Genomic DNA, 115343 nt, shown 5'->3' on the forward strand with positions numbered 1-115343 from the left:
TAAGACTCTTTGCGCCGATGGTACTGCAGGGGGGACCCTGTGGGAGAGTAGGACACCGCCGGACTTAACTTAGAAGAGCCCACCCCTCGGGGTGGGCTCTTCGTCTTTAACCCACCATCTTTATAACCCACCTCCGACGACACACAACGAGCCCGCCCACCAGCGGGCTCTTCGTATTTAACCGACAGAACACGGCCTTCGGGAGCCGGGGATCTCCGCCCGTCGCTTGAGGGTGACGCGGAGTGGCTCGTAGGCTGGAGGGGCGACACTGGGAAGGGGATCCATGCGCGAGCTGAGCGAGATCGACATCCGTACGTCCTTCATGAATTGCTCGAAGGGCGAGGCGTTTCGCATCATGGTCCCTGTCGGGTTGGAACACCTCGACTGGGAGCGCCGCGACTACCTGGGCTGGCAGGACCCCAAGGCCCCGCAGCGCGCGTACCTCGTGACCTGGCGCGGTGATGAGCCCGTTGGCATCGTGCTTCGCCGCGCCGACCCGGTGGCCTCCCGGGCCCGTTTCCAGATGTGCTCGCTCTGCCAGACGCCTCAGCCGGCCGACAACGTCGCCCTGTTTGTCGCTCCGCGCTCGGGCGACGCAGGCCGGAACGGAAACACGATAGGCACCTATCTCTGTGCTGGCCTGAACTGCTCAGCGCACGTCCGGGTCGAGCCACCGGTATCCGAGATCCAGCCCGATCCATCGGCAGTCGTCGCCTCGAAGATCGAGGGGCTGCTGAGCCGACTGGACGGGTTCCTCGCGAAGGTCGACAGCGTCTGACCCAGTCTCAGGACTGGCAGCGGGGGCACCAGTAGGTGTCGCGCAGACTCAGTTCGTCCTGGCCGAGTTTGCCCGCTCGGATACGGGTGCCGCATCGCAAGCATGCTTTGCCGGCGCGGCCGTAGACCCAGACCTTGCGGCCGGGACGGGTGTCTCCCGTCGTGGTTCGTTCGACGCGATCCCTGTTGGCGAGAATGAGCCGGGACGAGAGGGCGACCATCGCCGGAACATCCGTCTCGCCGATGGGGCGGCTGGGCAGAATTCCGCGGAGGAAGCACAGTTCGTTCGCGAAGACGTTTCCGAGGCCCGCGAGGTTCCGCTGGTCGAGGAGTGCGACTGCGGCCGGTACCTCGGGTGCAGCCGTGAGGCGCGCGATTGCGTCGTCCGAATTCCAGTCGGCGCCAAGGAGGTCGGGGCCGAGGTAACCGACGACGGTCTCCTCCTCTGCCCGGGGAACGAGCTCGACTACGCCCAGGTCGAAGCCGACACTCACCCAGTCGGCTGTCGTGACGACCGCGCGTGCCTGGAACGCCGGGCGCTTCCACGGTGAGCCCGGGCGGTACAGGTGCCACGACCCCTCCATTTTGAGGTGGCTGTGCAGGGTGAAGTCGCCGACCCGGTGGAGCAGGTGTTTGCCGCGGCTGGCGACGCCCTCGATGCGTTCACCGGTGAGGTCGGATGTCGCAAAGGCCGGGACCCGGATGTCCCAACCGGTCACGGTCGCGCCCTGCAAAGCCTGATTGAGATGGAAGGCTTCGCGGTAGACGGTGTCACCCTCAGGCATGTCGCATCCGGAGGCCCCGTGGCGTCTCGCTGAAGCCAGCCTCGCGCAGCGCGGCAGCGACGGGCGTGCCGAGGAGGAACTCACCGTTCACCTTCTCGATGGCGAGCTTGTCGATCGCGCCGCGCTTCACCAGGGTTCCGACGGATGTCGCCGCCACGGTGAGTGTGTCCTGGTCGTCAGAGAACGCGAGAAGAGTCTTGCCGCCACGCTCGAAGTACAGGACGAGCTCACCATCGACGAGCGTGACCAGCCCGCCCGCTTTCCTGCCCGGCCTGTGCTTGGTGCCGCTCGTCTCGAGCGCCGGCCATGGAAGTGCTGCGCCGTACGGGTTGGCGGGGTCACTCGCGGCGAGGGTGACGACCTCCGACGGTGCGCGCTTGTCGTCGTCGTCGGGCCGAGTGAAGGAGCGGAGGCGGTCGACCGTGCCCGCCAGGGAGAACTGCGCGGCTCCCAGTCCGTCGATGAAGTAACCACGCCGGGCGCGGCCGGAGTCCTCGAACCCGCTCAGCACACGGTAGGTCAGGGCGAATCCGCCCGGCACACCCTCGGCCATAACGGATCCCCGGGTCACGACGCCGTAGCGCTCGAGCAGTATCTCGGCGGTGGCCGCAGCGCGCACCGTGGAATCCTGCTCGGCGAGCGGCAGGATCGACCAGCGGCCGCCGAGGATCGGGGCGCCGACCCTGGTGGCCATCGTCGCGGGGCGGAGCGGCCGCCCGCGGTACATGCGTGACCTGGGCTGAGCACGGGTGGTCCGGTGTGCGCCCTTTCCGTGGCCGGTGAGTGTGCGAAGCGGCGCGAAGGTGTCGTTGGTGATCAGCCCAGCCCAGACCAGTTCCCACAGCGCGGTGACGAGCGACGCATCGTCGCGAGCACCGGTCGCCTCCGCCAGCTGGGGGAAGAAGTACGCGCCACCACCACCCAGGGCGAGGAGTACCTCGCGCTGGAGTTCGTCGGTGTCGGCGTCAGCCGGGATCGGCAGGGTAAGAGGCGCTGTCTCCGCGAGATGCAGGGTGACCCAGCCATCGTTTCCGGGGAGCGAGCCGGCGCCAGCCCAGACGACTTCACCCGTCGCAGTCAGCTCGTCGAGCATCGCCGGCGAATAGTCGGACACTCGTTGCGGCAACACGAGGGATTCCCACGCGGATGCCGGAAGGGAGACACCGGCGAGCTGGTCGATGACCGCGGCAACACCGTCGACGCCCCGGAGTCGGCTTCCGACCTGCTGCCAGACCGGGAGGAACCGGGCGAAAGCGGCCTGCTCGACCGGCTCGACCTCGTGCCGAAGAGCCGCCAGCGAACGCACACGGAGGCGACGGAGGACCTCGCTGTCGCACCACTCGGTGTTATCGCCGATCGCTTCCCTGCCCGTGGCGAGGAACTCACCGCGGACAACTCGGCGAGCGTCGGCAAGCCGGGTGAGGGTGTGCGCCGCGACGGCGCTGCCGAGCCCGAACCTGTCGGCCACCTGCTGGGTGGTGAACGGACCGTGGGTGCGTGCAAAACGGGCGACGAGGTCGCCGACGGGATCGGCCACCGGCTCGATGAACGCGAGCGGGACGCCGATGGGCAGGGGCACGCCGAGAGCATCGCGCAACCGTGCCGAATCCTCGATCGCCGCGAACCAGCTCTTGCCGGCGAACGAGACGGCAATGGCCCGTTTCGTGGCGGTGAGCGTGTCGAGGTGGGCGGCGGCAGCGTCGAGGCGTTCCGCGTCGATGGGCCCCGACGTGCAGTGTGTGTCAGCGGGTGCGGATGCCGGCGCGCCGTCAGCGGCGGCGGAGTCGTCTGCTGCGTCGGCAGAGTGGCCGTCGCCAGGGACGTCTCCGGTACCGGCAGCGTCTCCGATGCCGACCGGCTCCAGCCGCTCCGCGACCTCCTCGACGGTGAGTGGACCGAGCATCCGCAGCAGGTCGGCGACCCCCTCGAGGCCACGAGCCCGGCGGGACTCGGCCAGTCGCTGAAGCTCGGCTTCGGTGCGTGCGATGACGCCAGGGTCGAGCAGCTCGCGGAGCTCGACCTGTCCGAGCAGCTCGGCAAGCAAAGCGCTGTCGATCGTCAGCGCCGCTGCCTTGCGCTCGGCGATCGGGCTGTCGCCCTCGTACATGAAGGCACCGACGTAGCCGAAGAGGAGCGACTTTGCGAAGGGTGACGGCAGATCGGTGGTGGTTTCCACGATGCGGATGGCGCGGCCAGCGAGCTTTTTCGTGATGTCGAGGAGTGCGGGAAGGTCGTACGCGTCCTGAAGGCACTCCCTCACGGTTTCGAGGATGATCGGAAAGCTCGGGTACTTGCGCGCAACGTCGAGCAACTGCGCCGAGCGCTGGCGTTGTTGCCACAACGGTGCCCGTTTTCCGGGCGAGTAGTTGGGCAGCAACAGTGCGCGGGCCGCGCACTCGCGGAACCGTGACGCGAACAGCGCCGAGCCGCCGACCTGCTCGGTGACGAGCGCCTCGAGTTCGTCGGCGTCGAAGACGAACAGTTCGGCACCCGGTGGTTCTGCCTCGGTGTCGGGAATCCGCACGATGATGCCGTCATCGCTCGCGACCGACGCCCCGTCGAGGCCGAAGCGCTCCTGCACCCTCGCGCTCACCGCGAGGGCCCACGGCGCGTGAACTTGCATGCCGTATGGGGAATGAAGGATGACCCGCCAGTCACCGAGTTCGTCTCGCGTGCGTTCGACGACGAGCGTCTTGTCGGACGGGATGTGCCCGGTGGCCGTTCGCTGCTCGGTGAGGTACGCCACGAGGTTCGTTGCCGCGCGCGAATCGAGACCGGCGCCGCTCAGCCGTGCCGCGGCATCCGCTTCGCTCGCCCCGTCGATCTCACGGCGGAACGCGCCGACCGCTTCACCGAGTTCGGCTGGCCTGCCGAGGCTGTCGCCCTTCCAGAACGGGAGTCGGCCCGGCTGGCCGAACGCCGGCGTGACGAGCACACGATCGTGGGTGATCTCCTGGATCTTCCAGCTGGTGGCGCCGAGCGCGAAGACGTCGCCGACGCGGGACTCGTAGACCATCTCCTCGTCGAGTTCGCCGACGCGGGACCCCGGCGTCGCGTCGCTCGACACCATGTACACGGCGAAGAGTCCCCGGTCGGGGATGGTGCCTCCGCTTGTCACCGCGAGTCGCTGCGCACCGGGGCGACCGGTGAGCGTACCGGCGTCACGGTCCCAGACGATGCGCGGGCGCAGCTCCGCGAACTCGTCGCTGGGGTAGCGGCCCGCAAGCAGGTCGAGGGTTGCTTCGTAGGCAGACCTGGGCAGTCTCGAGAACGGGGCGCTGCGCTTCACCTGCTCGAACCATTCCTCGACACCGATGGGCTCAAGTGCTGTGGCGGCGACGGTTTGCTGGGCGAGGATGTCGAGTGGGTTGGTGGGGACGGCGAGCGATTCGATGCGGCCGGCGACCATGCGTTCGGCTGCCACGGCCGAGTTGACGAGATCGGATCGGTGCTTCGGGAACAGCACGCCGCGCGAGATCTCACCGACCTGGTGCCCGGCGCGGCCGACGCGCTGAAGACCGCTCGCGACCGAGGGCGGCGACTCGACCTGCACGACCAGGTCGACCTCACCCATGTCGATGCCGAGTTCGAGGCTCGAGGTGGCGACGACGCAGCGGAGTCGGCCCGATTTGAGGTCGTCCTCGATGAACGCGCGTTGTTCTTTGGACACGGACCCGTGGTGTGCCCGGGCGAGCTGTGGTGCATCGGGCGCGGAGCCCTGGGTCTGGCCGCTTCCGCCCATCAGGGTGGCCGGCGGGCGTGCAGGAGAGCCGACGGCAACGGCCGTGCCGACCGGTTGGGCTTCTTCGACGCGGGACTCAGGATTGAGCCGCTCTTCGTAGATCTCGTTGAATCGGGCGGTGAGCCGCTCCGCCAGTCGTCGCGAGTTCGCGAAGACGATGGTGGATCGGTGGTCGAGGATGCGGTCGACAATGGCTTCTTCGACGTGCGGCCAGATCGATCCGGTGCGTTCGCCGTCGAGTGCGCCAGAGGTCGAGCCCTCGGGAATGAACGGGGCGCCCGATGCGAGGTCGGTCATGTCGTCGACGGGGACGATGACGCTGAGGTCGAACCGTTTTGACGCGGGCGGCGCGACGATTTCGACCGGCGAGGAGCCGCCGAGGAAGCGAGCCACTTCTTCGCGCGGTCGAACCGTCGCCGACAGGCCGATGCGCTGTGCCGGTTTCTCGAGCAGTGCATCGAGGCGTTCGAGGGAGAGCGCGAGATGCGCGCCGCGCTTGGTCGCGGCAACGGCGTGGACTTCGTCGATGATCACCGTCTCGACCGAGCGGAGGGTGTCTCGCGCGGCCGACGTGAGCATGAGGAAGAGCGATTCAGGCGTCGTGATGAGGATGTCTGGCGGGTTCTTCGCGAGTGACCGGCGGTCGGCGGCGGGGGTGTCGCCGGAGCGGACACCGACCGAGATGTGGGGTGGCTCTGCGCCGAGGCGCAGCGCGGTCTGGGTGATGCCGGTGAGCGGTGCGCGGAGGTTGCGCTCGACGTCGACACCGAGCGCCTTGAGCGGAGAGATGTACAGGACGCGTGTACCTGTGTCGTCGGTCCGCGGCGTTGCCATCAGCCGGTCGAGTGACCACAGAAATGCCGACAGCGTCTTGCCAGACCCTGTCGGGGCTACGACGAGGGCGTGGGAACCGCGCGAGATGGCATCCCACGCACCGATCTGGGCGCCGGTGGGCTCGGCAAACGCCCCGCTGAACCACTCACGGGTGGCGGGGGAGAACCTGTCGAGGACATCTCGCACGTTTCCATCCTGCCTGACGCTACCGACAGCATCCGCCCCCGCAGGTTAAATGCCCGTCGGATTTACAACTGGCGTTCGATGAACGCGCGGATGTCGGCGAGTTCCTGCTGTGAGATCGAGTGGTCGAGTCCCTCGTAGATGCGCCCGGCGAGCTTGGAGTGTGTGGGCAGCCAGTCCACGGTTCGGGTGACGGCCGAGAGGGGGATGACCTGGTCGTGGGTACCGCGGCCCCAGAACACCGGGGGACGGCGCTCGGCGAGCACCGCGTCACCGGGGACGACGCCAGGGGGCACGTAGCCGGAGAGATTGACGGCGTAGGCGAAGCGCTCGGGAGCGTGCCTGAGCAGCTGCATCGCCATTGCTCCGCCCTGCGAGAATCCGAGCAGGCCGATCGTCGATGGCTGGTTCGGCAGGGAGTCAAGCCACTCGAGTACGGCCTCGGCGGCCAGGTCGACCCCGGACTCGTCCGGCTGGCCCGGCGAGTCGATCGGGTACCAGGAGAAGCCGTCGATGGGCCAGGGAGCGATGAGCGGTGCGCGAAGGGATGCGATCACCGGTTCGAGCGGCAGGTACGGCGCCAGTCCGAAAAGGTCGGCTTCGTTCGAGCCGTAGCCGTGCATCACGATCAAGAGGGACCTGTCGTCCTGATCCTCCCCGGTTGCCGACCAAAGGACGGCGTCGTGGTCAATCATGGGCTTTGTCATCCGGCGGTTCTCTCTCATTCGGGACTTCGGTCAAGCCTACAGAGGTGAACGCTGGTAAGAATGGATCATGAGCGTTCGCACTCCCGACCCCGACCAGCCGCAGGAACCGTCATCGAACCCGACCCCGGGCTGGCTCAGCGACGTTGAGCTTGCTGAGGTTCGTCAGCGGCTGCCGCTGCTGTACGTCGAGGCGGTGCCGGTTCGTGTCGACGGCCTCGGAATCGTCACCGAGGTGGGAGTGCTGCTCCGCGCGACGTCGACGGGGCAGATGACCCGCACGCTGGTCTCCGGGCGTGTGCTCTACGGCGAGACGCTGCGCGACGCGCTGTTCCGCCACCTCGAGAAAGACCTCGGACCCATGGCTTTCCCGCTGCTTCCAGCGTCGCCGACCCCGTTCCACGTGGCCGAATACTTCCCGATGCCGGGGATCTCCGCGTACACCGATGACAGGCAGCACGCGGTCGCCCTGGCCTACGTCGTTCCCGTCACCGGGACCTGCGACCCGCGTCAGGACGCACTCGAGATCACCTGGATGACCCCTGAGGAAGCGCAATCGGATGCCGTCAGCGACGAGATGGAAGGTGGACGTGGCACCCTGCTTCGGGTCGCGCTCGCCTCGGTGGGACAGCTGAGGTAGCGCTCGCGGCGCTCGAAGCGCTACCGGACGTAGCGGACTTCGTGGATCTCCTCGCCGAGGAATGGCTCCGTGTGCTCGGCGCCATCCGCGATGAACCCGTTCTTCTCGTAGAAGTGGCGCGCGTGGGTGTTCGCCGATGACACCCAGAGGTACGCGGGAGCGTCGCCGATCGCGGCGTCGAAGAGCTTCTGGCCGGTGCCCGTGCTTCGGAACTCGGCGAGCATGTTGATGAAGTACAGCTCCCGATGGCGGGGTGCGTCGGCGTCACGGGCGGGGCCTGAACCGGAGAACCCGATGATGTCTCCGTCCAGCACAGCGGCGAACTGAAGGTACTCGGGCCCCTGGTTCATCCAGTGGGTCCAGAGCTCGGCCATGCGGCGGGGGGAGAGGTGCTCGAGCGCTGCTTTCGAGATGATCTCGTCGTACTGCTCGTGCCAGCACTGTGCGTGGACTCGACCGAGTGACTCCGCGTCGACATCGCGGACGGGGCGGACAATAACGTCGCGGATCGGGGTGACGGTGGCTTCGCTGCTCATACCGTGACGATACCCTCTGGTCCCGCTGCCGTGAAATCGAGTGATGGCATCCCCTCGTTAGCGGCGCATCCGGGTGCCAGGAGGTCAGAAGTCGGCGAGGGCGGATGCCGGGGCAACCGAAAAAAGCCGGCCGGCCTGCGTTCCAGAAACCTGGAGCGCGGACCGGCCGGTATTGAGCGTTTGAAGTTAGCTTCCGCTAGAAACGCGGCGGTTCGTGCGCTGTCCACCGGAGGATGCGCCACCGGAGGATGCCGGGCGGGCGGAACGCTCGGGGCGAGCCTGGGCCGGGCGAGCCTGAGCCGGACGGCCCGATGCTGCACCCTCGTGGCGGCGACCCGTTGTTCCTGCCGACGACGTGGAGTAATCGCGTGAACCGGAGCCCGAACGTGACCGTCCAGCGCCCTGTCCACCCTGGCCGGCGCGCTTGCGCTGGGCGTTGGCGCCCTGTGAGCGTCCACCGCCCTGGGCCTGAACGACGCGGGGGAGCGGCTTGACGTACGCGGCGACCTCGCCGACGAGGGCTGTGACCTCGGGGCTCTTCGACGTGACGGCAACCGGGGTCACCTTGATCTCGGCCTTGCGGAGAAGAACGGCGAGGTCCTTCTTCTGGGTCGGGAGGCAGATGGTGACGACGTCACCGGCGCTGCCGGCACGGGCGGTACGGCCCGAACGGTGCAGGTATGCCTTGTGCTCCATGGGCGGGTCGACGTGGATGACGAGTTCGACGTCATCGACGTGCACGCCGCGAGCCGCGACATCCGTCGCCACGAGAACGCGGGCGGTTCCATCACTGAACGCAGCGAGGTTACGGTCACGCTGCGGCTGCGAGAGGTTACCGTGCAGGTCGACGGACGGGATGCCCGAGTCGGTGAGCTGCTTGGCGAGCTTCTTCGCGTGGTGCTTGGTGCGCATGAAGAGGATGCGGCGGCCGGTGCCCGATGCGAGGGTCTCGATGAGGTCCTTCTTGGCGTCGGGGCCGGAGACCTCGAACACGTGGTGGGTCATCGCGGAGACGTGGCTGGTGGCCTCGTCGACACTGTGCAGGACCTCGTTGTGCAGGAAGCGTCGGACGAGCTTGTCCACTCCGTTGTCGAGCGTTGCCGAGAAGAGCAGGCGCTGTCCGTTGGACGGCGTCTTGTCGAGGATGCGTGTGACAACCGGCAGGAAGCCGAGGTCGGCCATGTGGTCGGCCTCGTCGAGCACGGTGATCTCGACGGCGTCGAGGTTGACGAAGCCCTGCTTCATGAGGTCTTCGAGGCGACCGGGGCAGGCAACGACGATGTCGACGCCAGCCTTGAGCGCGGTGACCTGGCGGGTCTGGTTGACTCCGCCGAAGATGGTGGTGGTGTTGAGGCCGTACGCAGCGGCGAGCGGGGTGAGCACAGCCGAGATCTGGGTGGCGAGTTCACGGGTCGGTGCGAGCACGAGACCGAGGGGACGGCCCGGGCGGCGCTTTCCACCGGCGAGCTTGCCGCCGAGGCGTGCGGCCATCGGGATGCTGAACGCGAGGGTCTTACCCGAGCCGGTCTTTCCGCGACCGAGAACGTCGCGGCCACCGAGGGTATCGGGGAGCGTGTCGACCTGGATCGGGAAGGCGAGGGTCTTGCCGTCTGCGGCGAGAGCCGAGACGAGCGCGGCGGGGACGCCGAGTTCAGCGAAAGTGGTGTCCGGGACAGTTTCTGACAAAGTGGTGCCTTTCGGGGCAAAGCATCCCGTACGGATCTCGACAGGCGAAATCGCTGGAGCGGGAGCAAGTGGCGAAGGTGGCAGAGGCCACATCCGTTCGCCGTATGAAGAGTCATCGACCCGAGTTTCTCGGGGAGAGAGGAAGCGTTCTACGACGCAAGGGGCACGATTATGGGCCCGCAAGTTCCCTCAGTCTAGCGGATGCTCCGAGGTAACGTCTGGCAGGACGCCGTGAGCGCCTACTCCTGGCCGGCTTCTGTGTCGGTTTCTGTGTTGGTTTCTGTGCCGGTCGCTGCGTCCACCGGAGCGTCCGGCTGCACCGGTTCGAACGCCCAGTTCGGTGCCATCTGCGTGAGGCGCAGCCCGCGCCACTGCCACATCGTCCATAGCGGCATCCAGAGTGCGACGGCAGCGGGTCCCGTGATGTCGAGCCGGTCGCGGTAGAGGGTCTTGCCGGGCTGGCCAGGGGCCGGCGCGACGGCCATGCGGTGGTGCCAGCTGTCGAGAAGGGCGAGGGGGCCGCTCAGCGGTCGACCGTTGTCGACAAGAATCCGCACGCCGGGCATCCGCTTGAGATCGAAGTCAAGGTCGAGCAGCTGACGCCCGACGGACACGACGCCAACACCCTTCATGGTTACCTGCATCGCTCCGGGCTCCCAGAGCGTCGGCATTGGCGAGTCAGGGGCGAGGGTGAGCAGTGGCCCGTAGAGCTCCTGCAGCACGGTGGGCGAGCGCAGCGCTCGCCACGCGTCGTCGGGCTCGCAGTCGAGGATGAGCTTCAGTTGAACTCGCATATGCCCAGTATGGAGGTGTTTACGCGCCCGGACGCCGCGCGCGACCGGTGGAGTCGGCGGAATGCGCTAAACAGGGGGGATGGCGATTCGGTACTGGCTGGCTGTGGCGTCGCGTGACCACGTCCGGAATGCCGTCGATCTGGGGATCGCCCAGGTGAACCACGGGCAACGCGGCGGACTCGACGCGATGGGCGAGGCGGACGGCATCGTCTGGTATTCGCCGAAGACCGAGTATCCCGACGGGGAGCCGTTGCGGGAGTTCACGGCGATCGGTCGAATCGCCTCGGGGATGCCGTACCAGGCGCTGTCGCTTGACCGGCGGCCGTGGCGTCGGCGCGTGGATTACGAGCGGGATGCCGAGCCGGCACCGATCCGTCCGATGCTCGGCATGCTCGACTTCACTCGCGACCAGCCGCAGTGGGGCTACCAGCTGCGACGCGGGCTGCTTGAGATCTCACGGTATGACTTCCATCTCATCAGGGAGGCCATGCAGCGGCCGAGTGCCGACGATCGCCGCTACCCCGAGCACCGCCGTTAGACGGCGTAACAGTAGAGCCGGCACCCGGATGCCGCGGCTAGCCTTGATGCATGCCTGAACTTGCCACCCGAAACCTGCCGACCACCCAGTCGAAGTATCAGGTGCGGTTCGACGTCGGTATTGACGGCCTCTCGCGAATCGGCGACGCCGACATCGTCGTGTGGGTCGACTCGCTCGCGCTCGCCGGGGCGGACGCTGCGCTCAAGTCGCTGGGGGACTCGACCAGCGCCGTCGCGGCGAACCTCACCAACCGCAGCGCGGTCGCCGCGTGGCTGCTCGAGCAGCAGGTCCAGCGGGGGCGCCGGGTCTCGATCGCTGTGGTTGCTGCGGGGCGGGATTGCGGCTTCGCGAGCAACGACCTGCTCGCGGCCGGCGCTGTCATCGATGCGCTCACCACGATCGGAATCGACTTCACCTCGCCCGAGGCCGCTGTCGCCTGTGCGGCATTCGGTGGACTGAGGAACGCGGTCGGACACCTGTTCACGGCATCCGTCGCCGGCCAGGAACTGATCGCGGACGGCCACCGCGACCGGGTTGTCGCCGCCGCCCGGCTGGACTCGACGGACTCGGTCGACGTGCTGCGTCTGGTCTGAGCCGGCACGGGAACGTGCAGGCATCCTGATAGCTCTCTGCGAACTCTCGCAAGCGATGGTTTCGGGCGGATGCCGGGCGTATCGTCGGCCCCATGAAGGCTACGTATCAGGACACAGTAATCGCCGATTCTCCGACCGAAGACCTCGTCAAGATCGAGGGGAACTGGTATTTCCCGCCGTCGAGCATCGCCGAGGACCTGTTCTCCGAGAGTCCCACTCCCTACACCTGCCCGTGGAAGGGAGCGTGCCAGTACTGGAACGTCACGGTCGACGGCACGGAGAAGAAGGACCTGGCCTGGAGTTACCCGGAGCCGTACCCGACCGCGTTTGACAGGGTCGGCAAGGACTTCTCCGGGTACGTGGCGTTCGACCGCTCGGTGACGATCAGCGAGTAGCCGCCTCCCGCGCCCGGTGGGCGCGAACCTTGTGCCGGTTTCCGCAGCGCTGCATCGAGCACCAGCGGCGGTTGCCGGCGCGCGAGGTGTCGAGGTAGATGAGCGGGCAGTCCTCGGCGTCGCACTCGCGGATGCGACCGAGCGTCTCGCCGGAGAAGAGCGCGACGGCGTCGCGGGCCACAGTGGAGAGCGCCTGACCGGTCCGCGGCTCTGTGCGCCCGGCCTGCACGGTGCCGCCGGCAAGGCGCGGCGGGATATCCGGGGTTGCCGCGTACAGGTTGAGAAGGTCGATGTCCCGGGCCCCCGGATCGCGACCGGCGCTCGCCGCAAGCGCGAGCCTCGCGATGGCCCCGCGGAGCATGAGCGCGTCCTGCAGATCGCGGTCGGTGGCCGGGGCACTGGGCAGCCTGGTCTCGAGCCAGGATGTGAGGTCGTCCGGACGGAGGAGAGTCTCCTCGTCCTCCGCGCTCTCAGCTGCAGCATCCACGCCGACGTGACCGGTGTATGCGAAGTCCAGGGCGAGCGAACCCGTGTCAAACCACCAGCGGGTGCCCTCGGAGACGAGCCACTGGCCGGTCATGCCCGCCACAGCTCCGTGGCCCCGAGCATCGTGCATTGCGTTGGTCCGGGGTCCGGGTGGCGTGCTGAGTGCAGAGGGATTCTGCGGCATGGGGTGCATGTGACCATGGTACTGAGCACCCGGTTGAGCCAGCCCCGGGGCCTGCCGGCGAGCGGGGCTGGTCAGCGGGCAGCCCGGCTAGCTCCGCCGCACCCGCAACACGGAGTCGACCAGCGTGAGGCTTGTTCCGTCCCTCCCCGTGACCGGTCTGTCGAAGAGCGCATTGGTTTCGACCACCCAGCCGCCAGGCAGCTCGAGCGACGCCAATACGGCGTCCGGTGTCGGCAACGGTGGGGCGTCGTGGTTGTCGGCGTGGTCGTGGCTCGCCCCCGGTGGAAAGGCCGCGTGCCCGACAACAAGGAGCCGACCGCCAGACGCAACCGCGGAGGCCGCGCGACGCAGGATGTCCTCGCGGGGGAGTTCGACGGGCGAGTGGAGGAACGCCGCAGTCACTAGGTCGAACTCGGTTGACGGATGCCACGTGGCGAGGTCAGCCTGTACCCAGCTGATGCGGTCGGCCAGGCCGCTGTCGGCAGCTCTGGCTGCTCCGACGGTCAGCGCGGTCGCCGAGATGTCGACGGCGGTCACGTCCCAGCCGTGTGCGGCGAGCCACAGCGCGTCGCCACCCTCGCCGCTCCCGAGTTCGAGTGCAGTGCCAGGGGTCAGGCCAGACACCTCGTGTTCGACCGTCGCGTTGACGCGACCGCTCCACATCCCTCCGTCGTGGCCGCGATTGGAGACATAGCGAGCCTCCCAGAAAGCGGCCGGATCGGTGATCGGTTTCTCGGAACTCATCGCCGTCACTTTCCGACCGCGTCGGAGATGGACGCGAACTCTCGGCCGACTGGGAAATCATTCGAGGGGTGAGAAGTGAGTGTGGTGACGCGTTCTGTGGCTGCAACGACGTCCTCGGCCACGAGTTCACCGTTGATGGCGAGGGCGGCGGTCGCGCCTGCCCCGGCAGCGATGGGAACCAGCGCACCCGGGTTGGCAGAGTTGCCGACCGCCCACACGCCCTGGACGCTGGTCTTGCCGAACGCGTCGACCGCTGTCCACGGGCCGAAGGGAGTGTCGCTGCGGTCGGCGCCGAGCTGCCTCAGCGGCTCGTCCAGTGCGATGGGTGTCGGTTCAGCGAACACGACATCAATGGGCGCGACGGTGCCGTCCGCGAGGGCGAGCCCGGTCATCGTCTGTCCCTCAGCGACAACGTGTGTGACGGGGCGATCCTCCAGTCGAATGCCGCGCTGGTGGAGTACGCGCCGGTCGATGTCGGGGATGGGGCCGACGAGTGCAGTGAACACGGTGATATCGCTCGAGTACGACCGCAACATGTGCGCCTTGTGCAGGCCCAACACGGAGCCGGCGAGCACTCCGATGGCCCGACCGGTCGCCTCGTAGCCGTCGCAATACGGGCAGGCCACCACGCCGCGCCCCCAGTGTTCCGAGAGGCCGGGGATGTCCGGAAGTTCGTCCCGCGTCCCGGTCGCGACGATGAGGCGGCGCGCGGTCGCACGGACACCGGCGTCGGTGACGAGTTCGAATCCTTCGGGCGTCGCACGACTCTGGGTGACACGGGCGTTCTCGATCACCCCGTCGACAGCGCGCACTTCGCGGTAGCCGTCGGCAACGAGATCGAGCGGTGAGTACCCGTCTCGACTCAACACGCCGTGCATGTGGGGTGCAAATCGATTGCGGGGCTCCTGCGCGTCGAAGACGAGTACGCGGCGGCGGGCGCGAGCCAGGATGAGAGCGGCGCTGAGTCCGGCGGCGCCGCCACCGATGATGATGACGTCCCAGTGCTCGTTCGAAATCGAGGGGCTCGAGGAGTCGGGGGTGGCTGGGGCGGAGAGGTGGTCGTTGTTCGTCATGCCCCCAGCGTGTCTCCGTGCTAACGTGTTGGCAACTATCGGTGCCAATTTGGCAAGAACGGAGTTCCCGTGCCCGACGACTCTCTCGCCCTCATCGGCCCACGACTCAAGAGCTGGCGCGAAAAGCGCAGTATGACGCTCGCCGAGCTTTCGGAGACCACCGGAATCTCGTCGAGCACACTCTCGCGACTCGAGGCGGGCAAGCGCGCTCCGAACCTGGAGCTTGTGGTGCCAATCGCGCGCGCACTGAGACTGGAGCTCGATGACATAGTTCCGCGTGCCGCACCCAGCCCCCTGGTAAAGCGAACAACGAAGCGGGTCGGTGAGGTGCAGTTCGAAACGCTCTCGCCGGAGTCGAGTCCTGTGCAGACCTATAAGGTCACATTTCCCGCCAACCCGGCGGGTGTCGCCGCCGTGCCTGAGCCACGAGTGCACGAGGGACACGAGTGGCTCTACGTGCTCTCGGGGCATCTGCGCCTCGTGCTCGGTGAACAGGACGTGACCCTCGGGCCTGGAGAGGCTGCGGAGTTCGACACGCGCATTCCGCACTGGCTGTCGGCGACCGGCGCCGGGCCCGTCGAGATGCTGTCGATTTTCAGCAAAGAGGGTAAGCGCATCCACCTCCGCGCCCGCCCCTCGACGGGCGCGTCCTCGGCGCGCTGACGGCTCGTCGTTTCGGGCGGAGGATCGTGGGGGCCAGGGCCTCTGCATGCCTCGGCCCCGGGTTTTCCCTCCCGAAACGCTGCCGGGTGGCAGCCGTGTGTGCTCGGGTCCCTGGTTTTCCCTCCCGAAACTCTGCCCGGTGGTGCCCCTCGCCCGTGCGTGGCCGGGCTTTGCTCGGGTGTCGGTTGGTTGGCGCCGCCGGGCGGGACTCTGGTCGTGCCCGTCGTCTCGGGCGTTGGATCGTGGGGGCCAGGGCCTCTGCGTGCCTCGGCCCCGGGTTTGTCCTCCCGAAACTCTGCCCGGTGGTGCCCGTCGCCCGTGTGTGGCCGGGCTTTGCTCGGGTGTCGGTTGGTTGGGGTCGCCGGGCGGGGCTGTGGTCGTGCCCGTCGTCTCGGGCGGACGATCGTGGGGGCCAGGGCCTCTGCGTGCCTCGGCATCGGGTTTTTCCTCCCGAAACGCTGCTGTGAGGCACCGATGCGTGAACGTGGGCGCGGACTACCAGCCGTCGACGATCGACATGAACCCGGCGAACGCGAAAACCCCCGGCACAACATAGAGGAAGGTGAGAAGGGCCAGCCAGCCGGCAGCACGCAGACCCCACCGGGCGCTGTTGGCCCGATCGCGCAGAGCGAGGCGGCGCCCATCGGGTCCGATGCGCGGCTCCTGGGCGACGTAGGTCACGTCCGGCGCATCAAGCTCGGCGCGAATGCGCGTGACGAGGCGAGACGTGTCCTGCCCGGGAACGCGTTCGTCGAGATACCGGGCGGCTTTTGCGGTGATGCGGGGCACGACGGTGGTGAGAATGGCGCCGAAGCTGTGCCACGAGGCGGGGTCAGCGAAGTCGGCCCCCGGCCTGGTGAAGAAAATTATTGACGTGTCGCGGATCTCCACGTTGAAGCCCCATGCGTGGTCGATGAGGTCGGCCATCACATCGGGCGTCAGGACATAGAGGGCCTCCGTACCGTACTCCGTCGGTGAGTAGACGCGGAACCAGTTGTCGAATTCCCCACCAATCGACAGCCTCTGCTGCTGATCAATACCCTCGGGCAGGTCGCTCGTGAGCCCGTCGTTGACTGTCGCGTCAAGGACGAGGTGGGGCAGCGGCGCGGGAAGTGCCACGCGCAGGTACCGCCACTCGCCGGCCCGCGGGCCATATGGAGTGGCGTTGCCGAACTCGACCCCGGGCGCTTCGAAGCGCGGAAACTGTTCCATCGGACGCCCGTCGGCGCCGAGGAGGGAGGAGAACTGAGCGACCGATCGGGGTCGTGGCTCAAAGCCGTTGGCGAGGGCGGTCAGGTCCTGCCGCCACTGCCGCAGTTGTGCTCGCGGCGTGGGCGGTCTGGCCGCCCACCGCGCCAGCCATACCGTTCCCGCGAGCCAGGCCGCAAAAACGACCATGCTGCCCACGATGTCGAGAACGTCCGTGCCCGTGACCTGACCGCCCTGATACCCATCCACACGGATGCCGAACGTCATGAAGACGATGCAGAGGTACCAGAGCAGGAGGCAGTTGTTCACATGAACGAGAACCTGCCGTTTGTTCGGTACCCAGGCGGGGCGGGAATCACGACGGAGGGCCGCTACGGCGGCACCAACGTCAGCGTCGGATGCGGTTAACCAGCGGATGTCCACAGTTCATTCTGGCGTAGCTGGGCGTCGCCGCTGACCGCGCGCGAGGGCGCTCAGAGCAGCTTGCGCAGCGTCCGCAGATTGCGGGTTGTCGTCACGGCCGTACTCTTCACTTTGGCAGTCCGCTTCGCGAAGGCGCTGTCGGTGGACTGGCCCCGGCGTACCTCCCAGTACAGCACGCCGTCCCCGCGGGCGACGCGCTCCACGGACTCGTCGAGTCCGTGACGATCAAGGCCGTCGAACACCGCGGGATCACTGGCGAAAATGACGTAGGGGTGTTTGTCGTCGACCTCATCGAACGGATAGGCAGAAGCGACTTTCTCAAGTGTGTCCTGCGCGACGACAATGACCCGTGCTGCATAACCGAACTCATCGGTCAGGGCCTTCTCGATTCGAACTGCCAGCGCCGCAGCGTCCGTCTCGGGCGTCGTGAAGAGCACGTTGCCCGACGCGAGCACCGTCTTCACGTCGTCGAAGCCGAGCGCACGGAAAACTTCGGCGAGAGGCGCAGACTTCACGGTGATGCCGCCGACATTGACGCCACGCAGGAGAGCGACCCAGCGTCGCGGGGCGTCCTTTGGAGTGCCGGAGGTCATCACTGGTCCCGTCACTGTTCGTGGGTTCGTGGGTTCGTGGGTTCGTGGGTTACGGGGTCGCCGCAGCCGCGCGCCGCCGCATCGACGGCGTGATCTCGCGATGTTGCCACGTGATGGTGAACTTCGGATCGAAGGTCCGCGAGCACACACCGCAGCTCGTCACATGCCTGGGCTTACGGTGGCGATAAAGGGTGTGCCCGCTCGGGCATGCCCCCACCCAGGGTGCGAGCTCATCGGCGGTCTCGCCGTTGTGAAGCCTCGAGCCGACGTAGCCCAGGTCTTCGGCAACCCGCCGCCAGGCAGGACCATGCCCGGCCCGCTGGCCGGCCAGCGCGTGGGCAACCTCGTGCAGCAGGATCTGGTGGACATCATCGTCGTCGTATCGAGCAGCGAGGTAACGCGACACGGTGATCCGGTGCGTTGTGAAGTTGCAGAGGCCTGCGCGGCGCTTGGCGTTGTCGAAGCCGAACGACCAGACGGAGGGGTCGAGATGCAACCTGATCAGAGAATCGGCCCACAGCCGAACCTTTACCAAATCTGACATGTCATCACGTTAGCGGCAGCCTCCGACATTCAGGCACTTTCGGTCAAGCCCGCTGACCGACAAAGGACTCGGTGACGGCGACAGCGATGAGCGCCGACTCGATCTGGTCATCGGATGCTCCGAGTTCGGTCCGCAGGGCAACCGCGGCCCTGAAGTCCGCAAGAGCAGGCTTGAACTCGCGCTGGTCGAAGTACACCTTGCCGCGGTGCTGGAGCGCGAGCGCCTCGTGCAGCTTCCACTCGTGAGTGTGTGCTTCGTCGATGAGGGAGGACAATTCGTGAATTGCCTCGTCGAAAGCGCCACGGAACTGCAGTACCTGTGCGCGAAGCATCCGTGGCTGCATCAGCCCTTTACGGTCGCCCGTGAAGCGCGCGAGCCGCACGCACTGGTTGGCGACGTCGAGTGCGTCGTCGAGTTGCCCGGCGACCTTGTACAGCCACGCCTTCTCGCAGAGGGCGCTGAGGCTGCGCATGTCGCCGAGTTCCTCAAGGCGTTCTCCAACGGCCTTGAGGTCGACTTTTTCGCGCAGTGTTTTGGCGTCATAGCCAAGAATGATGCTCAGGGTGTACTCCAAGGGTGGTGCTGCCCGGTGTCGCCGATTTCCCCGGGGCTACTGTCGACTTTAACCCTCGACGAGCGGGGAGAGCGTGACCTCGACCAGCCTGTCGTCATCCGGGGTCGGATTTCCTCTGCCGTCAGTGTTGTTCGTGATCATCCAGAGTGAGCCGTCGGGGGCGGGCGCCACATCGCGGATGCGCCCAAACTCGCCGTCGAAGAACGGGTGGGCCGAAATAACGCCCTCAAGCCCGACACTGCCCTCGGGGACGTGGACGCCGTCGAGGATCGACCACAGCTTCTCGCCGCGAAGGGCCGCCATGAACAGAGTGTTGTCGACAACGGTGAGCCCGCTCGGGCTCGCATCGCTGGTCGACCACTGGAAGACGGGGTCGACGTAGTCTGCGTTGGCTGCGGCGCCCTCGACGGCCGGCCAGCCGTAGTTCGAACCTGGTTCGATCAGATTGAGTTCGTCCCAGGTGTTCTGCCCGAACTCGCTGGCCCACAGGCGTCCGTCTTCGCTCCACGCGATGCCCTGCGGGTTGCGGTGACCGAGCGAGTACACCGGAGAGCCGGGGAACGGGTTGTCCTGCGGGACCTCGCCGACCGGCGTGAGTCGGAGGATCTTGCCGTTGAGCGAGGCCTGGTCCTGCGCGTTGTCCGGGTCGCCCGCGTCGCCGACCGTGACGTACAGCATCCCGTCGGGTCCGAAAGCGATGCGGCCGCCATTGTGGTTCCCCGCTTTCTCGAGCCCGGAGATGACGACTTCAGCGGTGCCGAGCGCGAGGGAGCCGGGCGAGCCGTCCAGAGGCATCCGTATGACGCGGTTGTCAGAAGCCGTCGTGAGGTAGGCGTAGATCCACCTGGTGTCGCCGACCGTGCGGGAGGCGAGCCCGAGCAAGCCGCCCTCTCCCTGGGCTTCGACGTCGGGAAGGACGACGGCCTCGCGGAGGTCTCCGGCGATCGTCAACTCCATGATCTGGCCTGTGTCGCGGTAGCTGATCAGGGTGCTGTCGCCGAGGGGCAGGATCGACCACGGTGCCTCGAGGCCGGTGGCGAGTACCGTCGTCTCGCCGGTCGGGCCGACGGGACCTGTGCTCGTCGGAGCGGGAGCCGGGGTGGTCGCTGGCGAACCGGATGGCGCGCCGGGCGCCTCGGGGGCGCTCGCCGTGCATCCTGTGAGAAAAGCCGTCGCGACCAGCGCGATGGCGGTGCCCAGCTGCGTGCGACGTGCCATGTCAGCTCCCGGACTTCACCTGGAAAATGCTCTTAGCGGGCGGGGGAGAAGGGATCGCTGTCGCGTCGGTCATCACCGGGGCGCCCGCGACGAACTGCTTGAGTTCGCTGCCGTAGACGGCCTTGGCAGGGTGCGGTCCGCCGGCGAGAAGCCGGGGGATGAAGTCCATCGGCAACTCGGCGTTCGAACCGACGAGGACGAGGTTGCCGAAGCGCCTGCCCTTGAGGATCTGCGTCTCGGCGAGCACGGCGACGGAGGAGACCGCGGCGTTCAGCGTCGCCACCTGGTTGCGGGCAAAGGCCAGCCCGGGGCCGTCGGCGACGTTGACCACGATGATGCCATCTGGGGCGAGAAGGGCGGATGCTGCGCGATAGAACTCGAGGCTCGTCACGTGGGCCGGGGTGCGGGCACCGGAGAAGATGTCGACAACGACGAGGTCGACGGTGCCGGCGAGCCCACCCGGCAGCCGGCCGAGCACCTCGCGGGCATCGCCGTACCTGACCCGGATCGCGGCCCGCTTGGGCCAGGGCAGGTGTTCGCGGACGAAGTCGACGAGATCCTGCTCGATCTCGATGACCTGCTGGCGGCTGCCCGGGCGGGTGGCCTCGATGTAGCGGGGAAGGGTGAGTGCGCCAGCGCCGAGGTGAACCGCGGTGATCGGCTTGCCGGGATCCCGGAACTCGTCGATGACGTGGCCGATGCGCTGGATGTACTCGAAGAACAGCTGGCTCGGGTCATCGAGGTTGACGTGCGACTGCGGGGTGCCGTCGACGACGAGCTGGAAGCTCCCCGGGTTGAAGCGGTCGGCCTCGATCACAGCCTGGAAACCGCTCAGGGCCAGTTTGATGCTGGGGTTGTCGGTCTCGCGCGATGCCATGGTTCGAGCCTACCTTTGCTCCCTCACGCGAGTTGCTGGGTTTGCACGGGTTCGGCCCGATCGTTGAGCAGCTCCAGCGCTCGCCGAAGAATCTTGACGCCGCGCTGTCCCGTGCACGCAGCGACGGCGGCGCCGAGCCGATCGGTCGAGGTCAGCGGGCGGGTGCGGCGGACGAGGTAATCGCCAGCGGCAACGAGTTCGGCGAGCGGGAGGTAGCGGGCGAGGTCGCACCACGTCCGTTCGGGGCAGGTGTGCGGATGCCGGAGAACGGGTGCGCGAGGTCGCCTGCGGCCAGCCGTGCCCGGCTGACTCCAAGCGCCCGCGCCTGGGCCACGGTGAATGGGCGACCGGTGAGCTCGTGGGGAAGAGGTTTGCGCGCGGTCATCCGCCCAGCATGGGTTGGAGCGTTTTCGGCGGCCGGGCTGAGCAAGTTCTGTGAATCAGTGAACCGCCTCTGTGGCCGGTTGAGGACTGTTTCGTCCCCTCAGGGCACGGCTTTCCGGGGTTCCTGAGATGGGGGAGCGGCGGCGGGCGGTCTTTATACCGCAGCAGCGGATGCCAGTCAAGGCGAAGCACTGGACAGGGGAGTTAAGAAGACATATAGTAGACCTTTGCGCTCCCAGACGTTTCCATGCCTTCATATTGCGGTCGGCCCAAGTGTTTCTTTCTCAAGAAAGACGCACCATTTTTGATGGCGTCTGACGAGTTCTCCATTACTACCAGTAACTAGAGCCTGTACGAGGGCCCACGGAGGTTATTTCCTTGGCTGTTGCGCGCAACGCATCCACCAACTCACCCAAGAACGGCCGCGACGCATCGCGTCTGTCGTTCGCGAAGATCACCGACACCCTGACGGTTCCGGATCTGCTTGCTTTGCAGACCGAGAGCTTCGACTGGCTCGTGGGCAACGACGTGTGGAAAGCACGCGTCGATGAAGCCACCAAGGCCGGCCGTCAGGATCTGCCGACTCACTCCGGCCTCGACGAGATCTTCGAGGAGATCTCACCGATCGAGGACCTCGGCGAGACGATGCAGCTGAGCTTCACCAGCCCCTTCCTGGAGCCGGAGAAGTACTCGATCGATGAGTGCAAGGAGCGTGGCAAGACCTACGCTGCTCCGCTCTACGTCGAGGCCGAGTTCATGAACCACCTCACCGGTGAGATCAAGACTCAGACCGTGTTCATGGGCGACTTCCCGCTCATGACCGAAAAGGGCACGTTCATCATCAACGGCACCGAGCGTGTCGTTGTGTCGCAGCTCGTCCGCAGCCCGGGTGTGTACTTCGACCGCAACCAGGAAAAGACATCCGACAAGGACATCTTCTCCGCTCGCATCATCCCGAGCCGCGGTGCATGGCTCGAGTTCGAGATCGACAAGCGCGACCAGGTCGGCGTTCGCATCGACCGCAAGCGCAAGCAGTCGGTCACCGTGTTCCTCAAGGCCCTCGGCCTGACCAGCGAAGACATCCTCGAGCAGTTCAAGGGCTTCGAGTCGATCGAGCTGACCCTCGAGAAGGACACCATCCTCACGAAGGAAGATGCGCTCCGCGACATCTACCGGAAGCTCCGTCCGGGAGAGCAGGTCGCCGCTGAGGCTGCCCGCGCCCTCCTCGACAACTTCTACTTCAACTCCAAGCGTTACGACCTCGCCAAGGTCGGTCGTTACAAGATCAACAAGAAGCTCGGTCTTGAAGCACCGCTCAGCGACAGCGTCCTGACCGTCGACGACATCGTCGAGACGATCAAGTACCTCGTTCGCCTGCACTCGGGTGAGACCACCTTCACCGGTCTCCGCGATGGCAAGAAGGCGGAGATCCGCCTGGACATCGACGACATCGACAACTTCGGTAACCGTCGTATCCGCGCCGTCGGCGAGCTCATCCAGAACCAGGTCCGCACCGGTCTGTCCCGCATGGAGCGCGTCGTTCGCGAGCGCATGACCACGCAGGACATCGAAGCGATCACCCCGCAGACCCTGATCAACGTGCGCCCCGTCGTCGCCGCGATCAAGGAGTTCTTCGGTACATCGCAGCTCTCGCAGTTCATGGACCAGAACAACCCGCTCGCTGGCCTCACCCACAAGCGTCGCCTTTCGGCGCTTGGCCCCGGTGGTCTGTCGCGTGAGCGTGCAGGTGTCGAGGTTCGAGACGTTCACCCGTCCCACTACGGCCGTATGTGCCCGATTGAGACGCCTGAAGGCCCGAACATCGGTCTGATCGGCTCGCTCGCATCGTTCGCACGCATCAACGCGTTCGGTTTCATCGAGACCCCGTACCGTCGCGTCGTCGACGGACTCGTCACGAAGGACATCGACTACCTCACGGCGATGGAAGAGGACGACTACATCGTCGCCCAGGCCAACGCACCGTTGAACGACGATGGCCGCTTCACCGAGGACCGCGTCCTCGCCCGCCGCAAGGGCGGAGAGGTTGACCTCTTCCCCGCGTCGGAAATCGGCTACATGGATGTTTCGCCTCGCCAGATGGTTTCCGTCGCGACGAGCCTCATCCCTTTCCTCGAGCACGACGATGCAAACCGCGCACTCATGGGTGCCAACATGCAGCGCCAGGCAGTTCCGCTGCTTCGCTCGGAGTCGCCGATCGTCGGAACCGGTATGGAGGGCTACGCAGCCATCGACGCCGGTGACGTGATCACCGCCGAGAAGTCGGGTGTTGTCGCCGAGGTTTCCGCCGAGGTCGTCACCATCCAGCTCGACGAGGGTGGAACCCAGGAGTACTACCTCCGCAAGTTCGACCGCTCCAACCAGGGCACCAGCTTCAACAACCGCGTCATCGTCTCAGCGGGCGACCGCATCGAGGCCGGCGAGGTCATCGCTGATGGTCCCGCAACGGAGAACGGCGAGCTCGCACTCGGAAAGAACCTCCTCGTGGCATTCATGTCATGGGAGGGTCACAACTTCGAGGACGCGATCATCCTGAGCCAGAACCTGGTGAAGGACGACACCCTCTCCTCGATTCACATCGAGGAGTACGAGGTCGACTCTCGCGACACCAAGCTGGGTAAGGAAGAGATCACCCGTGACCTTCCGAACGTCAGCCCGGAGCTGCTGAAGGACCTCGACGAGCGCGGCATCATCCGCATCGGCGCCGAAGTTCGCCCCGGCGACATCCTCGTCGGAAAGGTCACGCCGAAGGGCGAGACCGAGCTTTCCGCCGAAGAGCGTCTGCTCCGTGCGATCTTCAACGAGAAGAGCCGCGAAGTTCGCGACACCTCGCTCAAGGTTCCCCACGGTGAGCGCGGCACGATCATCGCCGTCAAGGAGTTCAACTCCGAAGATGGCGACGACGAGCTCGGCTCGGGTGTCAACCGCCGCGTGGTCGTCTACATCGCCCAGAAGCGCAAGATCACCGAGGGTGACAAGCTCTCCGGTCGTCACGGCAACAAGGGTGTCATCTCGAAGATTCTGCCTGTCGAAGACATGCCGTTCCTCGAAGACGGAACCCCCGTCGACATCATCCTCAACCCGCTCGGTATCCCGGGTCGAATGAACTTCGGCCAGGTCCTCGAGCTTCACCTCGGCTGGATCGCTCAGCAGGGCTGGAAGGTTGAAGGCAAGCCGACGTGGGCGAAGAACCTGCCGGCAGAGGCACACAGTGCTCCCGCCGGAACCAAGGTTGCGACCCCCGTGTTCGACGGTGCTTCCGAGGAAGAGATCGCAGGTCTCCTCGACTCGACGACGGTCACCCGCGATGGCGACCGCCTCATCGGATCAAGCGGTAAGGCCCGCCTGTTCGATGGTCGCTCCGGTGAGCCGTTCCCGATGCCGATCTCGGTTGGCTACATGTACATCCTCAAGCTGCACCACCTCGTCGACGACAAGATCCACGCTCGTTCGACCGGACCGTACTCGATGATCACCCAGCAGCCGCTCGGTGGTAAGGCACAGTTCGGTGGACAGCGCTTCGGTGAGATGGAAGTGTGGGCGCTCGAAGCTTATGGAGCCGCTTACGCGCTCCAGGAGCTGCTGACGATCAAGTCCGATGACATCCTTGGCCGCGTCAAGGTGTACGAGGCCATCGTCAAGGGTGAGAACATCCAGGAGCCCGGCATCCCCGAGTCCTTCAAGGTTCTGATCAAGGAAATGCAGTCTCTCTGCCTGAACGTTGAGGTCCTGTCAGCTGACGGAACTGTCGTCAGCCTTAAAGACACCGACGACGACGCCTTCCGCGCTGCGGAAGAACTCGGCATCAACATTTCCTCCAGGTTCGAGTCCTCGTCAATCGACGAGATCTAAGCCTGGCCAACTGAAGACCTCAGAGAACTTTCTTTAGGAGAGAAATTGCTCGACGTAACAACTTTTGATGCGCTTCGCATTGGCCTGGCTACAGCCGACGACATTCGTCGTTGGTCGTACGGCGAGGTCAAGAAGCCTGAAACAATCAACTACCGCACCCTGAAGCCCGAGAAGGATGGTCTGTTCGGTGAACAGATCTTCGGCCCGAGCCGTGACTGGGAATGCTCCTGTGGCAAGTACAAGCGTGTCCGCTTCAAGGGCATCGTTTGTGAGCGCTGTGGAGTGGAAGTCACCAAGTCGTCCGTGCGCCGTGAGCGCATGGGTCACATTGAGCTGGCTGCCCCCGTCACCCACATCTGGTACTTCAAGGGCGTTCCGTCGCGCTTGGGTTACCTGCTCGACATGGCACCGAAGGACCTCGAAAAGGTCATCTACTTCGCGGCATACATGGTCATCTCCGTTGACGAGGAAGCTCGCCACGAAGACATGCCAGGCCTTGAGAACGAGATCCGTCTCGAGATCAAGACCCTCGGCGACCAGCGCGACACCCGCATTGCTGACCGTCTGAAGAAGCTCGAAGACGACCTCGCTGCCCTCGAGGCAGAAGGCGCCAAGGCTGACCAGAAGCGTCGCACCAAGGACGCCGCTGAGAAGGAGATGAGCCAGGCCCGCAAGTCGTACGACGAGCAGATCGCTCACCTCGAGCGTGTCTGGGACGACTTCCGCAGCCTGAAGGTCGGAGACCTGAAGCCTGAGGATGCCGTCTTCCACGAACTGCAGGACCGTTTCGGCCTGTACTTCGAGGCGTTCATGGGCGCAGAAGCGATCCAGAAGCGACTGCTGAGCTTCGACCTCGCGGCTGAGTCCGAGCTGCTGCACACGCAGATCGCCGAAGGCAAGGGTCAGAAGAAGATCCGCGCCATCAAGCGCCTCCGTGTTGTCAACTCGTTCCTCTCGACCGGCAACTCGCCGGCCGCGATGGTGCTCGAGGTTGTCCCGGTCATCCCGCCGGAACTGCGCCCGATGGTGCAGCTCGACGGTGGCCGCTTCGCGACATCCGACCTCAACGACCTCTACCGTCGTGTGATCAACCGCAACAACCGTCTGCGTCGACTGCTTGACCTCGGTGCCCCCGAGATCATCGTCAACAACGAGAAGCGCATGCTTCAGGAGGCTGTTGACGCTCTGTTCGACAACGGTCGCCGTGGTCGTCCGGTTACAGGAACGGGAAACCGTGCCCTCAAGTCCCTGAGCGACATGCTCAAGGGTAAGCAGGGTCGTTTCCGTCAGAACCTGCTCGGAAAGCGCGTTGACTACTCGGGTCGTTCGGTCATCATCGTTGGACCGCAGCTCAAGCTGCACCAGTGTGGTCTGCCGAAGCAGATGGCTCTCGAGCTGTTCAAGCCGTTCGTGATCAAGCGCCTGATCGACCTGAGCCACGCTCAGAACATCAAGGCAGCAAAGCGCATGGTCGAGCGCAGCCGTCCCGAGGTCTGGGACGTTCTCGAAGAGATCATCCGCGAGCGTCCGGTCATGCTGAACCGTGCACCTACGCTCCACCGCCTCGGAATCCAGGCGTTCGAACCTCAGCTCGTTGAGGGTAAGGCCATCCAGCTTCACCCCCTCGTCTGTGCTGCATTCAACGCTGACTTCGACGGTGACCAGATGGCTGTTCACCTGCCGCTCTCGGTTGAGGCGCAGGCTGAAGCTCGCATCCTGATGCTCGCATCGAACAACATCCTCAAGCCGTCTGACGGACGCCCGGTCACCCTGCCTACGCAGGACATGATCATCGGCCTGCACCACCTGACCACCCTCAAGGAGGGTGTCGCCGGTGAAGGTCGCGCGTTCTCGTCGATCGCGGAAGCAATTCTCGCGTTCGACCAGAAGTCACTCGACCTCAACGCCAAGGTGCGCATTCGTCTTCACGACATCACCTTTGCCAAGGGCGAGGGCCCAGAGGGCTACGAAGGTTCCGGAGTTGTACTCGTCGAGACCACACTCGGTCGCGCGCTGTTCAACGAAGCCCTTCCCGACGACTACCCGTACGTCGAAGCAGTTGCCGACAAGGGCCAGCTCTCCGCGATCGTCAATGACCTCGCAGAGCGTTACCCGAAGACAGTTGTGGCCGCGACCCTTGACAACATCAAGGACGCCGGTTTCCACTGGGCAACCCGCTCGGGCGTCACCGTTGCGCTCAGCGACGTTCTCACCCCGCCGAACAAGCGCGAGATCGTCATGGGCTACGAGAAGCTCGCCGCCAAGGTGCAGGGCCAGTTCGACAAGGGTCTGACCACCGACGCCGAGCGTCGTCAGGAGCTCATCAAGATCTGGACCGAGGCGACCGAAAAGGTTGCTGAGGCGATGCGCGCCAACTTCCCCGAGGACAACACGATCAACCGCATGGTGTCGTCTGGTGCTCGTGGTAACTGGCTGCAGATCCGCAACATTGCGGGTATGCGAGGCCTGGTGAACAACCCGAAGGGTGAGATCATCCCTCGCCCGATCATCTCGTCCTACCGCGAGGGACTGTCGGTTGCCGAGTACTTCATCGCAACCCACGGTGCTCGTAAGGGACTTGCTGACACGGCGCTTCGTACGGCCGACTCGGGTTACCTCACGCGTCGACTCGTCGACGTGTCGCAGGATGTCATCATCCGTGAAGAAGACTGTGGAACGACCAAGGGCCTCGAGCTCGCGATCGCCGCTGTTGACTCCACCGGAACCCTCGTCCGTGACGCCAACGTTGAGAACTCCGTGTTCGCTCGTTCGCTCGCTGCAGACGCCATCGACCCGAAGGGCACCGTTGTTGCGGAGGCCGGTTCGGACGTCGGAGACGTTCTCATCGACAAGCTCGTCGAGGCAGGTGTCGAGAGCATCAAGGTGCGCTCGGTCCTGACTTGTGAGTCCGCTGTCGGTGTTTGTGCAGCCTGCTACGGCCGTTCGCTCGCAACCGGAAAGCTCGTCGACATCGGAGAGGCCGTCGGCATCATCGCGGCACAGTCGATCGGTGAGCCCGGTACCCAGCTGACGATGCGTACGTTCCACACCGGTGGTTCGGCATCAGCAGACGACATCACGCAGGGTCTTCCCCGCGTCCAGGAGCTCTTCGAGGCCCGTACCCCCAAGGGTGCGACGCCGATCGCTGAAGCTGCAGGTCGCGTCAACATCGAAGACACTGACCGTAGCCGCAAGATCATCCTCACGCCGGACAACGGCGACGAGCCAGTGATCTACCCGGTTCTCAAGCGCGCGACCCTCCTCATTGAAGATGGTCAGCACGTTGAGCTCGGTCAGCCTCTGCACCTCGGTGCCGTCGACCCGAAGGAAGTTCTCCGGGTTCTCGGTGTTCGCGAAGTTCAGAAGCACCTCGTTGGTGGCGTCCAGGGCGTTTACCGCTCGCAGGGTGTACCCATCCACGACAAGCACATCGAAGTCATCGTCCGCCAGATGCTCCGCAAGGTGACAGTGGTTGACCACGGTGACACAGGCCTCCTGCCTGGTGAGCTCGTCGACCGGATGAAGTACAACGAGCTGAACCGTGCTGCGCTGACCGAAGGCAAGAAGACGGCATCCGCTCGTCAGGAAGTCATGGGTATCACCAAGGCTTCTCTCGCGACCGAGTCGTGGCTCTCTGCCGCATCGTTCCAGGAGACGACCCGCGTTCTCACGCAGGCCGCCATGGAGGGCAAGAGCGACCCGCTTCTTGGCCTCAAGGAGAACGTCATCATCGGTAAGCTCATCCCGGCCGGAACCGGACTCGGAAAGTACCGCAACGTCACCGTTGAGGCAACTGACGAGGCCAAGGCCGAGCGTTACCCGAACCGTATCTTCGCAACGGATGGTGCATTCGATGAGGCCGACCTCGGCTTCGTTGACTTCGACACCTTCTCGAGTGACGATTTCACCCCCGGTACCTACAACTAGGTAACAGGCACAGTCGCTTCGGCGGCTGACACGAAAGGCCCCGACTCTCGAGTCGGGGCCTTTCGTCGTTAACGGATGCCTGCGGCCGTGTTCGCGACGCGCTCGACAGCATCCGTTCGGAGACGTGTCTGAATCGTGACCGGATGTTGCGGGATGTGTGGTCGGCAGCGCGGTAGCTTGGGGGCCTGCCTCGCGAAAGGACAGCCATGTCGGACCAGTTCGGAATCCCCGGTGAAGAAACCCCCGTTCCGGCGGACGACGGTCAGCGACGTCGGCGCCTCATCCTGTGGATCTCGGTCGGGCTCGTGGTTGCCGTCGTGATTGCCCTGGTGGTGTTCTGGGCGGTCCGTGATGGTGCGGAGACCGGCGGCGAGCCGACGCCGACATCGACTGTGACGCCGACAGCCACGCCGAGCCCCAGCGTTACGCCAACGCCAACGCCAACGCCAACGCCGACACCGACACCGACACCCGCGGACCCCGCAGCGATCTCTCTGCCGTCGGAGTGCTCAGAGATCTACAGCGCGACCTACTTCGAGGGTCTCAGCAATTCCGGTTTGCCGCTCAACCACGAAACCGTCGCGGGTACTCCTCCGACCAACTCTGAGGGCGCGGAAGCGATCCGTGCAACGCTGCCGTCCATCGACTGCGACTGGGGAGTGGCGAGCGAGGTCGGGATCGGGACCGCGGTGAATATCGTCGATGAGGGACAGACGGCTGCAGCGATCGAAGCCCTCACCGCCGACGGTCACAGTTGTGTTGAGTGGATGAGCGGCACGCACTGCACAATCCTGTGGGAAGACGAGTCCGGTGAGTACGGGCCCGCCGGGGAGTCCCATTACTTCCGGAGCAACGGCTGGGTATCGACGCACTGGACCCAGGTGCCCTTCGCCGGGTACACGGAGGAAATCGTCGCAACGCTCTGGGGATAGCGTGCCGGGCGGATGCCGTCACGGAGCGGGGAGGCAACGACGCGTCACGTGAATGGGGGCGCCGAATCCCCAACGGGGGACTGTGGCCATCGGGCCCCTGGACTGTAGCGTGACAAGGCTGCCAAGCACTGACACGATCCGGGGGGTGATCTTCGTGCCATCCATTATGGAGACGCTGATCCTCCAGGGGATCCTCCCGTTCGACCAGCTCGAGCGGGTTAGCCGCAACCAGGCCGATGACGAGGTCGCACTCGGCGCGCTGCTCGAGCAGAAGATGGTCACCCCGGTCCAGCTCGCGCGAGCGCGGGCAACGCAGGCCAGGATCGGCTTCGTCGAGTTGCTCGAGTATCCGGTGGACCGCACGGCTGTCGCGCTCGTGCCCGCCACGCTCTGCCGGCGGCACTCGGTACTGCCGATCGGGCTCGTCGACGGCGTGCTTCAGCTCGCCATGGTCACCCCGGGTGATGTGTTCGCGATCGACGATGTGCGCGCGGCAACCCACCTGAGGGTTGAGAAGGTGCAGGCGGAGCAGGGCGACCTCCTCGCCGCCATCGATCGGTACCTGCGTGCCGATGACGAGCTCAACGACCTGACCAGCACGCTCGAAGAAGAGTCAGCTCCGCAGGATGCCGGACTCGGCATCGCGGACAACAGCGATGACGATGCGCCGATCGTGCGGTTCGTGAACCTGCTCGTGTCGCAGGCGATCCAGGACAGCGCATCCGACATCCATATCGAACCTGGCGAACACGAACTCCGGGTGCGATACCGCATTGACGGTGTGCTCCATGAGATGCAGAGCGCGCCCAAGAGCATCCAGAACGGTGTGATCTCGAGGCTCAAGATCATGAGCGATATCGACATCGCCGAGCGACGTAAGCCGCAGGACGGCCGGATGTCGGTGAGCCACGGCGGGCGCAAGATCGACCTGCGCGTGGCGACACTGCCGACCGTGTGGGGCGAGAAGGTCGTCATGCGAATTCTCGACAACTCGAACACGAGCCTCGACCTGCGCGACCTGCAGTTGCTCGATCGCAACTTTGAGGCGTACAAGAAGTCATATACGAAGCCGTACGGCATGATCCTCGTTACTGGCCCGACCGGTTCGGGCAAGTCGACCACCCTCTACACGACGCTCAACACCGTGGCGCGTCCCGAGATCAACGTCATCACGGTCGAAGATCCCGTCGAGTATCGGATGGCGGGCATCAACCAGGTGCAGGTCAATCCCAAAGCCGGGCTCACCTTTGCGAGTGCGCTGAGGTCGATCCTGCGGTCGGACCCCGACGTCGTTCTGCTCGGCGAGATCCGTGACCACGAGACCGCGCAGATCGCGATCGAAGCGTCGCTCACCGGCCACCTCGTGCTGTCGACCCTGCACACGAACGATGCGCCGAGCGCTGTGGTCCGGCTGACGGAGATGGACATCGAACCCTTCCTCGTCGGGTCGGCACTCGACTGCGTCGTCGCACAGCGTCTCGCGCGGCGCCTCTGTGACCGGTGCAAGGCGCCGGCCGAGCACACGGCCGATGACCTGCTCCGGATGAAGTTTCCGCAGGTCCCGGTTAGCCGCCGGATGCCCGGCATCTTCCGTCCGGTCGGCTGCAACCAGTGCTCGAACACCGGGTACCGCGGCCGGCTCGCGATTCACGAGGTCATGAGTATCTCTGAGGAGATCGAGCGGATGGCCGTTGCCCGCGCATCGAGTGCGGACATCGGGAGGGTGGCTCGTGAGCAGGGGATGCTCACGCTCCGCGAAGACGGGTATACCAAAGCAACCATGGGGCTCACGAGCCTCGAGGAGATTCTGCGGGTCGTCGTCTAACGGCGCTCGCGGCGGAGACGGCAGGTGCCGGACCCGGACATTCACACAGCAGAAAGCACATTTGAGGGAGTGACGCTTGAGCGATCCAATCTATGAGATTCCGATCCTGCCGCCCGGCGCGAACGTTGGCGGCTGGACGCCGGGAATCAAGCCGCGAACGGATGCCGGCCCCGGCGTTCCTGCGGCGGCTGCACCGGATCCTTTGGTCACCAGCGCGACCTCGGACTCTGAGTCAAGGGGCATCGATGTGTTCGACGAACTCGCGCCCCCGTTCGCGCCGCGTGCGGGGTTGCAGTTCAGCGATGCGTCCCCGTCGATGGCTGCGTCGCCGTCGGTGGCTGCGTCGCCGTCCCTGACGACGCCGGTTCCGCAGGCAGCCCCGCCGATGACCCGCAGCGAGGCCAACCGTATGGCCCAGGCCGCTGCTGCAGCACGCGCTGAGCGAAACGGGGGTGACCAAGTCGCGCCGCAGGCAGAAGCTGAGATCTCCCTCGCCGAGGCTCTCTCCGCTGTGGTCGCCCTCGGGGCATCCGACCTGCACGTCACGGCCGACGCTCCGCCGATGATCCGCGTCAATGGTGGACTGAAGCCGATCGACGGTGCAGCCCCCTGGAGCCGCGACAAGGTAACGGCGGAGCTCGCAGCCATCGTGACCGACAAGCAGCGCGAGATGTTCTATGACCATCTCGAGCTCGACTTCGCGCACACCCTCACCGCGGATAGCCGGTTCCGGGTGAACTACTACATGCAGCGCGGGGCGATCGGGGCGGCGTTCCGGTTGATCCCGACCGAGATCAAGCGGCTCAGCGACCTTGGAGTGCCCGACTCTGTGAGTCGATTTGCTGCCCTGCCACGCGGCCTGGTGCTCGTGACCGGTCCGACCGGTTCGGGAAAGTCGACCACGCTTGCTGGCCTCATCGACCTCGTGAACCGTACCCGCGCCGACCATATCGTGACTGTCGAAGACCCGATCGAGTTCATGCACAAGAACCAGAAGTCGATCGTCAACCAGCGTGAGGTCGGTGCAGACACGCACAGCTTCGCGAACGCACTCAAGCATGTACTGCGTCAGGACCCCGACGTCATCCTCATTGGTGAGCTCCGTGACCTTGAGACGATCTCGGTGGCGCTGACCGCAGCTGAAACCGGTCACCTCGTCTTCGCGACGCTGCACACGCAGGATGCTGCGCAGACGATCGACCGTGTGATCGACGTCTTCCCGTCGCATCAGCAGGATCAGGTGCGCACGCAGCTGTCCGGTGTGCTGCAGGGCGTCGTCTGCCAGACCCTTGTGCCGAAGGCCAGCGGGTCAGGGCGAGTGGTTGCCACCGAGGTGATGGTGATCACGCCGGCGCTGTCGAACCTGATCCGTGAGGGCAAGACATACCAGATCCTCTCGGCGATGCAGGCGGGTAGGGAACTCGGCATGCACACGATGGACCAGCACCTCGCTGAGCTCGTCAACGCGGGCAGGGTGACCCGCCAGGCCGCGGAGGCGAAAGCGCACGACCCAGAGGGCTTCTCGCGGATGCTGAGCGGTGTTCAGTCGCCGACCGAGGCTTCGACTCGTGCGATGCAGGCGTCGGGAATCGACTTCGGCGATTCGTTCTCGAACAGGCTGGAGCGGTAAGTGCCAACCACCCTCGCCTATGCCTACAAGGGACGAGACGCAGCGGGCAAGATCGTCAAGGGCAAAGTCGAGGCTTCGAGCGAGTCGGCCGTTGCTACCCGTCTCCGATCGATGGGGCTCTCACCGGTTTCGATAGAGGCGGCTCCAGATGGCACGGGGCTGAGTAAAGAGATCACGATCCCCGGGTTCTCGAAGGGCGTCGGGCTCAAAGACCTCGCGATCATGAGCCGGCAGATGTCGACGATGGCCAGTGCGGGTCTGTCGCTCATGAAGACCCTGACGATCCTGGCGGATCAGACCGAGTCCAAGCCTCTCGCGAAGATCCTCGGAACCGTACGTGACGACGTTGAGACTGGTTCGTCACTGTCGGATTCCATGCGGAAGCACCACAAGGACTTCCCCCCGATCATGATCAACATGGTCAAGGCGGGGGAGACCGGCGGGTTCCTCGACAAAGCGCTCGACACGGTCGCGACGAACTTCGAGAAGGAAGCGGCGCTCAAGAACAGCATCAAGAGCGCCATGACCTACCCCGTGGTCGTGGTCGGAATGGTAGTCCTTGCGGTCGCTGGAATGCTCATCTTCATCGTGCCGGTGTTCAAGGACATGTTCGAGGGCATGGGCGGCAGCCTGCCGCTGCCGACCCAGATCCTCGTCACGCTGTCGGAGCAGATGATCTGGCTTGGGCCGCTCATCCTGGTGCTCTCTATCGTCGGTGGCGTCTGGTGGAAGTCGCACAAGAATGACGAGAACGTACGCAAGTTCCTCGACCCGCTCAAGCTCAAGATGCCCGTGTTCGGCCTGCTTATGAAGAAGCTCGCTGTCGCGAGGTTTTCCCGCAACTTTGCGGACATGATCGGCGCCGGTGTGCCGATCCTGCAGGCGCTTCAGATCGTCGGGGAGACATCCGGCAACTACGTCATTCAAGAGGCGCTCAAGAAGGTCGCAGATTCGGTGCGTCAGGGGAAATCGATCGCCGGCCCTATGGCGGAGGAGGATGTCTTTCCGCCGATGGTTGTGCAGATGGTAGCTGTCGGCGAGGACTCTGGAGCGATGCAGCAGATGCTCGAGAAGATCGCCGAGTTCTACGACCAAGAGGTGCAGACCATGACTGATAGCCTCACGTCGCTGATCGAGCCGCTCCTCATCGCCTTCCTTGGCGTCGTCGTCGGCGGCATGATCGTTGCCCTATACCTGCCTGTCTTCAACATCGCCACATTGATGCAGTAACCGAGGTTTGCTCACCTTAATGCGTTACTGCCCCCGAGCTGGGGTGGCAATCTGCTCAATTCACCCCTGTTCGCGTGTGCAGGTTGAACGTGTCTTTCCCATATGGTCAGAGACGGGGGGCCACCGGGATTTCCGACCCACAAATTAGTCACGCTCAGTCAAAGGAAAATTTCATGGTTTCTCGCATCACCGCTGCGCTCGCCGCACGCTACAAGGCCATTCAGGAGAAGGAAAAGGGCTTCACCCTGATCGAGCTCCTCGTCGTCGTCATCATCATCGGCGTTCTCGCCGCGATCGCGATCCCGATCTACCTGGGCGTGCAGAACAACGCAAAAGACAGCGCGGTGCAGTCCGACCTGTCGAACGTGAAGATTGCTGTCGTCGCTGCGTATACGAATGATTCGAAGTTCGAGGTGAAGGGCACCTTAACCACTGCGACGTCCGTGGGAACTGGCGACAGCGCCACAACGCTTGGGGCGTTGGGCGCCACGGCGAGTGGTGCGTATGGCACGGCGACCAACGGCGCGTTCGAAGTTAAGGGGACGGCAAAGGCCGCCGGGACAGCCACGGGTTCCGATTTCTGCATTGACGCAACGAGCAGCGAGACGAAAAGCAGCTTCCACGTCACATCCGAAGGCGGAGTCCAAGACGGTAAGTGCTACGCCGCTAGTCCTAAGTAAGCAAGATGTCGAAGGTGGGGTGACGCCTGAGGCGCCACCCCACCTTCGGTGTTCGACCCAGACGGAGGTGATGCAGGGTGATTGGACGTCGTTGCTCCGCTCCGCTGGATTACGACAGCGACGGCATGACCCTCATCGAGGTCATCGTCGCCATGATGGTGTTCTCTCTCGTGACGCTCAGTGTCGCCTACTCGTCGATCGCGATAATGACCGCGACCCGTGACTCTCGTCACCGCCAGGTGGCCACGAACCTCGCGGCCCAGGAGATCGACCGCGCACGATCGGCGGGAAAGATTCTCGACCTTCTCGATGACTCAGAAACCGAGACAGTGAACGGAACCGTCTACACGATTAGTCGCAAGGCATCGTGGGTGAATGCCACGCAGGATGGCGGGGCCTGTGGGGCAACTGACAGCGGCGTCGGCGGTGCGCTCCAGTACAAGCAGATCCACGTCGCCGTGACCTGGCCGAACATGACCGATCCAGACAATGCGGTGACAGCAGACACACTCCTCGCGCCAGAGTCGAAGATCAACGATCCAAACCTCGGCACGATACTGGTCCAGGTCACCAACGCAGCAGGCGGGGTGAGTGGCATTGATGTCGATGCCAAAGCGTCCGGTGACGGTGCGGAGTCTCTGACGGAGCCGAAGCTGCCAACTGACGCCCAAGGGTGTTCATACCTCCTTCGAGTGAAGCCCGGCACCTACTCGGTCGAGATATCCGAGACCGGATATGTGAACGAGAAAAGCCTCACCAAACCCAGCCAGCTTGTTCCCGTCATCGCTGGGGGCACGTCCTCCGCGCGGTTTACTTTCGACAAGCGCGGTGCGGTGAAAGCCACCTTCAAGCCGGATGCGTCTGCCGCTGGTGTGCTCCTTCCGGACACGATGCCGACGAGTTTTGTCGGGACGTACGGGATTGTGGTTCCTGACCTCGCGTCCAAGGCAGCCAGCTCAGCGACCTTCAACCTCTTCCCGCTTGGCGGTTATTCCGTGATTGCCGGCCGCCACGGCAGCACCGACAGCGGTGAATCGACCTGTGACGCCGTCAACCCGTCGCTGTGGGAGCCGACGGTGGTTGGTGGCGTCACCTATGAGGGTTTCACGCCCCCCAGCGTGGAATCTGTTTCGGGGACGACCTCGAGCGTCGATGTCCCGACCGGTGTCGTTACCATCAAGAACTCCACAAGCCTGGCGGGTACCAAAATCGTTGCGAAAAGCGCTGATCCAACGAGTTCACACCCCGTGCCAACCTGTGAGGAAGCCACGACGCTCACCTTCACCACAACCATTGCTCGGAACGCCTCGGTAACGATCGCGCTTCCGTATGGGGCCTGGACTGTCTCGATCACCAAGGACGGATCAACTCAGACCGTTCCGTCCACTGCATTCTCCGCGTGGAGCGGCGCTCTCTCCGGCGTTCAAGGACCGAACCGTCTTCTGCTCGATCCGCGACGTGCCGTTTGATGAAGGGCGTGACAGTCGGCGGACGGCCGCGCAGCCGTCACTCGTTTCGCAATGACGATGGCATCACGATGGTTGAGCTTCTCGTCGCGATGGTGGTGTTCGGTGTTCTCTCGACGATGGTCGTCGGTCTGTTCGCATCAACAACCAAGACCATGGCCCAGGTGCAGGCGCTCAGCACCAACACGAGCCAGGCCTCCAACGGAATGAACGAGACGGCACGCATCATTCGGGCAGGGACGGACAATCCGGTGAAGCCGACCGCCGCCAACCCGGCCCCGAAGCCGCAGCCCGCGTTTCTGCAGGCGAAGAGCGACTCGCTCGTGATGTATGCGTATGTCAATCTCGCGCCGGTTGTGACAACTGACGACGTGTTCCGCCCCATCATGGTCAAGCTGTCGCTGGACAGCGAACGACGCCTTGTCGAGAAGCGGTGGAACGCACGAGCCGCTGGAGACGGTTACTGGTCCTTCCCTGACCCCGATCGGGACCCGCCCGCGGAAACCAGAATCATTGCCTCAACGGTCGCTCCCGCCGGCACCGAGCCGCTCTTCACTTATACCGATGCCAACGGGCGATCGTTGTGCGTGACCCCCGCGGGCGCCGCATGCGTGCCGACCGCTGGGCTCCCTGAAGAGAGCCGGCGGCTGGTTGCGGCCGTGAAAGTTACCTTGACCATTCAAGAAGAGGTGAGTTCGAGTGCCGAACACCGGGTGACCCTCGAGAACACCGTCGGTATTCCTAACCTCGGAATCGGCAGGTTGGTCACATGAGGCGCATTCGTAAGTTCCAGGTGCACGAGGAAGAGGGCGCGGCACTCGTGCTCGTCGTAGTCATCGGCTTCGTTCTGATGGTCATGATCGCGACCGCCACCACAGTGGCATTGAGCAGCACGAGGAAGTCAGGGACGGACGCGGATTGGAACGCAGCGATGGCCGCCGCCTATGCGGGCATTGAGGACTATCAGTCGAAGCTCTCCAACGACAACTCTTATATCAAGTACGGGAACCCCAATGCGAAGTTCAGCGCCGGCAGTGCGGTGGTCTTGCCGCTGGGCGCTCTGGCCAATCCGGCGTTCGAGGTCGGCGCCAGCGGCAAGTGGGCTGCCGTCCAGGGCAGCGGCGGCAAGGCGACCTATCGGTATGAGGTAGACAGCTCGGCGTACAGCAAGTCCGGCCTCTTGCGTTTGCGGTCGACAGGCCGCGTCGGGTCGTCAGTACGCAGCCTCGTGGTCAACGTCAAGCAGCAGGGGTTCATAGATTTCCTCTACTTCACCGAATATGAAATGACCGATCCGGCTCAGGTCAAGAAGGCATCTAAGCGCTGCACCGTGGAATATGCGTGGAACCGATCTACGAAGGCGCACCCGAGCAATTGCAATATTCGCTTCGCCGACAAAGACACAATCAGCGGTCCACTGCACTCGAACGACTCGCTGCTGATTTGTGGTGCGGTGTTCAACGGAAAGATCACGACCGCGAACCCCAACGCCCCCTATTGGCGCGAGGACTCGACCTCGTGTGAGGACCCGCTCTTCAACGGGGGAGTGCCCGTGCAAACCCCAAAGATTGGTATGCCCGCGACCAACCTGGAGCAGAAGAAAGAGACCAGGTACGACCTCGAAGATTCCGTGCCGCGACCCGGCTGCCTTTACACGGGTCCAACGGTCATCACCTTGACCAACGACGGCAAGATGAACGTGAAATCGCCGTACTCAAACCGCACGCAGGTCGCCGGAAATCCCGCGCGAGCGGGTCGGGAAGCTGCGGAATGTGGTCGCGAAGCCGCCTTGAAATCCGCAGCGGGGGCGACGGTCGATGTGATCGAGGAGAACCTCATCTTCGTTCAGGACGTGCCGACCGATCGGGATGACCCCAACTATTGGGCGAGTAGTGCGAAACCGACGACCGGGAGCTACTCCTGCAAGAGCAGCGGAACCGGGTGGTCCTTTGGCGGTAACTCCTTTCCTCGTGCGGATGAAACGGTGCCCTGGGCCAGCCCGGCGCATTATCAGTGCAGAAAAGGGGACGTGTTCATTAAGGGCATCCTCAAGGGGCAGGTGACTGTATACGCCGAGAACTATGTCTACATCACCGGTGACATCAAATATGTGGACAAGCTGAAGGATGTTCTGGGTCTCGTGGGACAAAGTGCTGTCTGGGTGTGGAATCCCGTCGACTGCACGCGCGAAAACGGCGACGACGAATGCATTGAGGGCAATTTCTTTCAGGACGATAACCGCACAATCGATGCGGCCATTCTGTCTGTCGGCCATACGTTCACCGTGCAGAACTACATAACCGCGGAACGAAGCGGCAGCAAAGGCCGCGGAACCCTCACCGTTACTGGTGCCATCGCGCAGAACTTCCGTGGAGCCGTCGCGACGTCAGACGGTACCGGATACGAGAAAAACTATAAGTACGATGACCGTTTTCGTTATCTTGCGCCGCCGAAGTTCTTGTCGCCGGTGTCGACGACCTACGGAATTAGCCAACTCGTCGAGGTTCAGGCTGCATTCGGCCCGAACGGGACCGAGCGATGACTGAGCTTGAGTGGCTACCGATCGTCGCAACGTTGATCGGCGTCCTCGGCCTCCTCGTCGGGTCCTTCCTCAACGTCGTTATTTACAGGGTGCCGAACGGCATTTCCGTCATCGCTCCACCGAGCGCATGCCCCGGGTGTGGTGAGCAGATCAAGCCGTACGACAACGTCCCGGTGCTGTCCTGGCTCGCGCTCCGCGGCAAGTGCCGCAGCTGCAAAGAGCCGATCTCAGCGCGCTACCCACTCGTCGAAGCGGGTGTCGGCGTGTTCTTCGCCGTGGTCGGGGTGTGGTGGTGGCTGGTTTTCAGCGAGTTCGCCACGGCCACCACCGGCATTGTTGCCAACCTGCTCGTGCTCGTCGCATTCCTGTGGCTCGCCGGGGTCAGCGTCGCTCTCGCACTGATTGACCTGGATACGCACAAGCTTCCGAACGCGATCGTCTTGCCGAGCTACCTCGTTGGTGGAATTCTGCTGGCCGCTGCCGGCATCCTGAATTCGGATCTTGACGCAATGATTCGCGCTGGTGTCGGTATGGCAGCAATGTGGCTGGCGTACTTCCTGATGGCGATGCTGTACCCCGGCGGCATGGGGTTCGGCGACGTCAAGCTCGCCGGCGTTCTGGGCCTGTACCTCGGTTTCGTCGGCTGGGGTGCGCTCCTCGTCGGCGCATTCGCTGCTTTCTTTCTTGGCGGGCTGTATGCGATCGGGCTCATGCTCGCACGCAAGGCGGGCCGCAAGAGCGGTATCCCGTTCGGACCCTGGATGCTCATCGGCGCCTGGACCGGCATTTTCGTTGGCACCGCGCTATGGAATTCCTACCTCTCGCTGCTCGGTGTGGCGTAGGCAGAAAGTAAGAGGAGAAGCATGTCAGCAACAATCGTGGGTATCGACATCGGTAGCGTCGCCATCCGCGCCGTCGAGCTGAAGGACGCCGACAAGGCACGCCCAACTCTCCTGCGCTTTCACGAGCTTCCGCTGCCCACAGGTGCGGTGAACCGTGGTGAGGTGATCGAGCCGAGCACCGTGTCATCCGTGCTCAAACGGCTGTGGTCGACCGGCGGGTTTAAGAGCAAGAATGTGGTTATCGGCATGGGCAACCAGCGGGTGCTCGCGCGCGACCTGACCCTTCCGCGGATGTCACAGGAACGTATCCGCGAAGCCCTCCCGTACCAGGTGCAGGAACTGCTTCCTGTTCCGGTGGGCGACGCCATGCTCGACTTCTATCCCGTCTCCGAAGGCCAGTCAGACACGGGCCCGGTTGTGCATGGGCTCCTCATCGCGTCGATCAAGGAAGCGGTGATGGGCAACGTCCGCGCCGTGGAGAAGTCGGGACTGACGACGAAGGAAGTCGACCTCATTCCGTTCGCCCTTGCCAGGGCGCTGCTTCGAGGGGACCAGGCGAACGGGACCGTCGCAATCGTCGACATCGGGGCATCCGCCACCACGATCGTGATCGCAACGAACGGGGTGCCGCAGTTTTTGCGCATCATCCCGGCGGGCGGCGATGACCTGACGACGGCGCTCGCGCAGCGGCTGGAGATCGCCCCCGAGCAGGCAGACGGGCTCAAGCGAGCGCTTGGGCTTCGAACGAGGGTCGATGACCCGAAATACCAGTACCCGATGGAAATCATCAACGAGGTGACGAGCGAGCTGCTCATCAGTGCTCGCAACACGCTGGAGTATTACAGGGAGTCGCGGCCGGAGGCATCCGTCGACCGCATCCTGCTCACCGGCGGGGGAGCCAGCCTCAGCGGGCTGCCTGACGCGCTCACCGAATTGACGCGCAGGCCCGTGGTGCAGGCCGACCCATATGCCAGCATCGCGGTCGCCAAATCGTTCAACACCGATGACCTGCGCGCTCGCCAGTCTGCGATCCTCGTGGCTCTCGGACTCGCGCTGGGGAGCAAAGCATGAGCAAGAGTACGGAGACGCTGGTCATCGGCGGGGTTCCGCGGGCGGATCTGCTTCCGCTCGAGATCCGTGCGGTGCACCGGGGCAAGCGCAACCTGCGATCGATGATCTACGCGACGCTCGGCGTTGTACTGCTCGTCTTTGTCGCGACCGGGGCGTCCTTCTATTACGCACTCACCGCGCAGATTGCACTGGTTGCGGAGCAGAACCGCACGAGTGAGTTGCTGCTCGAGCAGCAGAAGTACGCGGATGTACGCGTCGTGCAGGACGCGCTCGCCACGGTGAAGGCAGGCCAGATGGTCGGGTCGGCGACGGAGGTCGACTGGAAGGCGTACCTCGATCAGGTCCAAGCGAGCCTGCCGGAGAACGTCGAAATCACCGAGGTCACCATCGACGGAGCGTCGCCGCTCGTCGATTACAACCAGCCGAGTGCGCCTCTTCAGGGTATGCGGGTCGCGACACTGACCTTCGGGGCGAAGACTTCTGCGCTGCCCGATACTGATGCGTGGCTCGTTGCGCTGGCGAAACTGCCCGGGTATGCGGACGCGAATCCCGACTCGATCACCCTCGAGGAGGACACCGGTCAGTACACGACGGTCGTGACCATGCATATCGGTGAGGGCGCCTGGTCGCAGCGTTTCGTGCCGGAGGACCAGAAGGTGGATCCGAACGCGGATGCCGATGGCTCGGTTGATGCGGATGCTGATGGCACCGATGCGGCTAACGGAGAGGGAGGCGAGTAGTCATGGATAAGTACAAGCTCTGGGTCCTCGGCCTCGCCGTCGTTATGGTCGGCATCCTCGCGATGGGCTGGTTCGTCGGCGTGGACCCGCAACTGCAGGCGAAGGCCGCGGCCGACGAGCAGCGGATTTCTGTGGAAGCGCAGAACGACGCGACAGTTCTGGCGATCGCCAAGCTCAAGGGTGACTTCGAGAGCATCGACGCGCTGCGAGCCGAGCTTGCGGGGCTGCGCAGCTCGATCCCCGCGAACGGAGACCTGCCCGCCTTCCTGACCCAGCTCGACACCCTGGCGAGCGAGAGCGGCACGACGATCACGGCGCTGACCGTGGCCGAGGCCATCGAATATACGGCTCCGGAAACGTCGGTTGTCGCGCCCCCGGTGGAGGCACCGGCTGAGGAATCCGGTGAGGAACCGACCGAAGGTGACGATGCTGCTGAAACGGATGCCGCGGCATCCGAACCGGAGGGCCCTGAAACTCCCACGGTCATCACCGACGCTCGCATTTCGGCTGAGAATTTTGTCGTGATCCCGATCACGGTGAACGTGCAGGGGGATCACGACGGGGTGTGGTCGTTTGTCGACAAGCTGCAGCACGGGTCCCGGCTGTTCATGGCGACGCAGATGACGAAGATGCCGAATGAGGAAGTGCCCGGGCAATTCGACGCGACGGTGACCGGGTATATCTACACGTTGTTGGAGAAGTAGGGCTGCGGGCTTTGATGGCGTAAATATGTTCGAATTTCTTGCGTAAAACTCTTTTCTAATATCGAATCTCTTGGTATCATGAAGTATGGCAAAGGTGTCCGAGCAGATTCGAGAGGTCGCCCTTCGGGTGTGCGACCAGATCGCTCGGTATGAGGACGCCATCGAGGCCGTTGGTCGTGCGGCGGGGGATGCCGCGGGGCCGGAGCCAGCGTCTGGTCCCGAACCTGCGTCGGGCCCTGAACCGGTATCGGGCCTGCAGGTTTCGGGCAAGGGAGGCTCTTCGTCTGCAGTGTCTTCGCCTGCAGCGGTTTCGACCGGCATCACCAAGTTCGGTGGTGCCGGTTCGTCGTTTAAGCGGCCGCGATTCGTGCCGGTGGAGCCGGAGCCGGAGCCGGAGCCGGAGCCGTTGAGCACTGGGCGTGGTGCTGGTGCGGATGTTGGGGCCGCTGGTACGAGCCCGAGTACGGGCGCGGGCACGGGGGCAACACCTGCAGGTTCCGCCGTGGACACTGGTCTGCCGTTGTCGATGGTGTTGGAGCGGGCGGCGAACGTCGAGCTGGAGGAATTGCTCCGCAACGCGGCGCGAGCAAAGTCCGAGTTGGACGCGGTGATCGCTGCGGGGGCGGGTGTGGCGGCGAAACGGTCGGCGCGTGACCTGGGTTACTCGGGGTGGGCTCAGTCGACCGGAGACCGCACGGCGGTGAACCTGGTGCAGCGGTTGACCGGGTCGACCAAATCCGAGGCGTTCCGTCAGGTGCGGCTCGGTGAAGCGATGGGTGAGGCGGACGCCGCTACCCACCCGACCGGGTTCGCACCGGGCGCCGATGGCCCTGATGAACCGGGTGGCGATGGCGGTGACGACCCGCTGATCGATCTTGACGGCAAGATTCTGGTCGACCCTGACGCTGACCCTGATGCGCGGGTGTCGGTGTTGCGTCCGGTGCCGGTGGTGCCGTGGCATGAACCCATCTCTCGGGCGGCGCGGGAGGGGGTGATCCGGTCCGAGGCGGTGACGATCATCATGCGCGGGCTCGGGCAACCGAACGACCGGGTGGATGTGGAGATGCTGCGGGCCGCGGCGGTGGAGATCATCGCGGACGCTGCCGGGGTGAACGCTGACGAACTCGGGGTTCGGGCGCGGCATTTGCGGGACCGGATCGATCCGGCTGGGGTGCAGTTGAGGTGGGATGAGCGGTATGCGAACCGGAAGTGGCGGTTCGGCCGCAATGAAGACGGCACGAAGACAGCGTATGTGGCCTTCGATGAGGAAGGCGCTGCGTGGGTGGAGTCGATCGTGGGGGCGGCGTTGCGGCCGCGCCGCGGTGGGCCGCGGATGGTGGACCCGGTCGAAGCGGAACGGGCCGAGAAACTCCGGGTGGATGAGCGCAGTAACGACCAGATCGTGTACGACATTCTGATGGGTGCGATGCGGACCGGGGTGCAGGCCGACCCGACAACGACGTATGGGTCACGCCAACCCGGGATCCGGGTGGTGATGACCGAAACCAACCTCGACAACCGTGCCACCGACAGCGAGGGTGCGGAGCACCTGGTCGGTACCGGGTATCTCGAAGACAGTAAAGACGCGGTGCCGGGCAGTGTGATCGAGAAGCAGATCTGTATCTCCGGGATCTCCCCGATCCTGATGGACACCTCCGGCACGATTCTCGACGTGGGCCGGGAACAACGCTTGCACACCCGGAAGCAGCGGGTGGCGATGGCGGTTCGTGACGGTGGCTGTCGGATCGAGGGGTGTGAGTGTCCACCGTCGATGACGGAGGCGCACCACATCAACGAATGGGCCGCCCACGAAGGCTGCACTGATCTCGCGGACGGGATCCTGTTGTGTCCGTATCACCACACTCTGGTGCATACGTTTGGCTATCGGGTGGTCCGGATCGAGGGTGAGTATTACCTGATCCCACCACCGGGGGAGAACGGGGAACGGATCCCGATCCGGATGCCATCGAAGTCACCGTTGGAGAAGGAACGACTCCGCCTGGCCGGGATCAAGGCCGCAACCGACGCCGCGGACGCCGCCGCACGAGCCGCAGCCGCCGGGAACAACGGTGCCGGGGCCGACAGTGCCGATGGCGGCGGTGACCGGTCAGGCAGACGAGGCGGACAGGGTCCAGGGGAGAACTCGGCCCACCCATCGGCCCAACAGACCAGGACCGCGTAGTCGGGGGCCACGGGAGAACTCCGCCTTCCCGTCGGCCCAACAGACCCGGACCGCGTAGTCGGGGGCGAGGGGAACTCCGTTCTCCCTCGGCCGAACAGAGCCGGACCGCGTAGTCGGGGGTTAGTGGAGACCTCAGTCCTCCCACGAACCGACAGACCCGGGCCGCGTAGAGCCCGCTCGGAAAGGGCGCCACGTCCCATTAACAATCGGGAGTCTGAAGGCTCGCATCATGCCGAAGCATCAGCATTGCATCGCCCCTTTTCAGTTGAGTGCAGTTGCGGAATTCGAGCGGGAACCGGAGTTCGAGGCGCGAATATCAAATAAAACAGCTGGCACCGGCATAAATGCGAGCAGTCGTCGGTTCTATTCAAAGTAATAAACAGTCCGTCACGTCAGAGTAATTGTCCGTCACGCGAATTTGCCTGCCGACCGAGGCCATCTAGGGTCGTAAGTCGGGGCATCCGCTGGATTGATTGATCGCGATGCCTCCACAAAGTTGAAAGGTAACACCCACGTCATGAACTCACGCCGTCTCACCACTGTCTTCGCAGCAACCATCATTGCCGGTCTCGCCCTTTCGGGATGCTCCGCAGATGCAGGTGGAGGATCCGCCAAGGAACCCAGCGGAAGTGCACTCGAGCGCGTGACCGAAGCCGGGACTCTCGTGGTCGGAACCGAGGGAACGTACAAGCCGTACAGCTACCACGAGGGTGGAGCGGGTGAGCTCACCGGGTACGACGTGGAGGTTGTAACTGCTGTCGCCGACAAGCTCGACCTCGAGGTGAGCTTCGAGGAGACCCAGTTCGACGGCATTTTCGCCGGTCTCGAGGCTGGCCGTTTTGACATCATCGCCAACCAGGTGTCGATTAGCCCGGAGCGCGAAGAGCAGTACACACTCACCGAGCCGTACACGGTCTCGCCCGGAGTCGTTATCGTCGCGAAGGACAACACTGACATCACCTCGGTCGCGGACCTCAACGGCAAGACCACTGCGCAGTCGCTCACGAGCAACTGGTACACCATCGCTGACGAAGCGGGCGCGAACGTCGAAGCTGTTGAGGGCTGGGCGCAGGCTGTCGAACTGCTTGAGCAGGGCCGCATCGACGCGACGGTGAACGACAAGCTCACCTACATCGACTACGTCGGTGAGCACCCGGACGCCGCTATCAAGGTTGTCGCGGAGACCGATGAGGCTTCACGCAGCGCTTTCGCGCTCAAGAAGGGCAGCGATGACCTCGCGGACGCCATCAACGAGGCGCTCGTTGAACTGAGCGAGGATGGCACCCTGACCGAGCTCTCCGAGAAGTACTTCGGCGAGGACGTCAGCAAGTAGCCGCCGCGGCTGCGATACTGCCCCCATGACCGAGTGGCATTTCTTGAGCCCGTCGCTGTCGGCCGCCGCGCCGACGGCGACGAGTGACGTGGTCACAGAGTCGAGCTGGGACCTATTCGTCAGCTCGTTCTGGCCCCTGGTGTCTGGCGCGATAACTGGCACGATCCCACTCGCGCTGATCTCCTTCGCGATCGGGCTTGTCCTCGCGCTGTTCGTCGCGATCATGCGGCTCTCGCGCAACCGCATCGCGTCGAGCATCGCGCGGATCTACATCTCGATCATCCGAGGGACGCCACTGCTCGTCCAGTTGTTCGTGATTTTCTACGGACTGCCATCAATCGGCCTCACTATCGACCCGTGGCCGAGCGCGATCATCGCCTTCTCGCTCAACGTCGGCGGGTATGCGGCCGAAGTAATTCGGGCAGCGATTCTTTCGGTGCACCAAGGCCAGTGGGAAGCCGCGTACACAATCGGTATGTCACGCGGACGCGCGCTGCGCCGAGTGATCCTGCCACAGGCAGCCCGGGTGTCCGTGCCACCGCTGTCGAACACATTCATCAGCCTGGTGAAGGACACCTCGCTGGCGTCGCTCATTCTCGTCACCGAACTGTTCCGCCAGGCACAGAAGATCGCGGCGTTCACCTCAGAATTTATGCTGCTGTACCTCGAAGCGGCTCTCATCTACTGGCTGATCTGCCTTGTGCTCTCGTCGGGCCAGAGCCTGCTTGAAAAGAGGTTGGACCGCTATGTCGCCCACTAACACCGGCCAGGACGCCCCTCTCCTCGAGGTGACCGGCCTCTGCAAGAAATTCGGCGCACATGAGGTGCTTCGGGGCATCGACCTGTCCGTCGACCGCGGCAAGGTTCTCGTGCTCATCGGGCCATCCGGCTCCGGCAAGACCACAGTGCTCCGCTCGATCAACGGCCTGGAGATCCCGGAGGCCGGTGTCGTCACCGCGGCAGGCGGCATCCGCGTGGACTATGCAGCAAAGCCGGCGAAGAAAGACATTCTCGCGCTCCGCGACCGCACAGCCATGGTGTTCCAGCACTACAACCTGTTCCCGCACATGACGGTGCTCGAGAACATCATCGAAGGCCCGGTTCAGGTCAAGGGTGTCAGGAAGGCGCAGGCGATCAGCGAGGCTGAAGCACTGCTCGAACGCGTCGGCATGGCGGAGAAGCGTGACGTGTACCCGTTCCAGCTGTCTGGGGGCCAGGCGCAACGTGTTGGTATCGTCCGTGCTCTGGCTCTCAAACCTGACCTGCTCCTGTTCGATGAGCCGACGAGCGCCCTCGACCCCGAACTCGTCGGAGACGTACTCGTGGTCATGAAGGAACTCGCCGACGAGGGCTGGACGATGCTCGTCGTCACCCACGAACTCGCTTTCGCGCGACAGGTCGCGGACGAGGTCCTCTTCATGGACGAGGGCGTCATCATTGAGCGTGGCGCGCCGAGCCAGATGTTCTCGGCGCCGAGGGAAGAGCGAACCAAGCAGTTCCTGCACCGGGTTCTCCACCCGCTGGATGACGACTAACCCCCGCGCGTTAGGGCTTGGCGCGAGCCTCCTCGCGCTACAGTGACCACAAAGGGGGCACTGTACGCCCCGAGCAACGAGGAGCGTCACATGAGCAACACCACCCCGGAACCTGGCCACGAGATCCACGACGGATCGACCCCGGAGTCGCACGCTGCCGACGAGTCGCCTCGCGAGGGTGACACGGCTGTTGCGCCCACGGTCGACCCGGCCGACGACCGCGAGATCGTGATCGACTACGGTTCCGCCGTCGACCCCGACTACGTTGAGCCTGAATATGTTGAGCGCGAACACGCAGAGCCTGAGCACGTTGAGCCTGCGTATGTTGACGCCGCTCACGTCGACGCCGCCAGCCCGGCAGAGTCCGACGCGCGGGTCGCGTCGTCGACCGAACCGAGCGTGCTGACCCAGGCCGACCTTCGCGAGGACGAAATCCGTGCCGCCGAGGCGGGAACCGGTGCCGTCCCCGCCGAGCAGACCGTCGCGCAGCGCCTCGCCGCCGAGCGTGAAGCCGCACGTGCAGAAGCAGAACGCGCAGAGGCCGCGCGCGCCGAAGCAGAACGCGCCGCAGAACGCGCTTCCGCCGCTCGTGCAGAGGCTGAAGCCGAGCGTAAAGCGCAGGCCGACCGCGACGACCGCTCCGATCGGGGCTCCAACGACGGCGACGAGCGACACACATCGACCGCCACCGCTCCGGCCGCCAGCGTTCGCCAGCCGATCTACGTGCAGGCGCCGTCGAAACCGAAGCCCAAGAGCAACCGCGGCTTCGGGATCGCGGTCTCACTCCTCGCGACCGCCGTGTTTGCCGCCCTTTACGCGGGCATCCTCGCCCTGATCCTCATTGCCAACAACGGTTCCGTCGACATCCTCGGCGAGGTTCTGGCCAAGGCGCCGTACTGGGTTCCCGTCATCTTCTTCTTCCTCGCGATGGTCCTGCTGGTGGCGGTCGTCAACCGTGGCGGATGGTGGGCGTACGTGCTCGGCGGTTTCGCCGTCGCTGTGATCGTCTACGCGTCGTACCTCGGTGGAGTGCTCATCGACCAGGCAAACAACATCACCCCAAATCAGGTGTCAGAGACAGTCGGCCAGGCCCTGCTTTCGCCCGCCGCCATCATCTCGTTCCTCGTCGCACGAGAGGTGCCGATCTGGTTCGGTGCGTGGATCGCGTCGCGCGGACGCAAGGTGAGAGAGCGCAACGCTGAGGCTCAGGCCGAGTACGAGCGCATCCTTGAGCAGGGGCCCGTTGTCGCCTGATCGTGAGGCGGATCGCTCGTCATCCGAGGGTTCTGTGGCATCCGATCCGACGCGTCTTCGCGCAGCTCTCATGTCCGCAGGCGGGCTGACCGTAGCCCTCGCGATCGGCGCCTCGCTGGTCGGTTCCCGTATTTCCCTGACGAACACGGATGCCGCGGGCTGGCTTTCGGTCGTGATGCTCATCGCGTCGGTTGCCGGCTATCTCGGCGTCCTGTTGCGGCTCAGCACCGCATCGGGTCTTGTGGCGACCATCGTCTACCCGACGCTTGGCGCGGTCGCGGCGTTCCTGATCGCCGGGGGAGTCCTGTATGGGCTTGGAACGGGCGACCCTTTCCGCGGCCCCGCCTTCGCGCTCGGCCAGTTCTCGGCCCCCGGCTTATACCTCGTCACGGCACTCGCGGCCTGCGCCGCAGCTGCTTTTCGCATGGGCACTCCTCCACCTCGCACCGGCCCCGACAGCCGGTAGGGTAAGGAATCTCATCGGTCCTGGCGATTCGTCGCCGGGACCGACCTGTGTGAGTAAGGACGAAAATGCGCCTCAAACTGACCCTTGCCCGACCGTCGGGTGCCCGCGACGACATCATTGTCACAACGGATGCCGGTGCCACGATCGCCGAGGTCGCCTCGACAATTGCGCGGGTCGATCCGGCGGAGTCTCTGCCGCGGGACGGTAACTACACGCTTCAGGCAGCGTTGCCAGGGCACTCCGAGTGGCTCGCGCTTCCTCCGGACGCGCCGGTGGGCGAGTCGTGGATCGGTTCCGGGGCCACAGTGCACATTTCGGATGCCGGCAAGTACTTCTCGCAGGCGAAGACCGGTCACGCACCAACGCTCGCGACGATCACAGTCCTCTCTGGGCCGGAGGTGGGTCGCAGCATCCCTCTCACCGCCGGAAGCTACACCGTTGGTCGCGATGAGTCCTGCGAGATCACGCTCGACGACAAGATGGTGTCGAAGAAGCACGCGCGAATCGAGGTCGGCGACGCCGTCGACGTCGTGGACCTGGGCTCGGCGAACGGTGTAGAGGTGGACGGCGGAATCGTTGCCCGCCTCCACGTCACCGAGACCGAGACGGTGCGCCTCGGCGACACCGAGTTGAGAATCGCATTGCACGAGTCCGTCGCCGAAGCCGGCGTCGCCCCCAAGGCCGGCCCGATCTTCTTCAACCGTTCGCCCAAGGTCGAGCAGCGCTACGCCGGCCAGGAGTTCACGGCTCCCGAGGTCCCCGCCGAGAAGGAACCGCAGCCGTTCCCGCTTCTCGCGATGCTGACACCCATGCTCATGGGTGGCGCCCTGTTCATGCTCACGAAGAACCCGATGTCGCTTCTCTTCATCGCGATGACTCCGATGATGCTCATCGGTAACTACATCACGGGCAAGCGTCGGGACAAGAAGGCGCTCAAGAAGGCCATCGCGAAGTTCGACAGCCGACTCGCCGACCTGGACGAGCGGCTGCAGAAGGAGAGCGTCACCGAGCGCATCCTCCGCCTCGCCGAAGCTCCCTCCACCGCTGAAACGCTCGACGGCGCAATGCGCCGTGGGCCGATGCTGTGGACCCGACGCCCCGAGCACTGGTCGTTCCTCAACGTCCGCCTCGGTGTGGGATCGATGACGTCCCGCAACACAATCAAGTCGAGCGAACACGGCGACCTGCTGCCCAAGTTCCAGGAACGGCTCGAGCTGCTCATCGAGAAGAACAAGTACGTTGCCGGTGTTCCGCTTATCGACAACCTCCACGACTCGGGGGCGCTCGGTATTGCGGGATCCCCGTCGGCAGCGATCGGTTCGCTCAACTCAATCCTCGTGCAGCTCACCGCCCTCCACTCCCCGGCTGAACTCACCGTTGCCGCCATGGTGACCCCGCAGTGGTCCGACCAGCTGGCCTGGCTCAAGTGGATTCCGCACACGTCGTCCCCGCACTCGCCGATCGAGGGCATCCACCTCGCCGACAGCGCGGCAAGCGCGGCCAACCTCATGTCTGCCCTCGAAGAGATCATCCACTCGCGCGTTGCCGAGCGGAAGGCGAAACTGCAGCGCCGCGGCGCGATGGCCCAGAAAGCTGCAGCGCTCGAACGCGGTGCCGAGGTCGGCGAATCGAGCGACGAAGGGTTCCAGGCTCCACTTCCTGCGATCGTCGTGCTCATCGCTGACGACGTGTCCGTCGACCGCGCGCGGCTCGTGCAACTTGCTGAGCTCGCTGCGGATGCCGGCGTCTACCCGATCTGGATGGCCCGCGACGTCACGGCGCTCCCGGCGGTCTGCCGCACCTACCTGTCAGTCCCAGACGATGACGGCTTCGCCACCGTCGGATACGTGCGCATCGGCGAGACCATCACCGACGTCGTGACCGAACTCATCGACCCGCAGACCGCGCTCGACTACGCACGCCGGATGGCGCCGATGATCGACGCTGGCGCCCTCGTCTCCGACTCGAGCGACCTGCCCCGGTCGGTGTCGATGGTTGCCCTGCTCGGCCACGACCTCGTCGAGCACAGCGACGCTGTCGTTGACCGCTGGCGCCAGAACACCTCGATTCACGACCGCACGCCCGGTATCGAGCCGAAGAAGCGCCGTGCGGGCAAGCTGCGCGCGACCATCGGTTCGGCGGGTGTCGACGCCATGCACCTTGATCTCCGCACGCAGGGCCCGCACGCACTCGTTGGAGGTACCACCGGTTCCGGGAAGAGCGAGTTCCTCCAGGCCTGGGTGCTCGGAATGGCCGCCGAATACAGCCCCGACCGAGTGACCTTCCTCTTCGTCGATTACAAGGGCGGCTCGGCCTTCGCCGACTGCGTGAGCCTGCCGCACTGCGTTGGCCTCGTCACCGACCTCAGCCCGCACCTCGTGCGCCGTGCGCTGACCAGTCTCCGGGCCGAATTGCACTTCCGTGAGCACCTCCTCAACCGCAAGAAGGCCAAGGACCTGCTCGAGCTCGAGAAGCGAGGCGACCCGGACAGTCCGCCTGCCCTCGTGCTCGTGATCGATGAGTTCGCGGCCCTGGCCGGCGAGGTCCCTGAGTTCGTCGATGGTGTCGTCGACATCGCCCAGCGTGGCCGTTCGCTCGGTATCCATCTCATCATGGCCACACAGCGGCCCGCCGGCGTCATCAAGGACAACCTCCGCGCGAACACCAACCTGCGCATCGCGCTCCGGATGGCGGACGAGTCCGACAGCACCGACGTCGTCGGTGTGAAGGACGCAGCCCATTTCGACCCTGCGATCCCCGGTCGTGGCCTCGCCAAGACCGGCCCCGGCCGCCTGCAGACCTTCCAGTCCGCGTACGCCGGCGGCTGGACCTCCCGAGAGCCCGACCGTCCCGGTATTGACGTGACCGAGCTCCGGTTCGGGGCACAGGCGCGCTGGGAGGAACCCGGTCGCGGTGACATCGATGAGTCCCGTGACCTCGGGCCGACGGACCAGCAGCGGCTCGTGGCATCCATCATTCAGGCGTCAGACGCCGCCCACATCCCTGCCCCCCGGCGACCGTGGCAGGACGAACTTGCGCCCGTGTACGACCTGGGCAAGTTGCGGCAGCGGACAGACGCGCAGCTCTTGCTCGGAGTCAGTGACCTGCCCGAGAAGCAATTGCAGCTTCCCGTTTACTTCAACCCGGATGTCGATGGTCACCTGGTCATCTACGGCACCGGCGGTTCCGGAAAGAGCACAGTTCTCCGGACGCTCGCGACCGCTGCGGCGATCACCCCGCGTGGTGGCCCCGTCGAGGTGTACGGCCTTGACTTCGGCGGTGGAAGCCTGAGGATGCTGCAGGACCTGCCGCACGTCGGGTCGATCATTCACGGTGATGACACCGAGCGGGTCATCCGCCTGATGCGCCAGCTCAAACAGGAGCTCGAGTCGCGGGGCCCGCGATACGCGGAAGCGAACGCGTCGTCGATCGTCGACTATCGACGCCTCGCCGACCGGCCCAATGAACGACGCATTCTTCTTCTCATCGACGGATTCCAGAACTTCCGTCAGGAGTTCGAAATCCCGGCCGGACGGTCCCAGTGGTACGGCGTCTTCGCTGACATCATCTCCGGTGGGCGCCAGGTCGGAATGCACGTCGCGTTCACCGCCGACCGCACCGGTTCGGTCCCCAGCTCGATCAGCTCGAGCGTTCAGCGACGCGTCGTGCTTCGCCTCGCCGATGAAACGGCGTACGCGATGGTCGACGTGCCCGGCGACATCCTGTCAACCAGCTCGCCTGCCGGCCGCGCGATCGTCGATGGCGAGGAGACCCAGATCGCCGTTCTCGGTGGCTCGGCCTCGCTGTCCGACCAATCCGTCGCCACGAAGGGGCTTGCCGCAGCGATGACCCGTGCCGGAGTGGTGCCCGCCCAGCCGGTTCGTTCGCTGCCGAAGGAATACCCGGTGGACGAGCTGCCCACGCGGGTCGGCTCGTTCCCCGCCATCGGCATCAGCGACGAAGACCTCGGACCGACGGGCATCGAGTTGGCCGGAACGTTCCTCATCTCTGGACCCCCGGCGAGTGGCCGCACGACAGCGCTTCGCGGTTTCGTGCGCTCCATCGCGCGCTTCGACCCCGAGGTGCGGATGTACTACATCGGGAACAAGCGATCGATCGTGTCGAAGGATCCGCGGTTTGTTTCGGCAGCAGTGACCATCGAGGACGCCGCAACCCTCGCCAAGGAACTCCTCGCCGCCATTGTCGACCCGGACACCGAGGGGACCATCGCTGTCTTCGTCGAGCAAATCGGTGATTTCCTCCAGACCCCTGCCGACAACCCGATCGTGGATATGATCCGGGCCATCAAGCGCAGCGACCACTTCATCCTCGCCGAGGCAGAGTCGAGCTCCTGGTCGAGTTCCTGGCCGCTGCTCGGCGAATTCAAGAACGCACGGAGAGGTCTGTTGTTGCAGCCGGAGACCATCGACGGCGACATCGTCCTCAAAACGAGCCTGCCGCGGATGCAGCGTGCCGAGTTCCCGCAGGGCAGGGGCGTGCTTGTTTCAGGCGGCAAGTTTGCCCGGGTCCAGTTGCCCCTCGTGCTGGGGGAGTAGCAATCGAGCATGGGGAGTGGTCCCCATCGACGTTCTCGTTTGTCCTCCATTAGGTTGTTCACGTGGGGACGATCCAGAAGGGATCTCCGAACCAAGGATTGGATAATCACCATGGCAAACATCAACGTAACCTTCCAGGACCTCAAGACCGCTTCTGGCCAGATCATCACGGGCAAGGGCGCACTTGAAGACAAGATCAACGAGCTGCAGCGCCTCGTGACCGACCTCGTGTCCAGCGGGTTCGTCACCGACCAGGCCTCAGGAGCGTTCCAGGAGTCCTTCACCACGTTCACGCAGGGCGCCACCCAGGCGGTCGGCGGCGCACAGGGCATGGCTGACTACCTGACCAAGGCTGCTGACTCGCTGCAGAGCGCAGACACCGAGCTGGCCAACGCCATCCGCGGCTAAGCTCGCACAGCTTCTCGGGGAGGGTCGGCTTCGGCCGGCCCTCCCCGACACCTGATACCCACCGAACGGCTTTCATCTCTAAGGAGACACAATGGGCGACAAACTGGTTGTCGAGGGCGCTCTGCTCGAACAGACACAGACCAACCTGCAGTCGATTCTGACCGAGTTTGAAGGCGCCGAGACGTTCAGCGAATTCGTGGCTTCGCTCACCGGTCACTCCCGTCTCGAGCACGAGGTTCAAGCGTTCGCGTCCAATTGGAACCTGAAACGCGCCGAGGTCATCGAAGCGGTGACCGCGCTCAAGGATTCGATCGGTGCCATCAACGACGCTTTCAACAACCTTGACGCCGATCTCGCAAAGGCGCTGTCCGATACAGCCGGGGACGTCTCTGCGATTCCAGCCGGCCTCCCCGCCGCTTCCTAAACACCGCATCCGTCCCGCCGACAGATAGGCACCAACATCATGTCTGACTTCTCTGACCTGTCCGGAGAGCCCGCGTCGCTGAAGACCTACGCGACCCGGTACCTCAATCTTGCGAACGCAATTCAAAGTGCAGCCAGCGCCCTCAAAGCGGTGGGTGAGGGCAGTGACAGCATGATTTCAGCTGCCGTGAATGAGGTGCGAGGCAAAGCAAAAAAGGGCGGCGAGGACATTGGCCAGGCTGAAAGCCGCTACCGGACGACTGCTCAGGCGCTCCTGACCTACGCCGACGCTCTCGAAGATGCACAGACCAAGGCCAAGGAAGCGCGCGACGAGTACGAAAGTGCTCAGGGCAGTCATGCCACAGCCCAGGCGAAAGCCGATGAATTCAATGACAAGGCGCTGGTGCCGGGGGCCGAGCAGGCCGCAGACGCTAAGTCAGCCTCAACGTGGGGGAATGAAGCGTCAGGCTTTGCGTCAGCGATGAGCTCGGCGCAGACCAAGTACAACCAGGCGGTTGCCGACAAGGAAAAGGCGGGTAATACCGCGGCCGACGCCATCCAGAATGTCATCGCAAACGATGGTATCCGCGACAGCTGGTGGGACAAGCTCGTCGACTGGTGCGAGAAGATCGGTGACTGGGTCGCTATTGCCGCCTTGCTGTTGTCGTGGGTCCCGGTCCTTGGCCAGATTCTTCTGGCAGTTGCGGCCATCATCAGCATCATCAAACTCATCGACTCGCTCATCAAATTCGCCAAGGGAGAGATGACACTCGGTGAGGTAGTTGCCGCGGCCGTCGGAGTGATTCTCAGCATTATCGGTGGCAAGGCGATCATGGTGGGGATCAAGGGGTTGAAGTCGCTGCAGGCCGGAAACAAACTGGCACGAGCGACTCGAAAAGCCGATGCCAATACAAGGTCACGATCCGCCCGACAGGCCCAAAACAAGGCCCAGGGCGACAAAGACCAGGCCGTCAAGGACTTCAAGGACGCTTTCAAGCCGAAACTGAACGACATTACCGAGGAGCTCAAAGGGACATTCGTGAGCCCGTTCACGGATCTGCGCGACGCGCTCACCAAACCGGGCGAAGCTTCTGACTTCATCAGGTCGCTTATTCGGGGCAACGAGGGTCTCCTGCCCGCCGCTATGTCCCGCGGCGAGCTACCCGACTATCTCAAGTTGCTTGCGGACTCGACAAGCAATTCCATTTCGTTCGAGGATTTGCCGTTGAGCCTCAAGGTTGAGCTCATTTATGAGGGCTCGAAGGTCTTCGGCGAAGCGTTCGAGACCATCGCCGCCCCGACGATCGGCGAAATACCGTTTACCCCCGAATCGCTGATAGCGAAGGTCACCGAACCGGTGGCTGGCCGAATCGGCGACACGGTTGACGGAACCGTCAACGCCAACTGAGTCGATAGGTTAGACCTCTATGGCTTACACGTCGGACATCTCACGGGTGTCACTGAACCTTCCCACTGACTGGTTTGAGGTTGATCTCGGTGCCGAGCAATCCACAGGGTGGATTGACCGCCTCTCGCTCAATTTCACGGCGACCGCCGATCGGGCAGCGATGGTCCGCGCGATGCAGTCGATTCGGGATGTCTTCGTCGATGACGCTGTTGATCTGGCTGCGCTTTTCCTGCCCCAGCCGAATAACGGTGTGATCGCCGCCGCCATGACCGTCGACATCTGTGGACTTGGCACTGAGGACTCACCGGAGAGCTATCTGAAATTCGTCGAGTCGCACCGGGATTTCCGGAGCCCACACCTCGACATCTCAAACCTGTCGTCCTGGCGTTCGGCACACCAGAGCGGAGAACTTATCGGCTACTCACATCTCGCCCTCGTGACGCCCGAACCGGATATGGAGAGCAGCCTCGAGGAGCGCTCGGTCTTCGCCATTTTCCCGCCGGGCGCTTCACAAATGGCGCGGGTCACCTTTCGCACTGCGCGCCTCGGCGCGTTCAGGGATATGGCGACCGAAACCAGTGCGGTCGTCGAGGGCATGACGCTTGAGTTGGCGTCATGACGCGCCAGGTGACGCTCACTGCAGCTGACCTCTCGATGGTCTTTCCCGGTTCCTGGGCCGTAATTCCGCTTTCGTCCGCCGAGACTGCGGAGCGTCGTGCATCAGCGCTGATCAAGAAGCAGCTGGGGCGAAACGACAGGCTGGCAGGACTTCGACGTGAACTCCGTGAGGGCATCAACGAGTCTGTGCGCGAGGCGATTGACCTGGGCGCAGTCGGGCTGGCAATTTCGCTCGAGATCCTGCCCGGTATCCCATTTCCGGCCTCGCTTCTGATCCTGCCGCTCGACTGGCCTGCGTCGCCCAACGAGGCCGAAGCATCTGCCGAGCAGCGTCTTCTCGCCGCCTACCCCGGTTCGGTCCTCCTGGAAGAAGGAACCGAGAGGCCGATAGTCCGTCGGCACGAGTTGGTCACGACGACGTACGAGACGGAGTCATCGCAGGACCTCAAGATCAACTACTGGCTCCCCGTTGGTGACGGCAGCCGCATCGTTCGCGTGTACGTCAAAGCGCCGATGGCTCACACGCCACCGCTATGGCTGGAACTCTTTGACACCATCATTGGGTCGGTTGGATGGCTCAACCGGAAGGACGCGATCGAGGAGGAGGCTATTCGTGGTTGACCAGGATTCGTCGACGACGACACGCCCTCCCCGCGCCGATCTCGATGAGCGGGCTGCGAAGCTCCGTCGTGGTGTTGCGATAATCGGAAATGCGATCGGGGCACTCGCCCTTCTCGTCGCGCTCGCCTCCGTCGCCGCCATTCTGTGGTTCACCAACCAGAACGTCTCCATTGGGTCGGTGTTCGAAGATGACCGCGCGGGAACGACGACTATATCGTTTCCGTTTCTGATGGCGATGCTGTCGATGATTGGGTTCTTCTTCGGCCAATTCGCTACCCGCGGGCGTTGGGGCACCGGAGACACCCCGACCGCCATGAGTGCGGGGTCATTCCGCGTCGACCTCCAGCCAATAACCCCCGCGCTGCATCTCGTTCTGTTTCTGCTGGCAGTCTTTGTGTGGGTGCTCGTGGTTCCCGCGCCAGTCACTCTGGAGGCATCCGGGGCTGTCTCCCCGTCGCCCGGCTCCTCTGCCGCGGAACAATTCTGGTTCACCGTTGTCGTCTATGCGGTGGTTTCGGGAGCAGTGGCCGCCATCGTCGGTGTCTCGCTCCTGAAGAAGCTCACGTACAACCGCAGCCTGGAGCGTGGACGCACGTCGATCGTCGATGGATCGCCGTCGCAGGTCGCCTGGCGCCGGCTCTCCCACATCTGGCGCGGTGAGCTGATGGTCGCCGCTGTGGCCGGCGGTGCACTCGGCCTCGCGCCGCTCGGTATCCACCTCGACAGCGCGGTATACGGGCTCTCGTTCGCCGCCGTCGGCGTTGTATTGCTTATCGCTGCCGTCATACTCGCGCTCAACTCATGGCGATCGGGCTTGCCCGTGGAACGGGTCGAGTCCTACACCTAGGCGATATACCGCCCGGTCCCGCCCATGGGGAGCGCTGCCCATTGCCTGCCTTCACTGGCGCTCCTAGGGTGAGTCACGTGACCAACTCCCCGCGTGACCTCCGGCGCCACCGTGTACGGCAACACTGAGCAGATTCGACACCGCGCCAGTGACCTGCGCGGTGTCGCCACCAGCCTGAGGGACCAGGCGACGATGATGCTCAGTGCCGCCGACGCCGACTGGGTGTCCACGGCCGCCGCGAAGTACGCCGAAGAGGCTCGACAGAAAGCCGTGAAGCTGGGCACCCTCGCCGATGACGCGGACGCTGCAGCCCAGGCGCTCGAGGACCATGCAGCATCCGTTGACGCGATCAAGAAGTCCATCAGCGAAGCCGCCGATTGGCTCACCGACCGCTGGAACGACGCGAGCAACCTCGTGAGCAACGCCGTGGAGACGCTCAAGGACGGAGCGGGCAAAGTGTTCGAATTCTTCGGCCGCGAGGTGCCGGACGCTCTGGTCGGCAAAGCCAGGGACCTCGTCAGCGGTGTTCCGCGGCTACCGGAACCCGGTTCGGTCGAGTGGCTCGACGCCGCCGCCCTCACCAGACGAAACGGATGGGCAGAATGAGCGCACCTGCAACCGAGGCGCGACGCACCCGCATCCTCCTCTCCGCCGATGAATGGCACCTGCTCACCTCCCGCCTCGATGCGGTTCAGGTACCGGTCGAGTTCCTGTCGGAATGGGACGAGACTGTGTCGCCGGCTGAACAAGAGAGCCGTGAAGCGGCAGCGCTTCACGCACTACAGCAACGAAAGCTCGTCGCGCCTCAGGCGGACGTGAAGGACACCGACCTCACCGAATTCCTGCACCCCGCCCTCGGAGCAGTGCTCTCCCTCCCGCAGGTTGCGTCAACCGTGATCGACATCGCCGCGTGGGGCCCATCCCGAAGTGTTCTGCAGTCGCTGTCGGTCGCGGGTACCTTCTGCCTCGGCCTCGCGCGAACCCAGCGGGTTCAGGACCAGGACGAGACAACGGATGCCGCGAACCGGGTGCGTGACGAGAATTCCGTCGAGATCACCGCCTGCGGAACAGTCGACCTCATCGACGAGGCTCTTCGGTCGCTCGATCTCGCCGATGATCGATCCTCAACCGGGTCAGCGCCAGTGAGCTCGGTATCGCTCTCGGACGCGTCCGCCCTTGTGCTCGCGATCCGGACCGGTGACACCGCCGTCATCGACGAAGCTTTTCGCCGGGTCGGACTGGATGAACACAACACGGGATTCGCGGCGATGGCTGCCACCATCACCGGTGGCCTCCTGCTGAGAATGCACGACACCCACACCGGGGAATCGTGGGCGCCCGCCTGGTTCCACTCCGACTCCGGCTGGATCCGGCTCGGTATCGATACCGGCAGCGAGGAAGCAACCGCCCAGGTGCTCACCGAGAACGGGCGGGTGAGCTGTCGACCGGTGTCGCGAACGGCGATCACCGCCGACGTGACCGCGACACTCCTGACGCGGTTGGGGTACTGAGATGGGCGACATCACGGTCTCCGGCGGTGTCGGCGGTGTCGGCGCCAACCTCGAAGATATGCGGACGCAAGCCGCGAAGCTCCGGCAGCTTGGCGGCCTCCTGGTCGATCAGGGCATCGATTCAGGCCGGGTTCTGCTCGACGGTGACTACCTGGAGTCAGTGATCCTTTCACCGATCACAGCGGCGACGGTCGTCACGAAGGTGGGAGTCGTCACGGGAGGAATCGCTCTTCTCGCGACAGAGATCACCGTTATCGGAATCTTCCTCGATGGTGCTGTGATCGCCTACGAACTCGTCGACTCCACACTGGCAGCGCTCGCCGAGGATCTCGCGAACGCCGCGACCTTCACCGCCGGGGTGTTCGCCGTTCCGCTCGTGATCATCACCGCGGCCGGAGCCGTGATCTTCGCCGGGGCGGCAGGCGTTGACGCGTTCCTCGACGAATCAGCCAGTGCCCTCGTCGCGGGGCTTGCGGGTACGGCTGCACTTCTTCGGAAGAACCCCTGGCTTGCGGCTGACCCGTCAGCGCTTCTGCGCGCGCTGGCCCTGCAGAGTGCAGCGAATTTCTCCGGTGACGACGTCGCGGCCGATTTCGCCGACACCATGACCGACGCACTGCAGGACCTCAACGAGCTCGCGGGAGATCAGAGCTGGTTCGTCGATGTGATCGCAAACGGCGCGCCAGGACTACTGATCGGACTCACGTTCCCTCTCGCGGCCACGATGGGTCCGGCTCGGGCGAATCGCCTGCTGTCGTCGCTCACCGGAGGTCCGTGGCCGCCTCAATCGTACGAGGAAGCCGTTCGCGCCATCCTCGGCGGCGGGCAGAAGTTCGGACAGTTCGACGACGGCACAGTGACCATGTTCGACCCGGGAACCCCGGGCTCGGCCACCGCTCCCACGAGCATCCAGGATCTCATGCACTCGTCCGACGACATCGATACACGGGATGGCGGCGACACCTACGCGCGAATCCGCATTGTGGACGCGGGCGGCGAACCTCCGCACTGGATCGTGCAAATTCCGAGCACCCAGGCCTGGTCGCCAGAAGCCGGGTCTACTCCCAATGATGTGACGAGCGATCTGCACGCGATGGCGGGCAACCCGACGGCGCTCGCCGAAGCCGTGAAGAACGCCATGGCCGAAGCGGGGATCGCCCCGAACGACCCGGTAATGCTCGAAGGATTCAGCCTCGGCGGCATCACGGCGGGAATGATGGCGGCAGACGACTCCCTCGGGTACAACGTGACCCACGTGGTGACCGCGGGGTCTCCGATCGCCCGGTTCCCGATTGATTCCGACATCCAGGTGCTGTCGCTCGAGCATTCCGAAGACCCCGTTGCGCGGCTCGACGGGCGCGGCAACCCCGTTGGCTCAAACTGGACAACCGTACAAACCGATGCGCCACGGCTGAACGGCGAGGACGCTGATCCCGGAATCGCTGCCGCACACAACGCCGCTCGCTACGCTGAGACAGCCGCCGCCGCCGGCGAACAGGGCGATCCCAGCTACGACCACTTCGTCGACTCCGCGTCGCAGTTCCTGAACCCTGACGGCACTGTCACCGATTACGGAGCGCAACGTCCATGACCCCTCGATCTCGTCCGGCCCGCAGCGTCCTCAAGGGCATCACAGCATTGAGCGTTGCTGGCCTGCTCAGCGCATGCTCGTTGGGGGACGGTGGGGCACAGGCATCCGATCCGTCGCGTCCCGGGCGATCCGCCAGTGATGCCACCCAGGCCGTGTCTGAGCTGCCGGGAATCACGTCGGCCGAGATCGCCACATCGACCGACGGTACCCCGAACCAGGTGCTGCTGCTAGCGAGGGTGTCGGCAGAAACCGGTTACCCCGCCAGCCCCTCAGAGCTTTTCGATCACGTGGTCAGGCAGGCCTGGTCTGCGACGGAAAGGAAACCCACAACCACGCTTCGGGTCGAGCTGAGCATCGAGGGGCAGGACCTGGACCTCGAAGCTCTCGCAAAGGACGTCGGGCTTACCGGGTTCGTCGACCCGGACAACACGTACGACACGAGCGTGCACATCCAGATCGAGGACGTTGCGTCCGTATACGGTAAGTGGCCTGGGCCTGTTCCGTCGGCGCCGGCCTCCCTCACCGGGTCGGGTGGATGATGCCTTTCGGCTGCCGCAGCGGCGCCGTTCCGCTGGTGACAGACGGGGACAACTCCCCATCGATCAGGCCCTGTCCAGTCCATAGAATTGCATGAATATGTCTGCCCACGTTGAAACCATCACCACTCCGCGCTCGATTGTGACGGTGACCGTCACCGGCCGGAGTGAAACCGGACACGTCCGGGAGCACAACGAAGACAGCCTGATCGCGGAAGCGCCGATCTTCGCCGTCGCCGACGGGATGGGGGGACACACCCGCGGGGATCTTGCGAGCCAGGCGATGGTGCACCAGCTGTCGCACAGCATCCGCCGCGGGGAACCGACATCGCCCGAGGCCGTCTTCACGGCGATCACCGCCGCAAATTCCCTCATTTCATCGTGGGCCGAGAGTTCGGGAATCGCGGGAACCACCGTGGCGGGACTCGCGCTCGTGTCGCTCTCGAGCCAGGCGGACTGCCACTGGATGGCGTTCAACATCGGCGACTCCCGGGTGTACCTGTGGGACGACCACCAGCTGCGCCAGGTCACCGTCGATCATTCAGCGATCCAGGAACTCATCGACGCGGGAGACATCACACCGGTTGAGGCGCTGACTCACCCCGAACGCAATGTCGTCACCCGAGCTGTCGGCGTCGAAACGGATGCCGACCCCGATGTCTGGCTGCTCCCGGCATCCGACCACCAGACGTTCCTGATCTGCTCTGACGGCCTCACTCGCGAGGTGTCCACCGAGCAGATCGAAGCTGTGCTGCGTTCCGGTGTCGACGATCCCGCTGACCGCCTGCTCCAACTTGCCCTCGACGCCGGTGCACACGACAACGTGACAATCCTGATCGTCGACTCGCGCAGCGTCGACACGACGCCACCGCGCCCGGGCTATCATGAAAATCGGTCGCTCGGATTCCTCGAGCAGACCCTGCCGAGGATCTGAGGGTGACATGACAGGGTATCTCTACGCCGACGCGCCGGAGCACGACTGGCTCGCCGTCGCGACGACCGGGCGCGTCCTCGTGGCCCAGGTCGCCCAGGATGCAGAGCGGATCGCCGAGGTCGCGTCGGCGATCGACCCCGCTGCATCCGTCCAGAACGTCCTGGAAATGCTCACCGCCAAGGGACTGTCCAACGTCGGTCCGTTCGCCCTCGTGTTCTGGGTAGACGGCGCAATGCGCAGCAAAGGTCTCGGCGTCATCGTGCGCGGGGGAGCGACGGTCAGCGTCGTCACCGACGACGGCACGGTCGTCGTCTCGTCACGTGGAGTCACCACGTGGACCGAGCAGGTCGTGGAGAACGCCGTCACCTTCACCGTCGACACCGGTGCCGGCTCGTCCGACGCGCCACTGCTCCCACTGACGCAGGGTGCGGCGTGGGTGTCGTCGATTCGGCTCGACAGCGACGCGAGCGAACTCGGTGATGAGCAGAAAACGGATGTTGCGACCGCCACGCCGTCACGGACCCCCCAGCACGCACAACCAGCACGCGAACCGGAACGCACACCAGAACCCGAATCGCGGTCACTCCCCGAGAGCACGGAAGAGACGCGCGTGTTCCACACCACGACCGGGGTGAAGCCCGACACTGAGGCCCCCGCCGCCCCGGCAAGCCAGGACGAACCTGACGGCTACGACTACCTCTTCGGGGCAACTGTCTTCCGCACTGTCGGTTCCGCTGCGGTCGAGCAGCCCGGCGATGAGGACGAGGGTCCCGACCGTCCCGCCGCAGCACCCGCCGAGCAACAGCCCGCAGCGGCATCGGCATCCCCGGCATCGGCATCCCGGGGATCGGCTTTCCCGGCGGCAGCTTCCTCCACGACACTCGGCGACCACGACGGCAACACCATGCTGGCCGCGGACATCCTCGAGGCTCGCAAGCGCACGCAGGCTCAGGGGGCACCGCAGGGGACACCGGTCTCGGCCAGCTCTCCGCAGCCGCCACAACCGACACACGCGTACGTCCTCGAACTGCCCGGCGGCGGAAGGCAGCCGCTGACGGCACCCGTGATTCTGGGCCGGGCGCCGAGCGTTTCGAACGTGCCGGCATCCGTTCTCCCGCACCTCGTCACCCTCACCGGCGACGACATCTCGCGCAGCCACCTCCGCGTTGCCGTCGAGGGTGGAACCGTCGTGGTGACCGACCTGCACTCGAGCAACGGCACCCACGTCATCGCCCCTGGCAAGCCGCCGCAGTTGCTTCGCGGGGGAGAGCCGACCCCGGTCATCATGGGGACGGTCATCGACCTCGGCAGCGACATCGTGCTGCGCATCTCGGAGGCATAGGGTGGCCCCTCGCCAGGTCGCCACTCCTCCGGAACTGCCCGGCCTCCGATATGTCCGGCCGCTCGGCGCCGGCGGATTCAGCGACGTCTACCTCTACGAGCAGGAACTTCCCAAGCGCCAGGTGGCCGTCAAGGTGCTCGCGTCCGACGAACTCACCGACGCGCTTCGGGCCGCTTTCATCGCCGAAGCGAACCTCATGGCCCAGCTCTCGGCGCACCCGTACATCGTCACGATCTACCACGCGGCGCTTGCGCCGGACGGACGCCCGTACTTCGTCATGGAGTACTGCTCAGGACCGAGCCTCGCGGAGCAGTACAAGCGGGCACGGTTCAGCGTCGCCGATGCGTTGCGCACCGGAGTTCGACTGTCGAGTGCCGTCGCGACGGCGCACGCCGCCGGCATCCTCCACCGGGACATCAAACCAGCGAACGTGCTGACCAACAACTACGGCTGGCCGGCCCTCACCGACTTCGGCATTTCGAGCGCCGTCGACACCGAACTGCCCGTCAATTCGACGACACGGGCAGCGATGAACGCCGAGCCCGGAGCGACGGCCGCCGGTTCCATCGGCATGTCGATCCCGTGGTCACCGCCAGAGATGTTCGATGACAACCCGCAGCCGGACGTGCGCAGCGACGTGTTCTCGCTCGCCGCAACGCTGTACACCCTGCTCGCCGGCCACACGCCGTTCGAAGTGCCAGGGCGGCCGAACGGCACCGTCGATCTCATCGGCCGGATCGAACGCGGCACCGTCACACCGATGGACCGTGACGACATCCCGCGCTCCCTGACCTCCATCCTCGCGAAGGGGATGTCGGTCCAGGCCGACGACCGTTTCTCCACCGCCGTCGACTTCGCACGGGCGCTGCAGCGCGTCGAGATGGAACTCTCGTACGCGCCGACCGCCATCGATGTCCCCAACCTCACGATTCTCGACCGTCCCGGCGACCGGCCCGAGGACTCCGAAGACAAGACGAGGATCCGCGGCGTCGCGACAGTGCACGCGCAGCCGGTGGCACCGGCCCGCCCGTCGGTATCGCCGCCCGCCCGCCCGCCCGTGTCGTCGCCGGTTCCGACCGGTGCAGATCCCACGGTCATCAGGCGGATGCCGTCGGTCCAGCCCCACGCGCCGGGCGCAGCTGCTCCGGCTGCGGGCGACGCAGCACCCGAGCACACGGTCGTCCGTGAGCGCGTCACGCCAACAGTCGAAGAGGCGCCGGCGCCCGCACCGAAACCACGTCGCCTCCTTCCGATCCTCGCCGGCGCCGGCGCGCTCGTCGTCGTCGCCGGTGGCATTCTCGCGGCCGTGGTGTTCGGCCCTGGCGCTGAGAACCCCAATGCCGCCCCCACCCCGACGGCGACATCCGACATCGTCACGGCGGGGGTTCCCCAGCCGCAACCCGTCTCGGTGTCGCCGGTCGGTGACGGCAGTTCGGTGACCTTCGCCTGGTCGAACCCCGAACCGGAAGACGGTGACACCTTCATCTGGCGCCGGATCGGTGGCGCAGCGGACGAGCAACCCAAAACGGCGAAGGAGCCGACAGTGACCATCGACTCGATCACCCCGGGAAGCCAGGTCTGCATCGAGATCGTCACCAGGCGAAGCTCCGGAAAAGTGTCCGGCGACCCATTGGAGATGTGCACACAGTGAAAGCTCCACGTATCGAGTTCTGCGGCGAGTGGTACGACATCACCCCCGGACAACCGTTCTTCGTCGGGAGGGAGTCCGACCTGATCATCGACGAGAACCCGTTCCTGCACCGCAGGTTCCTGTCGATCAGCGATGAGAACGGACTGTGGTGGCTGGCCAACGTCGGCAACCTGCTCTCCGCGACGGTCACGGACACGACGGGTCAGGTGCAGGCCTGGCTCGCCCCCGGCGCGAGGCTGCCGATCGTCTTCCCCGAGCTGACAGTGATGTTCAGCGCCGGATCGACGACATACGAGTTCACCGTTTACTCCGAGGTCGAGTACTTCGGCACGTCAGCGATGACCGCCATGGCGGCGGGCACAACGACGGTCGGGCCGGTGCACCTGACCAGCAGCCAGCGCCTTCTGATCGTCGCGCTGGCCGAAAATGTCTTGCGACAGGACTTCCCCGGCCGCGGTGAGATCCCGGCATCCGTCGACGCCGCCGCCCGACTCGGCTGGACCCAGACGGCATTCAACCGAAAACTCGACAACGTCTGCGACAAGCTCGACCGCATCGGCGTGAGGGGACTCCGCGGTGGTCGGGGCAAGCTCGCCACCGGGCGTCGTGCCCGCCTCGTCGAGTACGCCGTGTCGTCGCGGCTCGTCGACGCGAGTGACCTCGTGCTCCTCGACAGGGAAAAACTCGAACGCGCCGCAGTTCTTGCCGAAGCGAGCGGAACCAGTGCTACCCCAAAACTGGGGGGCGATGACCCTCTCGAGCCCGACGGGGACAGTCCCCGCGCGCTCACTCGGGCGTAGCTGCCCCGCGTTCATGCGAAAGCATGATCGGAGCGCTCACGCTGCGTGTTAGCGTTGCGTGAGTTTTCTCAGCACGACGATTTCTTCGCGTCGGCGAGGAGCCGCTCGACTGTGTCAAATCTGGGGGGACGAGAGCTTGTTGAAGTGGCTCAAGGGGCGGAAGGTCACGGCCTCCGTCGTCGCACTCTCCATCCTTGTTGCCGTCCCCGTCACCGTCGCCGTCCTGCACGAGGGATTCCCGGTCACCGACGTCGATCTGAGTGCACGGGATGTCTGGGTGACCAACGGCACCGAGCTCATGGCCGGTCGGCTCAACCGTCAGATTGAAGAGCTCAACGCCTCGGTCGCCACTGTTTCCAACGACATCGACGTGCTCCAGAACGGCGAGAACGTTCTGCTTCACGACCGCTCGGGCTCCACCGTCGAGCGCATTGACTCCGCCTTCACCACCCTCGTCCAGCGCGCGGATATGCCGCCGGGGGCCGAGCTGTCCCTCGGCGACACGAAGCTCTCCATCGTCGACCCGAAGTCCGGTGAGCTGTGGGTCACGAACACGGCGGGCGAACTGCGGTTCTCGACCGTCGACACCAAGCCGATCGCCAAGCTCGGCAAGAACGCAAAGTCGGTCGTGTCGAGCGATGGCACGGTCTTCGCCGTGTCGCCCGAGAAGAAGAAGCTCTACACCTACTCCAAGGGCGGGGGAGAGCCGACGGTCACCGCGCTGCCGAAGCTCGATGACTACCTCCTGACCGCTGCCGGTGAGCAGGCCGTCATCCTCGATCGTGACAAGAACCGAATACTGACGGATGCCGACAGCTCCATTTCGCTTCCCGACAAGGGCGTCAAGCTGCAGCAGGTGAGCGCGACCGGCGGTGAGGTCATCGTCGCGACCGGATCGTCCCTGCTCCGTGTGCGCCTCAACAACGACAAGCCGCAGACCATCAAGGCCGAGATCACCAACCCGGTGAAGAAGGCCAATGAGATCTCCTCGCCGGTCAACCTCAACGGGTGCGCGCACGGTGCATGGTCAGGCGCGAGCAAGTACCTCGCGGTGTGTGGAGACGCCTCACCCTCCCGTCAGGCGATCGAGCCGCTCGCCGAGGGCGCGACCCTCGAGTTCCGCGTGAACAAGAACGTCGTCGCCTTGAACAATCTGCAGACCGGCGATGTCTGGCTCGTCGACGCCAACATGCGGCTCGTGAAGAACTGGGAAGAGGTCACCCCGCCACAGGAGGACGACGGCGAGGAGGGCGACGAGAAAGCATCCACCCAGTCGTTCGAAGACACACTCGCCGACCGGACCGAGCAGAACCGCCCACCGATCGCGCGGGATGACGTCCTCGGGGCGCGTCCTGGCAAGAGCACGATCCTCCCCGTACTCGACAACGACACCGACCCCGACGGCGATGTCCTGACCATCGGCGCAAATCTCCAGGGGCTCGCACCGGAGTCAGGGCTCGTCGAGTTCATCGACGGCGGTCGCGCACTTCAGTTCACCCCCAACGCCGAGCAGTCCGCTGGCACGATCTCGTTCCGCTATTCGGTGTCTGACGGCCGCACCGGCGGCGTCGCCGAAGCAACGGTCAGTGTCACCATCATGCCGATGGAGACCAACTCGCCTCCCGTCGAACAGCGCAAGGGAGCGGTAAGCGTCGAGGTCGGGCAGTCCATCTCTTACAACCCGCTCATCGACTGGCGCGACCCGGACGGCGACGACATCTTCCTCCAGTCAGCGGTGTCCAACAACGGTGATCTCGTTCGGTTCTCCCACGAGGGCTTCGTCACCGTCACCCACACCTCAGCGCAGGAGGGCCCGCGAGACATCGTCTACGTCGTCTCTGACGGCTACGAGACGGCATCCGGAACCTTCACCGTCGACGTGAAACCGGCGGGCACCCTCGGGCCGATCGGCACGCCCGACCACGTGCAGACCTTCGTCGGCGAACCGGTCGAGGCGTACCCGCTCGACAACGACCTCTCGACGAACGGCTCCCAGCTCGCTCTCCTCGGTGCTGAGGCGCAGAGCGGCGGGTTGACCGTCACCGTCAAGCCCGACTCCAACTCGATGCAACTCGCGGCGGGCAACGCCGGTGTCTACTACGTTCAGTACACGCTTGGTGCCGGCGCAGCGACGAGCATCGGTATGCTCCGCGTCGATGTCCGGGACGCACCCACAGAGGTGCAGAAGCCGATCGCGGTACACGATACGGGCTACCTTCGCCCCAATGAGCCCACGTCCCTCAACGTGCTGACCAACGACGTATCGCCGAGCGGCAATGTCCTCGCCATCCGTTCGCTCGATATTCCCGACGAGTCGCGGGTGCTCTCCATCGAGGTGCTCAACTCCTCGGTGATCCGGGTGACCTCGTCGAGCGCCGTCACCGACCAGCTGCAGTTCAGCTACACGTTGTCCGACGGGAGTCACGAGGCATCAACGACGGTGTCGGTCGTGCCCGTCCCGCCCCTGACCAAACACCAGGCGCCGATCGCCGCCGATGACACGGTCACGGTCCGCGCCGGTGACATCGCGAGCGTTCCCGTGCTCGACAACGACGTTCACCCCGACAACGCGGTGATGACGCTCGCTCCCGACCTCGTCGAGCCCGCAACGGCCGGCCTCGCCTTTGTCGCCGACGGCAACGTGCGCTACCAGGCCCCGCGCGAGCCCGGTGTGTACTCGGCGGTGTACACGGTGACGGATGCCTTCAAGCAGCACGCGGTCGCGAGGGTCACCTTCAATGTCGTCGCTGAGAACAAGGACGACAATGACTCACCAGCGCCCAAGACACTGACCGCCCGGGTCTTTGCCGACTCGTCCGTCGAGGTCAACGTGCCGCTGGATGGACTCGACCCGAATGGTGACTCGCTCGTCTTCGACGGGCTGGCCAGTTCGCCAGCGCTCGGAAGTGTGACCGACTCCACCAGCACGACGTTCGTCTACACCGCAGCGCCAGGCTCGAGCGGCACCGACGTCTTCTCCTACACGCTCAAGGACACCTACGGGGCGACCGCGATCGGGACCGTGCGCATCGGCGTCATCCAGCGGCCTGTGCAGGACTCTCCACCCATCGCCGTCGACGACACCATCGAGGTGCAGCCGGGCCGGGTCGCGACCGTTCCGGTGCTCGCCAATGACTCGGACCCCAACGGGTACGAGATCGAAGTGGTCAAGAAGCTCAAAGAGGTCCCCGAGGGCGTGACCGCGACCGTGTCGAAGAAGCAGTTCGTCGAGATCGAGGCACCGGAGGAGGAGACGACGCTCTCCATCCGTTACGAGATCACCAACAACAACGGAGGGTTCGATACGGCGTTCGTTCAGGTGCGGGTGACGAAGGATGCCACGATCGAACCGCCGACGCTCATCGACCACATCGTTGAGGCGGCCGACGTCGTCGGTCAGAAGACCGTCGATATCGATGTGCTGAAGAACGCCAACAACTCCGGCGGTCGCACCGAGGACCTCGAGGTGTCACTCGAGGGACCGAACGCTGCAAACGCGGAGAACCTCGGCGACGGGATGGTTCGCGTCACCCTCGTCGACAACCGGATGGCGATCACCTACCGCCTGACGAACACCGTCGACGCCCTCAGCTCCGCCGCGTTCATCGTTGTGCCTCCGTTCTCCGACGGCCTGCCGCCACGGATGAAGGATCTCCCGACCCAGTACGTCGACAAGAACGCGACCCGCACCTGGAAGCTCAGCGACATCGCTGAGTCGCCCACCGGCAAGAAGATCCGCATCACGGGAGCGAAAGCGGTCTCGAGCGCGAAGAGCAACGGCGCCCCGAACTTCGTTGACGACCAGACCCTGACCTTCACCCCGGCGCTCGACTACCGCGGGCCCGCGAACATCACATTCGAGGCCACGGACGGCTCGTCGACCGGCGTCGCGACGCTGGTTCTCCCCATCGTCGTTGGCGACCCCGAGATGAAGGACGAGCCGCCCACATTCACCCCGCCAGACATGACGATCGAAGCCAACGGCGAACCGGAGACCTTCGACCTCCGCGCGGCGAGCTTCCACCAGAATCCTGAGGTTCTCGCTGCCCTGACGTACTCAGGCCTCGGGGGCGCTGCTGGCGGAATCCAGGCGTCACTGAGCGGTTCCACCGTCACCGTGTCCGCACCGTTCGGCACGCCCACTGGAACGGCCACCACCCTGACGTTCCAGGTGAAATACCGCGAGTTCGTCATCGATGGCTCGATGAACGTCCGGGTCGTGGCCTCGAGTCGACCCATGCCGTCCACGGTCGACGACTCCGAACCGAACGGACGCAGCAGCAAGGCCGTCACCCTCAACGTCCTGGCCAACGACTACAACCCGTTCCCGGGCCAGGCGCTCACCATCACGTCGACGCAGCTCAATTCAGGCAACGCGACAGTGACCATCTCTGGCTCCAACCTGATCATCACGCCCGGTCCGGAGAAGAGCCAGCAGATCAGCGTGATCTACACGATCCAGGATGCGACGAAGGATGCCTCGAGGCAGGCCCAGGGGCGCGCAGACGTCATAGTCACGAGCGCCCCGGATGCGCCGGCCGCGCCGACGCTCGCGGCGAGCCCCAGGAAAATCACCGTGACGATTGAGCCATCGCCCTCGAACAACGGTGCGGAGATCACGTCGTACACGGTCACGCGCACCGGCGGCGGCGGCTCCGTTGTCCAGACGGGAAAGGCCGGCGCTCGGCTCAGCTTCGCGGGTGAGAACGGGACGCCATACGAATTCAGCGTGCGCGCGACCAATAAGGTCGGGGAGAGTGCGGCATCACCGACGCGATCGGCGACCTCATACGGCACACCGACGGCTCCGACCAATGTGACGATCAGCAATCCGAGCGGCGAGCCAGCGACGACCTCCCTGAGGGCGAACTGGGGTGTGCCGGACGATGACGGCGGCAGTATCACGGGCTACAACTGGAGATTCTCAAACGGGGCGGCCGGTTCGACCACGTCGAGGTCCGCGTCAATCACTGGCGTCGGTGCGGGTGACTACTCGGTAGAAGTTCAGGCCTGCGGTCAGTTCGAGTGTGGCCCATGGGCGAAGTCGGGTGCTGTTCACGTTTCCGATCCGCCACCACCGCCCCCGCCACCACCACCAGCGGAGCCGGAGGACAAGCGCACCCTCTCGCTCAAGAAGGGTCCGTCCGCGGGCGGTGGCAAGTTCTTCTATCACATCACCATGAGGAACTGGGCACCGAATACCACGTACAGCTGGAGCTGTTACGCGGGCGGCAGCTATTTCCGGACTTACGAGTTGACCACGAACGGTAACGGTGGCTTCGACGAGGCGCCGCAGTTGTGTTACTCGGGCTTCGAGGACACCAAGGTCAAGGTCGGCGACAAAGAATCGGGCTACGTGGACTTCCGTCCGTGAGCACAGACAGGAAAGCAGAAACAGTGAGTGTCACTTCAGAACAGGCCGTATGGTTCCAGGGCGCCTTTGACTCCCTCGTCGACAACGTAGGGCAGGCGATTCTCGGCAAGGAGGAGACGATCAAGCTGGTCATCGCCTCGATGCTGAGCGGTGGACACGTGCTGCTCGAGGACTTCCCCGGCACGGGAAAGACTGTGCTCGCGAAGGCGTTGGCGAACACCCTCGAGGGCACGAACTCTCGTATCCAGTTCACCCCTGACCTGCTCCCGTCGGACGTCACCGGCGTCACCATCTACAACCAGGCATCCAACAAGTTCGAGTTCCACAAGGGCCCGATCTTCGCCTCGGTCGTCCTCGCCGACGAGATCAACCGCGCGTCTCCGAAGACCCAGTCGGCACTGCTCGAGGTCATGGAGGAGGGCGTTGTCACCGTCGACGGTGAGAGCTACCCCGTCGGCAAGCCCTTCATGGTGATCGCTACCCAGAACCCGGTGGAGCAGGCAGGAACCTACAAGCTGCCTGAGGCACAGCTCGACCGGTTCCTCGTTAAAACCTCGCTCGGCTACCCGGACCGTGACACCGCCGTGAACCTCCTGCTCGACTCTGCCAACCGATCGCGCTCATCGTCGATTGCCCCGATCATCGGTGCGCCGTCACTGATCGCGATGGCGCAGCTGGCATCCGAAGTGCATGTCGACCGTTCGGTGATGGAATATGTCACAGACATCGTCCACGCGACGCGGTCGCACAAGGACGTGGCACTCGGTTCAAGCATGCGCGGAGGACTCGCGCTCGCCCGCATGATCAAGACCTGGGCGCTCGCGCACGGTCGCATGTACGCAACACCAGACGACGTTCACACGCTCGCGGTGCCTGTGCTCGCACACCGCCTCATCGTCGATGCTGAGAGCGAGTTCGCCGGCGTGAAGGCCGAGGACATCGTCTCCGGCATCCTCGTCGACCTGCCTGTTCCCGCCTACCGCGCAGCGTAGGCGCACTTCTCCCCATGACGACGAGCCTCGACGCACCTCCGGTCGCACCGGCGCACGCACCGGCACCTGACGTGGCCGGTGTCGAGGCGACCCCGGAATTCGTGCTGCCTCCGCAGAAGAAGAAACGGCTCAGCGCCCTCGCACCGGTCGCGGAATCCTTCCGAGCGGGCGCCGGCGCCGTCGGGCGTTTGATCGTGCGACTCGGGCGCGCGAGCTGGCGGCTGATCGCACCGTACCTCGAGGTCGTCTCGGGCCTCGGCGCGCTCGTGCTTCTCTCTGGTGTCGCTGCACTCGTCGCGGGAATCCTGCTCGGCTGGCCGGAGCTGACGTTCATCGGACTCACCCTTCTGGTCGCCGTTGTCGTCGCCCTGTTCTTCCTCATTGGGCGATCCAGCTACTCCATCGACATCGAACTCAACCCGCGCCGCGTGACCGTTGGTGACCGTGCCATCGGCCGTGTGCTCGTGACCAACGTTGGCAAACGTCCGTCGACCGCGACAACGCTCGAAGTGCCGGTGGGGGAGGGACTCGCCGAATTCGCCATCGGCGGTCTCCAGCCCGGCGAGGACACCGAGGAACTCTTCGCGGTGCCGACGAACCGCCGCGCCGTGATTCTCGCCGGTCCCGCGATCTCGGTGCGCGGCGACCAACTCGGACTTTTCCGCAGGGCTGTTCGGTGGACCGATCAGATCGAGTTGTTCGTGCACCCGGTGACCACACGGCTGCACCCGACAGCAGCCGGATTGGTCCGCGACCTCGAGGGCCAGGTCACCAAGAAGATCACGAACAACGACATTTCGTTCCACGCGCTGCGCGCCTACGTCACCGGCGACGACGTCCGCTACGTGCACTGGCGTACCTCCGCCCGCACGGGGCAGCTTATGGTGCGGCAATTCGAAGAATCGCGGCGCAGCCAGCTGACCATCATCACGTCGAGTGACACGCGCTATTACGCGAGCGACGACGAGTTCGAACTCGCGGTGTCGGTGACGGCATCCATTGGCTCACAGGTGATCCGCGACGGCACGCAGATCAGCGTTGTGACGGAAGACCGGATCCTGAAGACGCACTCCGTGACGTCGCTGCTCGACGACACGTGCCGGATCGAGTCGATCGCCGGTTCGACGGCATCCGCGAGGGACTTCGCCAGGGAAGCGACCAAGCGGCTCCCACCACCGAGCGTCGTCGTCATCGTCGCCGGGTCGCTCATGGACGCGACTGACTATCGTGCGATCCAGCGACTGTTCGGCGGCGAGACCAACGTTCTGGCGCTTCGGATTGAAACCGGCGCACGGGCAAGGATCCAGGATGTCGCTGGCCTCGCGATCATTACCATCGGCGCGCTCTCCGACCTGCCCCGAGTGATGGCGAGGGCAGTATGAGCGAGCCCATCGACGACAGGACGTCCCGGCCGGTGACGCCGCCGCCTGCTCCTGCCGGGGACACGGGTGGCAGGCCCGCCAAGGCGCCCAAAGCGTCCAAGCCGGGCAAAACGCCCAAGACAGGCAAAACGCCCAAGGCTGGCAAGGCCGCGACAGCTCCCCGCGAACCCAGGCCACCTCGCGCCCCCCGTCCACCGCTTCCCCGGGGAACCGTGACGAATGCGACGTGGCGCGACCTGGCCGTCGTCACCGTGCTGTCACTGATCGGCATCTGGGGATTCGCCCCGGCGTTCGGTGAACCCGGTTATCTCCTCGCCGGCTTCGGCGGTGTGCTGGTCGGAACGGGCGCCGGCTACCTCGCCCACCGATTCCGGCTCAACGCCTTCGTCACGGCACTCGCCGCCATCGTCGCCTACTTCGTCCTCGGCAGTGCCCTCGCGATGCCGGGATACGCGTTGTTCGGCGTGATCCCCACCCTCACAACGCTCCGCGGGCTCGCGCTCGGCGCCGTCTTCGGCTGGGCTGACATCGTCACCCTCGCCGCACCCGTCGGCGCACCCGACTACATCACAGTTCTGCCCTATGTCGCGGGCTGGCTCGTCGGACTGGTGTCCGCCGTGCTCGTGCTGCGGTGGATGCCGCGGCACGACCGCAGTCCCGGCAGGCTCGCCGTCCTCCTGACCGGCCCGATCGTGCTGTACGTCATGGGCACGCTCATCGGCACCCAGACACCGTTCCTCGCGAACGTTCGCGGCATCGCGTTCGCCGTGATCGCCCTCGTCTGGCTCGGCTGGCGAAAGGGCGCAGCACACAACGCAAGCCTCTCCGAACGCAAGGGACTGAACAAGAACAAGCTCATTGGCACGGCGATCATCGTCGTCGCAGCGACACTCGTCACCGGCCTCGCCGGATCGGCGCTCGTTCCCGCTCCCGAAGCGCGGTTCGTGCTGCGCGAGAAGGTCGTGCCGCCGTTCGACCCGCAGGATTACCCGAGCCCGCTGGCCGGATTCCGCAAGTACACGAAGGACCTCGGCGAGTCCGAGCTGCTCAAGGTCACGGGGCTCACTGCCGCGGACAAGGTCCGTCTCGCCGTCATGGACACCTACGACGGCAGGCTCTGGGACGTGGCCGGCCCCGAAGCCCAGACCGGCGGCTCCGGCTCGTTCAGTCTGGTCGGCGAGAGCATGCCCGAGGCGCCCCTGCTCGTCTCGGAGTCCTCGCGAACGGTCACGGTGTCGGTCGAGGCCTACTCCGGAGTCTGGCTGCCGATGGTGGGATACCCCACCCGGCTGACGCTCCCGACCGAGCCTGAAGACAAGACACAGGATCTCCGCTACAACGCCTCCACAGCCACGACGGTGCTGACCTCGGGGGTCGACAAGGGCTACAGCTACAGCTTCGACGCCGACATTCAGGATGCCTACTCAGACGAGGCGCTGGAAAACGTGCCGACCGCGAACGTCACACTGCCGGCGGTCGACCGCGTCCCCGACGTCGTTGCAGCGAAGGCGGCGGAGTACGTCGGAACGGCGACGGGCCCGATCGGCCAGCTGCGCGAGGTTGAGCGCCAGCTCAAGGTCAACGGGTTCCTCAGCCACGGCCTGGCATCCGACGCCGTCCCCTCCCGCGCCGGGCACGGTGCTGACCGCATCGAGGAGCTGTTCACCCGCAACCAGATGATCGGCGACGAGGAACAGTTCGCGGCGGCATTCGCGCTCATGGCGCGGTCGCTCGGCTATCCCGCGCGCGTGGTGATGGGCTTCGCGCCCGAGAACGTCGAGGACGGTGCCGAGGTCACGATCACCGGTGAAGACATCACGGCGTGGGTTGAGGTGCCGTTCGACGGCGTTGGCTGGATCTCATTCCAGCCGACACCGGACGAGAAGGAAATCCCACAGGACCAGAACCCCAAGCCCAAGACCGAACCGCAGCCGCAGGTGCGGCAACCGCCCCGGGCCGAGAAGCAGGCCGAGGACCTCCTCACCAACGTCGACATCAACGACAGCGACGACGAGAAGAAGGACGATGACGCGTTCGAGCTTCCCGGCTGGCTCGTCGCCATCCTGTGGATCGTCGGCATCCCGCTCGTGCTCTACCTGGTTCCCCTCCTTCTGATCGCCCTGATCAAATCGAGGCGCAGGAAGAGGCGGCGTGAGGCCGCGACGGCCGACGCGCGTGCTGCGGGCGCGTGGGACGAAGCACTCGACAGCTTCACTGAGCTGGGCTTCAGCGTTCCGGCCGTGGGGACCCGCGGCATGCTTGCCAGGGACCTGACCGCACAGGTCGCCTCTGCGACCACGACCCAGGGCGACGCTACGGATGTCGCGGCGAGCCAGGGTGAGGACGCCGGCAGCGTTCTGACCCGTCTCGCGGACGGCGCCGACGAGGCCGTCTTCGCGGGAGTTGACGCGACCGACGAGCATGTGGACGAACTGTGGCAGGCGTCTGGCCAGTCGTCGCTCGCCGCCGCTGCCGCTGTAGGCTGGTGGCGCCGTCAACTCAGCAGGTTCCGCGTGAGTTCGAGGAAAACGGGCTCAGTGCGACCGGCGGCAGTTCAGGGCAGGCCGGGCAGACGCGCGAAGGGGGAGAACCAGAAATGACGAACGGTTCGGAACTCCCCGACCGGTGGAACGGCAATCCCATTCCGCCGAGGCCTCCTCTTCCGCCGATCGACGCCCCTCCCGTGTCCGAAGCCGGTATCCCTGTCGCGCCTCCGGCGCCTCCGGCGCCTCCCGCGCCCGGGGTGCCCGTGCCAGTGGTGCCGGCAGTGCCAGCGCCCGACGCCAGGAACGTCGCCCCCGGTGCGAGCGTTGGGGCAGAACCTGAGCCGGCCAAGTTCAAGATCGGCATGCCCCCCGGCATGAACTTCGACCCTGACACAGTGCCGTCCTCCGACTTCCCGGCCGTCGTTCCCGTCGCCAAGCCGGAGTTCCCTCCAGCACCGACACCACAGGCTGCCGCTCCCGGACCCAACCACGACGAAGAAGCTGGAACTTCCCCGAGTCTGGTGCTCCCCGACGGTACAGTCCTTCCGCTCGCCGGTGGCCTCGTCGTTGGCCGTGATCCGCTGCACCAGGCTTGGTACCCGGCCAGCGTCCTCGCCCGGCTCCACGACGTCGAGCGAAGCGTGTCGAAGACGCATGCGGCGCTCGGGCTCTCAGCGGACGGTGCCTGGGTCGTCGACCTGAACTCAACAAACGGGACATTCCTCGTCGCGGCGGACGGCAGCCTCACTCCGTGCATTCCGGAGGTTCCCACTCCACTGGCGCCCGGCGTCGACATCAGGTTCGGCGAGTACCGGGTCCGGGTGAGACTGGGCTGACCGGTGATGCCAGTTCCAGAGCCACCCGAAGACAGCAGACCGACGCCGTATTCGTACGTATTGTCCGTCTTCGCAACGTTCACGTACTTCGCGCTCGTCGTCTGCGCTTTCGGATTCATCAGCCTGCTGACTGACACCGAGGTCGTCGCCAGGCCCGACGCCGGACCCCTGGTCGGGCCTGCGGCGACCGCGGCGGCCGTCGCTGTTGTCCTCGTCGCCCTTCTCGGTGCTGCCCGGCAGTACGAGGCCGCCGTGCGGCGCTCGGCCGAAGCGTCAGTCGGTGACCCTGTGCGGGTTCCGCTGGGGCGCGCCGTCTCGACCGGGATCTTTGCCTGGGCGGCATACGTGCTCGTTGGCTCGATGCTCTACGCGGCAGCGGCCGATCAGCTGTTCGCCGGGATGCTGTTTGCTGCGGATGCGATCCTGCGGCTTTACGGAGTGGCGGTCGGCGTCCTCGCGGCTGTCGTCTACGTCGCCTTTGCCCTCATCCTGGCTGCCGGTGGTGCTCATCCGGCGCGCCCCCTGTGGCCGTGGGAGAAGTAGGGCGGTAACCTCTGAATCATGGATCGGTCGCTCGACACGAGGGTGAGTCAGGCGGTCGACGCGTGGCTCGAGTGGCTGCCACGATGGCGACCGTCGACCCACCGCGGGCGGACACGACTGTGCCGTCGCTGCTTCGGCTCTCCGGTCATGGCGGCCGTCGGACTCGACCGTGACGTTCCGCACACCGTCCAGCACGGCCTGTCGACCAGGATCAAGGCCATCGTCGACGAGGTCGTCGATGAGTACACGGAGCGTAATCTCCCGCTCCTCCAGCGGGAACTGAAGGCCGCTGAAGAGAGCAAGGCGCGGTCGTACCGGCCGGACCGCGGACTCGAGCCGGAGTACGACGGCCTTCCCGTCGACCCCGACCCGGTACCGGGGGAGCCATACCTGTTCACCCTCGCTGGTCTCGCCGGGCAGGAAGTGCCGGAACCTGAAGCGCTCCCCGCGCCCCTGTCTGAGGAAGAGAAGGCTGCGCTTCGCACAGAAATCCGGCTCGCAGACGAGTGTGCGATCCACGCCGGCAAGCTCGTCTGTCTGGCGATCGAGCCCCATCGCGAGCGGATTCTGGCGGCTGTCGCGCTCTATGTCGAGCCCCAGATCGAGGCTCTCCTCGCCGACCTGACGCTCGAGTTGGACTCGCCGCCCTCCTGGTGACACGGCCGGACGCGCGCCGTTGCGGTTCTCTCAACGCTCCCGTGGCATCCGCCCCGCGAACTCTGTGCGTGACCCCCCTGAAGATGGGGACTTGTGCCCAACGTACCGAGCACGCCCCGTCGATAGGCTTGCGCTGCAGTCGCACGCCATCAATCGGGGAGACATGACAAACGACAACACAGGACAGCAGAATCCGTGGGGCCAGCCCGCTGAGCCGAACCCGTGGGGACAGCCGCAGGCCCCGCAGCCCGGTCAGCAGCCAGCCCAGCCCCATGGGGAGCAGCCGACCCAGCCGCACGCAGGGCAGCAGTCGTCGTACCCGCCGCACGCAGGGCAGCAGCAGCCGTACCCGGCCCAGCAGCCCCCGCAGCAGTTCTCGCAGCAGTTCTCGACCCCGGCCGCTCCCGCACTGCCGGTGCAGCAGCCAGCTCCGCAGCCTGCCTCTCCGCAGCAGCCAGCTCCGCAGCAGCCAACTCCGCAGCCTGGCTCTCCGCAGTTTGGCCAGCAGGGCCAGCCCACGCCGCGCATCGATGACCGAGGCCCGGCGGCTTACCCTCAGCAGGCACCGATCACTGGTGGCCCGACCGGTCAGCCAGCCGGCGGAGCGGGGTACCCCCCACAGCCCCCGACCGCTGCATACCCCGCCGGCGCCCCGTCAAATCCAGCGGTTCCGAGGAAAAAGAAGAGCCTCGTGCCGTGGATCGCGGGAGGCACGGCTGTCGTCCTCCTCGGGGTCGGCGGCATCGTGGCATTCAATGTCGGGGCATCGGCCCACGCACCCGAACTCGAGGTGAAGGCCTATCTCGACGCGCTCAAGACGGGCGACGTGGCTGGTGCGTTCGAGGTGTCAGACACCAAGGTCGAGAAGACCGATCTTCTGCTCACCAAGAAGGCGTACGCCGAAGCCGACGACCGCATCACCAGGTACACGCTCGGCGAGGTCGCTGTCGAGGGCGACACCGCCACTGTGACGGCGAGCATCACCCAGGCCGGCGAGAAGTACGACCAGGAATTCACGCTGGTCAAGCAGGGCAAGGACGCCGTTTTCTTCGACAACTGGCAGCTCGAGTCCCCGCCGCTCTCGAGCATCGCGGTCGGTATCAACGCACCGGACGACGCGGTCGTCGAGGTCGCAGGGGTCGACGTCTCCGAACTGAAAAAGGATGACGGTGTCTACACGCTTCGCGCGCTCCCCGGCACGTACCCGGTCGCTCTGGGCGGGGACAACGCCTGGTACAGCGCAGAGGACCTGCAGGCATCCGTCGTCGGGTTCGGCGTTGAAGCAGACGCCGCCGAGGCGCCGACGCTCGAGATCGCGCTGACCGAAGAGGGGACGACAGCAGCCACGGACGCTGTCAACGCGTGGCTTGACGCATGCGTCGCCTCGAAGGAGCTTGCCCCGACCGGGTGCCCGTTCTGGGCGACGAATTCGGAGGGATACGAACTCTCGAACTTCACGTGGACGGTGACCAGGCCAGCGTTCTCCATTGGTGAATTCGCCGATGGCACCTGGCCTGTCTCCACCGACACCGACGGCAGTGCCCAGGCCGGCGCTGACGCGAGGGACCCGTTGTCCGGCGCAACCGGGCGGATCGCAACCGAGACCTTCCCCTTCGACGTCGACGGCTACGTCGAGGCGTTCGGCGAGGACGGACCCACATTCGTCTACGTGCCCTAGATCTGCCTGCCTGAGTGCATCCCGCGCAGCCCGCTGCGCCCCCGAATCGGCCACGACCGCAGTTGCCGAACTGTGGCCGTGGCCGGTTCGTGCGTGGCGCGCCGCCGGCGCGCTCGAGGCCCCGGCGGGGGAGGCCGTTCGCTTGACCGGGGAGCTACCCCCGGGTAGTATTTAGGGGTGTGCGCTTTGTCGCGCTCTTAACTCGAGCCCGAAACGGTCCGCTTGAGGTCAGGCAACTCTCACACACTGGGTCGGATTGCCATAAGCGCCGGCTCCCACGGCATACCCACCACACCAAAAGCAGCGCTCCTCTGCGCTGCCGGTGGGTCCATTGAACTCGCCTCGCGCGAATGCTAGCAACATTGCCGCTGTCACCGTGCAGCACAAACAAGGAGAAGTAGTGCCAACTATTCAGCAGTTGGTCCGTAAGGGTCGCACGCCGAAGGTCACCAAGACCAAGGCTCCCGCTCTTAAGGCCAACCCCCAGCAGCGTGGCGTTTGCACCCGTGTGTACACCACAACCCCGAAGAAGCCGAACTCGGCGATGCGCAAGGTCGCTCGTGTGAAGCTCTCCAACGGCACCGAGGTCACCGCCTACATCCCAGGTGAAGGCCACAACCTCCAGGAGCACTCGATGGTCCTGGTTCGTGGTGGACGTGTGAAGGACCTTCCTGGTGTCCGTTACAAGATCATCCGTGGCGCACTTGACACGCAGGCCGTGAAGAACCGCAAGCAGGCTCGCAGCCGCTACGGCGCAAAGATGGAGAAGAAGTAATGCCTCGTAAGGGACCAGCACCAAAGCGCCCCGTCGTCGCAGACCCCGTCTACGGCGCACCGATCGTCAGCCAGCTCGTCAACAAGATTCTTGTTGACGGCAAGAAGGGCCTCGCAGAGCGCATTGTTTACACCGCGCTCGAAGGCGTTTCGGCAAAGAACGGCCAGGACGCCGTCGTCACACTGAAGAAGGCGCTCGACAACGTTCGTCCGACCCTCGAGGTCCGGTCACGCCGTGTCGGTGGATCGACCTATCAGGTGCCGATCGAAGTCAAGCCGCACCGCGCAAACACCCTCGCTCTCCGCTGGCTCACCAGCTACGCAAAGGGTCGTCGCGAAAAGACAATGACAGAGCGTCTCATGAACGAGATTCTCGACGCATCAAACGGCCTCGGTGCCGCGGTCAAGCGCCGCGAAGACACGCACAAGATGGCCGAGTCGAACAAGGCATTCGCTCACTACCGCTGGTAGTAGCGGCAGGATGCCCCGGCACCTGTGCCGGGGCATCCGCCCGCCTGTTCACCCTCATCTCACCAAACTTCCTGGAGGAACCCAGTGGCACTTGACGTGCTCACCGACCTGAACAAGGTCCGCAACATTGGCATCATGGCCCACATTGATGCTGGTAAAACCACAACTACTGAGCGCATCCTGTTCTACACGGGCGTCAACCACAAGATCGGTGAGACGCACGACGGTGCATCCACGATGGACTGGATGGAGCAGGAGCAGGAGCGTGGCATCACGATCACCTCTGCAGCTACCACCTGTTTCTGGGGTGACAACCAGATCAACATCATCGACACCCCCGGCCACGTCGACTTCACGGTCGAGGTGGAGCGTTCGCTCCGCGTCCTCGACGGTGCTGTCGCGGTGTTCGACGGCAAGGAGGGCGTTGAGCCCCAGTCCGAGACCGTCTGGCGCCAGGCCGACAAGTACGACGTTCCGCGCATTTGCTTCGTCAACAAGATGGACAAGCTCGGTGCAGACTTCTACTTCACGGTAGACACCATCATCAAGCGCCTCGGCGCGAAGCCCCTCGTGATCCAGCTGCCCATCGGCGCTGAGAGCGACTTCGAGGGCGTCGTCGACCTCGTTGAAATGCGCGCGCTCACGTGGCGTGGCGACAGCAAGGGTGACGTCGAGATGGGCGCCAAGTACGCCATCGAAGAGATCCCCGCTGACCTCGTTGAGAAGGCTGCTGAGTACCGCAAGCTCCTCCTCGAGACCGTTGCCGAGACCGATGACGCGCTGCTCGAGAAGTACTTCGGTGGCGAAGAGCTGACCGTTGCCGAGATCAAGGGCGCGATCCGCAAGCTCACCGTCAACAGCGAGATCTACCCGGTCCTCTGTGGCTCGGCGTTCAAGAACCGCGGCGTCCAGCCGATGCTCGACGCTGTCATCGACTACCTGCCGAACCCGCTCGACGTGCCGGCAACCGAGGCTCGCGACCCGCGCGACGAAGAGAAGATCATCCTTCGCCACCCGGACGCTGCTGAGCCGTTCGCTGCTCTCGCCTTCAAGGTTGCTGTTCACCCGTTCTTCGGTCGCCTCACGTACATTCGCGTGTACTCGGGTCGCCTGGACTCCGGTGCCCAGGTCATCAACTCGACCAAGGGCAAGAAGGAGCGCATCGGCAAGATCTTCCAGATGCACGCCAACAAGGAAAACCCCGTGGACTTCGTGACCGCAGGTCACATCTACGCGGTTATCGGCCTCAAGGACACCACAACCGGTGACACCCTGTGCGACCCGAACAACCAGGTCGTGCTCGAGTCGATGACCTTCCCTGAGCCCGTCATCTCGGTCGCAATCGAGCCGAAGACGAAGCAGGACCAGGAGAAGCTGGGAACAGCTATCCAGAAGCTTGCCGAGGAAGACCCGACGTTCCGCGTTGAGCAGAACCAGGAGACCGGCCAGACCGTTATTCACGGAATGGGCGAGCTTCACCTCGACATCCTTGTTGACCGCATGAAGCGTGAATTCAAGGTTGAGGCAAACGTGGGCAAGCCCCAGGTCGCCTACCGCGAGACGATCCGCCGCGCGGTTCCGAAGCACGACTACACGCACAAGAAGCAGACCGGTGGCTCCGGCCAGTTCGCGAAGATCCAGTTCGGCCTCGAGCCGCTCGAGATCACCGCTGACCAGACCTACGAGTTCGACAACAAGGTCACCGGTGGACGTATCCCGCGCGAATACATCCCTTCCATCGATGCTGGTTTCCAGGATGCGCTTCAGGTCGGTATCCTTGCCGGGTACCCGCTCGTCGGCGTCAAGGCAATCCTGCTTGACGGCGCGGCTCACGATGTTGACTCGTCAGAAATGGCGTTCAAGATCGCGGGTTCCATGGGCTTCAAGGAAGCCGCACGCAAGGCTGACCCGGTTCTTCTTGAGCCGCTCATGGCCGTCGAGGTGCGCACTCCCGAGGAGTACATGGGCGACGTCATCGGTGACATCAACTCACGCCGCGGCCAGATCCAGGCAATGGAAGACGCAGCAGGCGTGAAGGTCATCACCGCCAAAGTCCCGCTCTCTGAAATGTTCGGCTACATCGGTGACCTGAGGAGCAAAACCTCCGGTCGTGCCGTGTACTCGATGGCATTCGAGAGCTACGCGGAGGTCCCGAAGGCTGTCGCCGAGGAGATCATCCAGAAGAGCAAGGGCGAGTAATCGCCCTGCGGCTGGGGAGGCATATCCCCAGCCGCGACCTAGTAACATAAAAAACACAAACCCCCGTAGTAAACCGGTTGCAATCCAGTGCCCGGCGTCGCTACATCAGTCCTGAGGAGGACCATAGTGGCTAAGGCCAAGTTCGAGCGGACCAAGCCGCACGTAAACATCGGTACGATCGGTCACGTCGACCACGGCAAGACCACGCTTACCGCTGCCATCTCCAAGGTGCTTGCTGACAAGTTCCCTTCGGCAACGAACGTTCAGCGCGACTTCGCGTCGATCGACTCCGCTCCCGAAGAGCGCCAGCGCGGTATCACGATCAACATTTCGCACGTCGAGTACGAGACGCCCAACCGTCACTACGCTCACGTTGATGCACCCGGCCACGCCGACTACATCAAGAACATGATCACCGGTGCTGCCCAGATGGACGGCGCAATCCTCGTGGTTGCAGCAACCGACGGCCCGATGGCCCAGACGCGTGAGCACGTTCTGCTCGCGAAGCAGGTCGGCGTTCCGTACCTCATGGTCGCACTGAACAAGTCCGACATGGTTGACGACGAAGAAATCCTTGAGCTCGTCGAGCTCGAGGTCCGTGAGCTTCTCTCGAGCCAGGGCTTCCCCGGCGACGACGCTCCCGTTATCCGCGTTTCGGGCCTCAAGGCTCTCGAGGGTGACGAGAAGTGGGTCAACTCGGTTCTCGAGCTCATGGAAGCTGCTGACTCGCACATTCCTGACCCGGTGCGCGACAAGGACAAGCCGTTCCTGATGCCGATCGAGGACGTCTTCACGATCACCGGTCGTGGAACCGTTGTCACGGGCCGCGCCGAGCGTGGAACCCTTGCCCTGAACTCCGAGGTCGAAATCGTTGGCATCCGCCCGACGCAGAAGACCATCGTCACGGGTATCGAAATGTTCCACAAGCAGCTCGACGAGGCATGGGCCGGCGAGAACTGTGGTCTTCTTCTTCGTGGCACCAAGCGCGAAGACGTTGAGCGTGGACAGGTTGTTGTGAAGCCGGGTTCGGTTACCCCTCACACCAACTTCGAGGGCACCGCCTACATCCTTTCCAAGGAAGAGGGTGGACGTCACAACCCGTTCTACGCGAACTACCGCCCGCAGTTCTACTTCCGCACCACGGACGTCACCGGCGTCATCACGCTGCCAGAGGGCACCGAGATGGTCATGCCTGGCGACACCACCGAAATGACCGTTGAGCTGATCCAGCCCATCGCCATGGAAGAGGGCCTCGGCTACGCAATCCGTGAGGGTGGCCGCACCGTCGGTGCTGGTACCGTCACCAAGATCATCAAGTAGTTTTTCACTACTGACGATTCCCTGAAGGGGGTCGGGCCCCTCGGGCCCGGCCCCCTTTTGTGTCGCCGCGAATGGCCGGTCCGCGTGCACTGCCCGGTGGATCCGGATGGCCGTCTGGTCACCCGTACTGGGGTGAGCCATTGCCGCGTGGGGTATATGACGATTCATCATGTTTGGCTAAAGTGGACCCAACCGTGACAGAATCCCCTCGGTCACGTCCACCGGCGGCCCCACCCCCCTCAAGGGGCCGTCGGCTGGGGAGTGCAGCTGACGGTTGCGCATCGCAGGGAGGCGCGGGCGCTGGAATTCCGCCACGCCCAACGCGACACGCCCGGGTTGCATAACGGGATCGAATCTGTCAGACTCGTCTAGTTCAACATTTCCGTGCTTTGCGCCGGAATCACTGCCAGGTAGTGCATAGATCACCCTCACTTTGAGAGTAGAGCTAGGCCGCGGGCAGCAGAACATCGACTTGGTCGACAACCCCCAACATTGGCATCGGCCAGAACGTCAGTACACCTGTGCGTTCGGCTTGAGCCAGGGGCGGGGGCCGGCAAAGACTTGACAGAAAAATAGTGGTGCGACAGCAAGTGGTGCCCAGCGTTGCAAAACGCTAAGAAGCGCGTCCAATGCGAAGCAATTCGTAAGACGCAAGACAGAGAGTGAGTCAAACATGGCGGGACAGAAGATCCGCATTCGACTTAAGTCATACGACCACGAGGTCATTGACACCTCGGCGCGCAAGATCGTCGACACAGTAACCCGCGCGGGTGCGACGGTTGTCGGCCCAGTGCCGCTTCCGACCGAGAAGAACGTGGTGGCTGTCATCCGTTCTCCTCACAAGTACAAGGACAGCCGGGAGCACTTCGAAATGCGCACCCACAAGCGTCTGATCGACATCATTGACCCGACGCCGAAGGCCGTCGACTCGCTTATGCGACTCGACCTGCCTGCCGACGTCAACATCGAGATCAAGCTCTAAGGGAACGCATGTCTACGCAGAACAAGACCAGCAAGGGTCTGCTCGGCAAGAAGCTTGGCATGACTCAGGTCTGGGACGAGAACAACAAGCTCGTTCCCGTGACCGTTATCGAGATCACCCCAAACGTTGTGACGCAGATTCGCACGCCAGAGGTTGACGGCTACAACGCGGTTCAGATCGCCTACGGCCAGATCGACCCGCGCAAGGTGAACAAGCCGGACGCCGGACACTTCGACAAGGCAGGCGTCACGCCTCGCCGTCACGTCACCGAGGTCCGCACCGCTGACGCATCCGACTACGCGCTCGGCCAGGAACTCACCGTTGAAGGCACCTTCGAGGCCGGCCAGAAGGTCGACGTCGTCGGAACCAGCAAGGGTAAGGGCTTCGCCGGTGTCATGAAGCGCCACAACTTCAAGGGTGTTTCCGCATCTCACGGTGCACACCGCAACCACCGCAAGCCCGGTTCAATCGGTGCTTCGTCGACCCCGAGCCGTGTCTTCAAGGGCATGCGCATGGCGGGTCGCATGGGTGGAGAGCGCGTCACCGTGCTGAACCTCCACGTCCACTCGGTCGACACCGAGAAGGGCCTGCTGCTCGTCAAGGGTGCCGTTCCCGGCGCTCGTGGCCGCATCGTTTTCGTCCGCAACGCAGTGAAGGGAGCGTAGTCCTATGACTGACGCAACTCGGATCGCTACGGTCGACGTTCTCGACACCAAGGGCAAGAAGACCGGAACGGTCGATCTTCCCGCAGAGGTGTTCGACGTCCAGACCAACATCCCGCTCATCCACCAGGTCGTTGTGGCACAGCTTGCTGCAGCCCGCCAGGGAACCCACAAGACCAAGCGTCGTGGTGAAGTTTCCGGTGCAGGCCGTAAGCCGTTCAAGCAGAAGGGAACAGGTCGCGCTCGTCAGGGCTCGATCCGCGCCCCTCAGATGCGTGGTGGTGGAATCGTTCACGGACCAGTGCCCCGCGACTACTCGCAGCGCACCCCCAAGAAGATGATTGCTGCTGCCCTCCGTGGCGCACTGTCCGACCGCGCACGCGGGGAGCGTATCCACGTCGTGGAGAGCTTCATCGTCGCCGAGGAACGTGTCACCAAGGCAACCACCGAGTACCTGGCACAGGTTGCGAACTCGGAGAACGTCCTCATCGTTCTCGAGCGTGACGACGTGCTCAGCTACAAGGCTGTCCGCAACATCCCAACCGTTCACGTCATCAACTACGACCAGCTGAACGCGTACGACGTTCTCGTCTCGGACGACATCATCTTCACCAAGGCCGCGTTCGACGCTTTCGTCGCCGGTCCGGTCAAGGGCAAGTCGGTCAAGGCTGTTGCTTCGTCTGCTGACGTCACTGAGGAGGCCTAGTCATGTCCAACATTCACAAGGACCCGCGCGACATCATCATCTCGCCGGTGGTCTCCGAGAAGAGCTACGGCCTGATCGACGAGGGTAAGTACACCTTCGTTGTCGACCCGCGTTCGAACAAGACCGAGATCAAGCTCGCGATCGAGAAGATCTTCAAGGTCGAGGTCGCAAGTGTCAACACACTGAACCGCACCGGCAAGACTCGTCGTACCAAGTTCGGTATGGGCAAGCGCAAGGACACCAAGCGCGCGATCGTGACGCTCAAGTCCGGTTCCATCGACATCTTCACGGCTGTCGGCTAAGGGGCGTAAGGAAAAACTATGGCTATTCGCAAATACAAGCCCACGACACCTGGTCGTCGCGGATCGAGCGTTGCTGATTTCGCTGAAATCACCCGCTCGACCCCGGAGAAGTCGCTTCTGCGTCCCCTCTCCAAGACCGGTGGTCGCAACAACCAGGGCCGCATCACGACCCGTCACATCGGTGGTGGCCACAAGCGCCAGTACCGCGTTATCGACTTCCGTCGTAACGACAAAGACGGCGTCAACGCCCGCGTCGCTCACATCGAGTACGACCCCAACCGCACGGCGCGCATCGCGCTCCTGCACTACGTTGACGGCACCAAGCGCTACATTCTCGCTCCCAACAAGCTCGCACAGGGCGACGTTGTTGAGTCGGGCGCAAGCGCTGACATCAAGCCGGGCAACAACCTGCCGCTGAAGAACATCCCAACGGGTACCGTCATCCACGCAATCGAATTGCGTCCGGGTGGAGGCGCCAAGATGGCTCGCTCAGCAGGCGCATCGGTTCGACTCGTCGCCAAGGATGGCCCGTACGCGCAGCTCCGCCTGCCGTCCGGTGAAATCCGCAACGTCGACGCGCGCTGCCGCGCAACCATCGGCGAGGTCGGCAATGCCGAGCAGTCGAACATCAACTGGGGTAAGGCCGGCCGTAGCCGCTGGAAGGGCATCCGCCCGACAGTGCGTGGTGTCGCCATGAACCCGGTCGACCACCCGCACGGTGGTGGTGAGGGCAAGACCTCCGGTGGACGTCACCCGGTCAGCCCGTGGGGTCAGAAAGAAGGCCGCACCCGCCACCCGAACAAGGAAAGCGACAAGCTCATCGTTCGTCGCCGTACCGCCACCAAGAAGCGTAAGTAGGAGTTGTAGAAGATGCCACGCAGTCTTAAGAAGGGCCCCTTCGTTGATGACCACCTGCTCCGCAAGGTGGTTCGCGCGAACGAGGCCAACAGTAAAAACGTCATCAAGACCTGGTCGCGCCGTTCGATGATTGTCCCCAACATGCTTGGGCACACCATCGCGGTGCACGACGGTCGCAAGCACATCCCGGTGTTCATCACCGAGTCGATGGTCGGGCACAAGCTCGGCGAGTTTGCACCCACCCGCACCTTCCGTGGACACGTGAAGGATGACAAGAAGGGTCGTCGCCGCTAACGCGGTGACGAAAAGGAGGAGAGAAATGGTGGAGTCAGTCGCACGAGTGCGTCACATCCGCGTCACCCCCATGAAGGCCCGCCGCGTCGTCAACATGATCCGCGGAAAGCAGGCCACTGAGGCCTTGGCCATTCTGAAGTTCGCACCGCAGGGTGCATCAGAGCCCGTCTACAAGCTGGTTGCTTCTGCCATCGCGAACGCTCGCGTCAAGGCAGACAAGGACAACCAGTTCCTCGACGAGCAGGACCTGTACATTGCCAAGGCATTCGTTGATGAGGGTACGACCCTCAAGCGCTTCCAGCCGCGTGCACAGGGCCGGGCATTCCAGATTCTGAAGCGCACCAGCCACATCACTGTTGTGCTCGCCACTCCTGAGGAGGGTACGAAGTAATGGGTCAGAAAGTAAATCCATACGGCTTCCGCCTCGGCATCACCACCGACCACGTGTCGCGCTGGTTTTCCGACAGCACCAAGCCTGGCCAGCGTTACAGCGACTACGTTGCTGAAGACGTCAAGATCCGTCGACTGCTCGGCACCTCGCTTGACCGCGCCGGTGTTTCGCGCATCGAGATCGAGCGCACCCGTGACCGTGTCCGCGTCGACATCCACACCGCCCGTCCGGGCATTGTGATCGGTCGCCGTGGCGCCGAGGCTGAGCGGATTCGCACAGACCTCGAGAAGCTCACTGGCAAGCAGATCCAGCTGAACATCCTCGAGGTCAAGAACCCCGAGGCTGACGCTCAGCTGGTCGCACAGGGCATCGCCGAGCAGCTCTCCGCACGTGTGGCATTCCGCCGCGCAATGCGTAAGGGACTGCAGGGCGCCCAGCGCGTCTCGACTGTCAAGGGTGTTCGCATCCAGGTCTCCGGCCGCCTCGGCGGCGCCGAGATGAGCCGTTCGGAGTTCTACCGCGAAGGCCGTGTGCCACTGCACACGCTCCGCGCGAACATCGACTACGGCTTCTACGAGGCAAAGACCACCTTCGGCCGCATCGGCGTGAAGGTCTGGATCTACAAGGGCGACATCACCAACAAGGAACTCGCTCGCGAGCAGGCAAACGCTAAGTCGAGCCGCCCGGAGCGCAGTGACCGTCCGCGTCGTGCACCTCGTGCGGACGCTCCGGTTGCAGAAGGGGCTACGGCTTAATCATGCTTATTCCACGTCGTGTCAAGCACCGCAAGCAGCACCGTCCCCACCGCACTGGCCAGGCCACCGGTGGAACCGTTGTCAGCTTCGGCGAGTACGGCATTCAGGCCCTCACCCCCGCTTATGTGACCAACCGTCAGATCGAGTCCGCTCGAATCGCGATGACGCGTCACATCAAGCGTGGTGGAAAGGTCTGGATCAACATCTACCCCGACCGTCCGCTCACCAAGAAGCCTGCTGAAACCCGCATGGGTTCCGGTAAGGGTTCGCCCGAGTGGTGGGTCGCGAACGTCAAGCCCGGCCGTGTGCTCTTCGAGGTTGCTGGTGTCCCCGAGACACTCGCCCGCGAGGCACTGACCCGTGCAATCCACAAGCTGCCTCTCAAGGCACGCATCATCAAGCGCGAGGAGGGCGACGCATAATGGCGATCGGTTCCAAGGAGCTCACCCCCGTTGAGCTCGACACATTTGAAGACGAACGTCTTGTCGACGAGCTGCGCAAGGCCAAGGAAGAGCTGTTCAACCTGCGCTTCCAGTCGGCCACCGGCCAGCTCGAAACCCACGGCCGCCTGCGCGCCGTGAAGCGCGACATCGCTCGCATCTACACGGTCATCCGTGAGCGCGAGCTCGGAATTCGGGCCACCCCGGTTCCGGTTGAAGTCGAGGCTCCGGTCAAGGCTGCGAAGAAGACCAAGAAGAAGGATGCCGTTGAAGCGGCACCCGAAACCGAGACTGAGGAGGCCAAGTAATGGCTAAGTCTGACGCTAAGGGCGCAGCACCCTCGACTGAGGCTGAGGCCGTTGTTCGTGGCTACCGCAAGACGGCACGTGGATACGTCATCAGCGACCGCATGGACAAGACCATCACGGTTGAGGTCGAAGACCGCGTAAAGCACCCGCTTTACGGCAAGGTCATCCGCCGCACCTCCAAGAGGAAGGTGCACGACGAGCTCAACGGCGCCGGCATCGGTGACCTCGTTCTGATCAGCGAGACCCGTCCGCTCAGCGCCACAAAGCGCTGGCGCCTGGTCGAGATCCTCGAGAAGGCCAAGTAAGCCCCCGGGCTTTACTTGTCAGAAGGAGTTAGAAAATGCTTCAGCAGGAATCCAGAGTCAAGGTTGCCGACAACACCGGCGCCAAGGAGCTTCTCACCATTCGTGTTCTCGGCGGATCCGGTCGGCGTTACGCCAGCCTCGGCGACACCATCGTTGCGACCGTCAAGGACGCAATCCCCGGCGGAAACGTCAAGAAGGGTGACGTCGTCAAGGCGGTCATCGTTCGCACCAAGAAGGAAGTCCGTCGTCAGGACGGCTCCTACATCAAGTTCGATGAGAACGCAGCAGTGATTTTGAAGAACGACGGCGACCCCCGCGGTACCCGTATCTTCGGACCGGTCGGTCGCGAGCTTCGCGACAAGAAGTTCATGAAGATCGTCTCGCTGGCACCGGAGGTTATTTAGTCATGGCGAAGATCAAAAAGGGCGACCTCGTCCAGGTCATCTCTGGCGCAACCCAGGCTCGCGGCGGTTCACGCGGCAAGCAGGGTCGTGTCATCCAGGTCCTGGTCGAGAAGAACCGCGTCATCGTTGAGGGCGTCAACTACGTCACCAAGCACGTCCGCCAGGGTCAGACCCAGCGCGGAACGAAGACCGGTGGCGTCGAGACCCACGAGGCTCCGATCCACATCTCGAATGTGGCTCTCGTTGACCCCGAGACCAAGAAGCCGACGCGAGTCGGACACCGCAACGAGCAAGTAACGAAGAACGGCGTCACCAAGACGGTCCGTGTTCGTTACGCCAAGAAGTCAGGTAAGGACCTCTAATGACTGACACGGCAGTGGCGGCTGGCAAAATCCAGCCCCGCCTCAAGGAAAAGTACAAGGCAGAGATCCAGGAGCAGCTGCTCAAGGAACTCGGCCTGACCAACGTGCACCAGATTCCGACGCTCACCAAGATCGTCGTGAACATGGGTGTCGGTGAGGCAGCCCGCGATGGAAAGATCATCGATGGCGCTGTTGCCGACCTGACCAAGATCACCGGTCAGAAGCCACAGGTCACCAAGGCCCGCAAGTCCATCGCACAGTTCAAGCTGCGCGAAGGTCAGCCCATCGGCGCCCACGTCACGCTTCGTGGGGACCGCATGTGGGAGTTCCTGGACCGCCTGCTGAGCCTCGCTCTCCCGCGTATCCGCGACTTCCGCGGCCTCAGCCCGAAGCAGTTCGATGGCACCGGCAACTACACGTTCGGTCTGACCGAGCAGTCGATGTTCCACGAAATCGACCAGGACAAGATCGACCGCGTACGCGGAATGGACATCACCGTTGTTACAACGGCGAAGTCCGACGAGCAGGGTCGCGCGCTCCTCAAGGCGCTCGGATTCCCCTTCACGTCAACAGACAGCGCAAAGTAACTGTAGAGTGGGTCGGTTGCTTGCAGCCGGCCCGCACTGCGGTTGCTCACAACTGAAGATTTCTCTCGCACGGTTGCGCCGGCACCAATTTGTTCGACAAATCGGTGTTCGGCGCACTCGAGCGTGGAGATCAGGGGGGCGGAGCATCCGTTTCTCCCCTAACCACCACAGGTCGTCATTCGTGTAACGGGTGAACGAAACCTGGTGAACCGAAGGAAATAACACATGACAATGACAGATCCGGTCGCAGACATGCTGACCAGACTGCGCAACGCGAACTCGGCGCACCACGACACCGTGTCCATGCCGCACTCGAAGCTCAAGAGCCACATCGCGGAGATCCTCACCTCTGAGGGCTACATCTCCGGATGGGAAGTTTCTGACGCACGCGTCGGACAGACCCTGACGCTGAACCTCAAGTTCGGCCCGAACCGCGAGCGCTCCATTGTGGGCATCAAGCGTGTCTCGAAGCCAGGCCTCCGCGTGTACGCAAAGTCGACGGAGATCCCCAAGGTTCTCGGCGGCCTCGGCGTCGCCATCCTGTCCACCTCCTCTGGTCTGCTTACAGACCGTCAGGCTGAGAAGAAGGGCGTAGGCGGAGAAATTCTCGCTTACGTGTGGTAGCCAGATATGTCGCGTATTGGAAGACTTCCCATTGAGATCCCCGCAGGGGTCACCGTATCGGTCGACGGCTCAGCCGTCACCGTCCAGGGCCCGAAGGGTGAGCTCGCGCTGAACGTCGCCAGCCCCATCGAGGTCAAGGTTGAGGATGGCCAGGTTCTGGTCACTCGCCCCGACGACGAGCGTGAATCACGTTCGCTCCACGGACTCACCCGCACACTCATCAGCAACCAGATCGTCGGCGTCACCCAGGGCTACACCAAGGGCCTTGAGGTTGTCGGAACCGGTTACCGCGTTGCACAGAAGGGCGGCTCTGTTGAGTTCGCTCTCGGCTTCTCGCACCCGGTCCTGATCGACCCGCCTGCCGGCATCACGCTCACCGTTGAGGGCAACAACAAGCTCACGGTGTCTGGTATCGACAAGCAGGCCGTCGGCGAGGCTGCTGCCAACATTCGTAAGATTCGCAAGCCTGAGCCGTACAAGGGCAAGGGTGTGCGTTACGCCGGCGAGATTGTTCGCCGCAAGGCCGGAAAGGCTGGTAAGTAACCATGGCCGTAAAGTCCAAGTCGGCTGCGCGTGACCGTCGTCACGCGCGCCTCCGTAAGAAGATCGCGGGAACAGCGGCTCGACCGCGTCTCGTTGTGACCCGTTCGGCTCGTCACGTATTCGTGCAGGTCGTCGACGACAGCAAGGGCTTCACCCTCGCGTCGGCATCGACCCTCGAAACTGACCTCCGTACCTTTGACGGTGACAAGACCGCAAAGGCCAAGAAGGTCGGCGAGCTCGTTGCAGAGCGTGCGAAGAGCGCCGGCATCGAAGAAGTCGTTTTTGACCGCGGTGGCAACCGTTACGCGGGTCGCGTCGCGGCTATCGCCGAGGGTGCTCGAGAGGGTGGGTTGAACCTGTGAGTGATGTACAGAAGACCGAGGTTGCAGCTGCTGCTGAGCTGCCAGCCGTCGAAAAGCCGGTCGAAACCGCAGCTGGTACCGAGAGCTCGGGTCGCACCGATGCTCGCGACAGCCGCCGTGGCGGTCGTGGCGAGCGTAACCAGGGCCGCGAGCGTAACAGCCGCGACGCTGACAAGAACCAGTTCCTCGAGCGCGTCGTCACCATCAACCGTGTCTCCAAGGTCGTCAAGGGTGGTCGTCGCTTCAGCTTCACCGCTCTCGTCGTCGTCGGAGACGGCAACGGAATGGTCGGCGTCGGCTACGGCAAGGCTCGCGAAGTGCCTCTCGCCATCTCCAAGGGCGTCGAGGAAGCGAAGAAGAACTTCTTCCGCGTTCCCCGCGTCGGCTCGACCATCCCGCACCCCGTCCAGGGTGAGGCAGCCGCAGGTGTTGTTCTCCTGCGTCCGGCCGCTGCGGGTACCGGTGTTATCGCCGGTGGTCCCGTCCGCGCCGTCCTCGAGTGCGCAGGCATCCACGACGTTCTCAGCAAGTCGCTCGGTTCGTCGAACACCATCAACATCGTTCACGCGACAGTTACCGCGTTGAAGATGCTCGAAGAGCCTCGCGCCGTTGCCGCACGCCGTGGCAAGGAGTACTCCGAGATTGCTCCTGCCAAGCTGCTGCAGGTCGAGGCCCAGGCCGCTGCCAAGGCAGCCGCAAAGGTAGGTGCGTAATGGCTTCATTGCGAATCACGCAGATCAAATCCAAAATTAGTGAGAAGCAGAACCAGCGCGACACACTGCGCAGCCTGGGACTGAAGCGCATCGGTGCTGTTGTTGTCCGTGAGGACAACTCGCAGAACCGTGGCTACGTCAACACTGTTGCTCACCTCGTCAAGGTTGAGGAGATCGACTAATGGCTGACAAGAAAGATGTCACCGAGGAGACCGCCAAGAAGGCTCCCGCGAAGAAGGCCGCTGTAAAGACGGCTGACGCAAAGGCGCCCGCTGCCAAGAAGGCTCCAGCGAAGAAGGCGCCTGCCAAGGCGGCTTCCGCCAAGGCCGAGACCGTAGCTGCTGACGCCCCCGTGGCGAAGGCTCCTGCTCGGAAGGCCCCCGCGAAGAAGGCGGAGGAGTCCGCTCCTCGCCCGCAGGTGCTCAAGGTCCACCACCTTCGTCCCGCTGAGGGATCGAAGAAGGACCGCCAGCGCGTTGGCCGTGGTGAAGGCTCCAAGGGTAAGACTGCTGGTCGTGGAACCAAGGGTACGAAGGCTCGTTACTCGGTTCGTCCCGGCTTTGCCGGTGGCCAGCTGCCACTGCACATGCGTGCTCCGAAGCTGCGCGGGTTCAAGAACCCGTTCCGCGTCGAGTACCAGGTTGTCAACCTTGAGCGTCTCGCTGAGCTCTACCCGAAGGGCGGCGACGTCACAGTTGCCGACCTCGTCGCCAAGGGCGCCGTTCGCAAGAACGAGAAGGTCAAGGTCCTCGGAAACGGCGACATCGACGTGAAGCTGAACATTTCGGTAGACAAGGTCTCCGGATCAGCTGAGCAGAAGATCGTTGCTGCTGGCGGCTCTGTAAAGTAAAACAAAAGACGCCGGTCGAGCGCTCACACTAATGAGCAGGTCACCGATTGTTCGACAGGCCCGGTAATCGAGTAGATTCGATTGCCGGGCCTGTTCGATACGGGGCCATCAACCGGCACTAAGAGCCGAATTCTTCGGCTCGAAAACCAGGAGGCCTTTTTTGTTTAGCGCCGTTGCGCGGATCTTCCGCACTCCAGACCTTCGACGGAAGATCGGGTTCACACTGGGCATCATCGCCCTGTATCGCCTTGGTTCATTCGTTCCAGCACCGTTCGTCGACTTCGGCAACGTCCAGGCCTGCCTGGCGCAGAACCAGGGGACCTCCGGCCTCTACGAACTCGTCAATCTCTTCTCCGGTGGAGCCCTGCTCCAGCTCTCGATCTTCGCGCTCGGGATCATGCCGTACATTACGGCGTCGATCATCGTGCAGTTGCTGCGCGTTGTGATCCCGCACTTCGAGACGCTCCACAAAGAGGGCCAGTCCGGCCAGGGCAAGCTGACCCAGTACACCAGGTACCTCACCATCTTCCTCGGCATCCTGCAGTCGACGACGCTCATCACTGTTGCGAGGTCAGGCGCGCTGTTCGGCACGAACGCGAGCGCCGAGTGCAGCCAGCTGCTGACCAACGACACCTGGTACGCCGTTCTTCTCATGGTCATCACCATGACGGCTGGTACGGGGCTCATCATGTGGTTCGGTGAAATGATCACCGAGCGCGGGATCGGCAACGGAATGTCGCTGCTGATCTTCACCTCCATCGCTGCAACCTTCCCCAGCTCGCTCGGGTCGATCTGGGCTGCGAAGGGATTCGAGACGTTCCTGCTCGTCCTCGCCGTCGGAATCGTGATCATGATGCTCGTCGTGTTCGTTGAACAGTCGCAGAGACGCATCCCTGTTCAGTACGCGAAGCGGATGGTGGGACGCCGCACCTACGGTGGCAACAACACCTACATCCCGATCAAGGTCAACATGGCCGGTGTCGTGCCGGTGATCTTTGCATCGTCGCTCCTGTACCTGCCCGCACTGATCGCCCAGTTCAACACGCCGGCCGCTGGCGAAGAGCCGGCCGCGTGGGTCACCTGGGTGACGAACTACCTCGTGCAGGGCGACCACCCGCTGTACATGGCCCTGTACTTCCTGCTCATCGTCGGCTTCACCTATTTCTACGTCGCTATTACCTTCAACCCGGAGGAAGTGGCAGACAACATGAAGAAGTACGGCGGCTTCATCCCCGGTATCCGCGCGGGACGTCCCACCGCCGAGTACCTCGACTACGTGCTCACCCGCGTGACGCTGCCAGGGTCGGTGTACCTCGGCCTCGTGGCACTCATCCCGCTGGTCGCCCTCGCGCTGGTTGGCGCAAACGCCAACTTCCCGTTCGGTGGCGCGTCGATCCTCATCATCGTCGGTGTCGGGCTCGAAACCGTCAAACAAATCGATTCACAGCTGCAACAGCGTCACTACGAAGGACTTCTCCGATGACCCGCCTCTTGATCGTCGGTCCTCCCGGCGCAGGAAAAGGAACCCAGGCCGCCATCATCGCCGAGACGTTCGGGATCCCGGCGATCTCGACCGGCGATATCTTCCGCGCGAACATCAAGGACGGGACCGAGCTCGGGATGAAAATCCAGGAGATCGTGTCGAGCGGTTCGTACGTGCCAGACTCGCTCACCAACGAGATCGTCCGTGATCGGCTTCACCAGGACGACGCGAACGAGGGATTCCTGCTCGACGGCTACCCACGTACCGTCGACCAGGTTCACGAGCTCGACTCGATCCTCGCCGAAACCGGTTCAGAGCTCGACGCCGTCGTGCGCCTGGTCGCCGACCCGGACGAGGTCGTCGCCCGGCTGCTCAAGCGGGCGACAGAGCAGGGACGCGCCGATGACACCGAAGACGTCATCCGGCACCGCCAGGATGTCTACCACGACCAGACCGAGCCCGTGATCGCCGCATACGCGGACCGCGGCCTCGTGATCGATGTCGACGGCCTCGGACCTGTCGACGAGGTCGCCAGGCGCGTCCGGGATGCCCTCGCTGCGCGTGGCATCGCGGTTACCGTCTGACCCTGCTCGCCCGAGCACCAACCAGAAATCCCAGACACACCATGCTGCGCAAGTCCATCTACAAAACCCCTGCCCAGCTTCGCCTCATGGTGGAGCCGGGACTCGCGACCGCCGCATCGCTCGCCGCAGCGCGGCAGGCGATCGCTGTCGGTCGAACCACACTCGAGGTCGACGCGGCTGCGGAAGCCGCGATCATCGCCCTTGGCGGTCAGCCGAACTTCAAGCTCGAGCCGGGCTACAACCACACGATCTGTGCCTCGGTCAACGAGGAAGTAGTGCACGGAATCCCGGGCGGGCGTCGCCTGGAGCCGGGAGACATCCTCTCGGTGGACAGCGGTGCCATCCTGGGCGGCTGGAATGGTGACGCGGCGATCACCGTCGTCCTGCCGGACCCGTCGCGTCCTGAGCTCGTCGCAGAGCGTCAGAAGCTCTCCGACGTCACCGAAGGTTCGCTCTGGGCCGGCATCGCGCGGCTTGCCCGCGCGCGTCACCTCAACGAGGTGGGTGAAGCGGTCCAGGAGTACGTCGAGAAGCACGGAAGCTACGGCATCCTCACCGACTATGTCGGGCACGGAATCGGACGCTCGATGCACGAAGCGCCCCCCGTCTTCAACTACCGGGTTCGTCAGAAGGGCCCAGAGGTGAAACCGGGACTGGTGGTTGCCATCGAGCCGATGGTCGTACTCGGGAGCATTGACACCCACACGCGCGATGACGACTGGACCGTCGCCACCGATGATGGCCTCGCCGCTGCCCACTGGGAGCACAGCGTCGCGGTCCACAAGGACGGAATCTGGGTGCTGACCGCGGAGGACGGGGGAGCGGCCGGCCTCGCTCCGTTCGGCGTGACTCCAACTCCCATCGCCTGAGACCGGTTCTGCGGCTAGTGTCGATGGCATGACTCGACTCGTGCTGCTGATCGATCCGCTCCCGGAGGACCGGGTTGCCACGGCCGCTGAACTCAGCGCCTCGCTGACGTTTGCGGCGGAAGACGAGCCGATTCTCACCGCATTCGACGCCGCCGCTGCGCGCGGCGACGGGGTGTTCGAGACGCTCGGAGCGCACGACGGTCGCGGGCGCGGTATCGACGCCCACCTCGCCAGGCTGACGGCATCCGCTCAGAAGCTCGACTTGCCCGAGCCGAACCACGACCAGTGGCGCCGGGCCATCGCCGAGCTGCTGGACGCGCTCCCCGCCGGGGGACAGGCGTCCATCCGACTCACCATCACCCGCGGGACGGAGTCGGCCGGTCCGACGTGCTGGGCCACAGCGACCGCCATCACCCGTGACTTTCCCGAGCGCGAGAACGGGGTCAGGATTGTCACCCTCAGCCGCGGCTACGCCAACGACGTTGGCGAGACCAGCCCGTGGCTGCTGGTGGGGGCCAAGACCCTGTCGTACGCCATCAACATGGCTGCCATTCGCGAAGCACAGCGTCGTGGTGCAGACGATGTCGTGTTTACGTCAACAGACGGCTTCGCGCTGGAAGGACCGACGTCGACGTTGCTCGTCCGGCAGGGAAACACCATAGTCACCCCGACGATCCAATTCGGCATCCTGGCGGGGACCACGCAGGCCGAGCTTTTCGATCACCTCACGGGTCAGGGCTTCGAGTGCGTGTACCGAACAGTCGACGTAGCCGAATTGCTTCGGTCGGATGCTGTCTGGCTGGTGTCGAGCGTCCGCCTCGCTGTGCCGGTCACCGAGGTGGACGGCACGCCGATCCCCACCGATCGCGAGTTGACCAGACGGCTGAACTCAGCGTTGCTTGCCTGAGGCTAGGAATCCATGGTGCGGACGAGTTCGTCGATGAACGCGGCGAAGTCCGTGGATTTGCGGATGATGCGCTGGACGTCCTCCCGGTCGGAGAAGACCTCGACGAACTGATCGAACACCGTCTGGAAGCTCGCGCGTCCTGCCTCGCTGAACGCGATGAGCGCGACGACGTTCACCCGGCTGTCGCCCCACGGCATGCTGGACTCGTTCACGGCAATAGCTATCGACGTCGTGGTTGCCGTCATCGCCATGGCGTGCGGAACGGCCAGCGAATCGGTGAAGGCGGTCGATGACATCCGTTCTCGCTCGATGGCGCCTTCGATGTAGCTGTCGTCGATGATGCCGCGGTCGCGCATGAGCCCGCCGAGGGTGCGGATCATGGACTCTTCGTCACTGGCCTGGACGTTGCGGAGAAAGAGTGCGCCGTCGAAGTACCGCAGCACGTCGTCCTTGATCAGCGCCCTGCGGCGGACCCGCTTGAGCCTCGCGATCGCCTGGCGCACCCGGTCGGCATCGGCATCGGTGAAGAACGGCTGAACGGTGAGGATCGAGTCGGACGGCACAGGGGGCTCGATGGTCGTGAGCACGATGTCTGCGTCGAGTTCGTTCCACGCGACGTCACTCCGGGTGATGACCTTGACCACCTCGAGCGTGTCGCCGAGGAGGATCATGACCCGATCGCGAAGCATGAGGTGCATGTCGTAGTAGTTCGGGCAGACGATGACGCAGCGCATCAACTCGTCCCGCCTGACCTGCTGCTGAAGGTGGGCGCCAACGTGCATGGCGATGTAGGCGATCTCGTCGTCGTTGATTTCGATGGATCCCTGGCGCTGGAGCCGGCTCGCGATGAACACCGCCAGTTCGTAGATCATCGGGTACGAGGTCTTGATGCTCCGAGCGAGCGGGTTGCGGGAGTAGGAGTGCTCCTGCGCACGGCGAAGCAGGTTCTGGACGTGCAGGGTCAGCCTGGTGATGAAATCCTCATCGCTGAGGTCGACGAGATACTCGTTTCCGGCGGAGAGCACGATCGAGCGCACGGTCTCGAGGTCGGACGAATCCAGGTATCCGGGGTGCGCGTCGGTGCCGTCGACCGCGTCTGTGGCCTGGACGCCCCTCGTCGCGAGGAGATACGCGAGGTACTCGACATCGGTAGCGCCGAGCCTGGTGCCGAGGGATGCCTCGATGAGGGCGCCAAGTCTCTCGGTCAGTTCGGTGGATGCCTCGGCGGGCTGAGGTGCCCCCTCCTGGACCCGCTGGTCCTTCGACACCCTGTCGACGGCGATCGCGATGTGCAGGAGAACATTGTCGATGCCGTAGTCGTTGAGGAGATAACCGAGGTCGGTGAGCATGGCGAGCAGGTCGGTCTTGAACTCGCTGAGATTGTGTGCCGAGAATTCACGCTGGATCGCCTCGAGTTCAATCAGCCCGCGTTCGGTCTCGTCGCGGAACATGCGGCTGAGTAACCGGCGCCTCGCCAGTTCGCTGCCACGGAGCATCACCGTGCTTCCGGACCGGACGAGCGTCAGCTCCGCTTCGGAGAGCAGCAGACGGACGCGCGACAGGTCGGCTTCGATGGTGGACTCCGACACGAACAGCGCTGATGCGAGTTCAAAGACATCGAGTCCGTCAGGGCTGTCGACGAGACGCCGCACGATGGAGTACAGCCGGGCACGGGGCGTCTCAGTCTGCGACTCGAGCGCACCCTGCCTGAACGCCGCCCAGGCGTCGAGGGAAATCCGGTAGCCCTGCGGCCCTCCCGTGATGAGGTCGAGCCCGGCAGCCCGGTCCTTGAGCGCGGTCACGTAATTCCGCACGCTGCGCGTGGTCACGCCGAGCGCGTCTGCCAGTTCGGCGGCGGTGACCCAGGTGTCGGCGCGCGCGAGATACCAGGCGATGCGGTCTTGTTTCTCGCGTGTCACGTGCAACTCCTGTCGAACCCGAGTCCGCGATGGCCGGTCCCGACTCCAGTCAACGTTACCCTCGAGTGGGCCTCGTTCGTCGATTTCACGCCCGAAAGCCGCTCGGGGTTTCCTACCCTGCGGAAGAGAACATGGTGGCAATCACCTTCGGAACTCGTAATGCTTGACAAGCTGGCCATTTTTCGGCGCAGATTTCCATAGCAACAGGTCGACGGAGGCGGATCAATGAAGATCCTCGTAGTGTGCGGCGCGGGAGCGTCCAGTACCTTTGTCGCCCAGCGCGTGAGGAAAGCGGCCATGGCGAGAAAGATCGACGTGTCAGCGACAGCGTGCCCCCTCAACGCCCTCGACGCTCAGAGCGCGGGCGCTGATGTCGTCCTCCTCGGACCCCACCTGACCCCGTATGTCGACAGCATCCGCTCGACCGCTCACTCACGAGGAGTGGCCGTCGCGGTCATGCCCGCCTCAGTCTTCTCGTCGCCGGCTGGCGACGAAGCCCTCGACCTTGCTCTTTCAGCTGCCGGAGCACGGTCCACACGCGAGGGAACACACAGGCAAGCGACGGAGGAAACACTTCATGGCTGAACGCACCGTTCGAATCGGTTCATCTCACGGTCTCCACGCCCGTCCCGCGAAACTGTTCACACAGGCGGCGGCGGCGTCTGGGGCAAACGTCACCATCGCCAAGGGAAGCGGCAAACCGGTCAACGCTTCGAGCATCCTCGGTGTGATCTCGCTCGGTGTCGACTTCGGTGACTACGTCACGCTCACCGCAGACGGTACCAACGCCGATGCTGTGCTCGATCAACTCGTGGAGCTACTTGTGACCGACCATGACGAATAAACGATCAACGAGCCGAGGAGAGCAGTCATGACTGTGACAGGAACACACACAACACTGCAGGGCACCGGGATCGGACAGGGTGTGGTCGTCGGTGTCGTCGCCCGTATGTCTGAGCCATTGCCTGAGCCGCAGGACACGCCGAGCACGAAGTCCGTTGAGGACGAAGCCGGACGCGCGAGGGCATCGCTCAGCGTTGTCGCGCGCGACCTGGAGGAACGGGGAAAGTCCGCCGGTGGCACCGCCCGCGACGTGCTCGAAGCACAGGCGATGATGGCAGAGGACCCGACACTCTCCGACATCATCGATGAGAGCCTGGCGCGGGGGATCACCGCCGAGCGCGCCGTGTTCGAGGCGTTCGCCAGCTTCCGCGACCAGCTCGCCGCCATGGGCGGTTACCTGGGGGAGCGCGCCGCAGACCTTGACGATGTCTCCCAGCGCGTGATCGCCGACCTCTCCGGTGTGCCCGCTCCTGGCGTACCGAACCCCGACCACCCGTTCGTGCTCGTTGCGCGCGACCTCGCGCCGGCTGACACCGCGCTTCTCGACCTCGACAAGGTCCTCGGCCTCATTACGAGCGATGGCGGACCGACATCACACACGGCAATTCTCGCCCGCGAGAAGTCAATCGTCGCGGTCGTCGGCACGGCGGATGTCTCGGCGCTGGCCGACGGGACGACGGTCATCGTCGACGCTGCGGCAGGAACTGTAACGGCCTCGCCGAGCGAAGACGAGGTTGCCTCGGCCGAACGACGTATCGCCGAGCGCCAGGCTGCAGCGGTCGCCCCGGTGACCCCCGGTGCGCTCAAGGACGGGACCCTGGTCCCTCTGCTCGCCAACCTCGGTTCGTCCGAGGGCGCGCAGGGCGCAGCGAACGCGGGAGCGGAGGGTGTCGGACTGTTCCGCACCGAATTCCTCTTCCTCGACGCCGGCGGTTCCGCGCCGACAGTCGCCCAGCAGCGTGAGCACTACACGCGACTGCTGCAGGCATTCCCCGGCAAGAAGGTCGTCGTCCGCGTGCTTGACGCCGGAGCTGACAAGCCGTTGCCCTTCCTCAACGATGTGCACGAGGAGAACCCGGCACTCGGCCTGCGCGGGCTGCGCGCCCTTCGGGCCAGCGAGGACATCCTTCGCGAGCAGCTCACCGCTCTCGCCGAAGCCGACAAGGCAACCGAAGCCGACCTGTGGGTCATGGCACCCATGGTGTCGACGGTCGAAGAGACGAAGTACTTCGTCGCCATCGCCCGTGAGTACGGCATCAAAACCGCCGGTGTGATGGTGGAAGTGCCGTCGCTCGCGCTCCTCGCCCCCCAGGTCCTCGCAGCAAGTGACTTCGCGTCGATCGGCACCAACGACCTGACCCAGTACACGCTCGCTGCCGACCGCATGCTCGGCTCGGTCGCAGCGCTCCAGGACCCGTGGCACCCCGCTGTGCTCCGTCTCGTCGGGGAGGTCGGCGCTGCCGGCGCCTCGACCGGCAAGCCGGTCGGAATCTGCGGTGAGGCCGCGGCTGACCCGCTCCTCGCCGTCGTGCTCGTCGGACTCGGCGCGACCACCCTGTCCATGTCCACCCCGGCGCTCGTCGACGTACGAGCGTCCCTCCTGAAATACACCATCGACGAGGCCCGAAAACTCGCCGAGATCGCCCTGGCCGCCGAAGGCGCGGCCGAAGCCCGTGCAGCGGTTGCCGCCGCTGCACTCACCCTGAAAGAGGAACAATCATGACAACGACGACGTCGTCGACACAGACCAAGAAGGCAGGGGGTGCACGGGTTCGCGTTCAGCGATTCGGCACCTTCCTGTCCGGCATGGTCATGCCGAACATCCCCGCGTTCATCGCGTGGGGGCTGATCACCGCACTCTTCATTGACACCGGTTGGACGCCGAACGCGCAGCTCGCAACCCTCGTTGCTCCCATCCTCTACTTCCTGCTTCCACTTCTGATCGCCAACACCGGCGGCCGGATGATCTACGACCAGCGCGGTGGCGTCGTCGCGACGATCGCGACCATGGGAATCATCACGGCGACCATGGGAGACCCGGTCTTCAGCGGTTCGCCGATGTTCCTCGGCGCCATGATCGCCGGCCCGCTCGCCGCGTGGATCATGAAGAAGGTCGACAGCCTCTGGGAAGGCAAGATCAAGGCCGGCTTCGAGATGCTGGTGAACAACTTCTCGGCCGGCATCCTCGGCGCGATCCTCGCGATCATCGCCTACTTCGGGCTCGCCCCGATCATCCAGGCGATCACAACCGCGCTGGGTACAGCTGTCAACTGGCTGATCGAAGCCGGACTCCTGCCGCTCGCGAGCATCCTCATCGAGCCAGCAAAGGTTCTGTTCCTCAACAACGCCATCAACCACGGCGTCCTCACCCCGCTGGCACTTCAGCAGTCTGAGGAAACCGGAAAGAGCATCCTCTTCCTGCTCGAGGCAAACCCTGGTCCAGGACTCGGACTGCTCCTGGCGTTCAGCATCTTCGGCCTCGGCGCTGCGAAGGCGACCGCACCCGGTGCGATCATCATCCAGTTCTTCGGTGGAATCCACGAGATCTACTTCCCGTACGTTCTCTCGAAGCCGATTCTTCTCCTCGCCGTCATCGCGGGTGGAGCCAGTGGTGTCGCGACCAACGCGATCTTCGGATCCGGTCTCGTCAGTGTCGCGTCTCCCGGCAGCATCTTCGCAATTCTCGCCGTGACCGAACGCAACAGCTTCGTCGGTGTCATCCTCTCGGTCCTGATCGCGGCAGCTGTGTCGTTCGTCGTGGCAGCCGTCATCCTGCGGGCATCGCGCAAGCGCGACCTCGCGTCCGGCAACGCCGGTGACATGGGAGCGGCCGTTGCTGCAACCCAGGCCAACAAGGGCAAGCAGAGCTCGGTCCTCGGCGGCCTCGTCACCGAGGGAACCACGGACACCGGTTCGGCAACAGGAACCGGAACCACGACGCTCGTGAAGAACATCGTCTTCGCGTGCGACGCCGGTATGGGCTCAAGCGCCATGGGAGCATCCGTTCTCCGCAACAAGATCAAGAAGGCCGGCGTTACCGACGTCACTGTGACCAACCAGTCGATCGCGAACCTCAAGGGTGACGCCGATCTCGTCATCACCCACCAGGACCTCACGGACCGGGCACGGGAGAAGTCGCCGAACTCACAGCACATCTCGGTCGACAACTTCATGAACAGCCCGAAATACGATGAGGTCGTCGAACTCGTCAAGCGCAACAACAGCCAGGGAGCCGCCGAATGACCGAATCCATCCTGACACCGGGAAACATCGTCGCCGAGGGATCGGCTACGACGAAGGAAGAAGCGATCCGCGAGGCCGGCGCGCTCCTGGTCGCCGCCGGCGCGGTGAAGCCGGAGTACGTCGACGCGATGCTGGAGCGCGAGGCATCCGTCTCGACCTACATGGGCAACTTCCTCGCGATTCCCCACGGAACGAACGACGCCAAGGATGCGATCGTGCGTTCGGCGCTGTCGCTCGTCCGGTACACGAACCCGATCGACTGGGATGGGGATGAGGTGCGTTTCGCCGTCGGCATCGCCGGGCTCAACAATGAGCACCTCGAGATCCTCTCGAAGATCGCCATTGTGTTCTCGGACGAGGACGAGGTTTCGAAGCTCATCAACGCCGCAGACGCGAACGAACTGTTCGCGCTGCTCGAGGAGGTCAACGCAGAATGAAAGCTGTTCACTTCGGCGCGGGCAACATCGGACGAGGATTCGTCGGCCTGTTGCTCCACGACGCCGGCTATGAAGTTGTCTTCGCCGACGTGAACGCTGAGCTCATCGACGCGTTGAACGCGGCGCCGAGCTACGAGGTGCACGAGGTCGGTGACGGTGGCTCTGATCGCACCGTCACCGGCTACCGTGCCGTCAACAGTGCCACGAACGAAAACGAGCTCATCGCCGAGATTCAGACGGCCGATGTCGTCACGACGGCGGTCGGACCGAACATCCTGAAGTTCGTCGCTCCGGTGATCGCGCGTGCCCTTGCCCTTCGGGACTCGGGTCTTCCTCCGCTCGCCGTGATGGCCTGCGAGAACGCCATCAACGCGACAGATCTGCTCAGGACCGAGATCCAGTCGAGCGTCGCTCCCGAGCAGTGGGAGGCGCTCTCGCCGCGTGCGGTCTTTGCGAACACAGCCGTCGACCGGATCGTGCCAGGCCAGGACCCGGCAGCGGGCATCGACGTCACGGTCGAGGCCTTCTACGAGTGGGTCATCGAGTCTGGCCCGTTCGGGGACGCTTTGCCTGAGATCCCCGGTGCGACGTTCGTCGACGCTCTCGGACCGTACATCGAGCGCAAGCTGTTCACCGTCAACACCGGCCACGCCACCGCGGCCTACTACGGTTTCGCCGCCGGCATCGAGAAGATCTCCGACGTGCTGGCGAACAGTGACGTTGCGGATGCCGTGCGCCGCGTCCTCGAGGAAACCAGCGCGCTTCTCGTGGTCAAGCACGGGATCGACGCTGAGGTGCAGCGCGAGTACCGGGAGAAGATCCTCACCCGCTTCGCCAATCCGCACCTGCCGGACACCGTGCAGCGCGTTGGCAGACAGCCGCTGCGCAAGCTCAGCCGCAACGAGCGATTCATCAGCCCGGCAGCGGAACTGGCCGAGCGTGGCTTGAGTCACACCGCGCTGCTCGACGCCATCGGGAAAGCACTCGAGTTCCAGGTGGCCGACGACGAGCAAAGCACCGAAATGCAGGGCCTGCTCTCGGAGCTCAGCGCCGACGAATTCGTCGAGCGTGTCTCGGGACTTGCGCCGGAGCATCCGCTCTATGCCGGCCTCGTCACGGTCGTGCGGGAGCACCAGAAGTAGCAGCGTCGCCAGTTGGCGAAAAGGCAATAAATACCATAAGATTGTCTGTTGGTGCTTTGCGCACGTTTCTGGCGTGTCATCCACAAGGACTCAGCAGCATCGAAATCCACCGCACGACCAGTGCAACTATTTTTAGCGACAGTGAGGCTATGGCCAAAAAAGACGGTGTCATTGAGATCGAAGGCTCGATCGTTGAAGCTTTGCCCAACGCGATGTTTCGTGTTGAGCTGACCAACGGTCACCGCGTTCTTGCCACGATTAGCGGCAAGATGCGTCAGCACTACATCCGCATCCTCCCCGAGGACCGCGTGATCGTGGAGCTCAGCCCCTACGATCTGACCCGCGGCCGGATCGTTTACCGCTACAAGTAACACGCACTGTAAGTAACGGCCGCTCAGGCTGGTTCGGCACATCTGTGTTCGGACCTGAGGGAGCGGTACGACGACAGCGAGAGAGAGAAACTCATGAAGGTCAAGCCCAGCGTTAAGAAGATCTGCGAAAAGTGCAAGGTCATCCGTCGCAATGGACGCGTCATGGTCATCTGCGAGAACCCGCGCCACAAGCAGCGCCAGGGCTAAATTCTTCGTCTGACGAAGAACAGCAGTACACCAATCGCAGCGCAAGCTGCACAATATCGGCAGTTCCAGAACTCATTCGAGGGACACCTCGGGTCGGAGGCCCGGGCACAGGAACTGCTCCACACCTCCACTAACTCCTAGGAGAAGCCACCATGGCACGTCTCGCCGGCGTAGACATTCCCCGCGATAAGCGCGTGGAAATCGCACTGACGTACATTTACGGTGTTGGACGCACGAGGGCTCTGAAGACCCTCGTCGACACCGGCATCAGCGGAGACATCCGTGTGAAGGATCTCAGCGACGACCAGTTGGTCCTGCTGCGTGACTACATCGAAGGCAACTACAAGGTAGAGGGTGACCTCCGCCGTGAAGTTCAGGCCGACATCCGCCGCAAGGTTGAGATTGGCAGCTACGAGGGAATTCGTCACCGTCGTGGCCTGCCCGTTCGTGGACAGCGCACCAAGACCAACGCTCGTACCCGTAAGGGCCCGAAGCGCACAGTTGCCGGCAAGAAGAAGGCTCGCTAGGCCCCGGCCTTCGAGCTCTTTGCCGAAAGATTTAGGAGATATTCATGGCTGCACCCAAAACCGCTGCCCGCAAGCCGCGTAAAAAAGAGAAGAAGAACATTGCTGTGGGCCAGGCCCACATCAAGTCGACCTTCAACAACACGATCGTCTCGATCACCGACCCGACTGGTGCTGTCATCAGCTGGGCATCCTCTGGTGGAGTCGGCTTCAAGGGTTCACGTAAGTCGACCCCGTTCGCCGCTCAGCTCGCTGCAGAGTCTGCTGCCCGCCAGGCACAGGAACACGGCATGAAGAAGGTTGACGTCTTCGTCAAGGGACCCGGTTCAGGCCGCGAGACCGCGATCCGTTCACTTCAGGCCGCTGGCCTCGAGGTCGGATCGATCAACGACGTTACCCCGCAGGCGCACAACGGTTGCCGCCCGCCGAAGCGCCGCCGCGTTTAAGCACACTTCGATTCTCGACGATTGAGCGGCGCCAGTTCTGGCGCTGCTCAATCGTCGGCTCGGATACAACTTCATACCTCGTCATTGCAAGTGTCATATAGCGGACACTTAGCCGAAAGGAACACATAGTGCTTATTGCACAGCGCCCAACGCTCACCGAAGAGAACATTTCAGAGTTCCGCAGCCGGTTCGTGATTGAGCCCCTGGAGCCTGGCTTCGGATACACCCTCGGCAATTCACTTCGCCGTACCCTTCTGTCTTCCATCCCCGGCGCTGCAGTAACCAGCATCCGCATCGACGGCGTGCTGCACGAGTTCAGCACCATCCCCGGTGTCAAGGAAGACGCGACCGAGATCATCCTGAACATCAAGGGTCTCGTCGTTTCGAGCGAGCACGACGAGCCGATCACCGCTTACCTTCGTAAGACCGGTGCTGGGCAGGTCACCGCCGCTGACATTTCGGCACCGGCCGGCGTCGAGGTCCACAACCCGGACCTCGTCATCGCGACCCTCAATGACAAGGCGAAGTTCGAACTCGAACTGACCATCGAGCGTGGCCGTGGCTACGTGTCAGCAACGCAGAACCGCAACGAGTTCTCCGAAGCCGGCCAGATCCCGATCGACTCGATCTACTCGCCAGTGCTCAAGGTCACCTACCGCGTCGAGGCAACTCGTGCCGGTGAGCGCACTGACTTCGACCGCCTGGTCGTCGATGTCGAGACGAAGCCGGCCATCACGCCGCGCGACGCCATCGCATCAGCGGGCAAGACCCTCGTCGAACTGTTCGGCCTCGCTCGCGAGCTGAACAACGCGGCAGAGGGCATCGAGATCGGCCCGGCACCGGTTGACGCCGTTCTGCCCGGCGAGCTCTCGATTCCGATCGAAGACCTCGACCTTTCGGTCCGTTCATACAACTGCCTCAAGCGCGAGGGCATCAACACGGTCTCCGAGCTTGTCGCTCTGAGCGAGACCCAGCTGATGAACATCCGCAACTTCGGACAGAAGTCGGTCGATGAGGTTCGCGACAAGCTCGTGGAAATGGGCCTTTCGCTCAAGGACTCGGTTCCCGGGTTCGATGGCGCTCACTTCTACTCGGGCTACGACGACGAGACAAGCAACTAAGGCTCGTCCCCGGACGCCCTTTCATTTTTTGATACTGGAGATACAACATGCCTACGCCCACTAAAGGCCCCCGCCTCGGAGGCGGACCAGCGCACGAGCGTTTGATGCTCGCCAACCTGGCCGCTGCCCTGTTCACCCACAAGAGCATCAAGACCACCGAGACGAAGGCCAAGCGCCTCCGCCCGGTCGCCGAGCGCCTCATCACGTTCGCAAAGCGGGGCGACCTGCACTCCCGCCGTCGCGTTATGCGCACGATCGGTGACACCTCGGTCGTTCACGAGCTCTTCACCGAGATCGCGCCGCTCGTTGCAGAGCGCGAGGGTGGATACACCCGCATCACGAAGCTCGGCTTCCGTAAGGGCGACAACGCCTCGATGGTTCAGATTGAGCTCGTTCTCGAGCCCGTCACCCCCAAGGTGAAGAAGTCGAAGCCGGCTGCCGCACAGGCTGAGACGCCTGTTGTCGCCGAAGAGACTGCTCCCGAGGTTGAGGCTGAAGAGCCCGCAGCCGAGGCAGCTCCCGAGGCTGAGGTTACTGAAACCGAAGCTGAGGTCGTCGAGGCTGAGAAGGCCGACGACACCAAGTAGCACTCGTTTCACTCGAAGCCCCCGTCATCCTTTTGGATGGCGGGGGCTTTGCCGTTGGCGGCGTCGCGCTGGTGCGTATGGCACCCGGGACGTGCAAACTGCGCGAGAACATCAGTTGCGGTCGAGCGCATCAGTTGCGCGGGATGTTCTCGACCGGAAGTGGTGCTCTCGCTGGGCGGCGAGCTCACTCGGCACGGGTGCCGTGTGCGGGGCGACCGGATGCCGCGTTGCCGCGTGCCCGCCGACATCCGTCGCCGTCCGCGTGGGTGCGTGCCGACACCGGGGGAGAGGCACCTGCGGGCGGGCTCAGCGCCGGGACGTGCAAACTGCGCGAGACCATCAGTTGCGGTCGAGCGCATCAGTTGCGCGGGATGTTCTCGACCGGAACTGGTGCTCTCGCCGGGCGGCGAGCTCACCCGGCGCGGGTGCCGCGCGGACGAGAACATCAGTTGCGGTCGAGCGCATCAGTTGCGCGGGATGTTCTCGACCGGAAGTGATGCGCTCGCGCGGAGGTGCGAGCGCGTGGGTGATGGCGTGCGGATGTGCGCGGGCGGATGCCACCGGTGATGCCGATAAACTTCCGAGGTGGACCCCGCCCCGACCAGCACCAGATTCCGGCTCGACATCGCCTATGACGGCACGCACTTCGCGGGCTGGGCGAAGCAGCCGGGGCTCCGCACCGTGCAGGGCGTGCTCGAGGAAGCCATCACCACCATCCTGGGCAAGCACGGTGACAGGATCCTGGTCGCGGTCGCCGGACGCACCGACACCGGCGTGCACGCGACGGGCCAGGTGGCACACCTCGATCTCGACGAGGAACGCGCTGCTCGCGTTCGCCGGGGGAGACCGGCCAAAGACGGCTTGCATCCGACGGGAAGCGCACTGCGCCGCAAGGTCAACGGCGTCCTCGGCCAGTACCCCGACGTTCTCATCACCAACGCCCGCCCGGCCGCGCCGGGCTTCGATGCACGCTTCTCCGCGATCTGGCGCCGCTACGAGTACCGGATCGCCGACAGCATTTCCTTCCGCAATCCGCTGGAGCGCGCCCAGACGGTATGGCATCCGTCGCCGCTCGATGTCGACCGGATGAACGCGGCAGCCCAATCGCTCGTCGGCCTCCATGACTTTGCGACGTATTGCCGGCCCCGCGAGGGCAGGACCACGATCCGCACGCTTCAGCGTTTCGGCTGGATCAGGGATGCTGAGGGAGTGCTCGTGGCTGATGTGCGAGCGGATGCCTTCTGCCACAGCATGGTTCGCGCGCTCGTCGGTGTCTGCGTTGCTGTGGGTGAGGGGAAGCTGGAAGTGGCTGACGCTGAGCGGCTGCGGAGCGAGGTGACGAGGTCGAACGAGTTCGCTGTGATGCCCGCCCGCGGCCTCACCCTCGCCGAGGTGGGGTATCCAAGCGATGCCCTGCTGGGGCAGCGTGCCGCGCTGACGCGCCAGCGACGGAGCCTCGACGACGGCCGCGACCCCTTTGCCGAGTTTGACGACGATGATGAGGCCGGGTAAGGTTGCTCCTTGGTGTCCATACTCCCTGCAGTGCGGCACCCGAAGTTGAGCCCTCCACCTGCGGCGTTCTCGTCAGAACTCCCAACGGAGCGGGATTCACGACCAACCAACTTACGACAAGAAAGCAGCACTACTGTGACGCGCACTTATTCCCCCAAGGTCTCTGAGATCCAGCGTGACTGGTTCATCATTGACGCCACCGACATCGTGCTTGGCCGTCTGGCCAGCCAGGTCGCCATTCTCCTCCGTGGAAAGCACAAGGCTACCTTTGTGAACCACATGGACACCGGTGACTTCGTCATCATCATCAACGCCGAGAAGGTCGCTCTTACCGGCCAGAAGCTCCTGCAGAAGAAGGCTTACCGCCACTCGGGTTACCCGGGCGGCATCAAGGCTGTCACCTACGCCGAGCTGCTCGAGAAGAACCCGACCCGCGCGGTGGAGAAGGCTGTTCGCGGCATGCTCCCCAAGAACTCCCTCGGTGCTGCGCAGCTGCGCAAGCTGAAGGTATACACCGGTAACGAGCACCCCCACGCTGCGCAGCAGCCCAAGACGTTCACCCTCGACCAGGTCGCCCAGTAAGCGCCCGGAATAGAAATAAGGATTCCTACAGTGGCGAAGATCGCAGATTCCATCGCAGAGACCCCGGAGAGCTTCTCCACCGAAACGCCGGTCGAGGCAGCTCCCAAGGCAGCCCGTCCCGCACTGAGCGTGCCCGGAGCAGCAGTTGGCCGTCGTAAGCAGGCTATTGCCCGCGTTCGGCTCATCCCGGGAACCGGCACCATCACGGTCAACGGCCGTGAGCTTGCCGAGTACTTCCCGAACAAGCTGCACCAGCAGCTCATCAACGACCCGTTCACCATCCTCGACCTGGCTGGCGGCTACGACGTCATCGCTCGCATCTCCGGCGGTGGCCCTTCAGGCCAGGCCGGCGCGCTGCGCCTCGGCATCGCCCGTGCGCTCAACCAGATCGACGAAGAGAACAACCGCGCAACCCTGAAGAAGGCCGGATTCCTCTCGCGTGACGCTCGCGTCAAGGAGCGCAAGAAGGCCGGTCTCAAGAAGGCTCGTAAGGCTCCCCAGTTCTCGAAGCGCTAACCGCGCCTCGGATCAGGACTGCTTTCTATGCCTCGCCTGTTTGGTACTGATGGTGTTCGCGGCCTCGCGAACAAGGACCTGACGGCAGACCTCGCTCTCGGCCTTGCCCAAGCCACCGCTGTGGTGCTTGGGCAGGGCCGAAGTGCTGAGGCCCGTCGTGCTGAAGGTAAAAGGCCCGTCGCCGTGCTCGCACGCGACCCCCGTATCTCCGGAGAGTTCCTGTCGGCGGCCGTTGCCGCAGGATTGGCTTCGAGCGGCGTCGACGTCCTCGACGCCGGGGTTATTCCGACCCCAGCCGCCGCGTTCCTGATCGCAGACATCGACGCCGACTTCGGCGTCATGATCTCGGCGAGCCACAACCCGGCGCCAGACAACGGAATCAAAATCTTCGCTCGCGGAGGCACCAAGCTTCCCGACGCCGTCGAGACGCGCATTGAAGAGCACCTCGACGAACCCAACTGGGCTCCCACCGGCGCCGACGTCGGTCGCATCCGCCGCTTCGCCGACGCGGAAGACCGTTACGTCCTGCACCTGCTCGGCAGTTTGCCCCACAGGCTCGATGGGATCCACGTGGTCCTCGACTGTGCGCACGGCGCAGCTGCCGGAGTGTCACCCGAGGTGTTCCGCGATGCGGGCGCCCGGGTCACCGTCATCGGAAACGATCCCGACGGTATGAACATCAACGATGGCGTCGGCTCGACTCACCTCGACCTGCTGGCCGAAGCTGTGCTCGAGCACGGTGCCGACATCGGTATCGCCCACGACGGCGATGCTGACCGCTGCCTCGCCGTCGACGCGAACGGCAAGGTCATCGACGGAGACCAGATCATGGCGATCCTGGCCGTTTCCATGAAGGAACGCGGCCGGCTGACCGACAACACGCTCGTCGCCACGGTGATGAGCAACCTCGGGCTGCGCATGGCCATGGAGCAGCACGGTATCTCGATGGTGCACACCAAGGTCGGCGACCGTTACGTCCTCGAGGCGATGGACGGCGGCAAATTCGCGCTCGGTGGTGAACAGTCCGGGCACGTCATCATGAGTGAGTTCGCGACGACAGGCGACGGCATCCTCACCGGACTTCACCTGGCGGCTGAGATGGCCCGAACCGGCAAGACCGCTGCAGAGCTCGCGAGCGTGATGACCGTCTACCCACAGATTCTCGTGAACGTGCGGGACGTGGATCGCGAGGGCATCCACAAGGATGAGGTGCTCGCTGACGTCGTCCGCGCCGCCGAAACCGAGCTGGGTGATACCGGTCGGGTGCTGTTGCGTCCAAGCGGAACCGAACAGCTGGTTCGCGTGATGGTCGAGGCTGCTGACCAGCTGACCGCCGACCGCCTGGCTCACCAGATCGCGGACGTGGTCCGGGTACGGCTCGCGGTCTAGGGTCGCCCCTTACCCACCGTTCACCAGGACGCGAGTGTGCGACCCCTCAGGCTCCGCGTTCAGCGCGCCTGGTTATGCCGGCGTCCTGCCTGCCGCAGCGCTCTCACACCTTGCGGAGGAGAACCGAGCTGACCTTGTGGTCTGACGCCTTTCGCAGGACGAGTTTGGCTCGTGCTTTGGTCGGGCGGATGTTGTCAATGAGGTTTGGCTCGTTGACCTCACGCCAGAAGTAGCGTGCCCGTTCGCGCGCTTCATCCTCGGTAAGATCCGCGTACACGTTGAAGTACGAGTTGGGGTTGGTGAAGGCGCCGCGCTGCAGTGCCATGAAGCGTTCCTCGTACCAGGTGGCGATATCGCTCGTGCGGGCGTCGACGAAGATACTGAAGTCGAAGAGGTCAGCAACCGTCAGCCGGTGCCCGTTCCCCGCGGGCTGAAGGACATTGAGGCCCTCGACGATGAGCACATCCGGGCGTCTAACCACAACCTGCGCGTCAGGAACTATGTCGTACTTAAGGTGGGAGTAGAACGGCGCACGCACCTCCGGCGCCCCGCTCTTGACCGCGCTCACGAAGCGGAGCAGCGCCCGGCGGTCGTACGCCTCTGGAAACCCCTTGCGGCCCATGATGCCGCGACGTTCGAGTTCGGAGTTCGGGTAGAGAAACCCGTCGGTCGTGATGAGTTCGACACGCGGGGTGTCCGGCCAGCGGGCCATGAGTTCCCGCAGGAGCCGGGCGACGGTGGACTTGCCGACCGCGACAGACCCGGCCACACCGATCACGAACGGGGTGCGGTCAGTGGTTTCGCCGAGGAACGACATGGTCGAATCGTGCAACCGCTTCGCCGCGGC

111 protein-coding genes (1 of these 111 running past the window's edge) are annotated in these 115343 nt (G+C 64.3%); 93 read left to right on the plus strand and 18 right to left on the minus strand.

The window, feature by feature from the left end; translation table 11 throughout:
• The first annotated feature begins 283 nt into the window (after positions 1 to 283).
• Positions 284 to 778 (plus strand): FBP domain-containing protein, encoded by a 495-nt coding sequence (locus tag AC1C2N_RS13075; RefSeq protein WP_483404948.1) that lies wholly within the window; start codon positions 284 to 286, stop codon positions 776 to 778.
• Positions 779 to 785: 7 nt separating this feature from the next.
• On the opposite strand, the gene AC1C2N_RS13080 is transcribed toward AC1C2N_RS13075, so the two are convergent.
• The 3 genes from AC1C2N_RS13080 to AC1C2N_RS13090 all read right to left on the minus strand — a co-directional run bounded on the left by AC1C2N_RS13080 (position 786) and on the right by AC1C2N_RS13090 (position 7028).
• Positions 786 to 1562 (minus strand): DNA-formamidopyrimidine glycosylase family protein, encoded by a 777-nt coding sequence (locus tag AC1C2N_RS13080; RefSeq protein WP_495434230.1) that lies wholly within the window; start codon positions 1560 to 1562, stop codon positions 786 to 788.
• Positions 1555 to 6324, minus strand: coding sequence for an Lhr family ATP-dependent helicase (locus AC1C2N_RS13085; RefSeq protein ID WP_495434231.1), 4770 nt, complete (start codon positions 6322 to 6324; stop codon positions 1555 to 1557). The genes AC1C2N_RS13080 and AC1C2N_RS13085 overlap by 8 nt, the downstream gene beginning before the upstream one ends.
• A gap of 62 nt (positions 6325 to 6386) precedes the next feature.
• On the minus strand, positions 6387 to 7028 hold the full coding sequence (locus AC1C2N_RS13090) for an alpha/beta hydrolase (RefSeq protein WP_483404945.1): 642 nt from the start codon (positions 7026 to 7028) through the stop codon (positions 6387 to 6389).
• Positions 7029 to 7095: 67 nt separating this feature from the next.
• Between AC1C2N_RS13090 and AC1C2N_RS13095 the strand changes: the two genes are divergently transcribed.
• Positions 7096 to 7665 (plus strand): NUDIX hydrolase family protein, encoded by a 570-nt coding sequence (locus AC1C2N_RS13095; protein WP_108391831.1) that lies wholly within the window; start codon positions 7096 to 7098, stop codon positions 7663 to 7665.
• Between the two features lie 20 nt (positions 7666 to 7685).
• Here the strand turns inward: AC1C2N_RS13095 and AC1C2N_RS13100 are convergent, their stop codons facing one another.
• The 3 genes from AC1C2N_RS13100 to AC1C2N_RS13110 all read right to left on the minus strand — a co-directional run bounded on the left by AC1C2N_RS13100 (position 7686) and on the right by AC1C2N_RS13110 (position 10681).
• A complete protein-coding gene (locus AC1C2N_RS13100; RefSeq protein ID WP_483404944.1) occupies positions 7686 to 8201 on the minus strand; it encodes a GNAT family N-acetyltransferase in 516 nt (171 codons plus the stop codon).
• A 186-nt stretch (positions 8202 to 8387) separates the two neighbouring features.
• A complete protein-coding gene (locus AC1C2N_RS13105) occupies positions 8388 to 9980 on the minus strand; it encodes a DEAD/DEAH box helicase (protein ID WP_495434232.1) in 1593 nt (530 codons plus the stop codon).
• A gap of 146 nt (positions 9981 to 10126) precedes the next feature.
• Positions 10127 to 10681 carry a hypothetical protein gene (locus AC1C2N_RS13110; RefSeq protein WP_495434233.1) on the minus strand — a complete coding sequence of 185 codons (555 nt, stop codon included), beginning with the start codon at positions 10679 to 10681 and terminating at the stop codon, positions 10127 to 10129.
• Between the two features lie 79 nt (positions 10682 to 10760).
• Here AC1C2N_RS13110 and AC1C2N_RS13115 point away from each other — a divergent pair, with 79 nt between their 5' ends.
• The 3 genes from AC1C2N_RS13115 (at position 10761) to AC1C2N_RS13125 (ending at position 12207) form a co-directional block, all read left to right on the plus strand.
• The gene (locus tag AC1C2N_RS13115; protein WP_495434234.1) at positions 10761 to 11219 is read left to right on the plus strand and encodes an EVE domain-containing protein; all 459 of its coding nucleotides are present in this window, start codon (positions 10761 to 10763) and stop codon (positions 11217 to 11219) included.
• A 50-nt stretch (positions 11220 to 11269) separates the two neighbouring features.
• On the plus strand, positions 11270 to 11812 hold the full coding sequence (locus tag AC1C2N_RS13120) for a 2-phosphosulfolactate phosphatase (protein WP_495434235.1): 543 nt from the start codon (positions 11270 to 11272) through the stop codon (positions 11810 to 11812).
• A gap of 92 nt (positions 11813 to 11904) precedes the next feature.
• Positions 11905 to 12207 carry a DUF427 domain-containing protein gene (locus AC1C2N_RS13125; protein WP_108391826.1) on the plus strand — a complete coding sequence of 101 codons (303 nt, stop codon included), beginning with the start codon at positions 11905 to 11907 and terminating at the stop codon, positions 12205 to 12207.
• On the opposite strand, the gene AC1C2N_RS13130 is transcribed toward AC1C2N_RS13125, so the two are convergent.
• From AC1C2N_RS13130 to AC1C2N_RS13140, 3 genes are all read right to left on the minus strand, one after another.
• Positions 12197 to 12787, minus strand: coding sequence for a CGNR zinc finger domain-containing protein (locus AC1C2N_RS13130; protein WP_495434236.1), 591 nt, complete (start codon positions 12785 to 12787; stop codon positions 12197 to 12199). The two genes, AC1C2N_RS13125 and AC1C2N_RS13130, sit on opposite strands and share 11 nt — an antisense overlap.
• A gap of 177 nt (positions 12788 to 12964) precedes the next feature.
• On the minus strand, positions 12965 to 13621 hold the full coding sequence (locus AC1C2N_RS13135; RefSeq protein ID WP_495434237.1) for an SAM-dependent methyltransferase: 657 nt from the start codon (positions 13619 to 13621) through the stop codon (positions 12965 to 12967).
• A 5-nt stretch (positions 13622 to 13626) separates the two neighbouring features.
• On the minus strand, positions 13627 to 14694 hold the full coding sequence (locus tag AC1C2N_RS13140; protein ID WP_495434238.1) for an NAD(P)/FAD-dependent oxidoreductase: 1068 nt from the start codon (positions 14692 to 14694) through the stop codon (positions 13627 to 13629).
• Positions 14695 to 14763: 69 nt separating this feature from the next.
• On the opposite strand from AC1C2N_RS13140, the gene AC1C2N_RS13145 reads away from it, so the two are divergent.
• Complete coding sequence (locus AC1C2N_RS13145) at positions 14764 to 15357, plus strand: helix-turn-helix domain-containing protein (protein ID WP_495434239.1); 594 nt, start codon at positions 14764 to 14766, stop codon at positions 15355 to 15357.
• A gap of 495 nt (positions 15358 to 15852) precedes the next feature.
• Here the strand turns inward: AC1C2N_RS13145 and AC1C2N_RS13150 are convergent, their stop codons facing one another.
• From AC1C2N_RS13150 to AC1C2N_RS13180, 7 genes are all read right to left on the minus strand, one after another.
• Positions 15853 to 16989 carry a hypothetical protein gene (locus AC1C2N_RS13150; RefSeq protein ID WP_495434240.1) on the minus strand — a complete coding sequence of 379 codons (1137 nt, stop codon included), beginning with the start codon at positions 16987 to 16989 and terminating at the stop codon, positions 15853 to 15855.
• A 50-nt stretch (positions 16990 to 17039) separates the two neighbouring features.
• Entirely contained in the window at positions 17040 to 17597 is a 558-nt protein-coding gene (locus AC1C2N_RS13155) for a DUF1697 domain-containing protein (protein ID WP_495434241.1), read from the minus strand.
• Between the two features lie 34 nt (positions 17598 to 17631).
• The gene (locus AC1C2N_RS13160; RefSeq protein ID WP_483404932.1) at positions 17632 to 18126 is read right to left on the minus strand and encodes a SprT-like domain-containing protein; all 495 of its coding nucleotides are present in this window, start codon (positions 18124 to 18126) and stop codon (positions 17632 to 17634) included.
• Between the two features lie 43 nt (positions 18127 to 18169).
• The gene (locus AC1C2N_RS13165; protein WP_483404931.1) at positions 18170 to 18700 is read right to left on the minus strand and encodes a hypothetical protein; all 531 of its coding nucleotides are present in this window, start codon (positions 18698 to 18700) and stop codon (positions 18170 to 18172) included.
• A gap of 48 nt (positions 18701 to 18748) precedes the next feature.
• Entirely contained in the window at positions 18749 to 19918 is a 1170-nt protein-coding gene (locus tag AC1C2N_RS13170; protein WP_495434242.1) for a PQQ-dependent sugar dehydrogenase, read from the minus strand.
• Position 19919: 1 nt separating this feature from the next.
• A complete protein-coding gene (locus AC1C2N_RS13175; protein ID WP_108391820.1) occupies positions 19920 to 20795 on the minus strand; it encodes a spermidine synthase in 876 nt (291 codons plus the stop codon).
• A 151-nt stretch (positions 20796 to 20946) separates the two neighbouring features.
• Positions 20947 to 21180 (minus strand): hypothetical protein, encoded by a 234-nt coding sequence (locus tag AC1C2N_RS13180; protein WP_495434243.1) that lies wholly within the window; start codon positions 21178 to 21180, stop codon positions 20947 to 20949.
• A 377-nt stretch (positions 21181 to 21557) separates the two neighbouring features.
• Between AC1C2N_RS13180 and rpoB the strand changes: the two genes are divergently transcribed.
• From rpoB to AC1C2N_RS13535, 71 genes are all read left to right on the plus strand, one after another.
• Positions 21558 to 25049, plus strand: a complete 3492-nt coding sequence (rpoB, locus tag AC1C2N_RS13185; RefSeq protein WP_483404928.1) for a DNA-directed RNA polymerase subunit beta — start codon at positions 21558 to 21560, stop codon at positions 25047 to 25049.
• A gap of 45 nt (positions 25050 to 25094) precedes the next feature.
• Entirely contained in the window at positions 25095 to 28976 is a 3882-nt protein-coding gene (locus AC1C2N_RS13190) for a DNA-directed RNA polymerase subunit beta' (protein WP_108391817.1), read from the plus strand.
• Positions 28977 to 29182: 206 nt separating this feature from the next.
• On the plus strand, positions 29183 to 29908 hold the full coding sequence (locus AC1C2N_RS13195; RefSeq protein ID WP_495434244.1) for a hypothetical protein: 726 nt from the start codon (positions 29183 to 29185) through the stop codon (positions 29906 to 29908).
• Positions 29909 to 30062: 154 nt separating this feature from the next.
• On the plus strand, positions 30063 to 31733 hold the full coding sequence (locus tag AC1C2N_RS13200) for a GspE/PulE family protein (protein ID WP_495434245.1): 1671 nt from the start codon (positions 30063 to 30065) through the stop codon (positions 31731 to 31733).
• Between the two features lie 76 nt (positions 31734 to 31809).
• The gene (locus tag AC1C2N_RS13205; RefSeq protein WP_495434246.1) at positions 31810 to 33363 is read left to right on the plus strand and encodes a type IV pilus twitching motility protein PilT; all 1554 of its coding nucleotides are present in this window, start codon (positions 31810 to 31812) and stop codon (positions 33361 to 33363) included.
• Positions 33364 to 34593, plus strand: a complete 1230-nt coding sequence (locus AC1C2N_RS13210) for a type II secretion system F family protein (RefSeq protein WP_495434247.1) — start codon at positions 33364 to 33366, stop codon at positions 34591 to 34593.
• A gap of 173 nt (positions 34594 to 34766) precedes the next feature.
• Positions 34767 to 35273, plus strand: coding sequence for a type IV pilin protein (locus tag AC1C2N_RS13215; RefSeq protein WP_495434248.1), 507 nt, complete (start codon positions 34767 to 34769; stop codon positions 35271 to 35273).
• 77 nt (positions 35274 to 35350) lie between these two features.
• Positions 35351 to 36742 (plus strand): prepilin-type N-terminal cleavage/methylation domain-containing protein, encoded by a 1392-nt coding sequence (locus tag AC1C2N_RS13220; protein WP_495434249.1) that lies wholly within the window; start codon positions 35351 to 35353, stop codon positions 36740 to 36742.
• Positions 36742 to 37512 carry a PilW family protein gene (locus tag AC1C2N_RS13225; protein WP_495434250.1) on the plus strand — a complete coding sequence of 257 codons (771 nt, stop codon included), beginning with the start codon at positions 36742 to 36744 and terminating at the stop codon, positions 37510 to 37512. Before AC1C2N_RS13220 ends, AC1C2N_RS13225 begins: the two co-directional genes overlap by 1 nt.
• A complete protein-coding gene (locus AC1C2N_RS13230; RefSeq protein ID WP_495434251.1) occupies positions 37509 to 39281 on the plus strand; it encodes a hypothetical protein in 1773 nt (590 codons plus the stop codon). Before AC1C2N_RS13225 ends, AC1C2N_RS13230 begins: the two co-directional genes overlap by 4 nt.
• Positions 39278 to 40123: a prepilin peptidase gene (locus AC1C2N_RS13235; protein ID WP_495434252.1), complete on the plus strand. Its 846-nt coding sequence runs from the start codon at positions 39278 to 39280 to the stop codon at positions 40121 to 40123. The genes AC1C2N_RS13230 and AC1C2N_RS13235 overlap by 4 nt, the downstream gene beginning before the upstream one ends.
• 21 nt (positions 40124 to 40144) lie before the next feature.
• Positions 40145 to 41194, plus strand: a complete 1050-nt coding sequence (gene pilM / locus AC1C2N_RS13240; protein ID WP_495434253.1) for a type IV pilus assembly protein PilM — start codon at positions 40145 to 40147, stop codon at positions 41192 to 41194.
• Positions 41191 to 41934: a hypothetical protein gene (locus AC1C2N_RS13245; RefSeq protein WP_495434254.1), complete on the plus strand. Its 744-nt coding sequence runs from the start codon at positions 41191 to 41193 to the stop codon at positions 41932 to 41934. The genes pilM and AC1C2N_RS13245 overlap by 4 nt, the downstream gene beginning before the upstream one ends.
• 2 nt (positions 41935 to 41936) lie before the next feature.
• A complete protein-coding gene (locus AC1C2N_RS13250) occupies positions 41937 to 42638 on the plus strand; it encodes a hypothetical protein (protein WP_483404916.1) in 702 nt (233 codons plus the stop codon).
• Between the two features lie 502 nt (positions 42639 to 43140).
• Positions 43141 to 44820, plus strand: coding sequence for a DUF222 domain-containing protein (locus AC1C2N_RS13255; RefSeq protein ID WP_483404915.1), 1680 nt, complete (start codon positions 43141 to 43143; stop codon positions 44818 to 44820).
• A gap of 517 nt (positions 44821 to 45337) precedes the next feature.
• Entirely contained in the window at positions 45338 to 46153 is an 816-nt protein-coding gene (locus AC1C2N_RS13260) for an amino acid ABC transporter substrate-binding protein (protein WP_483404914.1), read from the plus strand.
• A 25-nt stretch (positions 46154 to 46178) separates the two neighbouring features.
• Positions 46179 to 46913: an amino acid ABC transporter permease gene (locus tag AC1C2N_RS13265; RefSeq protein WP_483404913.1), complete on the plus strand. Its 735-nt coding sequence runs from the start codon at positions 46179 to 46181 to the stop codon at positions 46911 to 46913.
• Complete coding sequence (locus AC1C2N_RS13270; protein WP_483404912.1) at positions 46900 to 47688, plus strand: amino acid ABC transporter ATP-binding protein; 789 nt, start codon at positions 46900 to 46902, stop codon at positions 47686 to 47688. Before AC1C2N_RS13265 ends, AC1C2N_RS13270 begins: the two co-directional genes overlap by 14 nt.
• Positions 47689 to 47778: 90 nt before the next feature.
• Positions 47779 to 48942 carry a hypothetical protein gene (locus AC1C2N_RS13275; RefSeq protein WP_495434255.1) on the plus strand — a complete coding sequence of 388 codons (1164 nt, stop codon included), beginning with the start codon at positions 47779 to 47781 and terminating at the stop codon, positions 48940 to 48942.
• A 34-nt stretch (positions 48943 to 48976) separates the two neighbouring features.
• Complete coding sequence (locus AC1C2N_RS13280) at positions 48977 to 49408, plus strand: hypothetical protein (protein WP_495434256.1); 432 nt, start codon at positions 48977 to 48979, stop codon at positions 49406 to 49408.
• A 65-nt stretch (positions 49409 to 49473) separates the two neighbouring features.
• Positions 49474 to 53964 carry a type VII secretion EssC family protein gene (locus AC1C2N_RS13285; RefSeq protein WP_483404909.1) on the plus strand — a complete coding sequence of 1497 codons (4491 nt, stop codon included), beginning with the start codon at positions 49474 to 49476 and terminating at the stop codon, positions 53962 to 53964.
• 111 nt (positions 53965 to 54075) lie between these two features.
• A complete protein-coding gene (locus AC1C2N_RS13290) occupies positions 54076 to 54372 on the plus strand; it encodes a WXG100 family type VII secretion target (RefSeq protein WP_483404908.1) in 297 nt (98 codons plus the stop codon).
• Between the two features lie 91 nt (positions 54373 to 54463).
• Positions 54464 to 54796 (plus strand): hypothetical protein, encoded by a 333-nt coding sequence (locus tag AC1C2N_RS13295; RefSeq protein ID WP_495434257.1) that lies wholly within the window; start codon positions 54464 to 54466, stop codon positions 54794 to 54796.
• Between the two features lie 39 nt (positions 54797 to 54835).
• Positions 54836 to 56203 carry a putative T7SS-secreted protein gene (locus AC1C2N_RS13300; RefSeq protein WP_483404906.1) on the plus strand — a complete coding sequence of 456 codons (1368 nt, stop codon included), beginning with the start codon at positions 54836 to 54838 and terminating at the stop codon, positions 56201 to 56203.
• Positions 56204 to 56222: 19 nt separating this feature from the next.
• Entirely contained in the window at positions 56223 to 56822 is a 600-nt protein-coding gene (locus tag AC1C2N_RS13305; protein WP_495434258.1) for a hypothetical protein, read from the plus strand.
• Entirely contained in the window at positions 56819 to 57442 is a 624-nt protein-coding gene (locus tag AC1C2N_RS13310; RefSeq protein WP_483404904.1) for a hypothetical protein, read from the plus strand. Before AC1C2N_RS13305 ends, AC1C2N_RS13310 begins: the two co-directional genes overlap by 4 nt.
• Positions 57435 to 58289: a hypothetical protein gene (locus AC1C2N_RS13315; protein WP_495434259.1), complete on the plus strand. Its 855-nt coding sequence runs from the start codon at positions 57435 to 57437 to the stop codon at positions 58287 to 58289. The genes AC1C2N_RS13310 and AC1C2N_RS13315 overlap by 8 nt, the downstream gene beginning before the upstream one ends.
• 93 nt (positions 58290 to 58382) lie before the next feature.
• Positions 58383 to 58895: a hypothetical protein gene (locus tag AC1C2N_RS13320; protein WP_495434260.1), complete on the plus strand. Its 513-nt coding sequence runs from the start codon at positions 58383 to 58385 to the stop codon at positions 58893 to 58895.
• A complete protein-coding gene (locus AC1C2N_RS13325; protein WP_495434261.1) occupies positions 58892 to 59800 on the plus strand; it encodes a hypothetical protein in 909 nt (302 codons plus the stop codon). Before AC1C2N_RS13320 ends, AC1C2N_RS13325 begins: the two co-directional genes overlap by 4 nt.
• 1 nt (position 59801) lies before the next feature.
• On the plus strand, positions 59802 to 61391 hold the full coding sequence (locus AC1C2N_RS13330) for a hypothetical protein (protein ID WP_495434262.1): 1590 nt from the start codon (positions 59802 to 59804) through the stop codon (positions 61389 to 61391).
• On the plus strand, positions 61388 to 61930 hold the full coding sequence (locus tag AC1C2N_RS13335) for a hypothetical protein (protein WP_495434263.1): 543 nt from the start codon (positions 61388 to 61390) through the stop codon (positions 61928 to 61930). The genes AC1C2N_RS13330 and AC1C2N_RS13335 overlap by 4 nt, the downstream gene beginning before the upstream one ends.
• Positions 61931 to 62027: 97 nt before the next feature.
• Positions 62028 to 62861, plus strand: a complete 834-nt coding sequence (locus AC1C2N_RS13340; protein WP_495434264.1) for a PP2C family protein-serine/threonine phosphatase — start codon at positions 62028 to 62030, stop codon at positions 62859 to 62861.
• A gap of 7 nt (positions 62862 to 62868) precedes the next feature.
• Positions 62869 to 64203: an FHA domain-containing protein gene (locus AC1C2N_RS13345; protein WP_495434265.1), complete on the plus strand. Its 1335-nt coding sequence runs from the start codon at positions 62869 to 62871 to the stop codon at positions 64201 to 64203.
• Position 64204: 1 nt separating this feature from the next.
• The gene (locus AC1C2N_RS13350; protein WP_495434266.1) at positions 64205 to 65854 is read left to right on the plus strand and encodes a protein kinase domain-containing protein; all 1650 of its coding nucleotides are present in this window, start codon (positions 64205 to 64207) and stop codon (positions 65852 to 65854) included.
• Positions 65842 to 66654 (plus strand): hypothetical protein, encoded by an 813-nt coding sequence (locus AC1C2N_RS13355; RefSeq protein ID WP_483404895.1) that lies wholly within the window; start codon positions 65842 to 65844, stop codon positions 66652 to 66654. The genes AC1C2N_RS13350 and AC1C2N_RS13355 overlap by 13 nt, the downstream gene beginning before the upstream one ends.
• A gap of 139 nt (positions 66655 to 66793) precedes the next feature.
• The gene (locus AC1C2N_RS13360) at positions 66794 to 72028 is read left to right on the plus strand and encodes an Ig-like domain-containing protein (protein ID WP_495434267.1); all 5235 of its coding nucleotides are present in this window, start codon (positions 66794 to 66796) and stop codon (positions 72026 to 72028) included.
• A gap of 23 nt (positions 72029 to 72051) precedes the next feature.
• Entirely contained in the window at positions 72052 to 73020 is a 969-nt protein-coding gene (locus AC1C2N_RS13365; protein ID WP_483404893.1) for an AAA family ATPase, read from the plus strand.
• Between the two features lie 14 nt (positions 73021 to 73034).
• Positions 73035 to 74402 (plus strand): DUF58 domain-containing protein, encoded by a 1368-nt coding sequence (locus tag AC1C2N_RS13370; RefSeq protein WP_483404892.1) that lies wholly within the window; start codon positions 73035 to 73037, stop codon positions 74400 to 74402.
• A complete protein-coding gene (locus tag AC1C2N_RS13375; protein ID WP_483404891.1) occupies positions 74399 to 77002 on the plus strand; it encodes a transglutaminase TgpA family protein in 2604 nt (867 codons plus the stop codon). The genes AC1C2N_RS13370 and AC1C2N_RS13375 overlap by 4 nt, the downstream gene beginning before the upstream one ends.
• On the plus strand, positions 76999 to 77724 hold the full coding sequence (locus AC1C2N_RS13380; RefSeq protein WP_495434268.1) for an FHA domain-containing protein: 726 nt from the start codon (positions 76999 to 77001) through the stop codon (positions 77722 to 77724). The genes AC1C2N_RS13375 and AC1C2N_RS13380 overlap by 4 nt, the downstream gene beginning before the upstream one ends.
• Positions 77725 to 77730: 6 nt before the next feature.
• Positions 77731 to 78267: a DUF6121 family protein gene (locus AC1C2N_RS13385; RefSeq protein ID WP_495434269.1), complete on the plus strand. Its 537-nt coding sequence runs from the start codon at positions 77731 to 77733 to the stop codon at positions 78265 to 78267.
• A gap of 18 nt (positions 78268 to 78285) precedes the next feature.
• Positions 78286 to 78924: a spermidine/putrescine ABC transporter substrate-binding protein gene (locus AC1C2N_RS13390; protein ID WP_483404888.1), complete on the plus strand. Its 639-nt coding sequence runs from the start codon at positions 78286 to 78288 to the stop codon at positions 78922 to 78924.
• Positions 78925 to 79087: 163 nt separating this feature from the next.
• Positions 79088 to 80602, plus strand: coding sequence for a zinc ribbon domain-containing protein (locus AC1C2N_RS13395; protein ID WP_495434270.1), 1515 nt, complete (start codon positions 79088 to 79090; stop codon positions 80600 to 80602).
• Positions 80603 to 81002: 400 nt separating this feature from the next.
• Entirely contained in the window at positions 81003 to 81377 is a 375-nt protein-coding gene (rpsL, locus tag AC1C2N_RS13400; protein ID WP_108391783.1) for a 30S ribosomal protein S12, read from the plus strand.
• Positions 81377 to 81847, plus strand: a complete 471-nt coding sequence (gene rpsG / locus AC1C2N_RS13405; RefSeq protein WP_108391782.1) for a 30S ribosomal protein S7 — start codon at positions 81377 to 81379, stop codon at positions 81845 to 81847. The genes rpsL and rpsG overlap by 1 nt, the downstream gene beginning before the upstream one ends.
• An 84-nt stretch (positions 81848 to 81931) precedes the next feature.
• Positions 81932 to 84046 (plus strand): elongation factor G, encoded by a 2115-nt coding sequence (gene fusA, locus AC1C2N_RS13410; protein WP_483404886.1) that lies wholly within the window; start codon positions 81932 to 81934, stop codon positions 84044 to 84046.
• Between the two features lie 126 nt (positions 84047 to 84172).
• Entirely contained in the window at positions 84173 to 85366 is a 1194-nt protein-coding gene (tuf, locus tag AC1C2N_RS13415; protein WP_483404885.1) for an elongation factor Tu, read from the plus strand.
• Between the two features lie 673 nt (positions 85367 to 86039).
• A complete protein-coding gene (rpsJ, locus tag AC1C2N_RS13420) occupies positions 86040 to 86348 on the plus strand; it encodes a 30S ribosomal protein S10 (RefSeq protein WP_022895514.1) in 309 nt (102 codons plus the stop codon).
• An 8-nt stretch (positions 86349 to 86356) separates the two neighbouring features.
• A complete protein-coding gene (gene rplC, locus AC1C2N_RS13425; RefSeq protein WP_108391779.1) occupies positions 86357 to 87013 on the plus strand; it encodes a 50S ribosomal protein L3 in 657 nt (218 codons plus the stop codon).
• A 4-nt stretch (positions 87014 to 87017) separates the two neighbouring features.
• Positions 87018 to 87716: a 50S ribosomal protein L4 gene (rplD, locus tag AC1C2N_RS13430; protein ID WP_483404884.1), complete on the plus strand. Its 699-nt coding sequence runs from the start codon at positions 87018 to 87020 to the stop codon at positions 87714 to 87716.
• A 2-nt stretch (positions 87717 to 87718) separates the two neighbouring features.
• The gene (rplW, locus tag AC1C2N_RS13435) at positions 87719 to 88018 is read left to right on the plus strand and encodes a 50S ribosomal protein L23 (RefSeq protein WP_108391777.1); all 300 of its coding nucleotides are present in this window, start codon (positions 87719 to 87721) and stop codon (positions 88016 to 88018) included.
• Positions 88019 to 88036: 18 nt separating this feature from the next.
• Positions 88037 to 88876: a 50S ribosomal protein L2 gene (gene rplB / locus AC1C2N_RS13440; protein ID WP_416279217.1), complete on the plus strand. Its 840-nt coding sequence runs from the start codon at positions 88037 to 88039 to the stop codon at positions 88874 to 88876.
• 12 nt (positions 88877 to 88888) lie between these two features.
• The gene (rpsS, locus tag AC1C2N_RS13445; protein WP_108391775.1) at positions 88889 to 89170 is read left to right on the plus strand and encodes a 30S ribosomal protein S19; all 282 of its coding nucleotides are present in this window, start codon (positions 88889 to 88891) and stop codon (positions 89168 to 89170) included.
• 25 nt (positions 89171 to 89195) lie between these two features.
• Entirely contained in the window at positions 89196 to 89561 is a 366-nt protein-coding gene (gene rplV, locus AC1C2N_RS13450) for a 50S ribosomal protein L22 (protein WP_108391774.1), read from the plus strand.
• Positions 89561 to 90316: a 30S ribosomal protein S3 gene (rpsC, locus tag AC1C2N_RS13455; RefSeq protein WP_108391773.1), complete on the plus strand. Its 756-nt coding sequence runs from the start codon at positions 89561 to 89563 to the stop codon at positions 90314 to 90316. Before rplV ends, rpsC begins: the two co-directional genes overlap by 1 nt.
• Before the next feature lie 2 nt (positions 90317 to 90318).
• A complete protein-coding gene (gene rplP, locus AC1C2N_RS13460) occupies positions 90319 to 90738 on the plus strand; it encodes a 50S ribosomal protein L16 (protein ID WP_108391772.1) in 420 nt (139 codons plus the stop codon).
• On the plus strand, positions 90738 to 91064 hold the full coding sequence (gene rpmC, locus AC1C2N_RS13465) for a 50S ribosomal protein L29 (protein WP_483404883.1): 327 nt from the start codon (positions 90738 to 90740) through the stop codon (positions 91062 to 91064). Before rplP ends, rpmC begins: the two co-directional genes overlap by 1 nt.
• Positions 91064 to 91369: a 30S ribosomal protein S17 gene (gene rpsQ / locus AC1C2N_RS13470; protein WP_108391770.1), complete on the plus strand. Its 306-nt coding sequence runs from the start codon at positions 91064 to 91066 to the stop codon at positions 91367 to 91369. Before rpmC ends, rpsQ begins: the two co-directional genes overlap by 1 nt.
• 35 nt (positions 91370 to 91404) lie before the next feature.
• Positions 91405 to 91773: a 50S ribosomal protein L14 gene (gene rplN, locus AC1C2N_RS13475; RefSeq protein ID WP_108391769.1), complete on the plus strand. Its 369-nt coding sequence runs from the start codon at positions 91405 to 91407 to the stop codon at positions 91771 to 91773.
• A 2-nt stretch (positions 91774 to 91775) separates the two neighbouring features.
• The gene (gene rplX, locus AC1C2N_RS13480; protein WP_108391768.1) at positions 91776 to 92135 is read left to right on the plus strand and encodes a 50S ribosomal protein L24; all 360 of its coding nucleotides are present in this window, start codon (positions 91776 to 91778) and stop codon (positions 92133 to 92135) included.
• Positions 92135 to 92722 carry a 50S ribosomal protein L5 gene (rplE, locus tag AC1C2N_RS13485; protein WP_108391767.1) on the plus strand — a complete coding sequence of 196 codons (588 nt, stop codon included), beginning with the start codon at positions 92135 to 92137 and terminating at the stop codon, positions 92720 to 92722. Before rplX ends, rplE begins: the two co-directional genes overlap by 1 nt.
• Positions 92723 to 92947: 225 nt before the next feature.
• Positions 92948 to 93346 carry a 30S ribosomal protein S8 gene (gene rpsH / locus AC1C2N_RS13490; protein ID WP_483404882.1) on the plus strand — a complete coding sequence of 133 codons (399 nt, stop codon included), beginning with the start codon at positions 92948 to 92950 and terminating at the stop codon, positions 93344 to 93346.
• Positions 93347 to 93352: 6 nt separating this feature from the next.
• A complete protein-coding gene (rplF, locus tag AC1C2N_RS13495) occupies positions 93353 to 93889 on the plus strand; it encodes a 50S ribosomal protein L6 (RefSeq protein ID WP_108391765.1) in 537 nt (178 codons plus the stop codon).
• A 2-nt stretch (positions 93890 to 93891) separates the two neighbouring features.
• Entirely contained in the window at positions 93892 to 94251 is a 360-nt protein-coding gene (rplR, locus tag AC1C2N_RS13500; protein ID WP_108391764.1) for a 50S ribosomal protein L18, read from the plus strand.
• On the plus strand, positions 94248 to 94964 hold the full coding sequence (gene rpsE / locus AC1C2N_RS13505) for a 30S ribosomal protein S5 (RefSeq protein WP_416046393.1): 717 nt from the start codon (positions 94248 to 94250) through the stop codon (positions 94962 to 94964). Before rplR ends, rpsE begins: the two co-directional genes overlap by 4 nt.
• A complete protein-coding gene (gene rpmD, locus AC1C2N_RS13510; protein ID WP_108391763.1) occupies positions 94964 to 95146 on the plus strand; it encodes a 50S ribosomal protein L30 in 183 nt (60 codons plus the stop codon). The genes rpsE and rpmD overlap by 1 nt, the downstream gene beginning before the upstream one ends.
• On the plus strand, positions 95146 to 95814 hold the full coding sequence (gene rplO / locus AC1C2N_RS13515) for a 50S ribosomal protein L15 (protein ID WP_483404881.1): 669 nt from the start codon (positions 95146 to 95148) through the stop codon (positions 95812 to 95814). Before rpmD ends, rplO begins: the two co-directional genes overlap by 1 nt.
• 160 nt (positions 95815 to 95974) lie before the next feature.
• Entirely contained in the window at positions 95975 to 97297 is a 1323-nt protein-coding gene (secY, locus tag AC1C2N_RS13520) for a preprotein translocase subunit SecY (RefSeq protein ID WP_483404880.1), read from the plus strand.
• Entirely contained in the window at positions 97294 to 97881 is a 588-nt protein-coding gene (locus AC1C2N_RS13525) for an adenylate kinase (protein ID WP_483404879.1), read from the plus strand. Before secY ends, AC1C2N_RS13525 begins: the two co-directional genes overlap by 4 nt.
• Before the next feature lie 41 nt (positions 97882 to 97922).
• The gene (gene map, locus AC1C2N_RS13530) at positions 97923 to 98750 is read left to right on the plus strand and encodes a type I methionyl aminopeptidase (protein ID WP_483404878.1); all 828 of its coding nucleotides are present in this window, start codon (positions 97923 to 97925) and stop codon (positions 98748 to 98750) included.
• Between the two features lie 28 nt (positions 98751 to 98778).
• A complete protein-coding gene (locus AC1C2N_RS13535; protein ID WP_483404877.1) occupies positions 98779 to 99657 on the plus strand; it encodes an aminodeoxychorismate lyase in 879 nt (292 codons plus the stop codon).
• A 2-nt stretch (positions 99658 to 99659) separates the two neighbouring features.
• Here the strand turns inward: AC1C2N_RS13535 and AC1C2N_RS13540 are convergent, their stop codons facing one another.
• Entirely contained in the window at positions 99660 to 101576 is a 1917-nt protein-coding gene (locus tag AC1C2N_RS13540; RefSeq protein ID WP_483404876.1) for a BglG family transcription antiterminator, read from the minus strand.
• Between the two features lie 225 nt (positions 101577 to 101801).
• On the opposite strand from AC1C2N_RS13540, the gene AC1C2N_RS13545 reads away from it, so the two are divergent.
• The 16 genes from AC1C2N_RS13545 (at position 101802) to glmM (ending at position 114496) form a co-directional block, all read left to right on the plus strand.
• Complete coding sequence (locus AC1C2N_RS13545) at positions 101802 to 102161, plus strand: PTS sugar transporter subunit IIB (RefSeq protein ID WP_483404875.1); 360 nt, start codon at positions 101802 to 101804, stop codon at positions 102159 to 102161.
• Positions 102154 to 102420, plus strand: a complete 267-nt coding sequence (locus tag AC1C2N_RS13550; protein ID WP_108391756.1) for an HPr family phosphocarrier protein — start codon at positions 102154 to 102156, stop codon at positions 102418 to 102420. Before AC1C2N_RS13545 ends, AC1C2N_RS13550 begins: the two co-directional genes overlap by 8 nt.
• A gap of 27 nt (positions 102421 to 102447) precedes the next feature.
• Positions 102448 to 104142: a phosphoenolpyruvate--protein phosphotransferase gene (ptsP, locus tag AC1C2N_RS13555; protein ID WP_495434271.1), complete on the plus strand. Its 1695-nt coding sequence runs from the start codon at positions 102448 to 102450 to the stop codon at positions 104140 to 104142.
• Complete coding sequence (locus AC1C2N_RS13560) at positions 104139 to 105662, plus strand: PTS mannitol transporter subunit IIBC (RefSeq protein WP_495434272.1); 1524 nt, start codon at positions 104139 to 104141, stop codon at positions 105660 to 105662. Before ptsP ends, AC1C2N_RS13560 begins: the two co-directional genes overlap by 4 nt.
• Positions 105659 to 106099, plus strand: coding sequence for a PTS mannitol transporter subunit IIA (locus AC1C2N_RS13565; protein WP_483404872.1), 441 nt, complete (start codon positions 105659 to 105661; stop codon positions 106097 to 106099). The genes AC1C2N_RS13560 and AC1C2N_RS13565 overlap by 4 nt, the downstream gene beginning before the upstream one ends.
• Entirely contained in the window at positions 106096 to 107241 is a 1146-nt protein-coding gene (locus AC1C2N_RS13570; RefSeq protein ID WP_495434273.1) for a mannitol-1-phosphate 5-dehydrogenase, read from the plus strand. Before AC1C2N_RS13565 ends, AC1C2N_RS13570 begins: the two co-directional genes overlap by 4 nt.
• 149 nt (positions 107242 to 107390) lie before the next feature.
• Positions 107391 to 107612, plus strand: a complete 222-nt coding sequence (gene infA, locus AC1C2N_RS13575; protein ID WP_108391751.1) for a translation initiation factor IF-1 — start codon at positions 107391 to 107393, stop codon at positions 107610 to 107612.
• A 93-nt stretch (positions 107613 to 107705) separates the two neighbouring features.
• The gene (gene rpmJ / locus AC1C2N_RS13580) at positions 107706 to 107819 is read left to right on the plus strand and encodes a 50S ribosomal protein L36 (protein WP_108391750.1); all 114 of its coding nucleotides are present in this window, start codon (positions 107706 to 107708) and stop codon (positions 107817 to 107819) included.
• Between the two features lie 152 nt (positions 107820 to 107971).
• On the plus strand, positions 107972 to 108346 hold the full coding sequence (gene rpsM / locus AC1C2N_RS13585; RefSeq protein ID WP_108391749.1) for a 30S ribosomal protein S13: 375 nt from the start codon (positions 107972 to 107974) through the stop codon (positions 108344 to 108346).
• Positions 108347 to 108390: 44 nt separating this feature from the next.
• Positions 108391 to 108789, plus strand: coding sequence for a 30S ribosomal protein S11 (rpsK, locus tag AC1C2N_RS13590; RefSeq protein WP_108391748.1), 399 nt, complete (start codon positions 108391 to 108393; stop codon positions 108787 to 108789).
• A 128-nt stretch (positions 108790 to 108917) separates the two neighbouring features.
• Positions 108918 to 109910, plus strand: coding sequence for a DNA-directed RNA polymerase subunit alpha (locus AC1C2N_RS13595; RefSeq protein ID WP_108391747.1), 993 nt, complete (start codon positions 108918 to 108920; stop codon positions 109908 to 109910).
• Between the two features lie 47 nt (positions 109911 to 109957).
• Positions 109958 to 110497 carry a 50S ribosomal protein L17 gene (gene rplQ, locus AC1C2N_RS13600; RefSeq protein ID WP_495434274.1) on the plus strand — a complete coding sequence of 180 codons (540 nt, stop codon included), beginning with the start codon at positions 109958 to 109960 and terminating at the stop codon, positions 110495 to 110497.
• A gap of 585 nt (positions 110498 to 111082) precedes the next feature.
• Positions 111083 to 112009, plus strand: a complete 927-nt coding sequence (gene truA, locus AC1C2N_RS13605) for a tRNA pseudouridine(38-40) synthase TruA (protein ID WP_483404869.1) — start codon at positions 111083 to 111085, stop codon at positions 112007 to 112009.
• A gap of 135 nt (positions 112010 to 112144) precedes the next feature.
• Complete coding sequence (rplM, locus tag AC1C2N_RS13610; RefSeq protein ID WP_108962888.1) at positions 112145 to 112591, plus strand: 50S ribosomal protein L13; 447 nt, start codon at positions 112145 to 112147, stop codon at positions 112589 to 112591.
• A 30-nt stretch (positions 112592 to 112621) separates the two neighbouring features.
• Positions 112622 to 113107 carry a 30S ribosomal protein S9 gene (gene rpsI, locus AC1C2N_RS13615; RefSeq protein WP_483404868.1) on the plus strand — a complete coding sequence of 162 codons (486 nt, stop codon included), beginning with the start codon at positions 112622 to 112624 and terminating at the stop codon, positions 113105 to 113107.
• Positions 113108 to 113134: 27 nt separating this feature from the next.
• Positions 113135 to 114496, plus strand: a complete 1362-nt coding sequence (glmM, locus tag AC1C2N_RS13620) for a phosphoglucosamine mutase (protein ID WP_483404867.1) — start codon at positions 113135 to 113137, stop codon at positions 114494 to 114496.
• A gap of 103 nt (positions 114497 to 114599) precedes the next feature.
• Here glmM and coaA read toward each other — a convergent pair whose 3' ends face one another.
• Positions 114600 to 115343, minus strand: partial view of a type I pantothenate kinase gene (gene coaA / locus AC1C2N_RS13625; RefSeq protein ID WP_495434275.1) — the 3' portion only. 213 nt of this gene lie beyond the right edge of the window; the window shows 744 of its 957 coding nt (coding positions 214-957); its start codon lies off the right edge, out of view; it ends in the stop codon at positions 114600 to 114602.

The organism is Mycetocola sp. Y791 (assembly GCF_059445325.1).

Excerpts from the sequence above, each read along its gene's own strand:
- AC1C2N_RS13075 (WP_483404948.1), top strand. The coding sequence starts at position 284 with ATGCGCGAGCTGAGCGAGATCGACATCCGTACGTCCTTCATGAATTGC.
- AC1C2N_RS13080 (WP_495434230.1), bottom strand. The coding sequence starts at position 1,562 with ATGCCTGAGGGTGACACCGTCTACCGCGAAGCCTTCCATCTCAATCAG.
- AC1C2N_RS13090 (WP_483404945.1), bottom strand. The coding sequence starts at position 7,028 with ATGACAAAGCCCATGATTGACCACGACGCCGTCCTTTGGTCGGCAACC.
- AC1C2N_RS13095 (WP_108391831.1), top strand. The coding sequence starts at position 7,096 with ATGAGCGTTCGCACTCCCGACCCCGACCAGCCGCAGGAACCGTCATCG.
- AC1C2N_RS13100 (WP_483404944.1), bottom strand. The coding sequence starts at position 8,201 with ATGAGCAGCGAAGCCACCGTCACCCCGATCCGCGACGTTATTGTCCGC.
- AC1C2N_RS13105 (WP_495434232.1), bottom strand. The coding sequence starts at position 9,980 with ATGTGGCCTCTGCCACCTTCGCCACTTGCTCCCGCTCCAGCGATTTCG.
- AC1C2N_RS13110 (WP_495434233.1), bottom strand. The coding sequence starts at position 10,681 with ATGCGAGTTCAACTGAAGCTCATCCTCGACTGCGAGCCCGACGACGCG.
- AC1C2N_RS13115 (WP_495434234.1), top strand. The coding sequence starts at position 10,761 with ATGGCGATTCGGTACTGGCTGGCTGTGGCGTCGCGTGACCACGTCCGG.
- AC1C2N_RS13120 (WP_495434235.1), top strand. The coding sequence starts at position 11,270 with ATGCCTGAACTTGCCACCCGAAACCTGCCGACCACCCAGTCGAAGTAT.
- AC1C2N_RS13125 (WP_108391826.1), top strand. The coding sequence starts at position 11,905 with ATGAAGGCTACGTATCAGGACACAGTAATCGCCGATTCTCCGACCGAA.
- AC1C2N_RS13130 (WP_495434236.1), bottom strand. The coding sequence starts at position 12,787 with ATGACCGGCCAGTGGCTCGTCTCCGAGGGCACCCGCTGGTGGTTTGAC.
- AC1C2N_RS13135 (WP_495434237.1), bottom strand. The coding sequence starts at position 13,621 with ATGAGTTCCGAGAAACCGATCACCGATCCGGCCGCTTTCTGGGAGGCT.
- AC1C2N_RS13140 (WP_495434238.1), bottom strand. The coding sequence starts at position 14,694 with ATGACGAACAACGACCACCTCTCCGCCCCAGCCACCCCCGACTCCTCG.
- AC1C2N_RS13160 (WP_483404932.1), bottom strand. The coding sequence starts at position 18,126 with ATGTCAGATTTGGTAAAGGTTCGGCTGTGGGCCGATTCTCTGATCAGG.
- AC1C2N_RS13170 (WP_495434242.1), bottom strand. The coding sequence starts at position 19,918 with ATGGCACGTCGCACGCAGCTGGGCACCGCCATCGCGCTGGTCGCGACG.
- AC1C2N_RS13175 (WP_108391820.1), bottom strand. The coding sequence starts at position 20,795 with ATGGCATCGCGCGAGACCGACAACCCCAGCATCAAACTGGCCCTGAGC.
- AC1C2N_RS13180 (WP_495434243.1), bottom strand. The coding sequence starts at position 21,180 with ATGACCGCGCGCAAACCTCTTCCCCACGAGCTCACCGGTCGCCCATTC.
- AC1C2N_RS13195 (WP_495434244.1), top strand. The coding sequence starts at position 29,183 with ATGTCGGACCAGTTCGGAATCCCCGGTGAAGAAACCCCCGTTCCGGCG.
- AC1C2N_RS13215 (WP_495434248.1), top strand. The coding sequence starts at position 34,767 with ATGGTTTCTCGCATCACCGCTGCGCTCGCCGCACGCTACAAGGCCATT.
- AC1C2N_RS13225 (WP_495434250.1), top strand. The coding sequence starts at position 36,742 with ATGAAGGGCGTGACAGTCGGCGGACGGCCGCGCAGCCGTCACTCGTTT.
- AC1C2N_RS13230 (WP_495434251.1), top strand. The coding sequence starts at position 37,509 with ATGAGGCGCATTCGTAAGTTCCAGGTGCACGAGGAAGAGGGCGCGGCA.
- AC1C2N_RS13235 (WP_495434252.1), top strand. The coding sequence starts at position 39,278 with ATGACTGAGCTTGAGTGGCTACCGATCGTCGCAACGTTGATCGGCGTC.
- pilM (WP_495434253.1), top strand. The coding sequence starts at position 40,145 with ATGTCAGCAACAATCGTGGGTATCGACATCGGTAGCGTCGCCATCCGC.
- AC1C2N_RS13245 (WP_495434254.1), top strand. The coding sequence starts at position 41,191 with ATGAGCAAGAGTACGGAGACGCTGGTCATCGGCGGGGTTCCGCGGGCG.
- AC1C2N_RS13250 (WP_483404916.1), top strand. The coding sequence starts at position 41,937 with ATGGATAAGTACAAGCTCTGGGTCCTCGGCCTCGCCGTCGTTATGGTC.
- AC1C2N_RS13260 (WP_483404914.1), top strand. The coding sequence starts at position 45,338 with ATGAACTCACGCCGTCTCACCACTGTCTTCGCAGCAACCATCATTGCC.
- AC1C2N_RS13265 (WP_483404913.1), top strand. The coding sequence starts at position 46,179 with ATGACCGAGTGGCATTTCTTGAGCCCGTCGCTGTCGGCCGCCGCGCCG.
- AC1C2N_RS13270 (WP_483404912.1), top strand. The coding sequence starts at position 46,900 with ATGTCGCCCACTAACACCGGCCAGGACGCCCCTCTCCTCGAGGTGACC.
- AC1C2N_RS13275 (WP_495434255.1), top strand. The coding sequence starts at position 47,779 with ATGAGCAACACCACCCCGGAACCTGGCCACGAGATCCACGACGGATCG.
- AC1C2N_RS13285 (WP_483404909.1), top strand. The coding sequence starts at position 49,474 with ATGCGCCTCAAACTGACCCTTGCCCGACCGTCGGGTGCCCGCGACGAC.
- AC1C2N_RS13290 (WP_483404908.1), top strand. The coding sequence starts at position 54,076 with ATGGCAAACATCAACGTAACCTTCCAGGACCTCAAGACCGCTTCTGGC.
- AC1C2N_RS13295 (WP_495434257.1), top strand. The coding sequence starts at position 54,464 with ATGGGCGACAAACTGGTTGTCGAGGGCGCTCTGCTCGAACAGACACAG.
- AC1C2N_RS13300 (WP_483404906.1), top strand. The coding sequence starts at position 54,836 with ATGTCTGACTTCTCTGACCTGTCCGGAGAGCCCGCGTCGCTGAAGACC.
- AC1C2N_RS13305 (WP_495434258.1), top strand. The coding sequence starts at position 56,223 with ATGGCTTACACGTCGGACATCTCACGGGTGTCACTGAACCTTCCCACT.
- AC1C2N_RS13310 (WP_483404904.1), top strand. The coding sequence starts at position 56,819 with ATGACGCGCCAGGTGACGCTCACTGCAGCTGACCTCTCGATGGTCTTT.
- AC1C2N_RS13325 (WP_495434261.1), top strand. The coding sequence starts at position 58,892 with ATGAGCGCACCTGCAACCGAGGCGCGACGCACCCGCATCCTCCTCTCC.
- AC1C2N_RS13330 (WP_495434262.1), top strand. The coding sequence starts at position 59,802 with ATGGGCGACATCACGGTCTCCGGCGGTGTCGGCGGTGTCGGCGCCAAC.
- AC1C2N_RS13335 (WP_495434263.1), top strand. The coding sequence starts at position 61,388 with ATGACCCCTCGATCTCGTCCGGCCCGCAGCGTCCTCAAGGGCATCACA.
- AC1C2N_RS13340 (WP_495434264.1), top strand. The coding sequence starts at position 62,028 with ATGTCTGCCCACGTTGAAACCATCACCACTCCGCGCTCGATTGTGACG.
- AC1C2N_RS13345 (WP_495434265.1), top strand. The coding sequence starts at position 62,869 with ATGACAGGGTATCTCTACGCCGACGCGCCGGAGCACGACTGGCTCGCC.
- AC1C2N_RS13370 (WP_483404892.1), top strand. The coding sequence starts at position 73,035 with ATGACGACGAGCCTCGACGCACCTCCGGTCGCACCGGCGCACGCACCG.
- AC1C2N_RS13375 (WP_483404891.1), top strand. The coding sequence starts at position 74,399 with ATGAGCGAGCCCATCGACGACAGGACGTCCCGGCCGGTGACGCCGCCG.
- AC1C2N_RS13380 (WP_495434268.1), top strand. The coding sequence starts at position 76,999 with ATGACGAACGGTTCGGAACTCCCCGACCGGTGGAACGGCAATCCCATT.
- AC1C2N_RS13385 (WP_495434269.1), top strand. The coding sequence starts at position 77,731 with ATGCCAGTTCCAGAGCCACCCGAAGACAGCAGACCGACGCCGTATTCG.
- AC1C2N_RS13390 (WP_483404888.1), top strand. The coding sequence starts at position 78,286 with ATGGATCGGTCGCTCGACACGAGGGTGAGTCAGGCGGTCGACGCGTGG.
- AC1C2N_RS13395 (WP_495434270.1), top strand. The coding sequence starts at position 79,088 with ATGACAAACGACAACACAGGACAGCAGAATCCGTGGGGCCAGCCCGCT.
- rpsG (WP_108391782.1), top strand. The coding sequence starts at position 81,377 with ATGCCTCGTAAGGGACCAGCACCAAAGCGCCCCGTCGTCGCAGACCCC.
- rpsJ (WP_022895514.1), top strand. The coding sequence starts at position 86,040 with ATGGCGGGACAGAAGATCCGCATTCGACTTAAGTCATACGACCACGAG.
- rplC (WP_108391779.1), top strand. The coding sequence starts at position 86,357 with ATGTCTACGCAGAACAAGACCAGCAAGGGTCTGCTCGGCAAGAAGCTT.
- rplD (WP_483404884.1), top strand. The coding sequence starts at position 87,018 with ATGACTGACGCAACTCGGATCGCTACGGTCGACGTTCTCGACACCAAG.
- rplW (WP_108391777.1), top strand. The coding sequence starts at position 87,719 with ATGTCCAACATTCACAAGGACCCGCGCGACATCATCATCTCGCCGGTG.
- rplB (WP_416279217.1), top strand. The coding sequence starts at position 88,037 with ATGGCTATTCGCAAATACAAGCCCACGACACCTGGTCGTCGCGGATCG.
- rpsS (WP_108391775.1), top strand. The coding sequence starts at position 88,889 with ATGCCACGCAGTCTTAAGAAGGGCCCCTTCGTTGATGACCACCTGCTC.
- rplV (WP_108391774.1), top strand. The coding sequence starts at position 89,196 with ATGGTGGAGTCAGTCGCACGAGTGCGTCACATCCGCGTCACCCCCATG.
- rpsC (WP_108391773.1), top strand. The coding sequence starts at position 89,561 with ATGGGTCAGAAAGTAAATCCATACGGCTTCCGCCTCGGCATCACCACC.
- rplP (WP_108391772.1), top strand. The coding sequence starts at position 90,319 with ATGCTTATTCCACGTCGTGTCAAGCACCGCAAGCAGCACCGTCCCCAC.
- rpmC (WP_483404883.1), top strand. The coding sequence starts at position 90,738 with ATGGCGATCGGTTCCAAGGAGCTCACCCCCGTTGAGCTCGACACATTT.
- rpsQ (WP_108391770.1), top strand. The coding sequence starts at position 91,064 with ATGGCTAAGTCTGACGCTAAGGGCGCAGCACCCTCGACTGAGGCTGAG.
- rplN (WP_108391769.1), top strand. The coding sequence starts at position 91,405 with ATGCTTCAGCAGGAATCCAGAGTCAAGGTTGCCGACAACACCGGCGCC.
- rplX (WP_108391768.1), top strand. The coding sequence starts at position 91,776 with ATGGCGAAGATCAAAAAGGGCGACCTCGTCCAGGTCATCTCTGGCGCA.
- rplE (WP_108391767.1), top strand. The coding sequence starts at position 92,135 with ATGACTGACACGGCAGTGGCGGCTGGCAAAATCCAGCCCCGCCTCAAG.
- rpsH (WP_483404882.1), top strand. The coding sequence starts at position 92,948 with ATGACAATGACAGATCCGGTCGCAGACATGCTGACCAGACTGCGCAAC.
- rplF (WP_108391765.1), top strand. The coding sequence starts at position 93,353 with ATGTCGCGTATTGGAAGACTTCCCATTGAGATCCCCGCAGGGGTCACC.
- rplR (WP_108391764.1), top strand. The coding sequence starts at position 93,892 with ATGGCCGTAAAGTCCAAGTCGGCTGCGCGTGACCGTCGTCACGCGCGC.
- rpmD (WP_108391763.1), top strand. The coding sequence starts at position 94,964 with ATGGCTTCATTGCGAATCACGCAGATCAAATCCAAAATTAGTGAGAAG.
- rplO (WP_483404881.1), top strand. The coding sequence starts at position 95,146 with ATGGCTGACAAGAAAGATGTCACCGAGGAGACCGCCAAGAAGGCTCCC.
- AC1C2N_RS13525 (WP_483404879.1), top strand. The coding sequence starts at position 97,294 with ATGACCCGCCTCTTGATCGTCGGTCCTCCCGGCGCAGGAAAAGGAACC.
- map (WP_483404878.1), top strand. The coding sequence starts at position 97,923 with ATGCTGCGCAAGTCCATCTACAAAACCCCTGCCCAGCTTCGCCTCATG.
- AC1C2N_RS13535 (WP_483404877.1), top strand. The coding sequence starts at position 98,779 with ATGACTCGACTCGTGCTGCTGATCGATCCGCTCCCGGAGGACCGGGTT.
- AC1C2N_RS13545 (WP_483404875.1), top strand. The coding sequence starts at position 101,802 with ATGAAGATCCTCGTAGTGTGCGGCGCGGGAGCGTCCAGTACCTTTGTC.
- AC1C2N_RS13550 (WP_108391756.1), top strand. The coding sequence starts at position 102,154 with ATGGCTGAACGCACCGTTCGAATCGGTTCATCTCACGGTCTCCACGCC.
- ptsP (WP_495434271.1), top strand. The coding sequence starts at position 102,448 with ATGACTGTGACAGGAACACACACAACACTGCAGGGCACCGGGATCGGA.
- AC1C2N_RS13560 (WP_495434272.1), top strand. The coding sequence starts at position 104,139 with ATGACAACGACGACGTCGTCGACACAGACCAAGAAGGCAGGGGGTGCA.
- AC1C2N_RS13565 (WP_483404872.1), top strand. The coding sequence starts at position 105,659 with ATGACCGAATCCATCCTGACACCGGGAAACATCGTCGCCGAGGGATCG.
- AC1C2N_RS13570 (WP_495434273.1), top strand. The coding sequence starts at position 106,096 with ATGAAAGCTGTTCACTTCGGCGCGGGCAACATCGGACGAGGATTCGTC.
- infA (WP_108391751.1), top strand. The coding sequence starts at position 107,391 with ATGGCCAAAAAAGACGGTGTCATTGAGATCGAAGGCTCGATCGTTGAA.
- rpmJ (WP_108391750.1), top strand. The coding sequence starts at position 107,706 with ATGAAGGTCAAGCCCAGCGTTAAGAAGATCTGCGAAAAGTGCAAGGTC.
- rpsM (WP_108391749.1), top strand. The coding sequence starts at position 107,972 with ATGGCACGTCTCGCCGGCGTAGACATTCCCCGCGATAAGCGCGTGGAA.
- rpsK (WP_108391748.1), top strand. The coding sequence starts at position 108,391 with ATGGCTGCACCCAAAACCGCTGCCCGCAAGCCGCGTAAAAAAGAGAAG.
- rplQ (WP_495434274.1), top strand. The coding sequence starts at position 109,958 with ATGCCTACGCCCACTAAAGGCCCCCGCCTCGGAGGCGGACCAGCGCAC.
- glmM (WP_483404867.1), top strand. The coding sequence starts at position 113,135 with ATGCCTCGCCTGTTTGGTACTGATGGTGTTCGCGGCCTCGCGAACAAG.